Raw genomic sequence first — 115,343 nt, 5'->3', positions numbered from 1 at the left:
TTTTTCTAATATAGATCTTAAAGGTACATTATGCCAATTTAAATTAACACATTCTATTACATCTCCAGTGCATTCATCTGCTAATCCAGGTATTCCAATGCCTATTGATTCAATTTCACTCTTATTAGTTCCAGCTTTATCAATTATTTTAGTAATTAATTTCTCTATGTCACAAATTATATCATATGCTTCTCTTTCTTTATATGTAGGTATTGATTCATTATGCAACAACTTTCCATATGCATCGACTAAACCTGCTGCTATATTAGTTCCTCCTAAGTCTACTCCTATAAACATAATTTTCCCCCTTAACACTATAAGGTTTCTATAATATTTCTGTCACGTACCGATTTTCTAAATATTATATTAGTTTTAATTATTTTTTTTCCTATTTTTCTTTCACCTTTGATATACTTAAGTAAAATTTCAGCAGCTGAAAAACCTAAATCATAAGAATTAATATCAACTGACGTTAAAGGTGGCATAGCAAACTCAGCCAAAGGTACATTATTGAAGCTAACAACCGAAATATCATCAGGAATTTTATATCCATATTCTCTAATAGCTTTCATTGCTCCAAAAGCCATCAAATCATCCGTTACCAGCACAGCAGTCGGTACCTCGGGTGCCTCTAAAATCTTCTTCATGCTTTTGTATCCACCTTCTTGCTCGAAAACATTAGATATTACTATTCTTTCATCTATGCTCAATCCGTACTCATTAAAAGCTTTTTTATACCCTTCATATCTATCTGCAGAAACTGTAAGATGTAATGCTCCTTTAATAAGACCTATTCTTTTATGTCCTCTATTTATAAGATACTTAACAGCTGTATATGCAGCTTCAACGTTATCATTATCAACATAATTAATATTATCTGAATCAACCGGTCTTCCAATCATGGAAAAAGGTTTATTCAACTTTTTTAACTCTAACAAAATAGGATCATCAGGCTTAGAATACATTATTATTACTCCATCAACCCTGCTTCCCCTAACCAATGCATTAAGTGAAGCAATTTGTTCCTCTTCTGTTGAACCAGCAGAAAGCAAAATAAAATAACCATAATCATGTGCTGCTTTTGAAATTCCTCTAAGAACTTCTGGAAAAAAAGGATTGGTGAATGCCTTTTCAGTAGAATAGGGCATAATGATTCCTATAGTATTAGTATATTTCGAAACCAAGCTTCTTGCCATTACGTTAGGATGATAATCCATATCGTTCATTATCTTTCTCACTCTTTTTTTAGTTTCATCACTAATCCTAGAATCATTTGATATTACTCTAGAAACAGTTGAAGGAGATACCCCTGCTTTCTTAGCTATTTCCTTTATTGTAACCATAAAATCCACCAATCTTTCAACAATATTTTATTTATAATTAAACTGTCATTCTCTTTATACCATTAATATTCTTACAAGCATTAAATTGAAGTTTTTCACTTTAACCAAACAAGTTAATTGGATAATATTCCTATGCTATTTAGTATACAGCTTTTGATAATATTCTTCAACCATTCTTTCCATATCAAAATATTCTCTGGTTGTTTTTATACTTTCTTTCATCATTTCTTCCCATTTTGTTTTATTATCATAATATATTGGTATTACTTTATTTAGTAATACATCATACAATGCCTTTAGATCGTGCCTATCTTGTTCATCAATATTATCGCTTTCAAATCCGTCCCCAAACTGCCAACCATTAACTTCATCTATACATGCTTCTGGCCACCATCCATCTAGTATAGAACAATTTAATACACCATTCATAGCAGCTTTCATTCCTGAAGTACCACTAGCTTCCATAGGTCTTATAGGATTATTTAACCAAATATCTGCTCCTCTTGTAAGCATTCTACCTATATTCATATCATAATTTTCTAAGAAAACAACGCTTCCTGGATATTTTTGCATCATAGTTACTAAATTAGAAACTATATTTTTACCTGTATCATCCAATGGATGAGCCTTTCCTGAAAAAACAATTTGAATTGTATGTTCTTTTAGCAATTTCTCTATTACATTCAAGTCTCTAAAAATCAAATCGCTTCTCTTATAAGGTGCTGCCCTTCTTGAAAAACCTATTAGCAATTTTTCGCTATCGAGCTTAACAGAAGTTCTATCATATATAAAGTCGATTAATTCATTTTTTATTTCGTTGTGCACTTTCAATAAACTTTTACCTTCTTCGTATGCTTTTATTATTCTTTCATCCACCCATGTTGGCACGTGAATCGCATTTGTGATTCCTATAATATCACTCTTACCTGCAGTTGATTTCCACATTTTATTAGCTGTCTCTGCATGAAGTTGCGCCACTGCATTAGATTTTCTTGAAAGTCTCAATGCAGCCACTGTCATATTAAATGGTTCCCCTCCAAGTCTAATCATTTGTTCTCTTTTTAATCCATTGAATGCTCCCATATATTCTAATGTAGTTAAATCATGAGACTCATTTCCTTGAACAATAGGTGTGTGAGTAGTGAATACAACTTCATCTCTAGTTTTATTCCAAGCCTCTTCAAAAGAAAAGCCACTCTCCATTTTTTCCTTAATTAGCTCTAAAGCCGCTAAAACAGCATGTCCTTCATTAAAATGATAAGTATCGATTTGAATATTCAATTCTCTTAAAAGTTTAATTCCTCCAATTCCAAGTACGATTTCTTGTGCAATTCTTTCCTCTTTAAACCATCCATAAAGTTGACCAGTAATCCATCTGTCTTCTCCACTATTTTCTGGTATATCAGTATCCAAAAGATAAATAGTATTATTATTAAAATTTTCAGTTTTCCAAACTTTACAATATACATCCTTATTTCTTATTTTAACTTTAACAATGATACCTGTATCTTCTAAAAAGTCATATTCATTGTTATAATATGCGTCATATGGTTTTCCATCTTCCCCTATTTTCTGTTCTGTATATCCCTGTTTCCATTTTATACCTATACCTATGATAGGAACATTTTTATCTTTAGCACATTTTAAATAATCACCTGCTAAAATTCCAAGTCCACCAGCATATATTTTGAAATCTGATTCTAAGCCATATTCCATACAAAAATATGCAACTGAAGGCAATTTATTTTCTTTCATGACAACAACTCCTCATTATTATTTTTTATTGTGCAAACGTTTGCTCAATAAAATTCTATCACGTTATAGCGTATTTTTCAATGTTTGCTTTTCAATTTGTAAAAGTCCTACCATTTAAGAATATACGTATGAGTTTTTAATATTTTCTCGATTCTATAAGACTCCCGCTTTTTATAAGTGAGAAATTGGAGCGTTTTGCTTCAAGTAGAGTAGAATCTCCGCCTGAAGTCTCTATGTTTTACTTTAGCAAAACGAGTTCACTTCATGAAAACAAGTCCACTATAATTTTTCAATATATTTAAGCAAATTATAAAATTATAATCATTAAAATTTGTAGATTACTACAAATTTTAATAAAAAACCTTAACATATAATCAATTCTTATGCTATTCTATTTAATATAACCATTTTGATTGTAGGGGGTACATATGAATAAAATTAAAGCATGTTTATTTGATTTAGATGGAGTACTAGTTGATACTGCTAAATATCATTTTTTAGCATGGAAAAAATTGGCCAATGAATTGAACATTGAATTTTCAGAAGAGGACAATGAAAAATTAAAAGGAATAAGTAGAATGGCATCGCTAGAAATTCTACTTAGCCTTGGCAATATGGAGTTAAGCAATGAAATGAAATTAAAATTTGCAGAAAAGAAAAATAATTGGTACGTTGAATATATTTCAAAATTAACTCCAAATGATATATTACCTGGTGTAAAAGAATTTCTTACTTTATTAAAATGTCATGACATAAAAATAGCACTTGGCTCAGCTAGCAAGAATTCAATGCTTATTCTCAATAAACTTAATCTTGTTAATTATTTTGATGCTATTATTGATGGGAATAAAATAACTAAAGCCAAACCTAATCCAGAGGTATTTTTAAAGTGTGCGGAAGAATTAAATATATCGCCAAAACACTGTGTTGTATTTGAAGATGCAGAAGCTGGAATAGAAGCTGCAATAAATGCTGGCATGTATTCAATTGGAATAGGTTCACCATCAATATTAAAAAAGGCAAATTTTGTTGTAGACAATCTTAGCTACATGAATTTAGAAAAATTAAGCTTATTAAAATAATACTTTAAAATATTTAGTTAGTTCAGAGCTAACTATTAATTTATCAAATCTATGCAATCGTTTGAATGGAGGGTTTTTGTATGGAACAATATTACAAATTAGATAAATGGCATATAATAGAGCATGGATTCAATCCACAAAAAAATGAAATTTCAGAAAGTGTATTTAGTATAGGAAATGGTTATATGGGACAAAGAGCTAACTTTGAAGAACAGTATAGCGGTTCATCATTACAAGGTTCTTATTTAGCTGGTGTTTACTATCCTGACAAGACTAGGGTTGGATGGTGGAAAAATGGATATCCAAGCTATTTTGCAAAAGTATTAAATTCTACTAACTGGATAGGAATTGACATTAAAATTAATGATTGTATTTTAGATATTGCAAAAGGCACGCTTAAAGATTTTAAAAGAGTTCTTAATATGAAAGATGGATACTTAGAAAGAAGTTTTACACTAGTATTAGAAAATAACAATGAAATTCATGTTAATTCAAAGAGATTCATAAGTATGACACGTGGTGAAATTGGAGCAATACATTATACAATAACACCTATTAATTTTAGTGGAGAGATTACAATTTCACCTTATTTAGATGGAAATGTAAAGAATACTGATGCAAATTATGGTGAAACTTTCTGGGATGAAATTTCTAAAAAAGCAGAACCTTTTGAAGGCTATGTAATGTTAAAAACAAAAAAATTAGATTTTAACATATGTACTTATATGACATATGAATTGTGTAAAAATGGGGAAATTATAACTCCTAATGTAGAACTTTTGGAAAAGGAAAAATTTATTTCGAATACAGCTAAGATTTCATGCAATAAAAATGATAAAATAGAAATATTTAAATATGTAGCAAATACTTCTTCAAGGTATTATGAAAAAGATGAATTAGTGTCTATTACTAGAAAACTTTCAATAAAGGCAAAAAACGATGGTTTTGTAAATTTATTGGAAGAGCAATCAAATGCTTGGAAAGATAAATGGGAAGAAAGTGACATAGTTATTGAAGATGATATCGCTGCACAACAAGGAATAAGATTTAATATTTTTCAATTAAATCAAACTTATACAGGTAAAGATGAAAGGCTGAACATAGGTCCAAAAGGATTCACTGGTGAAAAATACGGAGGTAGTACATATTGGGATACTGAAGCTTACTGTATACCATTCTTTTTAAGTACTGCAGAACCAAATGTTTCAAAGAACCTTCTACTTTATAGATATAAACAACTCAATAAAGCAATAGGAAATGCTGAAAAATTAGGTTTTAGTAATGGAGCAGCATTATATCCTATGGTAACAATGAATGGTGAAGAATGCCATAATGAATGGGAAATTACATTCGAAGAAATTCACAGAAATGCTGCAATAGCTTATGCAATATATAATTATGTGAATTACACTGGTGACAAAACTTATATACAAGAATATGGTTTGGAAGTTCTTATAGCAATATCACGTTTCTGGGCTCAAAGAGTTAATTTTTCAAAGCAAAAAAATAAATATGTTATTTTAGGTGTTACTGGCCCTAATGAATACGAAAACAATATCAACAACAATTGGTACACAAATAGAATGGCTAGTTGGACATTAGAATATACTATTAAAGCTATAAATTATTTAAAAGAGAGTAATCCTGATAGATTAATGGATATTATGAAAAAAGTCAACTTTAAAGATGACGAAATATCAAAATGGCATGATATAATTGATAATATGTACTACCCTGTTTGTGATAAACTTGGAATTTTTCTTCAGCAAGAAGGATATTTAGACAAAGAACAAATACTAGTAAAAGATTTGGACAAGAGTAATCTACCTTTAAATCAAAATTGGTCTTGGGATAGAATTCTTCGTTCATGTTTCATTAAACAAGCTGATGTACTTCAAGGTCTTTACTTTTTAGAAGATGAATATGATATAAATACTATTAAAAACAATTTTGATTTTTATGAACCTAGAACAGTACACGAATCTTCATTATCACCTTGTATTCATTCAATATTAGCAAGCAAAATTGGAAACCATGACAAAGCATATGAAATGTATTTAAGAACTTCTAGGCTTGATATTGATAATTACAATAATGATACATGTGATGGATGTCACATAACTAGTATGGCTGGTACATGGATGTCAATAGTTCACGGTTTTGGTGGGCTGCGAGTTAGAAATAATAAATTAATTTTAAACCCATTTATACCTGAGCATTGGAAGTCTTATTCATTCAAAATACGATTTAGAGGAGCATTATTAAAAATAAGCATTACTAATAAATATGTAAATATATCAAATGAATTAAATAAAGATGTTATAATAGAAGTGTACAGTAAAGATTACAAATTAGCTGGCAATAGCAACATTATAATTCAAAGATAATAAAAACGCCTTTCTAAGGCGTTTTTATTATCTTACATTATTTTATTCTGTCATTTAATTCTTTTCCTAATTCCTCATAGCCAGGTTTTGATAGCAAAGCAAACATATTCTTCTTATATGCTTCAACACCAGGTTGATCGAATGGATTTACTCCAAGCATATAACCACTAATTCCACATGCTTTTTCAAAGAAATAAATCAATTTTCCAAAATAATATTCATTTAGCTCAGGAATATTCAAAATTAAATTTGGAACATCACCATCAACGTGAGCAAGTAAAGTTCCCTGAAAAGCTTTATTATTTACAAAATGCATTGTTTTACCACTTAAATAATTCAAGCCATCCAAGTTTTCGGCATCCTCTTGAATTTCTAAATTAACTTTTGGAGTTTCAATATTTAATACTGTTTCAAATAGATGTCTTCTACCGTCTTGAATATATTGTCCTAAAGAATGTAAATCCGTAGTAAAATTAACCGAAGCTGGGAAAATACCCTTATTGTCTTTTCCTTCACTCTCTCCAAAAAGCTGTTTCCACCATTCAGAAAAATATTGAAGACAAGGTTCATAATTAACAAGTACTTCTATGCTCTTACCCCTATTATAAAGTACATTTCTCACAGCTGCATATTGATAACATACATTTTTATCTAAATCAATTTCACTATATTCCTTCATTGCATCTCTAGCACCATTTAGAATTTTATCAACATCAATACCTGCTACAGCAATTGGAAGCATACCTACCGGTGTAAATATAGAAAATCTTCCTCCAACATTATCAGGTATAATAAATGTTTCACATCCTTCCTTATCTGCTAGTTTTCTCAATGCTCCCTTTGAAGCATCTGTTGTTACAAATATCCTTTCTTTTGCTTTTTCTTTACCATACTTCTTTTCGATATGAGCTTTTAACATTCTAAACGCAATAGCAGGCTCAGTAGTCGTTCCTGATTTTGATATTACATTTATACTAATATCTCTATCACCAATCACATCAAATAATTGGCTTAAATATGTACTACTTATATTATTACCTGCAAAATATATTTCTGGTCCATCTTTCTTTTCTTGAGGCAATGCATTATAAAAGAAATGTCTAAGAGATTCTACAGCTGCCCTAGCACCAAGATATGAGCCACCAATTCCAATAACAACAAACACTTCAGAGTTTTCTCTTATTTTTTTAGAAGCCTTCTTTATTCTTTCAAATTCATCCTTATCATAGCTCTCAGGATAATCAATCCATCCTAAAAAGTCATTTCCTGCCCCTGTTTTATTGTGAAGCATTTTATGAGCTTCCTCAACTCTTTCTTTCAAATTCACTATTTCATGTTTGTTTATTTTTGCATTTGAAAAATCAAAACATATATTATTCAAAATATCGCCTCCTAAATTAAGTCATCAACTAAATATATTTTATATTGAATTTTTCTTTCTTATCAAGACCATCATGCAATAATTTAATAGAACATTCTTGCCTATTATTCTCTCCATAGTTAACAGAATTTATTTCATATAAATTATATTTGCCATTTTTATAATCCATACTTATTCCATCATCTTGATAAAATATAGTCTTTCCATTTCCTCTGAATACTTCTAATGTTATTGGTAAATCTTTTTCCCCTATATAATTATAATCTTCATTATACACAGGAATTATTGCTCCCTCTTTTACAAAGACACATATCTCATTTAGACTAACTTCAAATAAATAGTGCTTACCTCCTTCATATTCTTCATGGGTAAAATAATTATACCACTTTCCTTTTGGTAAATAAACCACTTTATTTCTATCAGCTTCATGTAAAACTGGTGCAATAAGCATACTATTTCCAAACATAAATTGAGAATACATATCTACAACATTTATATCATGAGGAAATTCCATTATCATAGGTCGCATTACTGGTAATCCATTTTTATGAGCATTATAGTATTGATTGTAAATATAAGGAATCAATTTATATCTTAATTTTATAGCCTTTTTTGCTATTTCTTCTGCTCTTTTTCCAAAACTCCAAGGTTCTTGTCTTCTTGTAAAAATTGCTGAATGATTTCTGTATATAGGTATAAATGTACCTAATTCCATCCATCTTATAAACAATTCTTCAGTACAATTTCCTCCAAATCCGCCAACGTCATTTCCAATATATGCAAACCCCGAAAGTCCTAAATTACAATTCATAGGAATAGACATTCTCATATGGGCCCATGTACTTTGATTATCTCCTGTCCAAATAGATGAATACTTCTGTCCTCCTGCAAATGTTGCTCTTGTCATGGAAAAAGATCTAGTATTATTTCTCAATTCTTCTTGAGCTTCTTTAGAACATCTACTCATAAACATTCCATACAAATTATGAAATTCAGCATGCTCAATTATTCCTTCATCAGAATTATGTATACAATCATCAGGCATTGATTTAATATCATTATCAAAAATAGCTGGTTCATTCATGTCATTCCATATACCTTTGATTCCAATGGAAATAAAATTTTTTAATTCTTCTTTCCACCACTCTCTAGCATCTTTATTAGAATAATCAGGGAATGTACTTATTCCTGCCCAAACTTCTCCCTCATATATATCACCATCATGTTTTTTTACATAGTGATCACCTTTTAAACCTCTCTCATATACTCCATAATCATTTTCTATTTTTACACCCGGATCTATAATAGTAACAATTTTAAAGCCATCCTCATTCAATGTTTCAATCATGTCTTTTGGATTATTAAATGTTTCTTCATTGAATGTCATTACTTTATATTTATCCATATAATCAATATCCAAATATATGGTATCACATGGAATTTCCTTTTCTCTCAATGTTTTTGCTAATTCTTCTACTTCAGCACGTGAATTATAACTATATCTACACTGCTGGTATCCTAATGTCCATTTTGCAGGCATATCCATTGTACCTGTCAATGTAGAATAATTTTTCACTACTTCTTTTATATTATTACCAGGAATAAAATAATATTGAAGTTGTCCTCCTACTGCACCAAAGAAAATTCGTTCTTTATTGCTTTTACCCATATCAAAATAGCTTCTAAAAGAATTATCAAAATATATTCCATAAACTGAATCATTTTTCATTCCAATGTAAAAAGGAATAGTTTTATAGAAAAGAGTGGTTTCATCATTATTATCTGGATCATCTGTGTTGTAATTTTCAATATAGCATCCCTTTTTATTTAAGCTTCCCCCTTTTTCTCCAAAGCCATAATAAGCAATGCAATCGTTTGTCTTGGAAACAAAAATATTCTTATCATTTCTACCTGATGATAAATAATCTTGACATAAAACATTTTTAAATTTATCCATAAATAATATCTTTAAGGTTTTCTTGTTTATAAAAGTATCTACAATGTCGCCTTTAATATGTATAAATAACTCATCTTCACTACAGTCAACTTTTTTCTCTTTTATGTTTTTATTTACAGCAACAGTCGGTCTACTAATTTCATCTTTATCGCCTACAAATATTTTAATAATATCATCTTCATAATATGTAATTTCTATTTTACCATTTTCACAATATATAACAATTGAATTTTTATTGATTTCTGTATGCTTATAATTTCTAATAAAATTTATATTTTTGAATTCAACATTTAAAGTTTCTTTATGATTTAGCATTTTAAGTACTCCTTCCAACTATTTTAATCTTATCTTAAATTTCTTAAAAAACCATTGATGTACATTGCGATTTTAAAGTTAACAGAATCTTCAAATATCCTCAAATCATAACCTGATATATTTTTTATCTTATTCAATCTATATATTAATGTATTTCTATGAATATATAGTTTTTTAGCTGTTTCACTAATATTTAAATTGTTTTCAAAAAATTTAAATGCAGTCAGCATTAATTCGTTATTTAGTAAAATTTCATCTAAGCTACTGTTCATATTTTTATATAAATACTCCAAATTTTTAATATCCATATTGTTTATCAACACTGGAAGTGCAATATCGCTATAATAAAATATATTTTTATTATAATTAAATATTTTACCTAACTTTAGCGTTTCCAGCGCTCTTTCATACGACTCATGTAAATATTTAATATTTTCAACCACTGTACCTACTCCAATTTTTGCTTCATACAGCAATTCACCATATATAGAATTGAAAATATCTTTTTCGATTTCAGTATTCTTATCTGATAAACTTTTTATAAATGCAATATTATTAGAATGCATTTTAGTAAATAATCCCGATGGATAAATTTGATGAAGTAAATTTTCTACTTCGTATTCTAAATTTTCTTTTATCTCAATAACTATTACCTGCATATTTTGAGTATATTGTACTTTAAATCTTTCACAAAATACATTAATCTCATCATATTTGATTTCCTGTAATAAGGCATTTTTAAGCATGCTATCTGATGATACTTCTTCAAAACATTGTGTAATAAACACACCAATAATCTCAACTGCTTTTCTATAAAAAGGAGTGCTCTTATCTATTGAAATTATTATTTTACTATCAAAATTATCTTTATACGCATAATAAATTTTGTTTTCTAGTTCAATTATACCTTGACTAAATTCTCTATTCTTTATTTGCAAATCGTATTCTCCAACACAATTATTATTCGTGCTTCCAATAATGTATCCGGAGTCTTCCATTATATTAATTTCACCATTTATTATATTTTTCAATTTACTTAATATTTCATTAATATTATTAATATCCATCAAAATCACCTACTGAAATCAAAGTTGAATTGCTTACCAAAATCAAACATATTATAGGACTAATGAAAAACACTATCAGTTATGTAATTGTTGATAGTGTTTAATAAACTCTAAAATACAGCTTTTTCAGTTTCCTTATCAAATATATGTATTTTTGAATTATCAAAAATAATTTTTAAACTACTTCCAACCTGTGCATGTGAATTTGGCTCTACCCTTGCAATAATATTACTATTATTCAGTTTTAGATACAAGTATGTTTCAGATCCTAACATTTCTATAACATCTATCTTGCTTTCAAAACCATCATCATCTTTAGAAATCAAGATTCCCTCAGGTCTTACCCCAAGTACAACTGCTTTGTTTATATACCCATTTTCTTTTAGAAGCTTAGCATTATCGCCTAAAATTTCCATACTATTTCCATCAAATTTTGCATAAATCTTAGAATTTTCTTCAATTATATTACAATCAATAAAATTCATTTGAGGTGCACCAATAAACGATGCAACAAACATATTTGCTGGATGTTGATATATTGTTTGTGGATCTGCTATTTGTTGAACTACACCATCCTTCATAACAACAATTCTCGTACCCATAGTCATTGCTTCTATTTGATCATGTGTTACATAAATAAATGTAGTTTGAAGCCTTTGATGTAATTTACTAATTTCTGCTCTCATTTGAACTCTCAATTTAGCATCTAAATTTGAAAGTGGTTCATCCATCAAAAACACCTTAGGTTCTCTTACAATAGCACGTCCTAGAGCAACTCTTTGTCTTTGTCCACCTGAAAGTTGTTTAGGTTTTCTATCTAATAGATTTTCAATACCTAATATTTTTGCTGCTTCCATAACCCTTTTTTTAATATCTGCTTTTGATTTTTTTCTTATCTTTAAACCAAATGCCATGTTATCGAAAACTGTCATGTGAGGATATAATGCATAGTTCTGAAATACCATTGCAATATCTCTATCCTTTGGTGCAACATTATTAACCAATTTATCTCCAATAAACATTTCACCTGAAGAAATATCCTCAAGCCCTGCTATCATTCTTAACGTTGTAGACTTTCCACAACCTGATGGACCAACTAGAACAATAAATTCTTTATCTTCTATTTCTAGATTAAAATCCTTTACGGCATGGAAGCCATTTGGATAAATTTTTTCAATATGTGACAATTTTAATCCAGCCATCAACTATTCCCCCTAATCTAATATGATTCTTTATAATAATTGTAATCAAAATATAAAAATCTGTAAATTGTAATATGTTACAAATATATTGCATACTTTTTATACATATATATTAATTCATAGCATATATATTAATTCATAGCATACTCTGTTTCCTTTATTACCAAATCAAGCTCACTCATCATATTGATTACTTTACCTATAGTTGATACATTATCACTTTTAATTACTTTTACAATTGGTCTTAAAGCAAAATGAGGAAAAATTTTTTCTACAACAGCAACATCATTGTTACTCAGTCTAACCAACGTACCTACTGGATATGGAACTATACATTCAGAAAAAACCTTAACCATTTCAAAATCAAAATAAGTTTGACCACTTCCTAGTATATATTCAATAGCTTCATTAGGAGACATGGCTCTTCTATATGGTCTATCAGATGTCAAAGCATCATAAACATCTGCAATCGCAACTATTCTAGCTAATTTATTAATATCATTACCCTTTTTCCCATCAGGATAACCAGTTCCATTAACTTTTTCATGATGCTGAAGTATTATTATTCTTGATACCGGTGAAATATCTATGTTATTTTTTAAGTAATTATATCCTTTCGTGGTATGTTCCTTAATTAAATCATATTCTTCTGGTAAAAGCTTTTCTTTTTTCTGTATTATTTCTTTTGGAATAAAGACCTTCCCTATGTCATGTAATAATGCTCCTGTACATAATTTATAAAGCTCGTCCTTATTCAATTGAAGTTGTATGCCTATAATCAAAGACAAAATAGCAACATTCACACTATGCTGATACGTATAATTATCCATACTTTTGATATCTACTAAATTGACCATTAAATCATTTCTACCAGCTAATTCATCAATAATACTATTAGCAATATCAAAAATAGAACTAAAATATTCCTCATTTTTTTTGTGATAATTTTGAATATGCGAAAAATAATTTTTCAATGTTTTAATTGATTTTTGTCTTAACTCAGGCTTGATTATATCCTCTATTTCAGCTGAACTGTATTCATCATTTATGTAAAGGGAAAAAATCCCAAGTTGTCGTATTCTATCAATATAATTATTATTCAATATTACACCTTGTCTTAAAAGAATTCTTCCATCATTGTCATAAATCGTTTTGCCTAGAAAAGCTCCTTCTTTAATACACTCTATTGGTACAAGTCTCATAAATAACACCTCTTATAAGTTTTTATCTTTTGCATAATATTACTATGTCATAAAAAATTGTTGGAATGGAATTTTATGAATACTGCCAACACCATTATTATAATGTACCTACTTATTTAAATCAAGTTTTCAAATATATCATAAAAGGCAGAATTTGAAATTCAATAAAAATGTGATACTATTATAATATAGAATACATTAATGGAGGAAACAACCATGCTTGAAATAAGAAGAGCAAACAAAGAAGAATTACAAGGTAAAATATATTTGAAAAATATCAACCTTCCAAATACATTATTTATTATAGAAAATGAAAATGTTTTAGGGTGGGCTACTTATGATTTAATCAATAATTATGGAATACTTAAAGAATTATATATAAACCCTATGTACACAATTTTAAAAGATGCCTTAATAAGATCAATATTGAATATGATGGATTATTTAAACGTAAACTACTTCTTATTAGAAAATGATGATGAAACTCTCTATAGAAAAATAGGATTCAAAAATTTAGAAACCAACAATATATTTCATATTGACTCTAATAAATATTTATATATAAGTATTGAAGAATTTTTCAATTCATCATGCCAATGTAGTTGTAATAAGACCAATTAAATATATAACTTCAATTCGTAATATGCACTATATTTAATATCATATATTTTGTATTAATATGCACTATACAAATCTTTACATACTGCATTCTTTCGTTGTAATATATGTGCTAAAAATCTAAATTGCGAATTGAATTTATAAAAAAATAAGCTTGCATAAATTGTAACAAGCTTATTTTTTTATAAATTCATAAAACTCCAAATTGCATAAGCAAAATATTGAGCAATATATTAACTACTTGTGTCCCTCTTCAGGTACTATACAAATAAACTCAAGCTCTTCATTTCCAACATTCATGAACTGATGTTCTTTGTTTGAAGGTATATATGCATAAGAACCTTCTTCTACTTCATGCTCTTTACCATCAAGATAAATTTTACCTCTCCCACTAATTATATAATTAATATGCGGCCAAGTATGTGAATGTCTTGGTGTATATCCATCTTTTCCAATTTTGAATACGCGCATTACATATCCATCCCATCCTTCTTTTGGAGATATTAAAACTTTCATTAAGGCATTTTTAGCATTTGGGTTATCAATCTTTATTTCTTTTACATTCTTTTTGTTAGAAACTATCATGTTTTTTCGCTCCTTTCTAAAACTATTTTATAATTATTTTTCTTATTAATGTCATTCTAACATATTTCAAAAATTCTATAAAGAGGCTTATACCAGTCTAACGAACTCTTTTGCTAAGCCAAAAGTTTTATAAACAATTCAATAAAAAACACTGTAAATCCTATAAAATGGTTTACAGTGTTTTCATGTAACTATATTAATGCATCTTTATTTTATATTCTTATTTTCTTTATTTGCATCTTTGTTGTTTCCTTCAAAAACATTTATATACATCTGTTTTATTTCACTTATTAGTGGGTATCTTGGATTTGCTCCTGTACACTGATCATCAAATGCTTGTTCACTCATTTTATCTAATGTAGCATAGAATTTATCTTTAGATACTCCTGCCTCTCTAATTGTTTTTGGAATATCAACCTTAGCTTTTAATTCTTCAATAGCTTTGATTAATAATTCTACTTTTTCGTCATCAGTATTACCACCTAATTGTAAATAATCAGCAATTCTAGCATATCTCCATTTTGCATTAGGATATTTGTATTGTGGAAATGCTGCTTGCTTTCTTGGATTATCTACTGCATTGAATCTTATAACTTCATTTATTAATAATCCATTAGCCACTCCATGAGGTACATGATGCATTGAACCTAATTTGTGTGCCATTGAATGACATACTCCTAAGAAAGCATTAGCAAATGCCATACCTGCAATAGTCGATGCATGAGCCATTTTTTCTCTAGCTTTAACGTTGTTAGGACCATCTTTATAAGCATCTGGTAAATATTCAAATATTAATCTTATAGCTTCCAATGCTAAACCATTTGTATATTCTGAAGCAAGTACTGAAACATAAGCTTCTAATGCATGTGTTAAAGCATCAATACCAGAAGCAGCAGTTAATCCTTTAGGCATATTCATCATTAATTCAGCATCAATTATAGCCATATCTGGAGTTAATTCATAATCTGCAAGAGGATATTTTACACCTGTTTTTTCATCTGTAATAACCGCAAATGGCGTTACTTCTGAACCAGTACCTGCAGATGTTGTAACAGCAACCATCATAGCTTTTTCACCCATGTGTGGGAATTTATACACTCTCTTTCTTATATCCATAAATCTCATTGCAAGGTCTTCAAATCTTACTTCTGGATGTTCATACATCACCCACATTATCTTAGCAGCATCCATTGAAGAGCCTCCACCTAATGCTATAATTGTATCAGGCTCAAAATTCTTCATTTCTTCGGCACCTTTTTTAGCTACATTAAGAGTTGGATCAGGCTCAACATCATAAAATACTTTAAAATCTATTCCTATTTCCTCAAGAATTGTTGTAATTTTTTCCACATACCCTAATTTATAAAGAACTCTATCAGTTACAATAAATGCCTTCTTTTTACCCATATCCTTTAGTTCTTTTAATGCAACTCCAAGACATCCATATTTGAAATAAACCTTTTCAGGAACTCTGAACCAAAGCATATTTTCTCTCCTCTCAGCTACACTCTTAATATTCAACAGATGTTTAACACCTACATTTTCTGAAATAGAATTTCCGCCCCATGAACCACAGCCAAGAGTTAATGATGGTGCTAATTTGAAGTTGTATATATCTCCTATAGCTCCTTGTGATGAAGGCATGTTAATAATAGTTCTTCCTGTTTTCATAGTTAAACTAAACTTTTCTACTCTATCTTTAGATTTAATAGTATCAGTATATAGAACTGAAGTATGTCCAAAGCCTCCTAATTCAACAAGTCTTTCTGCCTTTACTAATGCTTCATCAAATGTTTTTGCCTTATACATTGCTAATATTGGAGACAATTTCTCATGAGAAAATGGTTCCTCAAGTTCTACTGATTGAACTTCACCAATCAACACTTTTGTTTCTTCAGGAACTTCAATTCCAGCCATCTTTGCAATTTTACTAGCTGATTGTCCAACAATATTTGCATTAAGTTTTCCATCTATTAATATAACTTTTCTCATTTTATCTACTTCATTTTTGCTTAATATATATGCTCCACGCTCACTAAATTCTTTTTTTACTTCGTTATAAACTTTATCTAAAACTATTACAGATTGTTCAGATGCACATATAACTCCATTATCAAAACTCTTCGATAAAAGTATAGAATTTACAGCCATTTTTATATGAGCAGTTTCATCAATTATAGCAGGTGTATTTCCGGAACCAACTCCAATAGCTGGTTTCCCTGATGAATATGCAGCTTTAACCATTCCTGGACCACCTGTTGCTAGAATCATATCACATTCTCTCATAACAACTTGAGAAAGCTCTATTGAAGGTTCATCTATCCATCCAATAATTCCCTTAGGAGCCCCTGCTTTAACTGCTGCATCTAATATTATCTTTGCTGCAGCAATTGTACATTTTTTTGCTCTTGGATGTGGAGAAAAAATCATACCATTTCTTGTCTTTAAAGCTATCAATGCTTTAAATATTGCTGTTGCTGTTGGATTAGTTGTTGGAACAATCGCTGCAATTACACCTATTGGCTCTGCAATTTTTTGCAATCCAAATGATTCATCTTTTTCAATAATCCCACATGTCTTTTCATCTTTATAACTATTATATATATATTCTGATGCAAAATGATTTTTTATTACTTTATCTTCAACAATTCCCATCCCAGTTTCTTCAACTGCCATTTTTGCAAGCTCAATTCTCGCATTATTTGCAGCCATAGCTGCTTGCCTAAAAATTTCATCTACCTGTTCTTGAGAATAGTTTGAAAATACCTTTTGTGCTTTTTTTACTTCTTCTAACTTTTTCATTAATTGCTCAGTATTATTTACTAACATACAATACACCTCACTAAAATTTAATATTATTTTCTAATATGGTAGTATTTACTCTATCAGCTAAAATAGTCGCAACAGTTTGTTAATATTTTAACTAATAACCCTAAAAAAATATAATACTCTAACACAGTTACTATCTTTTTATTCCTTGTTACACGTTAATTATATCACAATGTCTTGTAATTGCAAGAGAAATTTTATTTTTTTTTGATTTATTATTTTACACAACATTTTATGCAATATTTTATGCACTAATTACTTTATAACAACTATATTTTAAGATTTATGATATATTCATTCAGAATCGAATTGATTATATTTTAACAATTTACTGTATTTTTTAAGACATGAAGCTTTTGGTTTATACTTCATGTCTTAAATATTTAAAAGCAACAAACAGGTATCTAATTAATATCACCATTTTTAATTTTGGTAAGTAACTCTATTAAATATTCTGTTTCTAATTTATTAATTAATATATTAGAAACAATTTCTGTAACTGTTTTCTCAATATATATTGAACTAAAAGGTAAAATCATTTCAACTTTATAAACTTTTTTAATCATAAACACCTACTATACCTGATTTTACTCATACTTTATACTATGAAAGTTTTAATATTTTGTTACAAATATTTTGTAAATAAGGTTAAATTTAATAGATAATGCAAATATAATTTAATATATATCAAATTTAAGGTGAGTGTATGAAGAAAGCAGCCATTTATTCTAGAAAATCAAAATTTACCGGTAAAGGTGAATCTATAGAAACACAAATTGAACTTTGCAAAAAATACGCTTATAATATCGGCATAACTCAATTTTTGATTTATGAAGATGAGGGGTTTTCTGGCAAAAATATCGACAGACCTCAATTTAAAAAAATGATAAAAGATGCTCATGAAAAAAAATTTGATACATTAATATGTTACAGATTAGATAGAATAAGTAGAAATATTGCAGATTTTTCCACGCTAATAAACGAATTAGATAGATTAGAAATTAATTTTATAAGCATAAACGAACAATTTGATACTTCAACTCCCATAGGAAGAGCTATGATGTATATTGCATCAGTATTTGCTCAACTCGAAAGAGAAACTATTGGAGAAAGAATAAAAGACAATATGCTTGAATTATCAAAATCTGGCAGATGGCTAGGAGGTCAAACCCCCCTAGGCTTTGAGAGTACATCTACAACAATTACAGATGAATTTGGAAGAAAGAAAAAAATCTATTTTCTTACTCCAATAGAATCTGAACTTACAACTGTTAAATTAATATATTCAAAATATATTGAATTTAAATCTTTGTCTAAAGTATATAAATATCTTTATATACGAAATATAAGAACCAAAAATGGTTATAACTGGACTAAGAAAAAAATTCAACTTATTTTAAAAAATCCTCTTTATGTTAAAGCAGATGATAGTGTTATGCAGTATTTAAGTAATCAGGGCATGATAACATGCGGACAACCTGATGGAATACATGGAATCTTAACTTACAATAAAAGCAGAGGTAATAAAATTTATAGAAATATGAGTGAGTGGATAGCTGCCATTTCAATGCATAAAGGAATTATTAATGCTAATGATTGGCTAAAAGTACAAACAATATTGAATATAAACAAAAGTAGAGCCCCAAGAATAGGAACTTCACATACTGCTTCTCTAACAGGAATTTTAAAATGTCATTATTGTGGTGCTAATATGATTGTAAAACATGGTCATATTAGCAAAAAAACCGGTAAAAAATTACTATATTATGTTTGTAGTTGCAAAGATATTTCTAATGGTAAAAAATGTTCAAATAAAAATGTTAGAGTAGATGAATTGGAATATGAAGTTATAAAAAAATTAGATGATATCAAAATTAATAGAAATATGTTAATTTCTTTACTAGAAAAATATATTTCGCACCAAAAATGTAATTATGATGATGAAAATTTAAATAATCTAAAATATATAAAAGAAAAACAAAAACAAATCGACAACCTAATTACACAGTTATCAAAAGAACCATCATTATCAGAATATATTATCCCCAAAATATACCATATAAAATCTGAAATAGACTATCTAAACAATGAAAACAATAATGTTTCCCAAAACAAATTTAAACAAACTATTTCAAATACTAATGAAAATGTTTTATTCAATAAAATTTGTAGCTTAAAATATATATTTGATATTTGTGACATAAATGATAAAAAAAAATTATTTAAAAGCCTAGTTAAAGAAATTACTTGGGATGGAAATAGTGGCACTGTAAAGATAAAACTAAAGGAAGATATGAAGATAACATTTTAAAGCAACTTTTATCTTCCTTTAATCGCATTATAGTGTATCAAGCACAATATTCCGTTCCTGCATCAATACATTCAAAAGGTTCATAGCTCATGTAAATACCTCCTAAAGTACTATACTATTAAAATATTTTTCCACTACTACTTTTGTTACATTATTTTGATGATATCTTTTCTATTATATAATCAAAATAATGTAACAATCCATTCTTAACATCTATATCATCATTTGATACTGTGTTTATCCTCATAATAACTTCTTCACCTTTTTCAACTTTAACTATATCAATATGACCAATTTGCATTCCTTTGTATATAGGTACATCCATTTCAAAATTAGGTTTAACTACTCTATATAAATAATTTGCCCCTTTCTTAATTGGAATATTTACGTCCACAGGACTAACTAATTTTATACTTTTATTTAATCTTTTCGAACTTATTTCACCTAAAATTTTATTGCTATTTATCAAACATTTATAAGAATAATTTTGATTTACATAATTATAAATCTTTTTAGTTTCATTCCATCTTTGATGGCAATTTAATACAACAATAACAATATCATTGTTGTTATAATCAATAGAAGAAACTAAACATTTTCCTGCATTTCCAGTATAACCTGTTTTTACTCCATTAGCTTTTGGAATTAAATATAATATTTTGTTTATATTATGATAGCTTCTCGTAAATCCATATTGTTCAGCACTTATGTCTTTTGTACTAACTATTTTATTAAAAACATCATTTTCTTTAGCAATTGAAGTTAATAATGCTAAATCATATGCTGTTGTATAATGGTAATTGCTATCCAATCCATGTGGTGATTCAAAATGAGTATCTCTTAATCCTATTTCAACAGCATATTCATTCATTAAATCAACAAATTTTTCAACAGAACCTGAAATACCTTCAGCTATAGCAATTGCAGCATCATTACCTGACCTCAGCATAAGCCCATATAAAAGCTCCCTTAAAGTTATTTTTTCACCTTTTTTGTATCCAACCTGTGAACCATGTATATTAGCTGCATTACTAGAAATTTCAATCTTTTCATTCAGATTACCATAATTAATAGCTATAAGAACAGTCATTATTTTTGTAGTACTTGCCATTGGAATTAATTCTCTAGAATTTTTTTCATACAAAACTATTTTACTTTTACTGTCCATGGCAATTGCACTTCTAGCATTAATATATAAATCATTTGTATACGAATAAACATTATTACATAAAGCAATTATTTGAATAGCTATTAACATAATAGTTACAATTATTTTTTTGATATTAGCACTCATTTTTAGCACCTCAAACTTTAAAATTGATATATATTTACTCAATATTGGTTAAACTATACAATATGTGAAATATAGGGAGGGTTGTTAATGCTTAAAACAATATTAATTTTTATTATAATCTTTACCGTTTTATTATTCCCTATTAAGATTAAATTATCTCTGAAATATATTAACAATAAACTTAAAATTTATTTTAACTCCAAAGAAATAAGTATTGAAAAACTCACTAAAAAAAAGGCTAAAAAAAGACAAATAAAAAAATTTTCACTAAATGACTATTTTTTTATTTTAAATAGACTACAGAATAATAAATTTAAACCAAAATTAATTTTAAAAATATATGGAGATTTCGGTCTTAATGACGCTGCACTTACAGCATTAACTTATGGATACTTAGGTTGTCTTAATCCAATTTTATATAATTTATTAAATTACATATTAAATGTAAAAAGTATTGAAATAAAACTCAAACCTAAATTCAGTGAAAGAATTTTTAATGTTACAATTAAATGCATAATTATTATAAATTTAGCCAATATTATCTATGTAACGTTATTATTGCTAAGAACATACTTGCATATTAAAAAGAATCATAAAAGTATTAATTACGATTAAGGAGGAGTTAATGATGGAAAATCACCCTATTGAAAACTTAATGAAAAGCACTATGGAAAATATCAAAAATATGATCGATGTAGATACTATTATAGGAAACCCTGTTGTAGCAAATGATAATACTACTATTCTACCAGTTTCAAAAGTTTCCGTTGGTTTCGCTTCTGGTGGATCAGAATTTTCAAAAGATAACAAAGAAAAAGTAGATGAAAAATATCCATTTGGCGGAGGTTCAGGAGCAGGTGTAACAGTTAAACCAGTCGCATTTTTAGTAGTCAAAAAAGATTCCGTTAGATTATTACCAGTCGATCAAACCAATACTTACGATAGATTAGTTGATAGCATTCCTCAAATATTAGATATACTAAAAGATTTTTCTAAGAAAAAATCAAGTAATTCATAAAAAACACTCCATCTACTTATGATGGAGTGTTTTTTCGATATACTTATCTATGTTTTCACCAATGTTATCTTCCTTAACATCAAAGCTTTCTAATTTTGGCATCTGATTTAAATTTTCTAACTGAAAATGTTTTAAGAATTCTTCGCTAGTTATATAAAGAAGAGGCCTACCCGGTACATCAAGCTTACCATTTTCTTTTATTAATTTTTTATTCAATAATGTAGTTATAGCTCTATCGCTTTTTACTCCTCTTATTTCATCAATTTCAAGCTTTGTGATAGGCTGTTTATACGCAATAATAGCCAGTGTCTCTAGTGCTGCTTGCGAAAGAGACTGTCTGCTATTCTTATTGAGAAGTTTTTTAATAAAAGTGCTATTATTAGGCTTAGTAACCAATTGATATGAATCATTAATCCTTATTATCTTTATACCTCTACTATTGTCTACCTCATATAAATGTATAAGCTCGTCCATAAGTTTTTTAGTAAAACTGTCACTGCACTCTATTATTTTAGATATATCTTTCAATTTAAGAGAATCTCCTGAAACAAACAGTAAAGATTCAATAACTGAAAAATACTTTGTTTTATTTGTGAGTCCCTCAATCTCTATTTGACTAAAATATTCATCACTCATTTTCTTGTGTCCTTTCAAAATATATTTCTTTGAAGTTATTCTCCTGAACAATGCTTATAGTTCTTAACTTAATCATCTCAAGTAATGCTAAAAAAGTAACAATTATTTCTATTTTACATGAGCATTTTCTTACTATAGATGAAAATTCACCCCTTTTATTTTTATTGATATAATCAGTTAATTCATTAATTTTATCATCTATTTTATATAAGTCTAAAGGAATTTCTTTTTGTATATTATTTTCAACATTAATCTTACTGTGAAATAAAAATATTATATCATTATATAAATTATATAGCTGAATGAGAGTTACATTTTTTAATATTTCACCCACCTCAGCTTCGTTTTTATCTTCAATAATCTCTGGTTTTTTTGCAAACATCACTCCTTTTTTGTCCAATCTTTCTTTTAAAAATTCAGCTGCATTCTTAATCTTTTTATATTCAATAAGTTTTTCTATAAGACGTTGTTTAGTATCTTCTCCATCGCTTTCATCCTTATTCGTTTTTTCACTTTTAGGTAATAATTCTTTAGATTTTAATTCTAAAAGAATTGATGCCATAACAATAAACTCTGAAGCAATATCCAAATCGAGTTCCTTCATTTCCCTTAATAATTCTAAATACTGATTCGTTATTTCACATATTCTAATATCATATATATTCATTTTATCTTTCTTAATCAAATGAAGTAATAAATCAAATGGTCCCTCAAAATTTTGTGTTTTAACGCTCAAAGCCATAAACTTCTCTCCTCAATACTTTATAAGGACACTGGCAAACAAAAACATTAACAAACAGCCAGTGACCGATGATATAGCTATAATTCATTCTATCATATACAGTTAATCATGTCGAACATCAAAATACACTAAATTGAAAAGTCAAATAAACTATTCAAATTTATTAATATATTTTGTATAAAACCTCCAATTTTCAAATCCCTATCAGAATATAAATCTATATTTCCTATATGCGTTCCATTTAAATATACTTCACAATATCCTACCATTTCACCTTTCTTGTAGAATTTTTTATCCTTATCAATATGACATTTATACGTAACTTTATTATCTTTTCCTCTTTCAACGGCAATTGCCAAATCGCTACTTGCTTTAGCTATAAAAAATTTATCTCCTTTTTTGTTAAAAATCACTTTTTCTATATCATTATCCTTCTCAACTAATTTTTTGTATTCAAATTTTGAAAAACCATAATTCATTAGCATAGATGCTTCTTTATTTCTAATTTTATATGTTGGTGCACCCATAATAACAGCCAACATTCTAACATTATTTCTTTTAGCGGTTGCAGATATGCAATATTTAGCCTCACTGGTGAAACCAGTTTTTAAACCATCACATCCTTTAAAAAACCTAACTAATTTATTATGGTTTACGAGTCCTATTGGTGTTTTTCTCCCTTCAGAAATAGTTTCCATATAAGTACCCGTATATTTCAAAATAGCAGGATGTTTTAATAACTCCCTAGACATTATAGATATATCATAAGCAGTAGTCAAGTGTCCCTCTGCAGATAGGCCGGTACAATTTTTAAATGTTGTATCTTTCATTCCTAATTCAGTTGCTCTTTTATTCATCATATCTACAAAAGCTTCTTCACTACCTGCAATATATTCAGCTATCGCAACAGCTGCGTCATTACCAGAAGCAATACCTACACCCTTTATCAGTTCCTCAACCGTTCGTATTTCTCCAGTATCTAGAAGCATTGAACTTCCACCCATTTTCTTAGCATTTTCACTTACAGTTACTTTATCACTCATTTTTATATTACCACTATCAATTGACTCCATAGTTAAAAGCATAACCATTATTTTAGTCACAGATGCAGGTGCAAATTTTTTATGAGAATTGTATTCATAAATTATTTTACCGCTATTTGGTTCCATTAACAAAGCAGATTTAGCTTCAATTTTTATAGAACCATCGCTGTTAGCTTTTTCATCAGCATAAACCTTCATTGGAACAATAAAAATATTTACTGAAAAAGTTAATAATAATAACCAAATATTCAATTTTGATTTCATTACATACAGCCTCCTCTTAAGTATTTTTCATAATTATTTTTACCAAATTCACGTTTTATTATCACAAATCTTTTTATATAGTAATTATCAAAAAAATAGAATGTCTGGCGATAACAAACGCCAGACAAAATACAAAACTATTTAATTATATTATATATCAAAGGAATATCATTTATATAATTTTTACTAATAACAAAATTCTTTATTATTTGTTGTTTCGCTTTTTCAGCCTTTTCAACATCATTTGCATGAACATATGCTAATATATCACCTTTACTTATTTTATCTCCTCTTTTTTTACTTAATACAATACCAACAGCTAAATCAATTTCGCTCTCTTTCGTAGCTCGACCAGCCCCAAGTTCCATAGCAATCAATCCCATATTTTGAGCGTTAATTTTTTCAACAACACCATCTCTGTCACTCTCAACTGGAATAATATATTTTGCTTTAGGTAGTTTATCTGGAAAATCAACAAATGATGAATCCCCACCTTGTGCATCTATGAACTCTTTGAATTTTGCTAAAGCACTTCCATTAGATATAGTATCCATTAACATTTTTCTAGCTTGATTCAAATCTTCAGCTTTTTTCGCAAGAACTACCATATTGCTGCCTAATGTCAAACATAATTCAAGTAAATCAGCAGGTCCTTCACCCTTCAATGTACTAATAGCCTCTTTTACTTCTAATGCATTCCCTATAGCAAAGCCTAATGGCTGATCCATGTCAGAAATAACAGCTCTAGTTTCTCTTCCAACTCCATTTCCTATTTTAACCATTTCTTCTGCTAATGCTTGAGCATCTTCTGGTGTTTTCATAAATGCACCATCCCCAACTTTTACATCAAGTACAATGGCATCAGCACCTGCTGCTATTTTTTTACTCATAATACTCGAAGCAATGAGAGAAATATTATCAACCGTTGCAGTAACATCCCTTAAAGCATACAATTTTTTATCTGCTGGTGCAAGTACCCCTGTTTGTCCGCCAACAGCTATTTTATGCATATTAACATTACTTATAAACTCATCTTCACTCATCTCAACAGAGAATCCTTCGAATGATTCCAATTTATCTATTGTACCTCCAGTATGACCTAATCCTCTACCTGACATCTTAGCTACTGGTATCCCTAGTGATGCAACCATAGGTGCTAAAACTAATGTAGTAGTATCGCCTACTCCACCAGTGCTGTGCTTATCAACCTTAATACCTTCTATTTTAGACAAATCCAGGGTATCTCCTGAATTAACTATAGCCATTGTTAAGTCAACTGTCTCTCTCTCAGTCATTTTTTGAAAAAATATAGCCATTAGCAACGCAGAAACTTGATAATCAGGTATATTACCTTGTGTATAGTTTTCAATAAAATAATTTATTTCCTCTGTAGTTAACTCTTCACCATTTCTTTTTTTGAGAATCAAATCATACATTCTCATTATATCAACTCCTCATAACATGTAATTTAACCCATATTTTTGCAAATTAAAGTTCTTTTATAACCTCTTTTACTAAATTAACAAATTTCTTTTGTGCCCTGTTTGCAGTCTCAACAACTTTTGAATGTTCCAATGGTTCTAATTCATCAGCAAGTGCCATATCAGTTATACATGATACGCCTAATACTTTCATACTCATGTGATTAGCCACAATAACTTCAGGCACAGTTGACATACCTACAGCATCTCCACCAATAGTTCTAAGCATTTTCAATTCTGCTGGTGTTTCATAATTTGGACCTGAAACAGGTATATAAACACCCTCTTTGATATCTATATCTAATCTTTTAGCACAATTCTTAGCAAGTTCTATTAACTGTTTGTCATATGCATTAGACATATCTGGAAATCTTGCTCCCAGTTCATCATAATTTGGTCCTATTAATGGATTATCTCCAATCATATTTATATGATCAGTAATAATCATTAAGTCTGCTGGTTCAAATTCTGGATTCATTCCCCCAGCCGCATTGGTAACAATCAATTTTTCTACTCCTAAGAACTTCATTACTCTAACAGGAAATGTAACTGTTTCCATGCTATATCCTTCATAATAATGAAATCTACCATTCATAGCCAGTACTTTTTTTCCCTCTAAATCACCTATAATCAATTCTCCAGCATGACCCTTTACTGTAGATTTGGGGAAATTTGGTATATCAGAATATTTTATTACAACTTTATTATCAATATATTCTACTAAAGAACCTAATCCTGAACCCAGTATTACAGCAACATCAATTTTACCAGAGTATATATTTCTAATGTAATCTGCAGCATATTTAATTTTATCTATAAGACTCATAATACCCCCTCCTAATTTACATGTTTTTTATCAATTCAGATACAAAATCAACAAATATGCTCCTAACTTTATTAGATGTTTCAATTACCTCTGCATGATTTAATGGTTGTTCTAATATTCCAGCAGCCATATTTGTAATGCATGAAATTCCCAATACCTTCATACCACAGTGATTAGCTGCTACTACCTCTGGTACAGTTGACATACCAACTGCATCTCCTCCCAATATCCTAATCATTCTAATTTCTGCTGGTGTTTCATATGAAGGACCAGTCATCATAAAATATGTTCCTTTTTTAATATCTATATTCAATTCTGCTGCTGTATCTTCTGCAAGTTTAATAAGTTCTCTATCATATGCAGTAGACATATCTGGAAATCTTGGTCCAATTTCCTCATCATTTTGTCCAATCAACGGATTGTTAAATGAAAAGTTTATATGATCTTTTATTATCATCAAATCTCCAGGAGAATATTCCGTATTAACACCTCCTGCTGCATTAGTAACTATTAATTTTTCAACCCCTAAATATTTCATTATGTAAACAGGTAATCCTAATAACTCCATCGAATTTCCTTCATAGTAATGAAATCTTCCTTGCATCATAATTACTTTCTTACCATTTAATTTACCATAAACAAATTGACCTGCATGACCTTTAACAGTTGAATTTGGCATATTAGGAACATCTGAATACTTGATTATTATTTTATCCTCTAAACTATCTGCCATAACACCAAGCCCTGAGCCTAGTATTGCTCCAATTTCTGGTTCTTCCTTAATAATATTTTTTATATAATCAACACTTTCTTTTATCTTTAATAAATTCATTTTCGTATTCATCCTCCTGTTTTTGTTTAATTAAATTTTAATTATTAATATTTATTTCTATACTTAGTGCTTATCTTGTAAAATTACTTTTTTGAAACTTTCACCATTTAATTCATTTTCAATATTCAACACATCAAGAATAGTTTTTCCTATATCACAAAAACATTTTCTTGTACCTATATTCACATTTGGTTTTATTTGTGAACCGTAAATTAAAACTGGAATATACTCTCTTGAATGATCTGTACTGCTTGTTGTAGGATCACAGCCATGATCAGCCGTTATTATTAAAACATCTTGTTCGGACATAGCATCTATTATTTCTGGAAGTCTATTATCAAATTCAACAAGAGCATTTGCATAACCTTCAACATCATTTCTGTGACCATATTTCATATCAAAATCAACAAGATTAGTAAATATCAACCCTGCTTTGTTAGTCTTAATATATTCTAAAGTTTTATCAACTCCATCCATATTTCCTTTTGTATGAACAGCATCTGTAATTCCTTTTCCATTGAATATATCCTCAATCTTACCTACTGCCATCACATTTAAATCTTTTTCACTTATGTACTCAAGTATTGTTTTATCAAATGGATCAATAGCATAATCGTGCCTATTTGCAGTCCTTGTATATTCACCTTTGTCACCAATAAATGGTCTTGCAATTACCCTTCCTACCATTTTATCGCCAACTAACATTTTTCTTGCAATCATACACATATCATATAATTTTTCAAGGGGAATTACATCTTCATGTGCCGCAATCTGAAAAACACTATCAGCAGATGTATATACAATAGGATATCCTGTTTTCTGATGTTCTTCACCTAATTCTTTGATTATTTCTGTACCTGAAGCAACTTTATTTCCTAAAATTTTTGTACCTATCTTTTCTTCAAATTCTTTTATTATGTCATCAGGAAAACCATTAGGATAGGTATTTAATGGAGTATTTAAAATAATACCTGACATCTCCCAATGTCCAGTTATGGTATCTTTCCCTTTTGATAATTCTGCACATCTTCCGTATGCACCAATTGCATCTTCACACTTTTCTATGCCAACCATACCATCAATATTACCTAATCCTAATTTTTCTAAATTAGGCAACTTCAATCCACCAATTTTTTTTGAAATATTTCCAATAGTATTACTGCCTTTATCTCCATATTCTGCAGAATCAGGAAGTTCACCCATGCCAACACTATCTAACACTATAAGTATCACTCTATTTGTCATAACTTTCGCATTGAACAACATTATTCAAAAACACTATGCTATTCTGTTGTTCAATGTCCCTCAACTCCTTTCTAACAATAAATTATTGTGCTAAAAATATAATTTTAACATTCCACTAGTATTATTTACATGTATCTATACTATCATTCTACATATTTCATAGCACTTATATATTACGAGAACTTGTAAATATTATTTTACTATTTTCATAAATAGTTGTCTAGTAAATTTAAATTCTTAACAATATTTTTTCATTATTATTTCAATGCACTAAATTTTTAGCTAATATATCCATAGAAATACTACCTGTTAAACCTTCTACTAAAAATCCTATTGACATTATACAAAATATTATTACAAATGTAATGAAATATGAAATAACTTGACTAAAAAAACTTTGTGATTTGTTTTTGTTCATATTTTTCAAATTAATTTTTAGTGAAAAACGCATTGAAATAACAGAAAAAATCACTACACTAGGTATAAAAATGACATTTTGAAATATAATAAACATCAACACTATCCATTTAGCTTTGTAGTCTAATACTAAAAGTAAAAAATAAAAAGTAAAACCCACAGTATATCCTTTATACATATCTAATAATATTGTAAATGGTATTCCAAATATTGTAAATCCGAAAATCCAAATATATATTACAAAAGGTAAATACCCTACCAAACTATTCAAAAACAAATTCTTGAATGTAATTGTATTGTCTTTAAGCATATTAATATAATTATTTAGATTCAAAATCATTCTATTAATGTGATCAGTATGCTTAACAACATTAACACCCAATACTATTCCTATTAAAACACAAAACACAGAAATAGCATATAAAACAATATTGTTCTTGATATGCTTTTTGAATAATACAAAATTTTTATTTTGAGTAACCATAGCAATCCTCCCTAATCAATCTTATTTAAATATTTATGTTAATCAGGAAGGTTATATGCAAAAATATAAAACCTACATGCATCTGCACATAGGTACCTCATCTATCTAGCTTACCCTATTTTCTAATCTTAGCTTATCAGCTACCATTGCTATAAATTCACTATTAGTTGGCTTACCTTTGGTATTATGCACAGTATAACCAAATAGCTTGTCAATAGTATCAACTTGCCCTCTATTCCAAGCAACTTCTATAGCGTGTCTTATTGCTCTTTCAACCCTACTTGCCGTAGTATTATATTTCTTAGCAATTGATGGATATAATTCTTTTGTAACAGCAGACAATAATTCCATATTATTAACAACCATTGTAATAGCTTCTCTTAAATACATGTATCCTTTTATGTGTGCTGGTACACCAATTTCATGAATAATACTCGTTATCTCAGCTTCTAAATCAAAAGTTCTACTTTTGTCACTCACATTTACCCTCTCAACGCTATCATTATGCACCGTTTTCGTAACATTTTCGTTAACACTGGATATCGTATTATTATACATTTGTCGAATTCTTTTCGTAAATACATCCATGTCAAAAGGCTTTACAACGTAATAATCCGCACCCAATGTTATTGCCCTCTGAGTTATTTTATCTTGTCCAACAGCAGAAAGAACTATAATCTTAGGTAGTGAATCAATCTCCATAGTATGTAATCTTTCTAGCACACCTAAGCCATCTAACTGAGGCATTATAATATCTAGCACAACAAGATCAGGTTTCTTTTCCTCAATAAGTTCTAAGGCTTCAATACCGTCTTTTGCAATGCCTACAACAAGAATATCCCTCTGTGTCAATAGATAATCACTCAAAATACTACAAAATTCTTGGTTATCATCTGCAATTAAAACTCTTATTCTCGATTCTTCCATAAAAAACTCCCCTTTAAAATAAATTGCTAATTTAGAATACTAAATCAACTTCCATATACTAACAATCATAGTATTCTACATAAAACTCATAATTCCTTCTAAAAAGAGTGAATTTCTGTTCTTTTGTTGTAAGAATATTCTAAAAAAGATAATATGCACTATCCTTTTTAGAATATTTCTACATTTCACACTTACTACTTTCAATTAAGCGACACCAAAATACCAGAATCTCTGAGCATCCATTCTATATATATTCCATAACCTACATCTGGTCTATTCACTAACACATGCGTTACAGCACCCACAATCTTTCCATCCTGAATAATTGGGCTTCCACTCATTCCTTGAACTATTCCACCTGTTTTTTCTAGTAATTCTTTATCAACAATCCTAATTATCATACTCTTAGATGATGGCTTGTTTTGTTTAATTAACTTCTCTATTTCAATATCATACAATTTAGGAACACTACCATCAATTGTTGTTATTATTTGAGCTTTTCCTACTTTTACTTCATTTTTCGAGGCAACAGGTAATGGTGTACTAAAAACACGATTATATATATTAACTCTTGCCACTCCAAATATACCACATTCAGTATTCATTTTTATACTACCCAATGATTGATCTTCGCTAGTAAATATACCTCTTAGTTCACCTGGAACTCCTCTTACTCCTTTTTTTACCGATAATATTGTTGACGGTACTATCTCACCATCTCTTACGCTCATTATTTTCCCTGTATCTATATCAGTTATTCCATGTCCTAGTGCTGCAAATTCATGATTATTTGGACTGTAATATGTTAATGTTCCAATCCCTGAAGTACTATCCCTTATCCACAGACCTATCTTATATTTGTCATCAGATATGCTCTTTACAGGCTTTATTTTCTTTATTGAAACTTCACCATTCCTTTCTATTTGAATATCTATTTGCTTATTCTTGTTGTAATTAACTACTCTTGAAACATCTTCAGAATCGTTTATTTTCTCGCTATTAATCTTTAAAATGGTATCACCTATCTCAATTCCAGCTAAAGCAGCAGGACTGTCTTTTATACCCATATCTGTTTTTATATCAGAAATTCCGACAACTAAAACACCTTTTGTATTTATTTTAATGCCAACAGGCTGTCCTCCAGGATATAATCTAACATCTTTTATTGATTTTGTGTTTGAACTTTTTATATTGGCCTTGTTTGCAATGTGCTTACAATTTGCTTTTATTTCAGAAAAATTTTTATTAGAATTATTTTTTTTATTTAAAAAGCACATAATTTCATTCGATGAATATTCTTTATGAAACATACTAAAGTCTTTATAAGCATACAGTGAACTCGTTTTGCTAAAGCAAAACATCGGGACTTCAGGTGGAGACTCTACTCCACCTGAAGCACAATCTTCAATCTCCCACTTATAGAAGTGGGAGTCTTGTAAAATCGATAAATTAAATATTCCAAAAATCAGAATAGGAAATAAAAAATAATTTATCATTTTTTGCTTTATCTTCATAATTAATTTCCCCCCAATTTTCTTTCGTTAAATTTAAATTTCCCAATAAAGACCTATATTATGCTACAATATAATTTGAATTAGTACCAAAGAATTTTATTATTAAAACTTTATAGGTAAAATAATAAAGCCATAGTTCATATGAATCATGGCTTTACAAACTTCTTCTTTTTTTCTTCAGCTATATATATCATTTCTTTTGAATGTTCTATAGCTAAATCGGTTATATCACTTCCTCCAATCATTTTTGCAATTGAATTTAATTTTTCAAGATGAGTCATTTTAGTAACAAGAGTATATGTCTTATTATTCTTTATTTTTTTACTAACCAAATAATTATGATCTGACATACTTGCTATTTGAGGTAGATGGGTTATACAAAATACTTGATGGATTTTTGATATCTGATACATTTTTTCACCAACACATTGTGCAATTCTTCCACTTATACCAGTGTCTATTTCGTCAAAAATAACTGTTGGTATATTATCATTTTCAATAAACACTGTCTTCAGTGCTAACATAATTCTCGATAGTTCTCCACCAGAGATTACGCTCTCTAATGGTTTTAATGGTTCTCCTGGATTCGTAGATATATAGAATTTAACATTATCGCAACCTCTGCTATTATAATTTGATTCCGAAATAACATTTATTTTTATTTTTGATTTCTCTAACCCTATAAAATTCAACTCTTCATGAATTCTCTTTTCTAATTTAGAAGCAACTAAACATCGTATTTCATGAAGTTTCTTAGCTTGTTCTCCTAAAATATCATCTATATCTTTCTTTTTTTGTCTTAAATTTTTAACAATATCTATGCTATTTTCAATTTCATAATATTCATTTTCTAGTTTTTTTCTATAATCCAATATATCTTTAATACTCTCTCCGTATTTGTTTTTATACTGTTCTATCTTATATAATCTTTCATTAACATAGTCGATTTCATTCTTATCATAGTAAATAGTATTTCTTATTTCTGAAATATCATGAATACTTTGTTCAACATTATAGTAACTATTCTCCAATACTTCTATTATGCCTTTAACATCTTTTGAATATGTTTCAATGCTCTTAAGTTCCCTTATAACACTATCTAAGTTATCATAAACCGATTTGAATGAATCAGTACTATTATATAATGTTTCATGACATCTATTTAATACTTCATCTAATTTTTCTGCATTTGATAACATCAAAAATTTGGATTTTAATTCCTCTTCTTCACATTCTTTTAAATCAGCATTATCAATATCTTGAATCTGATATTTAATAAACTCTAATTTTTTATTTGCTTCTCCTTTTTGTGATTCATAGTTACGAATTTTTTTTTCAATCTCCTTACTTAAATTATAATTTTCTTTATATTCAGTTAAATACTCTTTAAGCTCATTTTTTCCATACCAATCTAGGTACATAATATGCTTACTTGGATTAAGTAAATTTTGATTATTATGTTGTCCATGAATATCTATCAAAACCGATGCAATTTTTCTTATTTGGGAAAGTATTAATGATTTTCCATTTATTTTGGCAATACTTCGCCCAGACCTAAATGTTTCTCTACTTATGATTATTAAATCATCATAATCAATACTATTTTCATCCAAAAAAATTTTAGCTTCCTCATTATCAATAGTAAAAATTCCTTCTACATATGTTTTTTCTTCGCCAGTTCTAATACAATTTTTATTGAATTTTCCACCTAATACATAACTTATTGCATCAATTAATATAGATTTACCAGAACCAGTTTCTCCTGTAAGCACATTAAATCCCCTATCAAATTCTATACTCAATTCTTCTATAAGAGCAAAATTTTTAATATTTAACTGTAAAAGCATATATTTCCTCCTATTTTTATAACTTATATTTTACAAAAATCTAAATTATATAAACTAATCATTCATCAATTTTATAATTTTGCTCACCATTATCTGTGCTTGCTCATCATTTCTCATCAATACAAAAATAGTATTATCGCCTGCTATGCATCCTGCCATGCCTTCTAAATTTAACGAATCCAATACTTCTGCTGCAGCAGAGGCAGAACCTGACATGGTTTTTATAACAATAAAATTATTGACCTTTTCTACGTTAACAACAGTTTGTGCAAAAATTTTTATAAGTTTATCAGATTTTACATTATTTTTATGTGATATAGACGCATACTTATATTTTTTATTATCTGATAGAACCTTAGTTAACCTAAGTTCTTTTATATCACGTGACAATGTTGATTGCTTTACATCAATTCCTTTAAGTTTTAGTTGTTTGGCCAATTCTTCTTGAGTTTCTATATCCATACTATTAATTATTTCAAGTATTCTAGCATGTCTCTCAGTTTTCATTATTTTCACCCTCAAATCATCGATTTTTTGATATGATTTTATTTCTTAATATATTAAAATAATTATAACCTTCTAATTTAATTAATCTACATTTTTTATCATTAACTTCAATGTTTACCTCATAGCCATCTTCAAATCTAATTACTTCTTGACCATCAATAGTCAAAAACACATCGTTATTGTTGTTAGTTCCGTTTACCTTAACTCTAATATTAGATTTTTCATCAACTATCAATGTCCGCATAGCAAGAGTATGAGGACAAATAGGTGTTATAGAAATAACATTTAGCGTTGGATATATTAACGGTCCTCCAGCTGAAAGAGAATACGCAGTAGAACCCGTTGGTGTAGAAATAATAACCCCATCAGAATTAAAATTTGTATAGAAACTATTATTAATTTCTATGTCAAATTCAACTATTCTAGACAAAGTTCCCTTGGTAATAACAATATCATTTAAAGCAGCAAACTTTAATTCTTTTCGCACCTTTCCATATTTACATATATTGCACTTTAACATCATTCTATCTTCTATATAATACTTACCATTTACAATTTTCTCTATAGCATACTCAAATTCTGTAATCTCAACACTTGCCAAAAATCCAAGATGACCAATATTAACACCTAAAATGGGAATATCAATATCTCCAATTGCTCTCGATGCTCTAAGAATTGTACCATCACCACCAAGTACGATCAGCATTTCAAGTTCAACAATATCTTCTTGCTTAATAATTCCGTCTTCAAATACTTCAATATACGAATTTTTAATGTTATTTTTTATGCATTTAATAACGTACTCTAGCACTTTCCCTTGCGTATCTTTTGTTGTATTGACACTAATCCCTATTTTCCTCATAATATATCACCCATTATAATTTTTCATGTGCTTTATCTACAATCAAGTCAGTATTCCTAATTGAAAAGCTTGAATCAAAATTTTTATTTTTAGTTAAACATAATAAATATTCAATATTCCCATTTGGACCCTTGACTGGCGAATAATTTAATCCTTTAATGCTCAAGCCAATATCAGTAGTAAAAGAAATAATATTATTAATTACCTCTTTATGTACATTTTTATTCTTTACAACACCTTTTTTATTAATATGTGCTTTACCAGCTTCAAATTGAGGTTTTATTAAAACTACAATATCACCATCGGCATTCAGTAATTTTATAACACTTGGTATTATTTTAGTCAATGATATAAAAGATACATCCACTGATGCAAAATCACAATACTCCCCTATATCCTCAATACTCATATACCTTGCATTAGTATTTTCTAATGAAACAACTCTTGAATCTTGTAATAATTTGTCATGTAATTGATTTTTACCTACATCTATGGCATAAACTTTTAAAGCACCATTTTGCAACATACAATCTGTAAATCCACCTGTGGATGCACCAATATCAATACAAATCTTATCTTCTAAACTGATATTGAAACTCTCTAGTGCCTTTTCAAGTTTAAGCCCACCTCTACTAACATACGGCAAAGTTTTTCCTCGAAAATCTATCAATGCATCAACATCAATTTTCTTTCCACATTTTGTAATAGGAATATTGTTTACAAATATTTTCCCTGAAAGTATACTCTCCCTAGCTCTTTCTCTAGAATTAAAAAAACCCCTTTTTAATAATAAAACATCCAATCTCTCTTTTGTATCTGCCATATTTTTATCTCCTACAACTCCATTAACTCAAATTGCTGATTATTTTTCTTACAATTCCCTGAACATCTAACTCATATACCTTGAACAACAAATCTACTTTTCCATGTGGAATAAATTCATCATTAAATCCTAAATTAATAACTTTACAACTATCATTAATTGTATTAACATACTCTAATACTTGAGAGCCAAAGCCTCCTCTTATAACATTATCTTCTAAAGTAACTATAGTCTTCCCTTTGCTTACAATTTCTTTTATCATGGATTTATCAATAGGTTTTATAGACCACGCATTTATAACAGATGCCTGTATATTCATAGTTTCCAATTTTTCCTTAACTAATACTGCAACTTGAACCATCTTGCCAGTAGCAATCAATGTTATATTTCCCTCACCATATAATACTTCCCATTTACCTAATTTAAAATTTTTTAATGGTGATAAACTAACATTTAAATTGTCTCCGCCTCTTGGATATCTAATCGCAATAGGATAATCTTGAACGACAGCCCAATTTAGCATAGTTTTAAGTTCATCAATACATTTAGGTGCTAAAATAGTCATATTAGGCATATGAGAAAGATAAGACAAATCAAATACACCTTGATGCGTTTCACCATCTTCTCCAACTATGCCTGCTCTATCTATTGCAAAAATGACCGGCAAATTTTGCATACACACATCATGAAGTACCTGATCATATGCTCTTTGTAGAAAAGTTGAATATACTGCAAAAACAGGCTTCAATCCTTGACTCGCCATTCCCGCAGCGAGTGTTACTGCATGCTGTTCAGCAATTCCAACATCAAAAAATCTATTCTTATATATCTTAGAAAATTTATTTAATCCAGTACCATCAGGCATAGCTGCTGTTATTGCTACAAGATTCTTGTGTTTCTCACCTAGCCTAACCATTTCTTCACCAAATGCTTTTGAATACGAGTTTTTTGAACTTACCGTCACCTTACCGCTTGAACAATCAAAAGGTCCAATTCCATGAAATTTATTTGGATTTTTTTCAGCAAATTCATAACCCTTACCTTTTTTTGTTATTGTATGTATTAACACCGGACCATCAATATTTTTTACCATTGAAAGCACATCAGTCATTTCCCTGATATTATGTCCATCTATAGGTCCAATATACTTAATACCAATATCTTCAAAGAACATTTTCTCCACTACAATTTGCTTTAAACCATTCTTTATCCTATGTATCGAATCCGCTACTCCTTTACCAACAGTAGGAATTTTCATTAAAGTCGAATTAACATCATTTTTAATCTTATTATATTTTGGTCCTACTCTTAATTTGCTTAGATAAGTAGAAATTCCTCCAACATTTTCAGCTATAGACATATTATTATCATTTAACACAATTACAATTTTAGTTTTTCTATATCCTATATCATTTAATGCCTCAAGAGCCATTCCTCCTGTTAATGCACCATCACCTATTATTGAAATAACTTCATAATTTTCTTTTTTCAAATCTCTAGCCAGCGCAAATCCTAATCCAGCTGATAGTGATGTACTACTATGTCCAGCTTCAAATTGATCATATTTACTTTCTTCTCTTTTTAAGAATCCACTTAACCCTCCAAAGCATCTTAACGTGTCAAATTGTTCTTTCCTACCGGTCAATATTTTATATACATAAGCTTGATGCCCAACATCCCATATTAACTTATCTTTTTCCATATTAAATACTTTTAACAAACTTAATGTTAATTCAACAACACCTAAATTAGAAGCCAAATGTCCACCTGTCTTAGATACCTTATCTATTAAGAATTGTCTTATTTCAGCTGCAAATAGTTCCAATTCATTCACATTCATACTGTTCACATCATGTGGACCATTAAAATTATCGATAATATTTTTCATAATCATCTGTCCTTTTTAATAAAATATATTAATTTGGCAACTTCAAAAACAATTTTATTTGAATTCTTAATAGCCAAAGTCTTTCCCATTGCTTTTCCACCAATAGTAGCAGCAGCAATAAAAGAACCTACAGCAGCACTTAATAAATTTGCTTTAAATGTCTCCTTTGAATTCGGTAAATACACTAGTATTTTAACTACTATTATTGCCCCTGCTGCTCCACTCACAATACCACAAATATCACCGATAACATCATTGCAAAAATTAGACACTTTATCGGCATTTCTAACTAATTTTACAGCAGTCTTAGCCCCTTCTACTTTCTTAGCTGCCATTGCGTGAAAAGGAACTTCATTAGCTGCTGTTACTGCCGTTCCTATCGTATCAAATATTACACCAATTAAAACAATAATAATCAATATAACAAAAGCTACTAATAAACTAGCTTCACTTAGTAGCGTGTCTGACAATAAAGATATACTTCCTCCAATTAGCAAAGTCCAAATTATTATAAGTACTATCCATTTAGTATTACTAATAGTATTTTTGTAGCTTCCCTTTTTTTTACTGTTAACTTTCTTTCTAGAATTTTTTATAAACACAAATTAATCCTCCAAAATAATAAAAATGGTGGAATACTAAGTAAATTTTGCGTCTTAGGTCCAGTCGGATTTCCCATAGAATTATCAAAATGTCACCATCTTGACGGTTTCCCTTTAAAATTCTACCCATAGTGTTGCCAAAGCTATGGTACTGGATTACCACTTAGTCCGCACTGCAATCCTTAGTATTCCTCATCAAAATATGAACAGCCTAGGAGCTTTCCTCAACAGTTGGCTAACTTCTTAGCCTCTTTTGCAGGATAGGTTTCAGCTGCTAAACGCTTCTCCTCTACCTACCCCACTCAAGGCAGGCTACACTGCACATAGCTCTTCACCACATTGCAGGTTTAATCCATAATCGTAGAATAGGTATCTAGCCCATTCCACAAGTTATGGTCTCCGCGGAGGTAGGGTCAGTTGCGCATGCCGTTGCGGCTGCCCCAACTCCTTACTCCCAGCACAAGCCCTTGACTGGGCGTCAAAAGCCAGCACCAGAAGCTTCATCGATGTGCCCTTTGGCGGATTTTTAGCCCCGCCTTAAAAGTTAGTTACCTGACTAGGATACTGCACCATTTTTTTCTCAAACATTATAACATATCAATCGTAATTATTCAAAGATAATATTTTTAAAATAAGACTAAAAATCTCTATTAAATAGAAATACTGTAATTTTTTCTAGTTCATTAGTATCTTTTCGTAATCTTTTCAGAATTTCTAAACATTCATCGTTAATGCTATCAAGCATTAGCTTACACTTTTCTAATCCATACAAAGATACAAAAGTAACTTTTTTATTAATCAAATCACTATTAGTTTTCTTACCAAGCTTATCACTATTTCCAATCACATCTAGTATATCATCCTTAATTTGAAAAGCTAATCCTAAATTTTCTCCAAATTGCTCAATAAGTTTTATATCATAATCACTAGCTTCTGCTAATACAGCACCTGCTAAAAGAGCAGCCTTAATGAGCTCACCTGTCTTCTTTTTGTGCATAAATCTCAACTCATCTTCAGAAATAGCTTTTCCTTCGCTTAAAATATCTACTATCTGTCCACCTATCATACCATAAGCAGAAGCACTTTTAGAAATTATATAAGTTGCTTTAATTTTTGAAATATCTCCACATAAACATTCCTTTAGCATAACATTAAATGCTTCATTTAACAAAGCATCCCCAGCAAGAGTAGCTACTGCCTCACCATAAACTTTGTGATTTGTAGGTTTTCCTCTTCTTAAATCATCATTATCCATACATGGAAGATCATCATGAATAAGAGAATATGTATGTATCATTTCAAGAGCACATGCAAAAGGCATTATATCTTTATAATTTTCCTTATACATTCCATATGTTAAAAGCATTAATATAGGTCTTATTCTCTTGCCCGTATTATTCAAACTATAACTCATAGCTTCAAAAACAATCTTCTCATACGTACCTTTGTTAGCAAAGTAGCCATTAAGCCAATCATTTATTTCTTGTTTCAAAAACTCATATTTCATAAACACACCTCTATTTGAAAGTTAGACATTGAAATCTTGCTCTTCTGAATTATTTATAATTTTAATTTTTCGTTCAGCTTCATTTATCATCTTGTATAATTTATTTGATAGTGTAATTCCTTTTTCATAATATTTGATTGATTCATCTAGTGTTAATTCATCATTTTGCATTTTATTAACTATTTCTTCTAGCTCACTCATCATGCTTTCATAATTTTCTTTATTACGTGTCATTTTTTACCTCCAAAACATTTAAATTTGCCTTTACCGCTCCATTTTTTACAGTAATATTCACTTCTTCAGTATCTAAAAAATGATTAACCTCGTACAATACATTACCTTTATCATCTTGAATTATTGAATACCCTTTGTTCAATATATTTAATGGATTATGTGCATTAAGCAACGAATATTGCTTTGAAAGTCTAGTTTTTTCTATTAATAACTTTGATTTAAAACTATTATAAATCATATTCTTTAAATTATCTATACGCTCATATTGAGCAATTATATAATTGCCTGGAGCAAGCATTGTTAGCGACCTAGTCAACAAATCAACTTCATAATACTTGTTATCAATATAATTTAACACATTTTTGTTCAATATTTCCCTGTAACTTAATATCTTATTATTTATTTCTTCTAATAAAGGTACTGCTAATTCAGCAGCTGCTGAAGGAGTAGAAGCCCTACTATCACTTACAAAATCTGCAATTGTAAAATCTGTTTCGTGACCAATTCCTGTAATAATAGGTTTGTATGAATCATATATTTCATAAGCTAAATCCTCATCATTAAAAGCCCAAAGCTCTTCAATCGAGCCTCCGCCTCTTGCCAAAATAATAACGTCAACATCTTCAACTTTATTTAACATTCTGATGCCTTCTATTATGTTCGCAGGTGCATCTTTTCCTTGAACCAAGCTAGGATATATTAACAATTGAACATTAGTATTTCTTCTTATTGATACATTTATTATATCTCTTATAGCTGCTCCTGTTGGAGATGTAACCACTCCTATTCGTCTTGGATAAATTGGTATATATTTTTTATGAGCTTCGTCAAATAACCCTTGAGCATGCAATTTGTTTTTTAATTTTTGAAATTCTAAATAAAGCTCACCTAACCCATCTTGCTTTATTTCATCACAATACAGTTGGTATATTCCTTCTTTTTCATACACAGAAACACTACCTTTTGCAACTACTTTCATGCCATCTTCAGGTATAAACTCCAAACCAACAGCATTTCTCTTAAACATTACACAGTTTATTTTACTTAAATTGTCCTTGAGCGAAAAATAAATATGCCCACTACTATGTATTTTTAGATTAGAAATTTCACCTTTAACATTGATATTACTCAAAATAAAATCACTATCAAATGTCTTTTTAATATATTTACTTATATCGCTTACTGTTAATGTTTTAATAAACATACATTTATCAACCTACTTTACTTTTTTTGCTCTTGATATAAAAATGCATCACACGTATTCATTATTAGCATTGTGGTAGTAACCGAGCCAACTCCCCCTGGAACAGGCGTTATGTATGAAGCTATTTCCTTTACTTCTTCAAAATCAACATCTCCTCTTATTTTTCCATCAACTCTAGTTGTTCCAACATCTATTACTATAGCACCTTTCTTTACATAATCTTTTGTTATTATACCTGGTTTTCCTATGCAAGAAATCAATATATCAGCATTCTTACATATATCAATTAAGTCTCTAGTTTTTGAATGACATATCGTTACAGTTGCATTGTTTCTAAGAAGCAACAGCGCTACAGGTTTGCCTATTATATCACTTCTACCTACAACAACTGCATGCTTTCCCTCAATATTAATACCAGTTTTATTAATTAACTCTAATACAGCCCTAGATGTACATGGTGTAAAACACCTTTCTCCTTTATATAGTCTTGCGAAATTCAATTCTGTCAAACCATCAACATCCTTACTTGGCAGTATTTTTTTTATAATATGCTTTGCATTAATATGTTTTGGAAGTGGAAATTGAATAATTATTCCATTTATATTCACATCATTATTTAATTCATCTATTGTATTCAATAATTCTTCTTCCGTAACATCATTATCAAAAGAAATAAGCTTATGTTCAACTCCTAATTTTTCGCACACCCTTTTTTGATTCTTAACATAAGCTTCAGAGCCACCATCATTTCCAACAAGTACTGCTGCAAGACACGGAACTGGTATGCCTTTTTCTTTTGTTTCATACACTATCTCTCTAATTTTCTTTTTATATTCATTTGCCAATTCTATACCGCTTAAAATAGTTCCCACTTTCATACCATTCCTTTCATAAACCTGTTTACAATTTATAAAAATCAAAATACCTTTAATTTTTAATCAACAACAAAATTTCCAAGTATACCATTTATAAATTTAGGAGAACTATCATCTGAATATTTTTTTGCAAGTTCAATTGCCTCATTAACAGAAACTCTTCTTGGAATATCATCACAATAAAACATTTCATAGAGAGCCAATCTTAAAATTGAAAGATTAATTTTAGAAATTCTATTTATCTTCCAATTTATCAATTTACTTTCTATTTTTTCATCTAATTCACATATATTATCAGTAACACCTTTAACTATGTATTTTATATATTCCACATCTATGTTTTTAATATTATATTCTGAATTCTCAAAGTAATTTTTTATAGCTTCTTCATACCCTCCTTCATTAATAGTCATTTGATACAGTATCTTCATTGCTACTTCTCTAGATTTTTTTCTATTCATATTTTTCCTCCTGATAATTATTATATTGCCCTATTTTTTGATAAAATTAATTTTATTTTCATTATATCAAATAAAATTTTTTTTGTTTATACAAAATATAAAATTATTTGCATAAATATAAAGAATACCATACGGTATTCTTTATATTTACTAATTCAAAATTAACTTTCTTGCTCAGCTTCCTCTGTTTCTTCCTGTTTAGGTTGTTTTGGCAATTCAACATTCTGTACATACACATTTACAGCCAATACATTTAATCCTGTCATTGTTTCAACAGCTTTTTTTACATTACTTTGCACTTTAGCACAAACCTCATGTATTTTCATACCATATTGTACAACCACATATAAATCTATTTCAGCACCATCATCTTTGACATTAACCTTAACACCTTTTGATAAATTCTTTTTGCTACTGAACATTTGGCTAAAGCCTACTACAGCATTTGAGCTCATTCCAACTACTCCGTTAATTTCATCAGCTGCTATCCTAGCAATAACACTGACAACATCATCCGAAATCTTAACTATGCCAATCTCAGAATTATTAATAACATTCTCATCCATATTGGTACCCCCTCGGATCAACTTGCGTTATAATGTATTTTTTTACAATCATTATATCAGAAAATATGACTTATTACAATTGATTACTTTAATTTATTTCTTTGCTATAATGTCTACATCCTTTATGTTGGTACTACTCATAACAACATCTTTAATTAACTTTCTTTGTTTTTCTGTTAACTCATTTTGCGTCTTAACAAATACTTTTACTTTATCTCCCTCAATATAGCATATAACATCCTCAAAACCATATCCTTTAAGTTTTGATTCTAATTTTTTTGCTTGATCCAACTGTAAAGCTAATTTTCTATATTCTTCTGCTGCTTTTTCTTTCTCTTTTTCTGGAGTATTTTCATCATCAATTAAATTTTGAAGTGTTTGACATGTCTTAGCATTGCTTTGTTCTCTAGATAATTTTGCTTCTGTAAAGTAATTAGATGTAGCTTGACTCTCATTGTATGATGCAGCACTCTTACCATCTAAAGAAGAGTTAGCATCATATAGTGGAGTATTTACCTTAGATGCCAAATAACCTGCAAAAACAATAAGAACCAACAATGCTACTATTATACCTGTTTGCTTTTTATTCATAATACTTCCCTCCATTTCTTTTCTAAAACATATATATGCTAATTTTTCATAGGATATACATTAACTTTTTTTTCAGAAAGATTAAATAGGTTGACAACTGCTTGACGTATCCTAAGTTCTGTAATTTTATTTTTTGCACCTTCTGCCACAATACATATACCTGTAATCTTTGGTTCATATGTTTTTGTAATAAACGGTTCTGTTTCCTGTCCTTTATTTAGCATTACTATTGTTCTACCATTATTGCTCTGATTTATCTTTCTTTTTCCACCATTATTGTCACTCTCGTCTGTAATACTATTCGAATCATTTATATTTATGGCCGGTATTTTTTCCTCACCACTTTCAAAATATATCATTACATCAACCTTCCCAACACCATCAATTTTTTCTAATATATTCTTTAGCTTATTTGTTAATTTTTCTTCATAACTTTGTATAGATCTGATATTCAACTCATTACTACTAATCATATTTTCATCTGCGGTATTTTTATTCTTGAATGTAGTACTCACAGTCGCAGTTGTACTTTTAAAATAATTATTTCCTATAACAAGTAAAATTCCTATTAAAATTAACACAACTATATTAAATAATTTATTATTTGTGCCACCTGATTTATGACTATTTTTTTTATGATTTTTACTTTCTGTATTTCTAATGAAATTTGCTATTTTATTAACAATATCATCAATATTCATTACTACAATACCTCCAATGCATATGTATTTTAACTAACTATTTTTATAAACATAAATTATATCCGTATATACTTCTAGTTCTGAACTTACAAATTTCTTTATTTTCAAACTCTTATCATCATATAAATACTTTACTTCTTTATCACTTGTACTATTATTACGACCTATATTTATTTTTTTTATCCTTTTAACACATTTATCTTTAATACCTATTTCAACACGTTGAATATTAAATTTTCCTACATCTTTGTCATATGATAAATCAATCATTACATCGAATTCATCATTTGGATATTTTACAGAAAGTTTTTTTTCCAAAGTCAACTCCAAATTTCTTTTAAAGTTTTGTATTGTATTCTCTAAATTCTCCTGTTTATATTTTTTATAATCTTTCTCATACATGTCTGTACCAAAGTATACATCACTTGCTTTAACATATTTGTTTATATCTATATTGCCACTACTAACAAAAACTATTGGTTTAATAAGCACAATTACCATTATCAATCCTAATACATACTTTACATATTTTTTGATGCTATTATTTGGCAATAACATTTCAACAGCTGTAATGAAAATTATTATTGTACAAATATTTATTATCCAATTTCGAATTGCATCTATCAAATTACCACCCCTATCCGTACATAATAGCTCGTCCTGTTGATGCAACAATGGCTATCATAATGAAACTCATTATTGAAATGCTTATTACACATGACATTATTAATATCAAAGAATCCCCAGCAGAATCAATGCACTTTATGATCTTAGAGTCACTAATAGGTTCAAGCAATGCAGCTGTTAATTTATACAATATTGCCATTATTAGTAGTTTCAGTATAGGTAATAGAACAATAATAATTATTAAAAACAATCCAAGTACTCCTAATGCACTCTTTAATAGCAAAGAGTATCCCGCTACAGTTGCTATTGCATCTGATATGCTTTTTCCAATTATAGGTACAAAACTATCTACTGCAAACTTTGCTGTTTTTAATGTAACCTGATCAATTGTTTGAGATACAATACCTCTAACTGAAATAACTCCTACAAATATGGTCATAATTATTCCCTGAGTCCACAATACAACTTGATTCAATAATTTAGAAAGCCTAGATATTTTATAATCACTTGAAATATTATTGACAAATACCGTTACGAAACTCATTATTGCCAATGGAATTACAAAATCAACGAAAATCCTAGCACCTATACTTGTTACTCCTATTATAATTGGATCCATAGATGCAGCTTGTGTAAATCCACCAACACTAGCAAGTAACATCATCAATACTGGCATTAATGCTGCCATAAAATTTGTTAATGTTATAATTGTACTTTTGGCTAAGTCAATACCTATATAAAAACTCTTAGCAAGAATTATAATTATCATTGAATAACATGCAAAATATGCAATATTAGTAATTTCACCATCCGACAAAATATTTTGCAAATTATTTAAAAGAACACAAATTATTGATATTATTATGAGAATACCTATAAACTTAATTGTTGAACCTATCTCAATAAATAAGTATTTTGATAAATATTTAATTACTTTACTAAAAGTTACTCCACTTTCACCCGTTTGAATAAAATTTTCAATGTATGTTTTAGCATCAAAATCATTTAAGATTTCATAATCAGTTTTCATATTTGAAATGTACTCATATAATTTGTTTATTTCATTTGATTGTCTCTCAGTTAAATTATTTGGCATATTACTTATACCAGAAGCTTTAGCTACAATAGGCATTGTAATTAAGGAAATTACCATTAGAACTATAAATATTAATCTTTTATTTTCCATATTAATACCCCATCATATAATTTTTAATATGCTATTTAATACAGCCATTAAAATGGGTACGCTCATTGCTAAAATTAGTATCTTAGTTACAATTTCCACTTTAGATGCCAACATACTTTCACCTGCATCTTTACATATTGCTGCACTAAAAGTTCCAAGATAAGCAATACCCAGTATCTTGAATATAATATTTAAATAACCAAAATCTATATTTGCTTTGTTTGCTAATAATTTTATAAAATTTAAAATCATAGCTATCTTAGGAAGTATGAACATTATCAAAATTACACCTGAAAATAAGCTTATAAGAACAGCAATATCATCTCTTCTTCCTTTAAAAATCAATATTATAAAGAGTGCAGTAAAAGCAAAAAGAGTTATTTTAATTATTTCCATATTTCCTCCTTACAGCTGGAAAAGGGTTTTAACAGTTGTAAACAGTTGACTTATCAAATTAATAACCATTAATAATATTATAATTACACCCGTTAAATTGGTAATAACTGCATAATCTTCTTTTCCTGCACTTTTCAATACTTTATCAAGTACTATAATTACAATACCTATAGCACCAATTTTAAATAATAAGGATACATCTAGCATAAAATTTCCTCCCCTAAACAATTTATATTAATATTATTACTATTACCGCACCTACTGTAAAACCTAAGTATCTATACATTTTTAAATTCTTATTTCTTAAACTTTCAGCCGTCTTTATCTGCTTCTCTAAATTTTTCAGTGTTAACTCAAATATACTAATTTGGCCTTCTATATCCGATTCACCTAAGTTTTTAGTAAGATCTGACAAAATTTTGATATCATTATCATTTAAATATAGCTTGTCTTCATTTTTCTTGATAGACAATTCAAAAGCTTCATAAACACTATCTACTTTATTGTCAACAAGCAGATTTCTCGCATCTATATACAGGTCTCCTATAGGATACATGCACTTTTTAGATACATTTAAAAACGCATTAGGAAGCGTTGTATAAATATATACTATTTCATTTTTTAGTTGAATTATGCTTTTGTCTAATTCATTTAATTGAATCACTCTCTTATTAAATTTTTCACCATACATAAATCCAACAAAAGTACAACCTACAATTATCAATAAGCACCCTATAGCCTTAAGCATCTAATTCACCTCTAATTTATTCTTTTTATCAAAATCATATATATATTCTATTGTTCCTACTCCATTTTTATTATTTAAAATTATTGCTTTTTTAAATACATTATTATCAATTAATTTCTTAAAAACATTTCGTCTAAATAAATCTTCTATTCCAAATCCGTGAATTGTTGTGATTAAATTGATTCCAGAATTTAGTGCCATTATAATACTATCCATATCATTATAGGTACCAATCTCATCACAAATTATCACTTCTGGTGACATGCTTCTAATAGCCATCATTATTCCTTCACTCTTAGGTGAACCATCTAATACATCTGTTCTAATTCCTACTTTCATCTGAGGAACACCCTTATAGCAAGCTCCAATCTCACTTCTTTCATCGATTATACATACTTTTTTGCCTTTAAAACCATATTTTTCAATTCCATTCGACACATTTCTAGCAATATCTCTTATAAGAGTCGTTTTTCCACATTTAGGTGGAGAAATAATTATTGTATTGTTAACATAAGTATTTTTTATTATGTATGGCATAACTCTATTTGAACATCCTAAAATTTCTCTACATATTCTTATATTTACAGATGCTATATCCCTAATTGTTTTTATTCTACTACCTTCAATTACACATCTTCCACAAATCCCTATTCTATGTCCACCTTTAATCGTTATATACCCTCTTTTTATTTCTTCCTCAAATGCGTATATTGAAAATTCACTCATTCTTTGTAAAATAACTTTCAAATCATCTTGATTTACTATATAGGAACTAATCATTTCCCTCATACCTATTTCATATATAATAGGTTTATTTATTTTAATTCTAATTTCTTGAAGTTTATTTAATGAATCAATTTTTTTTAAATCCTCTTCTATTTTATTTGGTAATATTTTTATAATATACTCTATGTTTACCACTCTTTTATACCCTCCTTAGCAACTCATAAGTAAAATGTTTTCTTATTAAAATTAATATTTTCAATATCATAAAATTATTACAAAAAAATAGTGTGCCGAATTTTTAGTAAAAAAAAAAAGAGCGCCTAAACGCTCTTAATAAAATGGTATTAAACTCTTTCCATGTATTCACCTGTTCTTGTATCAACTCTAATTACATCACCTTCATTTACAAATAAAGGTACTTGAACAATTGCACCAGTTTCTAGTGTTGCTGGTTTCATCGCATTTGTAGCAGTATTACCCTTAACTGATGGTTCACATGTTGTAATCTGCAATTCAACAAAGTTTGGAGCTTCTACTGAGAAAGCTTCTCCTTTGAAGAACTTAATAACAGCAAACATGTTTTCTTTGATGTACTTAATTGCCCCTTCAACTTTATCATAATTTAATGGAATCTGCTCATATGTTTCTTGATCCATGAAATAATATAACTCTCCATCGTTATATAAATATTGCATTTCTTTCCTTTCAATAACTGCCTCTTGAAGTTTTGCAGTTGGATTATAAGATTTTTCAATAACTGCACCTGTAATAACATTTTTTATTTTTGTTCTAACAAATGCAGCACCTTTACCTGGCTTAACATGTAAAAATTCTACAACTGTAAAAACTTGTCCATCCTCTTCAAAAGTAGTTCCTTTTCTTAATTCACCTGCTGAAATCATACTCATACTTTATCCCTCCAAATAACATTATATTCTAACAACATATAGTTATTTAAAACTCACAATAATAAATTTTACTATAAAACTCTGTTAAATACAAATCAATTCTCTTTGTAAATTTGATAATAATTCATATATACTCATTTAACAATAATAAAGCATTATGTTTTTACACACTCTTTCCCATTACTCCCATTGATAATAAAGCCTCTACAGCTAAAACATATCCATAACATCCAAAACCACATATAAATCCAACACAACCCTCTGCAGTAACACTCTTTTTTCTGTATTCTTCTCTACTGAAAATATTGCTTATATGCACTTCAATTACTGGAATGCTAATACTTCTTATAGCATCTAAAATAGCTATACTATAATGAGAATATGCACCTGGATTAATTACAATACCATCATAATTTGATATAGCCTGCTGAATTTTTGATACAATATATCCCTCACTATTACTCTGAAAAAACTCAAACACTATAGATGAATCTCTAAATCTCTCCATTATCATTGTGTTTATATCATTCAAAGTCATGCTACCATATATATTTTTTTCTCTTGAACCTAATAAATTTAAATTCGGACCATTAATTATCAAAATTTTCATAAATATCCACCTGGAATTCATAATAATACACTTCATAATAGTCAGTTATACCAATAATCAACAATGTTATTTTATCAAAAGAAGCTAACATTTGCAATAAATTGTTTTAGCCAACTCAAATATCGTATCTACTCGACTCTAAAGTTGATAATATTACATCAACAGCATTTTCATTCCCCTCAATAATAATATGTGCTTTCCTATAAATTTCAATTCTTCTTTTATACATATTTTCTAATGTCTCTTTTAAATTATTATTTAGCAGTGGTCTATCATCTAATAGCATTGCTCTTCTATATATTTCACTCAACTTCACATCTAAAAATACTGTAATACCAATTTCATTTAATTTTTTCATGTTATTATTGTATATTGGCAATCCGCCACCACAAACAATTATTGTATTACTACAGTTAATAAATTCATCCACCAACTCTTTTTCCTTAAACCTAAAATATTCTTCACCTTTTTTTTTAAATATTTCTTCTATAGTCATATTTTCATTATTTTCGATAACACTGTCTGTATCAATTAGACTATAACCAATTTTCTCACTCAATATTTTACCTAAAGTTGATTTACCGCTACATGGCATTCCTACGATAATGATATTCATTTTTTCCCTCCAATACAGTTGCATAAAGTATACTACATCATTTATTTTTTAAAAATTTAACACATAATATTGATTTAAACTTTTCTTTATCATATTTGACTATATCAACATTAACCAATGCAATGAAATTTTTATATTCACTTATAGATTGAATTTTATCTGTAATATCTGTCAAATTACCATAATATTCAACTTCTATGCAACAAATATTATTAGTATCAACATTGCTAATACTCTTAATACTATATCCCTTTTTCTTATCCAAACAATTTAGAATATCATAAAATCCATACTCAATAACTTTACATTTGTTTTTTACTACATGACATTGCTTCACTTTTCTTTCCATAGCTATTTTATCATTATAAGTACTATAGTTAAAATAAGCTAAAATCAAACTCGAAAAAGCAAGCAAAACAAACATACCAATCTTGAATCTCATGCTAATTCTTGTCATTTTTAACTAAAACAACCTCAAAACAATTATTATTATCAACATCTATCAAAGGAGTTACATATTTCAATTTTGCTTTACATAAATTCTCTAATCTTTTAACCATTTCTTTATATTCATCATAAGAATTTACATGTAAACATAATTTTATATCATTGCCGCTTATATTAATTCTATCAATATTGTTTTCACTTATATTTAGGCTCATCAAATATTTTGTTGTATTTATTGTGCAATAGCTTGTAATATTATTCAATTTTTTGCAACTCCTTTCATTCTTTTTTAATAACTGAATGTTATTATCCAAAGCATTGATAATAGATATGTTTGTCATAAGCTTAAAAATCAAACAAATATTTAGTATAAAAAAAATCAAGCAAATAATATTGAGTATGAAATTATTTCTTTTGTGAATTTTATTAATATACCATTCAGGAAAAAAATCAATATTATTCATTGTTTCACCTCAAATTATCAAAGTAATATTTTAATAATTTTTCGTTGCTAATCATTCCAATGTTTTTTATTTTTAGTTGAATTGTATCTTCTATAATGTCAGTTTTATTAATATTTGAAATGTATAATGTATTTATTTTACTGACTTCATCTCTATTATCATTTATAAAATCCATTAGCTCATTTATCATATATATTGATTCATTTTCTATTGCAAATACATGATTAGCGTAAACATAACCCTCTATATGAATAATAATATAACAATACATATTGAAATTAAACATTAACATGTAATTATTATCTATTATTTTATCTTTCAATAAATCCAAAATGCAAAACTGAAGTAAATTTATCCTAACTATATTATTTTTATTAACGATATCCTCTATAAAATCAACTTTCTTTGATTTTATACAAAACACTAATATTTCATATGTATTTTTATTCTCCTTTAAAATACGATAATTAAAAATAATTTCATTAACATCAATAAAGTTATGTATCAATTCATTCTTTATAGTGGTATGAATTAAATATTTCTTCACTCTTGGAATAGTCAATAACTTAACTAATATTTTTTCACCCTCAATGATAATATAAACTTTTCTATGTTTAGTATCAATATTGATATTATTATGTTGTACACCATAAATATTTGTATATATTTTACTATCATACATTTTAATGTTATTGATAAATTTTCTATCGATATTTCTAGTATAAATTGAATTATCACTTATTTGTATAACAATACTTTTTTTAATATATACCATCTCCATTCGCCTATTTCATATTAAACACTGATTCTAATAAATTCTCCAAGACTGCCACTTCTATAAGTGGAAGATTGAAGTTTTTGCTTCAAATAGAGTAGAATATTCACCTGAAATACCTATGTTTTGCTTTAGCAAAACGGGTTCACTTAAATTTGGTTTCTTTGAACGCAAGTATCATTTTGCCTTCTCTAACAGTGTATTCATACACATCATATCTCCAAGAATAACTCCTATAAGGCGTAACTAACTCAAAACAATTATTAATAGAATTATAAATAATTTTTCCATTAATATATACGGCAATATTTTTACTATGACCTTTTTTATTAAAGTAATATTTAATATCAGAATTTGCTTTGGGTTTAATATTTTCATCTACATAAACATTTAACTTTGTTAAAAGCATTTCCTTGTATTTTAAATATTCACTTTTACTAAGCAACTCTTTCATAAAGCCTTTATTATAGTACAATTCATTAATTTGTAAAGAAAAAATATATAATACCATTATTAATGCAAGTAAACCTATCAAATAGGTATGTATAAGTATATACCCTTTTTTCTTATGTGTTATTATCTTTTCAAATGCAAACATCGTTCCTTCACACTACCATCCTTCATGATTATTTTTGAAAAAACCACATTATTACTTTTATGAACACTAAACTCTTTTATACATTCTGTAATAATATTGTAATCATTCGACATGAAATAAATATTACCATATTTAATAATCAGCTTATCATCTTTAGCTTCTATAATATCTTTTTTATTGTTGTTTTTATACAAAATCAATTTATCATCAAACACATCTATGCTTTTAGCTTCACGATATATCTGCATTTCTATAAATTTCATTGCCTCATCTGCATAATACTTGTATAAATTGTTTTTTAAACAATAAGAAAATTGTTTACCAACATATGCAAACATAGAAGTTATAGCACATAATAATATTCCCGTTATTGCTAATGCAACAATCAATTCTATTAGCGAAAATCCTCTCTTTTTAATATTCATAGTATTTCCCCTTATAAAATTGCAAAACAATATCATCAACATCGATTTTAGTATGTATACTAAGTGTTATATTCAATGGTTTACTTTCCTCAATGCTCAAAACAGCATAAGGTTTTTCATCAGGCTTATTTCTCATTAAAATATCTTCTAAATTATTAAGTTTTAGTATTTCAATATTGATATCTTCATTTTTAATATAGCATTTATTCAAATTCTTTATATCGATAACATCATCATAGCTATAATTGTAAATTAATATATTCTCAATTCCTTCTGCAAAGTCAATATATCTTTCGATTTCCTTGTTATGAGCTTTTAATTTTAATGAATTAAAACTTATCAATAATACAGTAGTAGAAAATATTATAAAAATAGCTATTGAAAACACTACTTCAATAATGCTATATCCTTTTTTATTTTTTAATTCTAACATATGATGTACCTACACATATAGTAATTATATGCTCTTCTCCCTTCTTGTCTATCAAATATATGCTCCCTGGATTTGATATCATACCTGAATTTTTTATTAACATTATAGAGTTTGAATTAAATATTCTATTCAAAGCAATATCTTTTAAAAATAACTCATTTCCTAAGTTTAAACTTCTTATTGTATTTCCGTGTATTTGAAAAAAAATAGTATTTAGCTCTTTGTTAAATACAATGCTTCCAACTGTATTATTCTCTCTACAAAACTCTCTTGCATTATTTATAAAGTTTAATATGTTTTCGATGTAATAATCACTTTCTATATCACTACTTATACTCTTATACCCTTTATATGAAATCGATGTTATAGAACATATCACTGCAAGCAAAAAAATAACCATTATAACTTCTATAAGTGTATAACCTTTTTTAGTGCTCAAATATTTACCACCTCATAGCTTCAATATGTACTTCTCTAAATAGAAGTATATATTGTATCAAAAATAGGAATTACAAATGCTATAACAATAGTTCCAACAATCAATGACAATATTAATATCAATATCGGTTCAATTAATACAATAATTCTTCTTAAAAAATTATCTAGCATTTCTTCATATATATCAGCCAAATTTGTAAATACTAATTCTAATTTACCTGTTTCTTCCCCTACTTTAAGTATTGACATTGTATAATTATCAAATAATTGTGTGCTTTCCAAAGCATCAGATACACTGCAACCCATTTTTAATCTTTCAACACAAACTGAAAATTTTTTCTTTATTACAACATTATCGAGTGTATTGCTAATCAATTGCAAAGCTTTTAAAAGATTTACACCACTAGAAAATAACAACTCAAGTTCCCTAAATATTTTAAATAAAAGAGTACACATTGAAACTTTTTTTATAAATGGTAATCTTAATTTTAGCATTTCAACAATATTTTTTGTTGCTTTTAACTTACTTACAAAATAAATAATAATTGGTACAACAAAAACTGCAGAAATTATTAAATAATTGTATTTCACTGCAAAGTTGCTAATATCAATCAATATTTTCGTTATAAAGGGAAGCTTTTTATCATTTAAAGAAAATGTTCTCATAAAAACAGGTATTATGCTTACTAATAAAAAATGAGTTACAAATACAGTAGTAAATAGTACAATGAGAGGATATATTGATGCATTAATAATTCTATTTTTATATTTAAATTCTTTATAATAATAAACTGATAAATTTTTAAAAATGTATTCAAGTTTTCCACTTTCTTCACCTATATTAATCATATCTATCATAAAACTTGGAAATACATTTTTAAAGCATCTCATACTTTCACTCAAACTCACTCCTTTTTTTACATCATTACCGATAGATTTCATACATTCTTTTAAGACACCTTTGTTCCATTTTAAAGACAGCATTTTTAAAATATATTCAATATTTATACCTGCTTTCAATGCTAAATAAAACTCCTTATTAAATATGGCCAAATCCCTTTGACTTACCGAATTAATAGTTAATATATTTTTTACTCTTTTGCTATAGCTTATCAAGAATAAATTCTTTTGTCTGATTTTCATCCATAAATCTTGATAGTCTACTGCTTCAATATTACCTTTGTGTATTTTTCCGTATATATCCATAGCTTTATATCTATAATTCATAGCTGCACACCTTTTAGCACATAATCATAATAAAATTTTTAAATATTCTTCATATGTCGTTTCACCATTAATTACGATTTGTCTACAGTTTTCTTCAAATGAAACAAAACCATTTGATAAACACATTTTCTTTATGTTTTTTATATTAATTCTATTGAATAAAGCTTCCCTAAAATCACTATTAATTTCTAATATTTCATAGACAACTTTTCTACCATAATATCCTGTATAATTACAGAAAGAACACCCCTTTCCCCTGTATAACACATCTCCAATGCCTATCCTCAAATTATTGCGTTCAGTTTGATTTGGAATATACTCAGTAATGCACCTCGGGCATATTTTTCTTACCAGCCTTTGAGCAATAACTGCCGTAATAGCTTCTTGTATCAAATATTTAGGTATATTCATATCCATTAATCTCAATACAGAATTAATAGAATCGTATGTGTGCATTGTAGATAAGACTAAATGACCAGTAACAGCTGCTCTAACAGCTATTTCTGCCGTTTCTTCATCTCTTATCTCACCTACAAGTATTACATCCGGATCTTGCCTCAATACGCTGCGCAAAACATTGGCAAATGTCAATCCAGATTTATTATTTATATTAATTTGAGTTATACCATCAATTCTATATTCAACAGGATCTTCTATTGTTATAATATTTTTACTTGTTTTATCCATAGCATTCACCATTGCATGTAATGTTGTAGTTTTGCCACTTCCTGTAGGACCGGTTATCAATATTATTCCTTTTGTTTTTAAAACCATTTTTTTAATTTCATTTTTGCTCTTATTATCAAATCCTAAAACATCCAAACTTAACAGTGATGAATTATTGTATAAAATTCTTATTACTATCTTTTCACCATAAAATGTCGGAATAGACGATATTCTAAAATTATAAAAATTCTCATCAATAACAGCACTCATTTTCCCATCTTGTGGAAGTAATTTTTGAGAAATATCCATTCCAGATGATACCTTAATTCTAGTAATTACAGATGAATATATTTCTCTAGGCATACGTAATATTTCATGTAATACTCCATCAATTCTCATTCTTATTCTTACATAATTCTCAAAAGGCTCAAAGTGAATATCACTTGCTTTATTTGAAATAGCATTTTTTATAACAGTATCTACTATTTTAACAGCTGGTGCATGCTTAATATCATCACTATCTTCTGATAAAAACATGTTGTTTATATTAATTTCCTCTCCTAATTGCTTAACAGCATTATCAAATATTTTCTTTGAATAAATATTTTCTATAGTTTCTTTTATTTTCTCGCTAGTTGCCACATAAATTTGTATATTTGACGATAGTAGAAATTTCAATTCCTCAATAATATCTTTATTGTGGGGCTCAGCCATAACAACATGAACTTTGCTATTTTCAATATTAAATGGTATAACCAGATTTTTATAAGCAAATTCTTTAGGAATCTTTAATGCAATTTCCTTTTCAATATTTATAGTTTCTAAATCCAAAAACTCAATACTTCTTTCACCATTCATTCGCATCATTCCCTTCTCATATACTATTATTTTTGTCAATTTAATATAATTTAATCATAATATGTATTTTTTTTAGCATTCTAACTTTTGAACTTATTTCTCTATAATGATATACTATATAATAACAGCATTAGAAAGGATGATATATGTGGCACTAGACGGTATTTTTTTATTTAGTATAATAGATGAAATCTCTCCAATAATGATTGACAGTAAAATAGAAAAAATAAATCAACCTGAAAAGGATGAAATCAATATTGTTTTCAAAAAAGCTAGAAAAAAATATAAACTATTAATAAGTGCTAGTTCAAACTATCCAAGAATTCACTTTACCGAAATAACAAAAAAGAACCCTTTATCTCCACCAATTTTTTGCATGGTGCTTAGAAAATACCTAAACAATTCAAAGGTTATTTCTTTAGAACAGATAAATGGAGATAGAATAGTAAAAATAAATTTTGAAAGCACAGATGAATTGGGATTCAATAGTATATATTCTCTAATCATAGAAATCATGGGCAGACACAGTAATATTACTCTTATTAGAGAAAGAGATAATATAATAATGGATAGCATAAAACACTTAACTTCCGATATTAATTCATACAGAAATTTGTATCCGGGTATAAAATACATTTATCCTCCTAAATCCAATAAGCTTAACCCATTTGATTTCAGTTATGATGAATTAGTATCATTTTACAGGCAAAACAAAATTGAATTTGATGATAAAATATTTGTTAACATTTTTACAGGTATAAGCAAAAAACTGTCCAATGAACTATTTTACCGTTTAATGAATAATGGTTACACTCTAGATAATATCTCATTGGAAGATTTATATAATTATTCTCAACAAGTTTTTTCAAATATACATAGTAAAAAATTTGATTTTAACATATATTCAAAAAAGAATAATATAGTTGATTTTCATTGTATTGAATTAACAATTCTTCAGAATATGACTAAAAAATCCTATTCATCGCCCTCTATTTTACTTGAAGATTTTTATTATAAAAAAGATAAAGCTGACAGAATAAATTCAAAAAGCTCGTATCTTCAAAAACTTGTAAATAACAACATTGAAAGATGTAAGAAAAAGATAGATATTTTAAATAAAACATTGCATGATTGCAAAAACAAAGATAAATTCAGACTATATGGCGAGCTTTTGACATCAAATATCTATCAAATACAAAAAGGAATGAAAGAAATAAATGTTCTTAATTATTACAGTGAAAATGGAGAATATATTAATATAAAATTAGCAGAAAACAAATCTCCCTCTGAAAATATTCAAAAATACTATAAAAAATATAATAAATTAAAAAAATCAGAAGAAATGTCAAAACTGCAATTAGAATTAGCAAATAATGAGCTTGAATACTTAGAATCAGTTTTAACTAATATAAAAAATTGTGAAAATGCTGATGGATTAGACGAAATTAGATTAGAACTCGTAAATTCAAAGTATTTAAAACATAAAAAGAAAAACAGTAAAAAAAATAATTTATCTAAGCCATTACATTTTAAATCAAGTGATGGTAATGATATTTATGTAGGTAAAAATAATATTCAAAACGATTATTTGACATTAAAATTTGCTGGTAAACATGATATATGGATGCATACTAAAAATATTCCTGGTTCACATGTAATAATAAAAAACTCCAATGATATATCAGAAAAAACATTAGAAGAAGGTGCTAACTTAGCAGCATATTATAGCAAAGCTAAAAATTCAACTAAAATTCCAGTGGATTATACTGAAATTAAAAATGTTAAAAAACCTAATGGTGCAAAGCCAGGTATGGTAATATACTATTCAAATCAAACAATTTATGTTGACCCTAAAATTCCAAATATAGAACAAATAAAATAAAAGAGCCATTGGCTCTTTTATTTTATTCGTTCACCTTTTCAGTTTTGCTTTGCTCAGGCAATACCAAATTTAAAAATATACCAACCAATGTTGCTAATGCAACACCTGCTATTTCCACTTGAGAATGAGGTATTTTAATTGATGCTCCTCCTAAACCTATAACAATTATTACAGATGATATTATTAAATTCCTCTTTTTGCTGAAATCAATTTTATCTTCAACAAAAACTCTGAAACCTGATGATGCAATTATTCCGAATAATAATATGCTTACTCCGCCCATAACAGGCTTTGGCATATTTTCTAAAATAACTGCTACTGGTGCAATAAAGGACAACACTATAGCAATTATAGCAGCACCTGCAATTACTTGTACACTAAAAATCCTAGTTATTGCTAAAACACCAATATTTTCACCATATGTAGTATTAGGTGGTCCTCCAATAAATCCTGCAAACATTGTAGCAAGCCCATCTCCTAAAATAGATCTATGCAATCCTGGTTCTTTTGTAAAATCTCTATCACATACATTATTCGTAACATAAACATGTCCAATATGTTCAGCTAATGTAACAAAAGCAACAGGCGCCATTATAATAATAGCATCTATATTGAATTTTGGAAACTTAAAGCTTGGAATCTGAATAATATTGTTTATATGACATGCTTCTGCTATTTTAATCATTACATCATGAGGAATAACACCAATAAATATTGCGAAAACATATCCTACAACCATTGAAATAAGAATTGGTATAACTCCTAAAAAACCTTTAAAATACATAGAACCTATTATAGCCGTTGAAAGCGTTACCAATGCAACTAGTATACATTTCCATCGAGGAATGTTATATGCAACTATTTCGTCCGGCAATTTACCGCCTAATCCAGCCCATCCTATTGCAACTCCCGCAAGTCCTAGTCCAATTACTATTACTACCGAACCCACAACTATAGGAGGCAAAGCCTTATTAATCCAATTAACGCCAACAAGTTTTATTATTCCTGAAACAATAACATAAACAAATCCTGCACTAATTATTCCAAATAACATAGCTTCAACACCATATTTGCTCATAACAGTCAACATTGGAGTAATAAATGCAAAAGACGAACCAACATATGCTGGCAATTTGGCTTTAGTACACATAATATAAATCAAAGTTCCAACTCCACTAGCAAACAAAGCTATTGATGGACTCATACCTAAAATAATAGGAACTAATATAGTTGCTCCAACCATTGCAAACAAGTGCTGGAAACTAAGTGGAATAGATTTTAACAAAGGTAATCTTTCTTCGACATCTACATAATTTTTCATAAAATTCCTCCTTTAAGTCTCGCTGGACTTTATTAAAAGATTTGTAGCTTATAATTCATATATTTTAATTGAATTACTACCGTCTAATTCTGTAACCTCAACAGAAACCAATTCTTTTCGAGAAGTAGGAATATTCTTACCTACATAATCTGGTCTGATAGGAATTTCCCTATGTCCCCTATCAACTAGAACTGCAAGTTGAATCATTTCAGGTCTTCCATGATCTATAATAGCATCTATTGCTGCCCTAACAGTTCTTCCTGTATATATTACATCATCAACTAGAATTATCTTTTTACCTTTAACTTCAATACCTATATTATCATTGTTTAATGTAGGTTGTTCTCCTAGTTCTGATAAATCATCTCTATATAGTGTAATATCAACACTTCCTACTGGCACTTTAATATCCTCGAATTTTTCAATAAGTTTAGCAATTCTTTCCGCTAGAAAGACTCCTCTTCTCATTATTCCAAGAAGTGCTACATCTTCAACACCTTTATTTTTTTCGATTATTTCATGAGCTATTCTTGTTAAAGTTCTATTTATTCCCTTATCATCAAGAAGTTCAGTTTTAAATTTCACAAAAGCACCTCCTTTACAATACAACTAATATTTATTAATTCTACAAGAATCCTACTTCCATAAGTAGCATATTGAAGCGTTTTGATTCAAGTAGAGTCTCCACCTTAAATACCTATATTTTGCTCTAGCAAAACGAGTTCACTTACACATATAAAAAACGCCTCAACCGTGAGGTAAAGGCGTAATAAACAATTAAAACTAAAATTATGTTTTAACACCTTGTAATCTCACAGGACTACTTTAAAGGTAACTCAATCTTTTCTATATGTTAACATAAAATTAACTCTATTTCAATTCATTTCTCAACACATTTATAATTTTTTTAAAATACATAGGTAACTCTGAATCAAATTCCACATACTTTCCTGTAGTAGGATGTATAAATCCAATAGTTTTAGCATGAAGTGCTTGACCATTTAATTTGAACCTCTGCTTTTTATATCCATATACTGGATCCCCTACTAATGGATGCCCTATATATGCCATATGAACTCTTATTTGGTGTGTCCTACCCGTTTCCAGGTTGCATTGGACTAATGTATTTTTTTTGAAAATTTCAATCACTTTGTAGTGTGTAACAGCCCTCTTACCATTCGAAACAACTGCCATTTTAATTCTTTCCTTAGCATCTCTACCTAATGGTTTATTTATGACGCCACTATCATTTTTTATTCTTCCCTCTACCAGTGCATAATACGTTCTAGTTATTGAATGTTCTTTGAATTGTTCAGCAAGCTTTACATGAGCAATATCATTCTTAGCGATAACTAATAATCCTGAAGTATCTTTATCAATCCTATGTACAATTCCTGGCCTTATAATACCATTTATACCTGACAAATCATCACAGTGATATAGTAGTGCATTAACGAGAGTACCAGAATAATTACCTGGTGCAGGATGAACAACCATACCTTGTAATTTATTTACAACTATTATATCTTTATCTTCATAAACAATGTCAATATGAATATTCTCAGGATTTATCTTTAATTCAACTGGTTCAGGAATTTCTACTGAAACCTTATCACCTTGCTTTAACTTATACTTTCCTTTCTTTATTTGCCCATTAACTTTTATGTTTTCTTGTTCAAGTAAATTCTGAAAATAACTTCTTGATTTATCTTCATACTTGGATTTTAAAAAAACATCCAATCTAGTGCCAACAAACTCATTATCTACAATAAAATCATTTCTTTCCATTAATCTACATCCTTTATTATTAAAATTGCCAGCATAATAGTTCCAGTAACCACCAATATATCTGCTACATTAAAAGTAGGGTAATAATAAACATCTTTGTAGTGCAGTAAAATAAAGTCAATTACATACTTATAAAACATTCTATCAATCAAGTTACCTATTGCTCCACTTATTATAAGCGCTAATGAAAACCTTAAAAATTTGGATTTTGGTCTGAAACTAATCAAGTAATACCCCATTGCACTTACTACAATTATTGTAACAACACTTAAAAGAATGAGCTTATGCTGAAATATTCCAAATGCAGCTCCTCTATTTTCTAGATATTCAAATCTAAAAAAGTTTCTAACTACAACTATTCCTTCTTTTCCTTTTAATGTACTAGCCCAAATTTTTGTAATTCTATCCAAAGTTAGACCAATAAAAATAATAATTAACTCCATTACCCATCCCCCTTATATTTATAGCAAACTAATCAGGTAACTGATTTTTATACTCTTGATTGCTAATGCACTCAATCGGTTCCACATAGTCATCATCACCATCATAAAATTCATCTATATTATCCATTTTATTGAATCTTTCAACAGCTTGATAACTATCCTCAGCATCAAATTCTACATCATCACTAAAATCATTATAACCATATCCAAATGGATTTCCGAGTACATCTTCTTCAACAGGTCTATCTTTATGTGGTTTAATATTGCTCAAATTTTTTTGACATTCTATACAATACTCCGCATAAGGAATAAACTCCAACCTCTCTTCACTTATTTCTTTACCACAAAGTTTACATATACCATATTTTCCATTTTCAATAGCACTAAGCGCTAAATCTATCTTTTTTAGTATAGAAACTTCATTAGATTTAAGGGCTCTACCTTTTTCAATATCAGAAATTTCTGTAGCTAAATCCCCCGGATGATTATCATAATATGATAGCTCTGAAGCTATCTCCGAATTGGTAAATACTCCATTTTCTTTCATTTGTTTCAACAAATCATTTACTCGTTTCTTTTCATTCATCAACTTCATTCTAAAATGTTCACTTCTTTTATTATCCATAAAAACACTCCTTTCAATAAACAAATCATATATAATATTTTCTCAAAAGGAGCATTTTTTATTAATAAACATTTCTAATATCAAAAAATTTATTGAAATAACATATCGCATTTGGAAATGAAACATCAGTACATTCCCAATTATTTATAATAATACAGCCTTTATTTCTCATAGCAACCGCCATAAAAGCCATAGCTATCCTATGATCATTAAAGCTTTCAAATGAAATAGTTTTATCAATTATACTATCATTTCCATGAATAATAATCGTATCATTAACTATATTACATTCTATTCCTATGTTTCTTAAATTTTTAATTATAGACTCCACCCTATTGCTTTCTTTGTACTTTAATTCCTCTATTCCATGTATACTAGTAGTACCATTGCTAAAAGCGGAAATAACTGCTAGTACTGGGATTTCATCTATTATGCTCGGTATGATATCTTCTTCGATTTCTATTCCATACATTTTACTGCTTACTACAGAAATATCTCCTATATTTTCTCCATTCACAATTCCATTTTCCTTAATACTAATTAAGGCTCCCATTTTCTTCAAAAGAGTTATATATTTAATTCTGCCATCATTTAATAAAACATTTTTTAATGTTACTTTGCAATTTTCGCCGAGCAATGCGCACGCAATAATAAATGCAGCAGATGAAATATCACCTGGTATATAAAAATCCTTGCTCATAATTTTTGATCTGCTAATTGAAATACTATTACTATTACTATTAACAAAAATATCAGCACCTAAATATTTAAAAATCCTCTCTGTATGATCCCTAGTTGATACCTTTTCAATAACAGTAGTATTATTATCAGATAAAAAACCTGCTATAAGTATGCAGGATTTTACCTGTGCTGATGCCACTGGGAGTTCATATGTAATTCCTTCTAATACAGCACATTCTTTGAAATTAATTGGAATATAACCATTGTTGCTTTCAATGTTTGCACCCATTTTTAATAGTGGTATTTCAATCCTTGACATTGGTCTCTTTGAAAGCGAGCTATCACCAATAAGTGTACACTCAGCACCTATGCCACTCAGCACTCCTGACAGCAATCTTACAGTTGTTCCAGAATTTTCACAATCAAGAGTTCCAACATTTTTATTAAATCCTTCATATCCAGGAGAACTAACATATAGAGTGCTGTTTTCTTGCCTTATTATTACACCCAATTTGTTCATGCATTTCAATGTAGTCATACAATCCCTATTAAGAGGAAAGTTTATTATTTTATATTTCCCTTTAGGTAATGCTCCTAAAATTAATGCTCTATGTGCAATAGATTTATCTCCATATAATGTGAAACTTTCTTCTATATTTGATTTAGGTCTACTAATTTTAACACGCAAAACACTATCACCAACCCATTTTTTCAACGCTTTTAATTATTCTATGTACTGTTTCTACATCAACAGTTTGCCTAGCATCTGAAATAGCTAAATCTGGATTAATATGACTTTCAATTATCAAACCATCAGCACCCGCAGCTATTGATGCTAACGACATACTGTGTACAATTTCTCTCAATCCCGTTCCATGACTTGGATCTACTATAATTGGAAGTCTAAATTTATTTTTAACAACAGCAACAGCATTAATATCTAATGTATTTCTTGTATAAGTTTCGAATGTTCTAATTCCTCTTTCACATAAAACAATTTTTTCATTTCCTTCAGACATAATATATTCAGCAGCATACATCCATTCTTGAATTGTAGCACTCATACCTCTTTTAAGAAGCACTGGAACATCCAGTTTTCCTACTTCTTTAAGCAATGAATAATTGTACATATTCCTAGAACCTATTTGTAACATATCAATATTGGGCAATAAAATTTCCAAATCCCTTATATCCATAATTTCTGTTACAACTGGCATATTATATTTTTCACTTATGCTTTTTAATATTTTTATACCCTCTTGTTTTAGTCCTTGAAAATCATAAGGAGATGTCCTTGGTTTAAATGCTCCACCTCTCAGCATATTTACACCTATATTACTTAGCTGATATGCTAACTCATCCATTTGTTCATAACTCTCAACAGAACAAGGACCGGAAATAAAAACTTTTTCATTACCACCAAATAATACATCTTTTACATTAAACTTTATATTAGGGCCACTATATTTATCAACAAGTAAATGTTTCATAAGTCATCACCTACATAATTTTTAGCATACTATTAATTATATTAAACGAATTTTTTAAAGCTATAACTTTAAATTTATCATATTCCATGTGAGTTCCATTGATTGCATTATCAGACACAGATCTAATAACAACAAAAGGAATTTGATTGAGATAGCACACATGAGCTATACTCGCCCCTTCCATTTCGCATCCTAAAGCACCAAACTCACTACTAATCCATTTTAACTTCTCAACATCTGCAATAAATTGATCTCCTGAGACTATTCTTCCCTTATAGTATTTGCTATTTTTAATATCTTTGCAAACATCATTAACAACACTCACTAATCTTTCATCGCATTTAAAGTCAAATGTATCAAGTCTTGGTACTTGACCTATTCTATCGCCAAAAAATGAAGTATCAATATCATGTTGTACTAAATTATCTGCAATAATAACATCTCCAGGATATATATCTTCTCTTACACCACCAGCAATACCCACATTAATTATACAATCAACTTTAAAATCATCTATCAATATCTGAGTACACACTGCCGCATTTACTTTACCTATTCCACTAGTAACAATAACAACTCTTTTATCATATATTTTCCCAACGTTGAATTCCATTTTTGCTTTAATTATATTCTCTTCAGCTTCTACTATTTTCAATAACTCTTCAACTTCTTCTTGCATAGCACCAATAATACCTATGTTCAAATCTCATTCCTCCAGTTTAAATATATTTTATACTATTATAACAGAAAAATTCAAATTTAATAGGACAAAACACAAAAATACGACAATTTCCAACCAACATATAAACTAGAGGAAGGAATTGCCGTTAGATTTTATGCTTCACCTGTTAGCAAAAAATGTTTTAATAGTTTCTAAATCATCTGCATCGCCAATTTCTTTATTTATATCATTTACATTAAAATCATTGCTTATATTTGCCTCACTCATATCAACGCTTTTCTCTTTAATTTCTTCTTTAATACTTTTGCCAAGCGAATAGTACTCATCAAAATTCTTTTCCATTCTTTCAAATAATTCTATTTGGCTATTCATAAAATTCCTATATTTTGTTCTGAACTTATTAAACTCTCGTCTTATCCTATCAAATTCATCATTTATCTTTAAAACATCATTATTAGCTTTATCAATAATTTTTTGAGCAGCATCATTAGCATCTTTTATTATCAATTCAGCTTCCTTTTGAGCACTTAACTTAACCTGTTCAGCAGAATTTTGTGCTAAAACCAATGTTTTTTGAATAGTAGACTCAATTTTCTTGTAATGCTCTATTTTTTCATCCAGTATACTAATCTTTTCATTAAGTATTGAATTCTCTTTATACAGTGCTTCATAATCCTCAGCAATTTGATCTAAAAATTCATCCACTTCATAAGGATTATATCCCCTTACTGTTCTCTTAAACTCCTTGTTTTCAATATCCATAGAAGTTATCCGCATAACCATACCCCCATATTATTACCAAATCAATAATCTTTTTAAAAACGTAATAATCACAATTGCCACAAATGGAGAAAAATCTATCATTAAATTTGGAAATAAGCTTTCTTGAATTCTCCTTCCTGGTTCTAAAAAAGGCTCAGTCATCCTATGTATCATCATTGTATACTTATTTTCATTACCAATCATAATCCAAGACAAAACAACCTCAATAAGAATAAGTATTTCTAACAATCCAAGAACAAAATAAATCATTCTAGCAAATATCATATTTACCTCCAATCTACTTTATAAAACTAAATACTCCCTTACTAGAAAGTTCAGTCTTTAATGAGTTATCTATTTCTACATTTGATGGTGATATAATATAAATACCTTTTTCTACCTCTTGAAGCTCTCCACCTGAAATATAGCATGCACCACCAACAAAATCTAAAAATCTCTGAGCTATTTTATTATCCAATGCTGTAGTATTTATGACTATAATTTTCCTCTTCTTTAAGCTCTCGCAGACACTTGTAGCTTCTTCAAAATCATAAGGTTTAACAATCTCAACCTTTACAGAAGAACTGGTATGAATATTTAATATTTTTCCTTTTTTGCTATTCAATAAATCATAATCATCATCTTCTTGTTCTTCTTGCTCATCTAGCACATCTTCCTGTTCATCATAATCATCATAATTATCTTCCATACCTAAAATACCCATCATTTTATTTAAAACTTTTCCTGACATTTAAACTCCTCCTTTGTCATATATTCTTTTCCCAAAAATTCCTTGTCCTATTCTTATCATATTCGACCCTTCGTCAATAGCTATTTTATAATCACCTGACATGCCCATAGACAAGATTTCCATATTAATATTATTAAATTCATTTTCCTTAAGTTCATCAAAAATATGTTTCATATTCCTAAAATGCATACTGCAAGATTTCTCATCACCTTTAGGTATTATAGCCATTAAACCTTTCACTTTCACATTAGAACACTTTTCACAGTGTTTTAATAATTCATCTAAATCTTCAATAAACAAACCTGTTTTATTTTTTTCTCTACCTATATTTATTTGAATCAATACATTAGCAATTCTACCTTTTTCAGAATATCTTTTTTCAATTTCATTCAATAGTCTAACACTATCTAATGAATGAATTAAGTATACCTTACCTGCAATATATTTAACTTTGTTCCTTTGCAAATGTCCAATAAAATGCCATCTTACATCATTATCAAAGTGCTCATATTTATACAATAACTCTTGAACCTTATTTTCGCCAAAATCTCTTTCACCAATAGAATAAGCTTGTTTAATTTCTTCAATACTCTTTGTCTTTGTAACACAAACAAGCTTAACATTTTTAGGGATGTCTTTTCTAATATTATAAATATTAGTTTTTATTTCCATAACAGTCTCTCTCCTTATTATATATACCACATACTATAGAAGGTATTCTTCATTAAAAACAAAATTCCTTCAACATTAATTATTTTTTTAATTAAATTTTAAAAATTACTTTGTTTCATGCATATATTGGAATTTTGTATTTCCAGTATAACCAGGTATTCTTATATGATCTACTTCATAAATTTCAGTTCTTATCCTTCTAAGCGCCAACTCCTTAAAATGTGTATTATTTAATAATAAATAATTTTTCAATACCCTCTTATCTCCAATTGCATTAATATAAAATGGGGGAACAATTTTGGTTCCTCCTAAATTTATGTAACTGCCTCCACAATAACTATAACTGCTGTAAATAATTCTTTGACCATTTATTGATATAGCTTCAGCTCCTGCATTTTTTAAATCATTAACCAACTCTACAATATCATAATCATGTATAACAGAATATATATCGTAGTATTCCCCAAATGAACCCGTTGTAGCATCATTTATAATGATTTTCACACCCTCACCTTCAACTGGTTCAACACCAAATAGCAAATTATTTTTATCTAATTCCTTTTGTATTTCTTGTATAACCGAATACTTGTTTTCATCATTTGCCTTATATATATCAAGCTTTTTATATGCATTATAATATTCTTCTTTCATACGTGATATCTCGTTATAAAGATTATTTCTCTTGTTATAAGCTTCTGAATAATCTTCTGGACTCAATAGCATATTATCTCTATTTAAGAATTTAATATTCATTGCAATTATTATTCCTAAAAACATGGAGGCAAAAAAAATTATTCTATTGGATTTATTTATCTTCATCCGCATCAGACCACCTCTTGTTAAACTTTGCTCTTTCAAGAAGCAACCTTCTTACTATTGCAAAATTATTAAATATCCTGCTACCAAACAATATCACAGCAGCAATATATATAGGCACGCCTAGTATATTACCCAAATAGACTAGTAACACAGCTAAAATTGCATTACCTATAAAACCAGATATGAATATATCTGTCCTAAACGTTTTAGATAAGCTAGCACTTATAGCACCAAAAATTGAATCTATACAAGCAATTATTGCAATAGAAATATATGGAGAAAACTTCATAGGAATATTTATATTTACTAGTAAACCTAAGACAATACCTACTATCAAACCTACGATTGCAAAAATCATAACAACACCTCTATTATTTTTCTAACGGAATAGCATACTTAAATTCAATCAATTCATTACTCTTTGGAATAATTATTTCATCATAACTTTTCCAATCAATGTCACAATTCTGATACAGAGTATTTGGAATGTTTCCTGGAAAATTTAAAGCAGCTTCCAACAAATCTTTATTACCTATAACTTTAATTTCAACTGGTTTATTATAAGAAATTTTCTCATTCGAAATTATTATTGAGTTACTTGCTGTCCTAATACCACTTCTAGCCGTAATCCTAATATCATTTATGCTTATTGCTTCTGCACCAACAGAATAAAGTTCATTTACTATAGCAAGCAAATTTGAATCGGTAATTGGTTGACCTTCATATGCACTACCAAATATATTGCTCTTAGGTGAAATTTTTATTATAAGGCCCTCACCTTTAACTTTTGTAGCACCATTAAGTATTCTCATTTTTTTTAAATCTTCCAATAGCATCTTACTTCTTTCATTTTTACTAGCAGCCGCTTGTTCATATTGTGCTATTTTACTTTGAAGACTATCAATCTTTTTCTTCAATTCTTCTTTTTGTTTTTGTAATTGTTCAATTTCTAAAGATATTTCTGCATTCTGTTTTTTTGTACCTGATTGCATTTTATTTATGTGCAGCACTTTGATCTGATATGACAATAAAAACCCAAATATAACACATACTATAGCAACAGATATCTTTGAGAGTCTTTCATTCATAATTATGTCCCCCTAATCTGTATAGATTACTGGATTACCACTAAAACTAACATCTACATATCCTTTTTTATTAACAATATTTTCTTTAATAATAATATCAAACGCTTTATCCAATTTCTTTATTAAATCTCTATTTGTTCCTAACTTTACTTGCATAGAACCGCAATAAAAATTTATATCAGCCATATTCGATAAATCAACAATAGAAATTTTAACATTACTTCTATTGTTTTTAATAATATTAGATATTTCATCTAACATTGCTACTTTACGTTCATCCTCGCACGGTAGTACTTCTCCTAACTGCGCCTTTGAAAAGTCAAATCCATCCAATTTAATTAATCTCATATCACTAATATCACTTTTTACATCAATAATAACTCCATAATTATCTATTATAAAATATTTATTGTTAAAGTATGCATAAAATTTAGCTTTCCTTTCTCGAACATCAATTCTTACAACATTAGGTAACTTTCTCTTTACAATAGCACTTAAAATATGAGGGTTACCCTCAATACTCTTTATTGCCTCATTAACATTAATCCTAAAAATATTCATGCCTTTTTTTATATGCGAACTTAATATAATATCATTATAATTAACAACATTATTTCCTACTACATTTATTTGAGTAATATTAAACATAGATAACTTAAGACACAACGTAATCGCTATTCCTATAAATATCATTGTTATAAATAAATACATTCTCATTCTTTTAAAAGCAATTCTTCTATTAATCAACTTATCTTTATTATCTATTATGTACTTAGCTTTATTATACATACTATCTGATTTTCTTTTCATATACATCACCACATTCTTTTCATAAATATATAATACCATTTACAAACACATTTTTCATCAATTAAGTAAAAAATAATAAGAACTTTATTAAAAAATAAAGTCCTCAATCATATATCACTTTTATTTCTTGTTTGCCTTGAAATATTAAGCAAAATCCCCATAGCAAACATATTGAATATCAGTGATGAACCACCATAACTTATAAAGGGAAGCGGTACTCCTGTAACAGGCATAGAACCTGAAACAACTGCAATATTTATTACAGCTTGAATAGCAATAATAGATGTTATTCCTATAGCTAAAATCGAGCCATAAACATCTTTTGCTCTCAAAGACACTAGTATTCCTCTCCAAATAAAAATTATATAAAGTGTTATAACAAATATACATCCTATCAATCCTAATTCTTCAGCTATAATTGAAAAGATAAAATCATTATGCGGTTCTGGGATGTAATAACATTTTTGACGTGATTTACCTAATCCAACACCAAGTATTCCTCCAGACCCCAATGCATATAACGATTGTATTAACTGATAACCAGTATCTAGAGGATCAGCCCAAGGATTTCTAAAACTCATAAGTCTTTTCATTCTATAAGGCTCAATTAAAGTAAAACCTACACCCGCTGCAAACATAAGCAACAGAGTAAATATAACATGTCTCCATTTAGCACCTGCAGCAAATAACATAGCTAAAGTTACAATCATAACGACAGATGCAATACTTAAATTTTTTTCTAAAAGTATCATTCCTGCAAAAACTGATCCTATAAAAAGATTGGGAATTATACCCTTAGAAAATGAGTTTATTAATTCTCCTTTATTATCTATACTTCTAGCCAAAATAAGAACTACCATATATTTCGCAAGCTCAGACGGCTGAAGCGTTACAACTTTTAAATCAATCCACCTTCGAGCTCCATTTATAGGCTTTGAAAATAAAACTATTACCAAGAGTGCAAAAGTAATAATCATCATTAAGTTAGTATATTTTCTATATTTATGATAGTCTACTCTTATTGCAATTATCATAGCAATAGTACCCAATAATGTCCACATTAATTGTTTTTTCAAAAAATACATACTGTCATTATAGTTTGGATTGAAAAATGCAGAATAAGAACTAGCACTATATACCATAACAACTCCTACTGAAACTAACAACATAACTATTGCAAATAAAGTAAAATCTATCTGTCCCATTTTTACCTTGGGTCTTTTCATTTTATACCTCCCATAACAATATTACTACAAAGATAAAAAAGACAATGACAAAAATCCTATTAAACATAGTATCACAGTAATTATTGAAAATACAGCTACTATCTTACTTTCATGCCAGCCAATAAGTTCAAAATGATGATGTAAAGGAGACATTCTAAAAATTCTCTTACCAGTTAACTTAAATGATGAAACCTGAAGTATCACAGAAAGTACTTCTGCTACATAAATTCCTCCTACAATAATAACAATCAATGGTAATTTAAGTATCAATGCCACAGCTGCAACTACTCCTCCTAGACCTAGTGAGCCAGTATCACCCATAATTATCTTTGCAGGATAAGAATTATATCTCAAAAACCCTAATAATGCTCCAGAAATAATTCCACAAAAATCAGCTAATACATAATTGCCCATTCCATAACCTATCATTGCAAAGAATATGATAACTAAAAGAGTAACCGAAGTCGCAAGTCCATCCAACCCATCAGTTAAATTTACAGCATTTGTAGTAGCAACAAAAAATATTATTACAAAGGGAATATATAGCTTTCCTAAATCTACAGTATTATTTACAAAAGGTATGTAAATGTCAGTACCAATATTCTTTGCTGCATAAAATGCTATCATACCAGATATTATTACCAGCAAAACCATCTTCTGCTTAGGCTTTAATCCTTCATTGTGTTTGTGTATAATCTTTAATATATCATCTAAAAATCCAACAATCCCAAAACCAATAAATGCTAATAATGCAACAATAGCATTACTTCCTGGGTGCTTTTCAATAACAAATAATGTTATGGCAGTTGCTAGAATAAATATTATTCCACCCATTGTTGGAGTACCCGCCTTTTTCTTATGAGTTGCAGGCCCTTCATCTCGTATGTTTTGTCCAAATTTCAATCTATGAAATATGGGAATTAATAATGGTCCTTGTAAAATTGATACAGCAAATCCAACTAATACACAATAAATAATTTTACTCATTGAAATCACCTACTTTAGCTATTTATTATCTCTAGTTTATTAACAATATCTTCAAATCTCATAGTCCTTGATGCTTTTATTAAAATAACATCGCCTTCTGTAACTTCTTTTTCTAAATAATCAATTAATTTTTGTTTACTTCCAAACCCTTTAAAATAGCTTGGATTACCATATCCTTCCTTGTAAACCTCTTTATATTCTCCAACTGTCAATAGCAAATCTACTCCCTCCTCTGATGCATATCTACCCACTTCATAATGAGCATAATAAGCTTTATCACCTAACTCCATCATTGTACCCAATACTGCAATTTTTCTTTTTCCATTTATTGTTGATAATACATTTAATGCAGCAATCATTGAATCAGGACTCGCATTGTAACAATCATTAACAACAACAAATTTTTTACCTCTTATTATATCGAGTCGCATAGGTGAAGCTTTAAAGCAATTAATTCCTTTCTGAATATATTCATAGTCGATACTTAATACTCTAGAACAAGCCACAGCCAGTAAAGAATTTAATACATTGTGTTCTCCAAGTGCTTTTATAACTAAACTATGCTCTTTATCTGTATTTATTTCCTTAATAGTATATTTTATACTATTTTCATTAAGTTTTATGTCAAATGCTTTGAAATTAACATCACCTGAAGTTCCAATCCTAATAATGTTTATATTTTTATTATCATATGCATTCAACATATCATTATCGTTATTAATTATTAATATGCTATCATTATTAAAAAAATCTGTTATTTCCAATTTTGCTTTTAATATATTCTCTCTAGTCTTTAAGTTCTCAATGTGTGAAATACCTATATTTGTTATTACAGCAATATCAGGTCTTGCAATATCTGCAAGGTTGTGAATCTCTCCAAAATTACTCATTCCCATTTCTAATACAGCAACATCATATGAATTATCCAATTTAAAAATCATAATTGGCAATCCAATTTCGTTATTAAAATTACCTTCTGTTTTAAATACATTTAGCTTTGAACTCAAAGCAGCTGCAACAAAATCTTTAGTAGATGTCTTACCTGTCGAACCAGTTATACCAATCACTTTAATGTCAAGTTTACTTCTGTAGTATTTAGCTAAATCCTTTAATGCTTTATTTGTATACTCAACCTTAATAATAGATGTATATTTACTAATGTTTTCTTCATTATACTTAATACTATCTACAATACATAGGGCTGCACCCTTTAAAGCAGCTTCTTCAACAAATTCATTACCATCAAATCTTTCCCCATGTAATGCAATAAAAATATCCCCTTTTTTTATTTTTCTAGAATCAGTAGTAACATTCTTAAAGAATTTATTATTACCTAAACAAATAAGTTCTCCTGAGACAGCCTCTATGATTTCTTCCAATGTAAGTATTTCCAATTAGAACAACTCCTTTACAAGTTCATCAATTATTTCTCTTTCATCAAAATGAATAATTTTATCATTAAGTATTTGATAATCTTCATGTCCTTTACCTGCAATTACTATGGTATCATTCTTTTTAGCCATAGCCAATGCTTTTCTTATTGCTCCCTTTCTGTTTTCTACAACTATATAATTATCTTTACTAATGCCTTTAATAATATCTTGTATAATACTCATAGGTGGTTCAGTTCTCGGATTATCAGAAGTAATTATACATAAATCACTTATTTCACTTCCTATTTTGCCCATAATAGGCCTCTTTTTATTGTCTCTATCTCCTCCGCATCCAAAAACAGATATCAACCTACCTTTCGTGAATTCCCTAGCTGTTAATAAAATATTTTCTAATCCATCTGGAGTATGTGCATAATCAACAATAATATCAAACCCCAAATCGTATTTTTTCGAAACAACTTCACATCTTCCTGGTATATTTATATTTTTAAGCCCTTCAACAATTTTTTCAATGCTTATTCCTTCATTAATACAACTACCTATGCATCCAAGAGCATTATATACATTATATTTGCCAGGAATATTTAATTTTATATTTATAATATTTCCATTATATATTAAATCAAAATCGGTTTCCCTAGAATTCATATTAATATTGCTTGCTATAAAGTCCGCTTTATTTTTTATAGCATAAGTATATACATTCTCTTTTAATAATTTACATATTTTTTGACCGTACTTATCATCAATATTTACAACCGCTTTTGATGAATTCTTAAACAACTTGAATTTACTATTAAAATAATCTTCAAAGTCTTTATGAAAATCAAGATGATCCTGTGTCAAATTAGTAAATAATCCTTGATTAAATTTAATACCATAAACTCTATCAAGAGCAAGTGAATGTGAAGACACTTCCATTATGCAATAATCAACATTTTTATCGCTCATTCTTTTAAATAGCTTATGTAACTCTAATGATTCAGGTGTTGTCCTATGCGATTTTATTTTTTCATCACCAATATAGTTAGCTATAGTACCTATTATACCAACTTTATACCCAGCATTTTGAAGTATAGTTCTAAGCATATATGTTGATGTTGTCTTACCATTTGTACCTGTTACACCTATTATATTCAAATTATTTGATGGATTGCCATAATAATTTGATGAACATATTGCAAGTGCCTTTCTTGTATCTTTAACCATAATAACTACAACTTCTTTATCTTCAAAATTCAACTCTTTTTCACATACAATAACAGAAGCACCACGTTTTATTGCATCTTCAGCATAATCATGTCCATCCAAATTGTAACCCAATATACAGAAAAAAACATCTCCTTTTTCTATTTTTCTTGAATCAAATTCTATCTTGTTTATATCAATATCCACAAAATCCTCATAATTTAATACATCAATACCTAATAGAACTTTTTTCAACTTCAATTTAATCACTCCCACAAAAAATTCGGCAGTAAAATGATTTGTTACTGCCGGTCACTACAGAATAAATATATCATATATTAAGAAAATATCCTAGTCCCCTACAAGCTGTAGCTCTAAAGTGATTTTAGTATCCTTAAGTACTTCTGTTCCTTCAGAAATGCTTTGCTCGGAAACTAATCCCTTTCCAATAAAGCTTGGCTTCAAGCCCAAACTCTTCAATAATTTTTCAGCCTCTTCTTTATTATATCCGTATAGATTCGGCACAACAACCTTGCTCTCATATAATGGCGAATCGGATGTATAAACAATAATCTCTGCACCTTCCTTTACTGTACAACCCGGTTTTGGATTTATCTCTGATATATATTTACCAGTCGATTCAATATCATACTTCAAATTTTTACTCTTTAATATTTTAATTGCTTCTTCCCTTTCTAGTCCCCTAATCTCAGGAACTACAACATCTTTAAGCAAACTTTTCGCTACCTCTTCTCCTGTAACATCTGGCTTAAATGATAAATAATTGAATATATCCATAAAAACCTGTCTTGCAGTTGGAGCAGCAGTATGACTTGAATAATAATTTGAAGGATCTGGTTCATCAATAGACACAAACACAGTTACCTGAGGATTATCAGCTGGTGCCATTCCAGCAAAAGATGCAATATATTTACCATGAGCATATCCTCCACGGACATTGTCTACCTTTTGAGCTGTTCCAGTTTTACCTGCAATATGATATCCCTTAATATATGCTTCTTTTCCTCCACCTTCAGAAACAACCTTTTCTAAATACCCCCTCAATTCTCTCATAGTATTTTCATCTAATATTCTTCTTCTATTAAAATTATCATACTTTTTATCGACAACAACATTATTTTCATTATCATAATGTGTTATTTCTTTCATAACATGTGGAGTTATCAGTTCTCCTCCATTAGCAATCGCATTGAAAGCTGTAAGATACTGTACGCATGATACAGTATTAGTCTGTCCAAAAGATATTGTAGCTAAAGCTACTGGAGTAATATCTGAAGTTTTCTTAATTATCCCTCTAGCCTCTCCATTTAAATCTATTCCTGTTTTTTTCCCAAAGCCAAACAACTTAATGTATTTATTTAACAGTTCAGGACCTAATCTTTCACCTAGAATCATAAAACCAACATTACACGAATTTTTTAAAATATCGGCAAGATGCTGGCTTCCATGTCCTGTTCTCTTCCAACAATGAATAATTCTATTAGCAACTTTCCTGCTTCCATTACAAACAAAAACATCATCATCAGAAACTTTACCTTCTTCCATAGCCGCTGTAGCAGTAACAACTTTAAATATAGAACCTGGTTCAAAAGTATCACTAACAGCTCTATTTCTCCATAGCCTTTGGTTTTCATCTAATGTTTTATTATTATCATAGGGTTCATTAGGATTATAATCTGGCTTATTCACAAGAGCCAATATCTCGCCATTGTTAGGATTCATAACCATTATTGTTATACCTTTAGCTTTATAATCTACCATAGCTTGTTCAGCAGCTTTTTCGCAGAAATACTGAATTGTTTGATCAATAGTTAAAACAACATTTTTACCATCTACTGGTTTAACATAATCCGAAATAATATATGGCATATTTTTATTGTTTTTATCCAATTCAGCGATTTTTATACCTGGAATACCCGCTAAATACTTATTATATACTAATTCTACGCCAACACGTCCCACGCCATCCGAATTAGTGTTACCAAGCACATGAGCTAAAAAGTTTCCATTGGGATAATATCTTTTAGTATCAGGTGAAATAATAATTCCATATAACCTTTTTTGTTTTATATAATCCTTTAATTTATCTATTTCTTCTTTTTGCACTCTTCTTTTAATTATAGCACTTCCTCGTGGCTTACCATTTGGCAAAGGAGCTGTTAATTTTTTCAAAACTACATTTTCATCCATATCCAAAATGGTTGCAATGCTCGGCGAAATATCAGACATATCCATATTTGCTTCCTTAAGTCTATTCCTCAATGCATTTAAATCCACATCAACCCTATACACATTTGCACTAACAGCTAATTCATATCCATTTCTGTCTAAAATCTTACCTCTCTTAGGTGAAATTTTGACTTCATGGGTCCACTGACCAATTGCCCTGTTTTTATAGTCTTCACTTTTACCAATCATTATATATCCTAATCTTCCAATCAGAAACATAAAAAGCGAGATGAATATAAAAAATGTGATGATTGTTCTTTTTTTAATCAAAACTCTATCCCGATATCTATATTTCTTAATTCCCACCTATATATTCCTCCACTTACATTCCTCCGCTAAAAAAGTATTTCTTTAAGTTTTGACAATAAACTTTTACTCTTTGAAACCTTTGTTAAATCAGGAGATTTAAAATATTCTTTATCAAAGTTACAGTATACAACATTTACTCTGCTAGGTTCAACCATATGTAATTTTTTTCTAGCTATCTCATCTATCTTATTTATATCTTGAAACTTTAATATTTCTATTTTCATCTTATCATTCTCGCTTCTTAATTCTACTATTTGTTTTTTTATATCTCTTATCTTCTTTTCATTGCCATATATTATGCTATACCTACTCACAACAATCATGCCAACTATAAAAACACACATAATGCTCTTTAGCACTATAAGTCTTTTTCTATTTTGTTCCTCTCTCAATTCATTTTTTCTATTTAATTCATCTCTATTTAATCTTTTTTCATTCTCTTTTTTCCTAGTATACTCCCTCTCGACCTGTAATGCCGTATTCCCATTAACATATCTTTCTTCTAACAATTTATTCACCCCATTATTTTTTTAGAACAATATATTTATCTTAATCGATCATATTTTTTCTGCTACCCTTAATTTAGCACTTCTGCATCTAGGATTTTCTATAAGTTCTTTTTCCGATGAAACAATAGGTTTTCTATTTATTAATTTTAACTTTGGCTTTTTGCCACACATGCACACAGGAAAATCCGGTGGACAAGTACATGGATTTACCAATTCTTTAAATTTATTCTTTACAATTCTATCTTCAAGAGAATGAAATGTTATTATTGCTATTCTTCCACCCACTTTTAAAGCGTTTACACTATCTTCTATTGCTTTGTTCAATATTTCTAATTCTTTGTTAACTTCAATTCTAATTGCTTGAAATGTTCTTTTTGCTGGATGCGGTCCATTTCTTCTATACTTTGAAGGAACAGCTCTTTTAATTATTTCAACTAAATCAAAAGTTGTTTTTATTTCCTTTGTATTTCTATACTCTACTATAAAGTTTGCTATTCTCTTATGAAATCTTTCCTCACCATAAGTTTTTATAATTCTGCTTAACTCTTCTTGGCTATATTTATTTACAATATCATATGCAGTCAAATCCTTATCCCTGTTCATTCTCATATCTAAAGGTGCATCATGCATATAGCTAAACCCTCTTTCTGGTTCATCTAATTGATAAGAAGAAACACCTAAATCCATAAGAATACCATCTACTTCTGTTATATTTAAACTTTCTAATACTGTCTCTATATTATAAAAATTATCATGCACATATGTAACATTTCTGTAATCACTTAGTCTTTTTTTAGCTGCATTCAAAGCATCACAATCTTGATCTATACCTATAAGTCTTCCTTCATCAGATAAATTCTTTAATATCTCAATCGAATGACCAGCTCCTCCAAGAGTACAATCAACATAAATACCCTTGCTATTAATGTTCAGCCCTTCAATAGTTTCATTCAGTAAAACAGATGTATGTTTAAATTCCATATAAACTCTCCTCATATAATGTATTTTGTAGTTATATACCCAACTCACTCATTTTTTCAGCAATTTCTGTATAATCAATGTTTGAATTATTGTATTCATCCCAATTTTTCTTACTCCAAATCTCAATTCTATTTGATACTCCTATGCTTACTATTTCCCTATCAATTGAAGCATATTCAAGCAGATTCTGTGACACTAAAGCTCTTCCTTGTTTATCTAGCACAACTTCATTTGCACCTGAAAAGAAAAATCTTACAAATGCTCTTGCATTCTTATTTGTTAGTGGCAAAGTACGCAATTTCTTCTCTAATATTTCCCATTCTCCCATTGGATATGCATATAAGCAACCATCAAGTCCTTTTGTTAATACAAATGGACTGCCTAATTCCTCCCTAAATTTTGAAGGTATAATAATTCTATTCTTGTTATCAATGGAATGCTTATATTCACCAATAAACATTTTTACACCTCAATTTAAATATTATCACCACATTATACCCACTTTGCACCACTTTACACCACTTTATGTGTATTATTCTATAAAAAAGATAAAAATCCTTCTAACAATATAACATTTATTATATAAGTTTAATGAAATTTTAAATCTAATTATATGTCTTTTTTTTACAAAATTCTTCATTTTTCTATTTATTTCAGTATTCCTTGAAATAAAGGGCCTTGTAGAGTATAATTTACTTGTTTAATTCATTCTTGTTTTATGTAAAATACAATAAAAGTAAAATACAATAGAAAGAAAGGAATGTTATAATAAATGAAATTAGGAATTGTAGGGCTACCTAATGTTGGTAAAAGTACTCTTTTCAATGCAATAACAAAAGCTGGTGCCGAATCTGCAAATTACCCATTCTGCACAATAGATCCTAATGTAGGTGTAGTAAGTGTACCTGATAAGAGACTTGATGTGCTAGAAAAAATGTATAATTCAAAAAAGAAAGTTTATACTGCTATAGAATTTTACGATATAGCTGGACTTGTTAGAGGAGCTAGCAAGGGTGAAGGATTAGGTAATAAGTTTTTATCACATATTAGAGAAGTAGCTTCAATAGTTCATGTTGTTAGATGCTTTGAAGATGAAAATATTGTACATGTTGAAGGTTCAATCGACCCTATTAGAGATATTGAAACCATTAATTTAGAATTAATACTTTCTGACTTAGAAGTACTAGAAAGAAGAATTGAAAGAACAACAAAATTGGTTCGTTCAGGAGATAAAACAGCCAAACACCAACTTGAATTAATGCTCAAAATGAAAGAGCAACTCGAAGCTAACAAACCTATTAGAACAATGGAATTTTCTAAAGATGATGAACCATTTGTTAAAGAACTATTTCTATTAACATCAAAACCTGTTCTATACGCAGCTAATATATCTGAAAATGATTTAGCAGAAGGAAATATAAACAACCAAATGGTTCTTAAAGTAAAAGAATATGCTGAAAAAGAAAATTCAGAAGTAATAGTTATATGTGCCAAATTAGAAGAAGAATTATCAACACTAGAAGATGATGAAAAAAATGAACTACTGCAAGAATATGGACTTAATGAATCAGGATTAGACAAATTAATTCATGCAAGTTATAAGCTTTTAGGGTTAATGAGTTTCTTGACAGCTGGTGAACCTGAAGTTAGAGCTTGGACAATTAAAATGGGAACAAAAGCTCCTCAAGCAGCAGGAAAAATTCATTCTGATATTGAAAGAGGCTTTATAAGAGCCGAAGTAATTTCATATGACAAGCTAGTAGAATGTGGTTCAGAAGCAGCTGCACGCGATAAAGGTTACTATAGACTAGAAGGTAAAGATTATATAATGCAAGATGGAGATGTTGTTCATTTTAGATTTAATGTATAAAAGAGACCTTACATAGGTCTCTTTTATACATCATAAATTCACTTCTTTCTCTTTCTATTGGAATATTTCATCATTTCTTTTTTCATAATTTCAATTATTTCATATGACTTTAAATTTTCATCGCCCATTAATACATCTATTGCATCATTAATATTTTCCATAGTATAAATTTTGAAATTGCCATTTATTATGTTCTGCTCAACTTCATAATTTAATACTAAATCATACTTATTTGTTTTAGGAATTAAAACACCTTTGCCCTCAACTTTGTCAATCAGTTTACAAGCTTTAAAAAATCCCTCTATTTTCTCATTAACACCACCTATAGGCTGTACCTCACCAAACTGATTTATTGAACCAGTTACAGCAATATTCTGATTGATTGGTATTTTACTTAATGCGGAAATCATAGATATGATTTCTGCAACAGATGCACTATCGCCATCAACTAATCCATATATTTGCTCAAAGCTTAAGTGAAAATCTACAGATAATTTATCATATCCTCCTATTAAAGTATAAATAAAACCCTTTAGTGTATTTATTGCCTTATCATGAATACTACCACTTAAATTACTTTCCTTTTGTACATCAATTATATTTCCTTCTCCTTTATAAGTACTACAAGTAATCCTAAAAGGTCTTCCAAACGTAGTAGTTCCTGTATCTATCACAGATAAACCATTAATTTTTCCAACACATTTGCCTTCTACAGAAAACAATATCTTTTTATTTTCATACAACTCAAACATTTCCTTCTCTATCAATTCTTCAGGATATGCTGCATTTATTATATCTTTATAATCAATAGAATTTTCTCCATTATCGTCTACAATCTGATTAGCTATAGTTAAAATTTTGCTTATTTCACTGGTAGAAAAATAAATTTTATTTTTACTCTCAGCTTTTCTAGAAAGGTACTTTGAAATTTCTTTAACTGCCTCATTTGTTAGAGGTTTATAATTATTTTGTTTGCATAATGCAACAATTTTATTAAGTAAAATTTCCTTATTTTTTTTATTTAATTTTACAAAAGGACTGCTTTCGGCATTTATCTTAAATATTTTTCTAAAATCCTCATCATATGAGAATAATAATTCATATGACCTGTAATCACCAATAACTATTACTTTTTCATCTATTTTTATAGGTTCAGGCTTAAAATTAGTAGGCATTAACAAATCTAAATATCCTTTATTATAATTTAGATCCACTTTACCTGTTAAAATAGATTTTTTCAAATAATAGTAAGATGATGGATAAGTAAGTAAATTGTTAAGCCTTACAATCAAGCAACCATCATTTGCATTTATCAATGACCCTGCTTTTATTAAATCTATACTAGAAATATACGAACCGCCAATATTTTCAAATTCAATAGTACCAAGTAAATTACTCAAAGACGGATCATCTTCATATACAACTCTTGGAGAATCCATTTCTGAATTATCTACAATAACATTTACTTTGTACTTATATATTATTTTCTTAATCTCAATTTCATCATCCTCATATAAACTCGAATAATTTTCCACTAATTCATTCTCAATTTTATCACACACATATTTTATATATTCAAGAACATATTCATCTCCACTAAACTTATTATATACATCAAATTTTATATCTTGAATTCTTTCACTTATCTCCTCACTCAATAATTTTTTTAGTTTTTCGATCTCATTCAACTCTAAATCCTTCAATTTATTCAAAATATTTTTAGCTTTACTCTTTAATTCACTAACTTTATTCAATATTTTTTCTTTTTCTTCAAGCGAAAGTTCATCATATTCATTCTCTGTCATGACTCTATCATCTTTAAGAGGTATAAAAGTAAATCCACTTCCGCTTGGTTTAATATCAAAATTATCTTTTTTAGCAGATATAATCAATTCACTAACTAATGCACTCTTACTCTTTTCTAAAAAATTAAGCAACTTCTCTTTTTCAACAGATGTCGTATTGTTGTAAAAATCATATACAATATCATCATAACATTTCTGTATTTTCTTAATACTTTCTTTTAGTAGTATACCTTTCCCATTTTCTATATACATTGGTACCGGTGTACTAGAATCCTCTAAAATAATATAGCAAACATCTCTAGGCTTATGTCTACCTTTTAGAATATTTTTTATAAATTCTATTAAATTATCCAATTTTTCATTTGAAAAATCATCTATCAAAAACACATTAAAACCAGTTTTTTCTATATTTATTGCAGTTTTTATTCTAGAATAAACATCCTTATATTCAGGTATAAGCTTAAATTCCTCTTTAAAATCTATATCATCCAAACTAAAATCATATATTACCTCTTCAGCCTTCAATTCTCTAAACATATTTCCCCTCCTTTCATATTATATACTATACAAAAACTACCCCAGGGGTGCAAAAAATACCAAAATATAAAAAATACCCCATAGGGTATTTTTTATATTTTGGTATTTATTCAGCTCCTTCAACAATTGCAATAGAAGCAGAAGCTCCTATTCTTGTTGCACCATTCTCTATCATTTTAACTGCATCATCATATGTCCTAACTCCACCTGAAGCTTTAACGCCCATTTTTTCTCCAACTGTTTCTCTCATAAGTTTTATATCTTCTGCTTTAGCACCAGCTGTTGAAAATCCTGTTGAAGTCTTAACATAATCTGCACCAGCTTGTTTTGAAAGCTCACATGCTTTTATCTTTTCTTCTTCATTAAGCAAACATGTTTCAATAATAACTTTTGTCAGTGCCTTTCCTTTAGCTGCATTTACAACTGCTTTAATATCATTCAAAACATAATCATAATCTTTATCTTTTAATTTGCCAATGTTTATAACCATATCTACTTCATCAGCACCATTTTTTATTGCATTCTCTGTTTCAAATGCTTTTACTTCAGAAGTTGTTGCTCCTAAAGGAAATCCTATTACAGTACATACCTTAACATCAGAATCCTTTAATAATTCGCTACATAATGATACATAACCAGGATTTATACATACAGATGCAAATCCATATTCTTTAGCTTCACTACAAATTTGTCTTATTTTATCTTCAGTAGTATCAGCCTTAAGTACAGTATGATCGATCATTCTAGCTAAATCTTGTTTCTTCATAAAAATTCCTCCTAAACTTAATGTCTATTTGCATTTATCTATTATATCATGTTTTAATTAAAAAGACACATATAAATCGACAAAAGCCAGTGATACACACGTATCTTCACTGGCTTTTACAATCCTTTTTATTTGTTTTCAGTTGTTTTTTTCTGCGGTACTGGTTTCTTTGGAGGAAGTTTTTTTATAAATGAACCACTGACAATCATATCATTTTTATCGGTTACAACCATAGAATATTCTTGAGTTAGCTCAATAGCATTTTTGGGACAAAAATCAGCACAATAGCCACAAAATGTACATGAGCCTAAATCAAATTTCATTGTAATATTTTGACCTTCCTCAACAGCATCAACCAATTTTGTAATCGCATTAGGAGAACAAACTCTTATACACAAACCACATCCTATACATGCATTAGCATCAAATTTAATCTTACCTCTATATTTTTCTGGTGCTTCTTTAGGTGTTAAAGGATACTTTTCTGTTAATGGGGCTTTAAATAAGCTCTTAAGTGCTTCACCTGCAAATGGAAACTTAGACATTATTTACCCCCCTTTTTTCTTTTAAAATCTCTATAGCTTTTATAAGGCCATCTATTATTGCTTCTGGTTTAGGAGCACAGCCACCAACTGAAACGTCAACATGCGTCCACTTATCTAAAGGCCCTTCCACACTATAACTTCCTTTAAAAACATTGCAAGACATTGGACATGATCCTAATGAAACAACCACCTTTGGTTCAGGAACCTGCGATAATACTCTCAATACCCTGTCTTTTGACTGACTAGTAACAGGTCCAGTAACAACTACAATATCAGCATGTCTAGGAGAACCTGCCAATTTTATACCCAGTCTTTCACAGTCGTATCTAGGCCCTAAAAGAGCAACTAATTCAATATCACAGCCATTACATGAACCAGAATTTACATGATAAATCCAAGGAGACTTAGTTCTACTTTTTTCAATTAATTTATTAAACATACTGTCACCTCTTTCACTATAAAGTAGTTACATAAGTTAAAATCAAACTAACAAGAGCTAAAGCAGTAGGTACTGTCCAAAAAAATTTCAACGTATGTTCAACCTTTATTCTAGCAACGATTGCCCTCAAAAATGAAACTGAAATACTAATTGTTATTATTACCAAAATCATCATAAGCAAAGTATTTAAAGGTAAAAATTTAATACCTGTACCAAATCCAGTACCACCAAAAAACAATGCTACAAATAAACTTCCCATTATAAACATCTTTATAGCACTCATCAATTTATACAATGCTAAATACTTTCCACTATATTCAACTAGAGGTCCTTCACAAATTTCCGTTTCAGCTTCAGCAACATCAAATGGCACTGTTCCAACCTCTGCTGGTATACATAGTAAAAAAGCTATTGCAGCAGGAATCATGCTTAAACTACATATGAGCATACCATTGTTTGCTTGATACTCTGCTACTTTTGATAACGAAAAAGTAACATTTCCAATTTCACCTAAGCTATGTCCAACCTTAGAACCTACAGCTAACAAAATAATTACAAGAGGCAATTCATAAGATAACATAGTTACCATTTCTCTAGATATTCCTACACCTGAATAAGGTGAACCAGAAGATGAGCCTCCAAGTATCAATGCAACTGCAGGTACAGTTAACAAATACAATATTACAATCATATCTGCTGTTTTTGGAATAAAAACATATCCAAATATAGGAATAAACATTGATATTATAACAACACCGAGCAATCCAATAATAGGTGCAAGCATAAAAGTCTTTTTAGCTGCCCCTCTAGGTATAATATGCCCTTTACCAATCAATTTAAAAAAATCATAAAACGGCTGAAAAACTGGTGGTCCTATTCTTCTTTGCATCCTTGCAACTAATTTTCTATCTATACCAGATAATAACAATCCAAAGAAGAAGCAAAACAAGAATCCTGGAAATATCAATATGTTAAAAATATATACAAGAATGTCCATATTCTCTCTCCTCCTATAATACTGCAAACAAGTATATAGTTACTACTGCAGCACATGCTGCCACCCAAAGTACATAATCGTTAACTATACCACTATGTGCATTTTTTAATATTTCAAAATATCCTCTAAACTGATGTTTCAAACCCCAAAACAAATCATTTCCTGCCATATGTGAAAAATCTTCTTTTTCTCCACCAGTAAAAGTATCATATTTTGTATCACTCAAATCAATAATTGGTTCATTCTTATTTCCCTTTGCAAGTAACGATGCAATAACAATAAACCCTACAATAAGCACAACAAACAACAATAACCAATTAATAGGACTCCAGTAACCTGCCATAGCTCTAGTCATTTTAGGAATAGGAATCTCCTGATTAAACATCTTTTGAGCATACCCTTTATTAAACATAACATCTATATAACCCTGAATGTTATATATTGCATATGCTGCAGGTTCTATCAATTTATCAGAAATCACGTTCCAAAATGTTCCTGCAAAAATACAAACACCAGCAAGAACAATCATAGGAGCTCTCATAGACCATGGTATTTCTTTAATATTTTCATGTTCCTTATGAATTTTTCCAAAGAAGACCGATTGAGCAAGCTTAATAAAATAAGCAAGAGTCATTACTGAAACAAGCAGTGCAATAATAGTCACAGGCCAATATCCAGCTTCAAATGTAGACTGATATATTAACCATTTAGAAACAAATCCATTAAATGGCGGCACACCAGCTATAGATGCTAAAGAAATCATGAAGAGTACAGTTGTATATGGCATTTTCTTAGCAAGTCCACCTAATTTGGTTGTGTCAGTTGTACCAGTTCTATATAAAACAGCACCTGCACACAAAAATGCTAGCGATTTAAACATAGCATGATTTAACATATGATAAAGTCCACCCATTGTTCCTGTTACTGCAACTGAAGTTTTAGCAGACAAACCTACTCCAAATCCAACAATAACATAACCTATTTGTGAAACAGAACTGAATGCAAGCAACCTCTTAAAATCAGTTTGAATTATTGCCATACTTGCCCCAATTAGCATTGTTATAGTTCCCCAGAAAATTATCAAAAATTCCATACTTGGTGCTGCAACACACTTGCTTCTATAAATCATATATAGTATTCTAATTATCCCAAAAACACCCGTTTTACTCATAACACCAGATAATAGCATAGAAATAGATGAAGGTGCAGACATATGTGCATCTGCAGGCCATGTATGACATGGTACAAGGAATGCTTTAACAGCATAACCAGTTAACATTAATGCCAAAGCAAATATTGTAACAGCATTATAATTTCCATGTAAAATTGCTGATATTTGAGCAATGTTAAGAGTATGAGCCTGTGCATAAATAAGTACAGTACCTAATAATATTAATGATGAACCAACCGAACCTATAACAATATACTTAAATCCAGCCTCAATTGCTTTATATTTATGATTCCTAAATGCAGTCAACCCAATTGCAGCAAAAGTCATAATTTCAAGCATTACGTACATATTAAAAAGATCGCCAGTAAATACGAACCCTATCATACTAGCTGTTAAAAGCATAAACATAGTATAATATTTTTCAAGTCCATTATCCTTTTCCATATATCTTATTGAAAATATACTGGATAAAAAACAAGTTAAAGTTATTATTAAGCCACAAAATAACCCAAAAGCATCTATCTCAAGTCCTATACCTATGGCCCACGTCTTTTCAGGTACCCAATTACCAAGCCAATATGAAACAACATGTCCATCCGCCATTATTGGTTTAAACAACAGAATAACCGCCAATAATGGAATAAAAGTAAATATTACTGCCAATGCCCTTTTTAAACCTAATGCCTTATTACCAGTTAAAGCAATTATAAACGCAGCTAAAAAAGGTAACATAATTGCCATGAGTGGCAAAATACTACTATAACCGTTCATCCGTTTAACCTCCTAACTTTGTCAGCATCTATAGTACCATAATGCTCCTTAACCTTAATAACAAGTGAAAGTGCCAATGCAGTAACACAAGCTCCAATTACAATAGAAGTAAGAGTTAATGCCTGTGGTACAGGGTCAACGAAAAATGAACCTGGTTTTAAATCATTCATAAATAAAGGTGCTGTTCCACCTGATCTAAATCCAACAGATACAAGCAATAAATTTATTCCTGTATCGAATAAAGACATACCAACAACAATTTTTATCAAATTCTTTTTAACTAATATTATATAAAGTCCAAATACAATAAGAAGAAATGCTCCAATATAATTAAGTAACATAATTTCACCCCGATTCTGTTCTATTCTTTATTGGAATTTAAAGTACTTACCATTATTAAAATTAAAGCTCCAATACCTGTTAAAACCTTATAACCTACAGCAAAATTCATCCAAAATATTGTTCCAGAACTAAATAATGTTCCAGGCGTTCCTTTGCTTATAGTATTAGCAAAAAATCTATATCCACTAACACCATAAATCAATCCAAGCGATGCTATAAATATAAAACCAAGAGCACCCATGCTTTCTGATGCTTTAAGTCTAGTAATGTTAAAAAGTTTCCTAACTCCATCTGACCCATAAGCAACATATAGTATTGCAACAGCTCCTGCTATAAGTACTCCCCCTTGAAATCCTCCACCTGGACTTAAATGTCCGTGCATTATAACATAAGCACCTAAAATAATAGCAATAGGCAATACAACACTTGCACACGATGTTATTATTACATCATTAACCTTTATATCTTTATTTTTTTTATTTGTAGAAGGCAATGATTTATAACCTTTTTTATTGGATTTCATACTTACTTGCCTCCTTTACCCTTACTAATTATTGAATTAACAGGTTTCCTAAGTATTGCTGCAGCAGCCGTAATAGCTGTAAAAAGCACAAATGATTCTCCTAAAGTATCATAACCTCTAAAGTCAAACACAATAGCTGTTACAGCATTAATAGCACCTGTTTTCCCTACGGTATCATTTACAATAACATTAGCAATTCCATTATAACTACTACCAAAAGAAATCATTTTAATAGACACATACACAGCAAAAACTGTCAATGTAGTAATCGTAAACCACACAACTGCTTTTTTCATCTATTTGCCCTCCTTTTCTTCAGCTTTTTTCTTTTCTTTAGCTTTAGATAAGGCAATAATAAATATTACTGGAGTCAATATCGCTCCAACTGCACCTTCTGCAATAGCTACATCGGGAGCACTTAAAAGCAAAAACTCAATAGCTACAAATGTACCAACAACTGCCATAGAAATAATACATGGTAATAAGTCATCTATTACAACTGTACATATTCCTGCAATAATCATACCAATGATTATTATTGAATTTAAAACAGTAAAACTATTCATTTAGCTTGTCCCTCCCATAGTGATCACACACACTTTTTTTATCCATATTTGCCCCACTTTTATAAGCAGCTTTTGTCATAGCATGAGAGGCTGCTGGATTAGTAAGCAGAATAAATATTCCCATTACTATTGACTTAATTGCAATTGAACTGTTTCCAGAATAAAACCCAAAAATAGTAGCTCCAACTAAAATCGATAATCCTCCCATTGTTACAATATTTGTAGAGGATTGCAAACGACAAAACGTATCTGGCATTCTAAGCATTCCAACTATACCTGCAAATATAAAAAATATGCCCAATGCAAAGAACACATCCATCACTATTCTAATCATAGCTTTCCCTCCAAGTATTTTGAAATTAAAATAGTTCCTATAAATCCAAGCAATGCTAATATAAGTCCTAAATCAACATACAAAGCTCTCTGCTGATAACATCCGAAAAGCACCATTACCAAACCAATAATAACATCAATACAATCCGCTGCTATAACTCTATCAATAACATGAGGTCCTTTAATAATTCTAAAAATTAAAACAATCGCTAAAATCGCTAAAATAATGCTCACAATAGCTATATCAGATATCATAGCATCTATCATCATTTAAAAACCCTCCTTACCCAAGGCTCAAAAGCACCTTTTATACTATCTGACGCTGTCTTAACATCTTGCGAAGTCACATCTATCCAATGAATATACATGTAATGTTGCCCATTTTCCTCTGTCACATCCATTGTTATTGTTCCAGGTGTTAAAGTGATGCAATTTGCTAACATTGATAATCCATAATCCGACTCAACATCTGTCTGAATTTTAACAATACCAGGATTTATTTTAACCTTAGGAGAAAGCGCCCTTATAGCTACATCCATATTAGCTTTAAAGAGCTCAATTATATAAATAGGAACAAAAGCAATTAATGAAAAAAGTTTTACAGGATTAAAAAGCCAAAATGCATTTTCTCTTATAAAAAACTTAGCAGTAAATACTGCTGTAATAAATGAAATTATCAATCCTACTATAATCTCTTCCATTACTTTATTAAAATCATATTGACCAGCAAACGGAAGTGTATACAGCAGCCAAAACACAAAACAAAATATAGTAGTAGAAATGACTGCTCCAACCTTTTTCATATTTAATCCCTCCTTATTTTTTGATATTATTTTTTATCATTTCTATAAAAGTATTTAATCCTTCTCCAGAAACTGAATTTACTTTGAACAATTTAATGTCTTTGTTTATATTCCTTGCATTTTCAAAAACTCTATCTTCATCAAAGTTAAATACACTCTTCATGTCATACTTATTTAATACTAATGCATCAGCCCTAGAGAACATCAAAGGGTATTTTTCGACTTTATCATCTCCTTCAGGTATACTAAGAATAGCTATCTTTAAATCTTCGCCAATGTCAAATTCTGCAGGGCAAACCAAATTACCAATATTTTCTATAATCAAAATATCAAGTTCATCTAAGTTAAAATCACATAGCATATTCTTAATTGACATTGCTTCAATATGACATGCACCATCAGTATTTAATTGGACAACAGGGATACCCATTTCAGCTATTTTTTCTGCGTCTATTTTACCTGCAACATCCCCTTCAATAACACCAATATTATACTGTTTTTTTAATTTCTCTATCATTTTCTTAATGAATGTTGTTTTACCAGCTCCAGGTGAACCCATAATATTGATAACCAATACCTTCTTTTCATCAAATAACTTTTGAAGCTCTGCATGGCAATTTTCATTCCACTCTAATATCTGTCTTACAACTTTAATTTCCATTATTCTACCTCCAAGCTTTCGATATAAAATTCATTTCCACCTATTATTTTAATGTCATTACTACTACAAAATGAACATGAATAAGAATTCATATCAATTACTGATTCTTTTCCACAGCTACCGCATCTGATCCTAATAGGTAGCTTTTCAATATCCAATATTGCTCCCTCTACAACTGTTCCTTTGCTTATAATGTCAAAATAATACTGTATACAGCTCGGCATTAATCCCGTCAACCTGCCAACCTTAATTCGTATTTCTTTTACTACTTTGACATTATTCTTATTTGCCTCTTCAGAAGCTATACTAACTATGCTTTGAGTTACTGGTAATTCATGCATATTATCTATCCAAACATGAAAAACAAGGATCTATACTTGCAACAATTAACCCAGCATCAGCAACTGAATTATCTTTTAACATAACAGGAACAGTAGCAGCATTTCTAAATGTAGGTACGTGAATACTCACTCTATGTGGATTCATAGTTCCATCTGTTACGACATAATAGGTTAATTCTCCTCTTGGTGCTTCTGTTCTTATACAAACCTCACCAGCAGGTATTCTAGGTAATTTTACTCCCAAATTAATAGGACCATCAGGCATATTTTTTACTGCTTGAGTAATAATTTTAATGCTTTCTTCAATTTCCAATATCCTCAAAACAACTCTTGCAAATACATCTCCATCTTCCAAAACGATAGCTTTAAAATCGAAATCTTCATAGCATATATATGGATCTATCTTTCTTGTATCATATGTCATACCAGATGCTCTGCCATGAGGACCCGTTGCTCCATAAATCCACGCTTCTTCTTTTGTAAGCACTCCAACACCTTTAGTTCTCATTGCTGTTGTTTTATCAGATGATAAAATCTTCTTTATATTATTGAATGGTTCTTGTATATTATCTGTCATTTTCAGCAACTCTTCTAATTGTTCTTTTGTAAAATCTCTTCTTGCTCCACCAACAATATTTATTCCATAATTAACTCTATTTCCTGTTAGCATTTCTAACATATCCATTACATCTTCTCTAGCAGCAAATGTATACATAAATGCACTATCAAACCCTATTATATGTGCTGCAAGTCCAAGCCAAAGAAAATGTGAATGTAATCTTTCAAGTTCTGACACAATTACCCTAGTATACTGTCCTCTTTTTGGAACTTCCATTCCAGCTATCTTTTCAAGTGCTAAACAATATGTAAGAGCATGCGAATGTGAGCAAATACCACAAACTCTCTCTACCAAAGTAGTAACCTGAATATGATTTCTTTTAGTAGCCAATTTTTCTATTCCTCTATGGTTATAACCTATAAATACATCAGCATTTTTAATTATTTCACCTTCTGTATATAACTTAACATGTATAGGCTCTTCTAATGCTGGATGATAAGGTCCTATTGGAACTATATAACTCATACTTTCTCTCCTTTCATATAAAGAACAAAAATAGCAAATTACTGATTGCTATAATCTCTCCCTTTATTTTCATTAATTTTCTTTAAATCGTCTATAGGCATTACAAGTATTTGACCAGTACCATCAAATTCTTCCGGCAAAAACAACCTCCCTGATTTATCTAGCCCTTCAAATTCAATAGGCATCATTTCAGAAATCTCTTCTTCACACCATTGTGCTGCCCCCTTAAAAATGTGGGTTACTGTAGGAAGAGTACTGCATCCTCTGCATTCATATGTTATAATTTGGCCATCCACATCAAAATTATAAACCACAACATTATTTCCGTCTTTATCGATATAGCCATTCATTATTATCAAACGTCTCTTTTCATTGGACATTTTTTCTGCTAAAGGCAGCAATTCTTCTCTTGATATTTTTACAATACCACTATTCTCCATAAATCTACCTCCTATCTATATTAAGTTAAAAATATTTTATATAAATCACAATTGATAAATTTAAAACTTAACAATTGTGAATTTAAACAAATCAATAAGTATTCTTAACAAATCCTCGGTAATATATTCGATGTTAATTTATATAATATTTTCGTTGCACCCAAGAAATTTTTCATTACCACCTTACCTGGCACATTCATATTCACTTCACCTATTATAGAAGCATCTTTAAACATTTCTATGCTTTTAAGATCATCAACTAACTCTTCTGCAACACTGTTGTTTACTATGAGTAATGCTTTACCCTCATTTGCACTATATAGAGGATCTAATCCCAGTATATCACAGGCTGCCATTACTTTTGAATCTATAGGCAGCAAATCCTCTTCCAATTCTATACATAGTTCTGAATTTTCAATGAACTCATTTAATGTTGTAGCTACTCCACCTCTAGTGGGATCTCTCATTATCTTAATATGTTCTTTATATTTATTAACAATTGGTAATAACTCAATTAAAGGAGCACAATCTGACTCTATTAAATCATCATCTAACAAATTCTCCCTTACAGCTAGTACCGATACGCCATGATCTCCTATATTTCCTGTTATAATAACCTTATCACCTTTATTTATTCTTTCCTTTGATAAATTCAAGCCCTCAATTTTCTCTCCAATTCCAGAAGTATTTATATAAATACCTCCTCCATGACCCTTATCGACAACTTTCGTGTCTCCAGTAACTATTTGAACACCCGCATATTTTGAAGTTTCAGCTATAGAATTTACTATTCTTCTGAGTTCATCAATGCTAAATCCTTCTTCTATGATTAATGCCAAACTCAAATATTTTGGCACACATCCTGACATAATAACATCGTTCACAGTTCCACACACACTTAATTTGCCTATATCTCCACCTGGAAAAAAGTACGGATATATTACAAAACTATCCGTAGAAAATCCTATTCTTCCTGAAACATTAAGCAAAGCTCCATCAGCAAGTTCACACAAAACTTCATTATTGAACTGTGGAATAATAATATCTTCTATTAAGTGAGAAGTTTTCTTTCCACCACTACCATATGACATTGAAATAGTCTCTTCCATAAGTTCGCTCCTTTTGAATATATAAACAATTCTGAATTTTTCATATATTTTCTCTGCACCATATGTACATATACACTTAGTATTATTACATATAAGCAAATATTTGCTTCATTAAATAAAATTATATTTATAATATGCAGCACAACTCCCCTCTGATGATACCATACAAGGCCCAATAGGATTTTCCGGTGTACATATTCTGCCGAAAAGTCCACATTCGTTAGGTTTTATTATACCTTTTAGTACATCTCCACACCTACAACCATTTGTTTCTTTATCACGTTCATATCCCTTTAATGGATATAACTCTTCAATATCAAATCTCTTATATTCATATCTCAATTTTAATCCACTAAGTTCTATTTTACCTATTCCTCTCCAATAATCATCCTTTTTCTCAAAAACACTATTAATGAGCGACAATGCCACTTCATTTCCTTTATAGTCAATAAGTCTTGTATAAGCATTTTTTATACCATAATCTTTATTATCAATACAATTTAATAAAAGCAACAAACCATCTAAAATATCCTCAATTTCAAATCCTGTCACAACACCACTACAATTGTACTTATTCAAAAATTCAAATCCTTCAACACCTAAAATTGCTGCTACATGACCAGGGCAAATAAAACCATCTATGTTTATTTCACTATCATTAAGGAGTGCTCTCATAGCTGGTTCAATAATCTTATGCATTGAAAGAACATAAAAATTATCAATGTTTCTCTTTTCTGCTTCTTTAACAGCTATTGCAGTTGCAGGAGTAGTAGTTTCAAAACCTATACCTAAAAAAACTACTTTTTTATCCTTATTTGCAGCTGCAATCTCCAAAGCATCTATACTAGAATAAACCATATTTACCTGTGCACCCTTAGCTTTAGACTTTTCTAAAGTAATATAATGTCTTGAACCCGGTACCCTAATCATATCTCCATATGTCGCAATTATTATATCTTCTCTCAATGATAAATCATAAATATAATCCATATACATTTCTGGTGTTACGCAAACAGGACAACCCGGCCCCGAAATTAAATTTATGCCATCATTTAGCACATTTCTTAAACCAAATTTGCTTATAGCCATTGTATGCGTACCACAAACTTCCATTATGTTGTAATTATTTTTAAACTCATTTATCTTATCTATCTTTTTTACTATTCTTTTCCTATATGAATTCATACAAAATCCCCCTGGTTCAAATGTATCAAAGTAAAAATATACATTTCATACTACTGCCACTTTCAATTCATTAAAACTACATTGATTCATTTTGAACTTCTAACACTGCTTCTATTATGTTTTCAGCATCTTCTTTCTTTAATTTCTGTATAGCAAATCCTGCATGAACCATTACATAATCTCCAACACTAGCATTAGGAAGTAAATCTATTCTGAACTTTTTTGTAAAATTATTAATCTCTCCAATAGCATTATTATCATTAATTTCTAATATTTTAAAAGGTACACCTAAACACATATTATTCCCTCCACGCTAAACAAAACTGATATATGTTTAACAATCTTTCTCATAAGGCATTTGAAAGAAAATAACAAGTCAAAGATGCGACGTATATTTTGTGAAATACAAAGAGTTGGGTTCCGCTGATAGTAGGTTCTATCAACGGGTTCCAACGATGAAGTAGTTCGCAAAATAGACTAGCATACTGACTAGTTATTTTTTTGAAAATACCTAATACAACATTAAATAATAAATATTGATATTACATATCATAATTATGATATCATATTTCATTAATTTTGTAACCACATTAAACGAATTAATTGAAAATTTGATGAAATTAAAATTCTGGGTATTGAGTTAAAACTTCAGTTAATATATAATGGATTTGGTATGATTTTAATATTTATTGTTTTTATTCTCTCATATTTATGTTAGAATTGTTCTTGTCATCATATTTTAAGTTGTTACATTTCAATAAGATAATAAGATACTATATAGTAAAGGAGTTAAGTTTATGGGATTCAAAGATAAATTTAAAGAACAATATGCACAATCTTACTTAAAAAAATATGGAGATAGATTGACACAAGTTCAAGGAAAAGTTCTTTCAGTTAAAATAGAAGAGAAAACATTTCTTTGGATTTTTCACAAATTGAAAGTTTCCATTTTGGTTAAACCTCAGAACAGTAAAAGTGTTGTTAAATGCACTTATTTCAAAAAGAAATTCTTTAAGAAAATAGACTTTATTAATGTCTCTCAAGGACATAACGTTATTATTCAAGGATTAAAAGGTAAAAAAGGAAAAGAAAACAGAGAATCAGTTGAAATAATTAACGTTATGAATTTAACCACTAAAAAAGATTTAATTCCTATTGAAGGTGGTCCAAAAATTCAAAGAATAAAAATGAACAACAATAGAAGATATAGATAAAAGACTGTCCTATGTGGGCAGTCTTTTATCTATATTCATACTTATATTCATACTTATATTCATACTTATATTCATACTTATATTCATACTTATATTCATACTTATATTCATACTTATATTCATACTTATATTCATACTTATGCTATATCTATATACTATATCTAATTCTTATGAGTTAAAAAAATATATAAACCATTTGCAAAAGCAACAACACTTGAAAAGAAAACAATAATAAGCCAATGTCCTATATTCAATGGTACAGTATGAAACACCATTCTCAAAAATGGTACATATATTATAAGAAGAAGCATAATTATTGATACTAAAACAGCACCTACTAAATACATATTAGTAAATAATTTTATTTGAAAAATAGAACATTTCTCAGAGCGACACTCAAATACATGCAATAATTGTGACATAATTAAAGTTCCTAGTGCTAAAGTTCTACAAGTTTCAATACTCATACCATAATATTTACCAACCAAAAAAGTGAATATAGTACATATTCCAATAAGCGTACCTCTTATAACAATCTTTTCACTCAGTCTATTTGCAAATATGCTTTCGTCTTTTTCTCTAGGTTTTCTTACCATAACATCATCCTCTGGAGGATCGATTCCTAACGCCAATGCAGGGAGTCCATCTGTAGCTAAATTCACAAACAATATTTGAATGGGTAAAAGAGGTGTTTCTAAATAAAATAACGAAGACAAAAACATTGTAAGTACTTCTCCTAAATTGCATGAAAGCAAATAACGTATAAATTTTCTAATATTATCATATATTACTCTTCCTTCTTCTACAGCTGAAACTATTGTTGCAAAATTATCATCTAATAAAATCATTGAAGAAGCCTCTTTTGTTACATCAGTACCAGATATACCCATAGAAATACCAATATCAGCTTCTTTCACTGCTGGTGCATCATTAACTCCATCTCCAGTCATAGAAACAACATATCCTTTTTTCTTTAAAGCCTTTACTATTCTAAGCTTATGTTTTGGACTAACCCTAGCAAAAACCCTTATTCTATCTACTATCTTTCTAAGTTCCTTATCATTCAAATTATCTAATTCACTACCTGTCATAACTTCATTTGAAGAAGAACAAATATTTAATTCCTTACCTACAGCAAATGCAGTATTCCTGTGATCACCTGTTATCATTATTACTTTGATTCCAGCTGTGGCACATTTTTGTACTGCATTAAATGCCTCTTTCCTTGGGGGATCAATCATACCTGCAACTCCTATAAATATCAAGTCTCTTTCTATAGAAGAATTATTCACCAAATTATCGATTTTATAAGCAGCTGCAATACATCTCAATGCTTCTGATGACATCTTATCCACCTGTTTTAGTACATTTAACCTATACCTACCTTCAAAAGGAACTATTTTATCATTAATCAAAATATATTTGCACCTTTCTATAATCCTTTCTGGTGCTCCCTTAACATAACAAATTTTTTTACCATTTTCTCTAACTATTACTGACATCATTTTTCTAGTAGAATCAAATGGAATATCATAAACTCTTTTTATATCTTTTAAAAAATTTATTAATCTATTCTTTTCATAAAAAAATGCCTTTACCAATGCAGTCTCTGTAGGATCTCCAAACAAACACTTTTCAATTTTATTATACTTAAAATCAAAGTTTATGTCATTGCAGTATGTAAAAGCTTTAAGCAATTTATTAGCATTATTAAAAGTAGAAAAATCTGTATATATTTCATTATTGTATAATACTTTTCTAACTTTCATATTATTCTCTGTAAGTGTGCCTGTTTTATCTGAACAAATTACAGATGTACAACCTAAAGTTTCAACTGCTGGTAATTTCCTTATAAGTGCATTTCTCTTTAACATCCCAGAAACTCCAAGTGCCAATGATACAGTAACTATTGCTGGTAGCCCTTCAGGTATTGCCGCTACTGCAAGACTTACTCCAACTAAGAACATTTGATATTTATCCTGTCCTCTTATAATACCTAACAATGTCACAACTACACATATCGCAATACATGCTACGACTAATATTTTTCCTAAAGATGCTAACCTTTGCTTTAAAGGTGATTTTTCAACTTCTATATTATTTAACATATTTGCTATTTTACCCATTTCAGTGTTCATACCTGTATCAATAACCTTCGCCTTAGCTTTTCCTCTCAAAACAGTTGTACCCATGTAAATAAGATTGTTATTGCTATTACTGCTTTTTGATACTCCTACCGATTCACCAGTAAGCAAAGATTCATCTATAAGCAAATTTGACTCCTCAATTATAATGCAATCTGCTGGTATTCTATCACCTATCTCAAATATAACCACATCACCTGGCACTAAATATTCTGCTTTCATAATTTTAATTTTTCCATTTCTTATTACTTTTGCAGTTGGAGCTGCTAACTCTTTTAATGCTTCTAATGATTTTTCTGTTTTATATTCCTGAATAAATCCTAAAATAGCATTCATAACAACTATTATCAAAATTGTAATAGCATCAGCTTTTTCACCCATAAAACCTGATAATAGCGTAGCTCCAATAAGAACCCAAATGATAAAATCATTAAATTGAGATAAAAATAGTTTAAATGCCGATATCTGCTTTTTGCTTTCAATTTCATTTAATCCAAACTTTTCAAGTAATTTCTCTGCTTCTTTGTCATTTAACCCCTCCAATCTAGTTGATATTTCAACTGCATAATTATTTTTCGTCATTCGTAATCCCTCCTCTTATATACATACTTAGTCATATTAATACTTCACTTACAATATCTATAAAATTATATGCCTACTACATATTAGTTATGAAGAAAGAAAAAATATTTATCTTTACATAATGCATACTTAAATATAAAATATGTTTATATACTTTTAAAGAAAGAGAGTTGAATGCGTATGAATAACATTATTTACATAACAGGACATAAAAATCCCGATACTGATTCAATTTGCTCTGCAATTGCATATGCTGAATTTAAAAATAAAACTGGAAATATACCTGCACTACCAATTAGACTAGGTAATATAAATAGGGAAACAAAATTTGTACTTGACTATTTCAATGTAGATGAACCTAAACTCATAGAAACCGTCAAAACTCAGGTTTCAGACTTAAATATCGATAAAGTAGCACCTGTTTCACCAGATATTTCATTAAAAATTGCATGGTCAATAATGAAAAAACACAATATTATAACTCTTCCTGTAGTAGATAAAGCTGAAAGATTAATAGGTGTAGTATCTGTATCAAATTTAACTTCTAGTTATATGGATATATGGGATAATACAATTCTTTCCAAAAGCAAAACTAAATTAGAAAACATTATAGATACTCTTTCAGCAAAATCCATATATGTTCATAAAGAAAATCAGATTTTCACTGGGAAAATACTTACAGCTGCTATGAAACCTGAAAACATAGAAAGCATGGTGGATGATGGCGATATAGTAATATGCGGAAATAGAGAAGATACTCAACTTATATTAATAGAAAGAAAAGCTGCTCTACTCATTATTACAGGAGGACATCAAGTAAACACTGATATTATAGATAAAGCAAAAGAATTTGGATGTTCAATAATAACAACACCATTTGATACATTTACAGCATCTAGACTGATAACTCAAAGCATACCTATTAAGTACGTTATGACTAGAAAAAATATTGTATATTTTCATACAGATGATTTTGTTGAAGAAATAAAAGACATAATGCTAGAAACAAGATACAGAAGTTATCCTGTACTAGATGAAAACGACAAGGTAATAGGTGCAATATCTCGTTATCATCTTATATCTAAAAATAGAAAAAAGATTATTCTACTCGACCACAATGAAAAAACACAATCCGTTAATGGATTAGAAGATGCAGAAATACTTGAAATAATAGATCATCACAGAATAGCTGATGTAGAAACAGGATTGCCAATACATTTTAGAAATGAACCAGTAGGTAGTACTGCCACTATAGTCGCATCTATATTCTTTGAAAACGGTATAAGACCTTCTGTAAAAACTGCAGGTTTATTATGTTCTGCTATAATATCTGATACTCTTTTATTAAAATCACCTACATCAACATCAGTAGATGAATTTATGTTAAAGAGATTGGCACAAATAGCCGATTTAGATGTAAATAAATTTGCAAAAGAAATGTTTAAAGCAGGTACTTCACTAGAAGGCAAGACTTCAGAAGAAATATTTTATGGCGATTTTAAAGCATTTACTTTAAATGGACTCAAAATAGGTGTATCTCAAGTAAGCACGCTATATATAGAAGGATTTGAAGATAAAAAGAACTCTTTTATAGAACTTATGGAAAATATATCTTCAAATAATGGATTCGACATATTATTGCTTATGATAACCGATATACTAAATGCTGGTTCTGAATTTATTGCAGTTGGTCCTCACAAAGACATAATTGATAAAGCATTCAATGTAAGCTTAAAAAACAATTGTGCTTATGTACCTGGTATAGTATCTAGAAAAAAACAGGTTATTCCTCCTATAACAGATGCAATAAATTCTATGAAATCTTAGTATTTATAAAAAAATAGAAGCGTCAACAGTAACGCTTCTATTTTTTTAAATTATTAATCAAACTCCACATCTCATCAGCAGTTTTCAATGAAGATGAACTTAACTGAAATGCCCTCTGTGTAACAATCATATCTACCATTTCTTCTTCAATATCAACATTTGACTGTTCCAAGAATCCTTGATAAATTTTACTTCCAGAAGCATTTATTGATTGAGCACCTTCTTTAGGAATGTTTAAATTTCCACTGATAGGAATCAACGCATCATTACCAATAAAATCTTTTATAACAATGCTACCTATCTTCTTATCTGAATTTTCACCTTTAGCAAATACTTCTCCATCTTCATTTACAAAAATATCTTCATTAGTAAGCCTAGAATCAATATTATTGACATAAACAGTCTTACCTTTTTCATCTATTACATTAACATAATTTCCACTTGCATCAACTAAATGTCCATGTAAATCAACTCTAAAACTACCATCACGAGTATAAGCCTTACTCCCATCATTCATGATTATTTCAAAATAACCCCTACCATCTATAGCTAAATCAGTCTTTATTTCTGTTTTCATCAAACTGCCCTGTCTATTGTTTTTTATAGGTCTACCAATTTTAATTCCTGTTCCATTTTGCAAACCATATCCAGTTTTACCATCACGTGATACTGGGTAACCTTTTCTCTTCAATGTATCATATACCAAATCTTCAAAATTAACATCTGTTTTCTTATATGCTGTTGTATCTATGTTTGATATATTGTTTGATATATTGTCCATTTTCTGTTGATGTGCCAATAATGAACTCTTACTATTTAACATTAATCGTAGCATAACTAATTTCCCCTTTATATATAAAATACACTATCTAACTCTTCCAATTTCATTAACTGACTTTGATAATGTTTCATCTAAAGTTTTTAAAACAGTCTGATTACTTTCAAATCCTCTCATAACAGCCATCATATTTACCATTTCATTTGTAACATTAACATTTGATCTCTCCAAATGTTTCTGCAAAATATTCGCATCTTTAATATGTGCAACACTATCACAAGTATAATAATTATCTCCCTCTTTTTTCACACGTTTTGTATCCTTAAAATCAACAATCCTAAATTTATATTTTAATTCATCACCTATGAAGATATCTCCAGCTTGATTTAGTTTAACATGATTGCTTCCAACAAAAATAGGCACTTCATTACCATTCTTGGCATCATATCCTATAACTTTATCTCCACAATCATCAACCAAAAAACCTTGAGTATTGATATGAAAATGACCATCTCTAGTATAAAGTTCTTTTTTATTTATTCCATCATATCTGATCAATGAAAAAAAACCTTTACCATCAATTGCAAAATCTGTATCGCTATCTGTATCTTGAATAATTCCTCTAGTGTAATTCGTTACAACCTCATCTATTTCATTTCCTAAACACAATGAACCAATATCGTTTTTTACGTTTTTATCCCCAATAACCTTATCATAATTCTTTATTAAAACATCACTAAATTTTTTAGTTACCAAAGTTTCACTTTTGAATCCATTTGTATTTGCATTAGCAATATTGTTATTTATTACACTTTGCTTTGCTTCTCCAGTAATAAGTCCTGAAATTGCTGTATAAATCCCTCTAATCATTTGATTTATCATCCTCCCAATAAATTGCTTTCATTTCACTAGGAAAACACATATTTAATTTCCTAGCCCTCAATATGACTTCTTCATCACTCATTTGATAATTTATTTTAACACCTGCCATTATTACAGTAGAAATTATCATTCCAATTCCTACACCTATCAAAAGCTTTCTATCAAGTAAAAAAGCAACAAAATTCTTTATCTTAAATATAGTTCCTTTATTAATAAAACCTCCCCCTTGCCTATATTCAATTTCTGAGCAATTTCATCATCTGACAATCCTTTCTTAATAAGAATATTTATTTTATCAATATTAACATTATTTACACTGTTTGTACTATATGATTTTTTATCATGCGAAACACTATAATTAACATCATTATTAAATTCTACATTTTCTACTTTTATTCCTTCATTATTTGACTTTAATTCATTAATTTCCTTCTGTAATTCCAGTACAGTTTCTGCAAATTCATTTCTAAGCTTTCCTATTTTTATATCTATGTCTGAAAGTTTCTCATCTGTTGAGTACAAAACATTGCTAAATGAAGTGCTATCTTTTTTAAGCAAAACAGCATTAACAATTATTAAAAGCAATCCTATTATAATGAGTAAAATAGCCAACATATCATCTCCAAAACATTCTAATCTAAAATGTTGTACTTTAATTTTTTAAGCATTTTTCTTAAATGCACTATTGCTCTACTATGTAACTGGCACACTCTAGATTCAGATACATTTAAAATATTACCGATTTCTTTCAATGTTAAACCTTCATAATAGTACAATGACAGAACCAATCTATCCTTTTCATTTAACAATTCAATCCCCTTAGAAAGATATTCTATCTTTTCATTATATTCTATTATCTTTTCAGGGCTTGGACTATTTTTATCTTCGATGATATTCATGAGTGACCTATCATCATCTTTTGACATAAGTAAATCTTCTAATGAAACAATCGAAATATAATTAATATAATTTTCAATTTTAGAAACATTATCAATACTTTCTTTCATCTCTGTAGCTATTTCTTTCAATGATGGCTCCCTATTGAGCCTTTTTTCTAATCTTTCAACAGCATCGTTATACCTGTTTAATTTATCCATAGCTCCCTTTGAAATTGGACTGTTTTTTCTTAATTGATCTATCATAGCACCCTTTATTCTTATTGAAGCGTATGTAGAAAATTTCATTCCTTTCGTTATATCGAATTTGTTTATTGCATCCATAAGACCAACTAATCCATAACTAACCAAATCTTCATACTCAATATATTTAGTTTTCCCTACAATAACTCTAGATGCAATATATTTTACTAAAGGTATGTATTCTTTTACAATATTCTCTTTAGAATTAACACTTACAATCTCCTCCATAGGTGCTATCCTCCCTTTTTAAATCTTTCTCATATGCTCCCTCATAAGCTTAAAAATAAATTTTATAATTTTTTCCCTTATAGCATCATCCATATCAACAAAAGTTAATCCACAATCATATTTATCACCATCAAAATCAACTCTCACTGTTTTACATTTTAAAATTATATTCTCATCATCCAATGGCAACATAACTACCAAATTATCACCCAAAGATATTTCTTCGGATATTTTTATCCTAATTCCACCACCACTTATATCTACAACTATTCCTTTTTTTACATTTTGTTCATTTTCTAAATATCCTTTCAATATGGACATGTTGCTAATTTTTTCAGAAACTTTGCTGAAATTAATATATTTTACGTATGGAACTCTAACATATCTCCTTCTCTGAACTTTTCTATATTCATTAGGTATTGACAATAAAATTATTGGAATTCTATTTATTTTCCTTCCTGCTACTACTGAATAAAATTTATAAATATTTTTGTCTCCATAATATATAACATCAAGCTTATCACCACGTGAAAAAGGTACCAAAGCACCTTCATATGTTGGTATACTTATTCCTATGTATTCATCAGTTATATCTTGTATGCTGCTTTTGTAGTACTTTCCATTCCAAAATATCTCTATCTTGTTATTCAATAAAAATTTTATCTCCGTCATTATAAAACCTCCATATTTACTTATGAGAGAATATTGAATATTTTTCTGAAAAATCCTTGAATATTAGTTGAATTATCATTAGTCAATCCTTGTATTTTCCTCGCAATTTCAACAATATTTTTTGAAGCGTCACAATTTGGATAATTAATAATAAAAGGTATCTGCTGCCTTACAGATTGAATAAGCTTTCTGTCCTCTCTTATACATCCCAAATATTCAACATCAATCTTTAAAAAAGTATCAACAGCATTCTTAAACTTTGAAAAAGTTACTCTACCTTCTCTTGTATCAAGTACTCTATTTACTATTAAACTCACTTTATCTTTCAATTTAAAATGGTCTATAGCTTTTGCCAAACTATATGCATCTGTCAAAGATGTTGGCTCAGGTGTAGTTATCAAAATTAGTTCCTCACAACAAGCTGCAAACGCTAAAACGGTTTTATTTATTCCTGCCCCCGTATCCATTAATATATAATCTACATTTTGAATAGCTACAAGTTTTTCCAAAAATAAATCTCTCTGCTCCTTTGTAAGCTCTTCTATTTTTGATAAACCAGAACCTCCAGGAAGCAATTTTACTCCATTATGGCCAGTTATAACAACCTCTCCTATGTCTTTATTATTAAATATAATATCAAACACATTATATTTCGGATAAAACCCCATCAAAACATCATCATTTCCCATACCAATGTCTGCATCAAATACAAGCACCTTTTTACCAGTATTTTGAATTGCTATGGATAAATTAACAACAAAATTACTTTTACCTACTCCTCCCTTTCCAGACGTAATAGTAATAATTTTAGGTTTTATCTTATGAATATTACATGAATTAAATTCACTATCAGCAACCAATTTTCTAAGACTTGCAGCTTGATCTAGCATGATTCTTCCACCCCTAAAACAAGTTCTGAAATATATTTTTTATCGGTCTTTATAATATCATCTGGTACATTCTGTCCCGTTGCAATATAACTTAATGGTTTATCCGCTTTTAGTAATATATTAAGTATTGAACCATACGTAGAAGTTTCATCCAATTTAGTTATTATGATATTATTATAATTTAAAACATCATATCCATCTACTATTATATCAATATCTTTATTCTTTGTCGTACAACTTATAACTAAATTAATATTATCTATATTTAACCTTCCTAAAAATGCTCTTAATTCAGATATTTGCATTTTATTTTTGCTGCTTCTTCCAGTAGTATCAATTATTATGACGTCACAGTCCTCCAATTCCTTTACAGCATTTTCAATATCATTTATTGTAAATACCACTCTAAAAGGAATATTCATAATATTCGCATATGTTTTTAATTGCTCAACTGCACCAATCCTATATGTATCTATTGTTATAAGCCCAACCTTTTTTTTCTCAATCAAAGACAACTTACCTGCTAGTTTTGCAACAGTCGTTGTTTTTCCAACCCCTGTAGGTCCTACCAACACAACAATTCCATTCAAATCATCATCACTTATTTGTATCATATCTTCAATAACACTCTTTGCCTTTGATACATCATCTATTTCTTCATCCATTTTTTTTACTTTATCAATTATTTCGTCAATGAAAACTTCTGAAATATCATTTTGCATTAATATGTTTCTAAGTTCACTATATGCATCATCATTTTCTTTATTCTGACTTCCATACTGATTTACAGCAATATTGTTAATCATACTTTTAAGTTCGTGTACTTCCCTGAAAAGTTTTTCTTCTTTGGATTCTTTATTTTGAATATTTTCATCATTTACACTCAATTCATTTCTTCCATTTAATGCTCTTTTGAATACTTCAAAAGTGTCAACAGTTTTACTTTTACTTGTATTGACATTGCTTTCTACAGCAGCAGTAACCTCAATCATGCTCTTTGAAAAAAAACCTCTGATACCCTTTTTTCTAACCTTTCGCTGACTAATAATCACAGCTTCACTTCCAAGTTCTCGTCTAATACGCATCATAGCTTCATTCATACTGTTAGCCAAATATTTTTTAATAACCATTACAAAGAAACAACTCCTTCGGTTTTGATTTCCACATCATTTGGAATTTCATTTAATGATAAAACAATAATATTTGGAAAAACCATTTCAATAAGTTTTCTAAATGCTGGTCTAATATTAGGTGAAACCAAAATAACAGGTTGATTTTCATAAAAATGAACTGATTCAATTGTCTTGTTAATTTCATCAAATATTTTCTTTGTTGTATCAGGATCAATTGCAGGAAATGTACCTTGCAATGATTTTTGAATATTATTGCTTATAAGCTGCTCAAGTTCAGGTGATAACATAATAACTGTAATAACTCTATTATCATCAATAAGATTATTGCAAATACTTCTCGATAATGCAAATCTTACATACTCAGTTAAAACTTCTATATCTTTAGTATTCCTTGATTGATCAGCTAGAGTTTCTAATATAGTTACTATATCCTTAATTGAAACCTTTTCTTTTAATAAATTTTGAAGAACCTTCTGTACCTCACCAATAGTCATTAAATCTGGAATAAGTTCCTCAACAACAGCACTGTATTTTTCTTTTATATTATCTATTATCATCTTTGTTTCCTGTCTTCCTAATAATTCATAAGCATGTGACTTTATAGTTTCTGTCAAATGTGTAACCATGACAGTTGTAGGATCAACAACTGTCAAACCTTTTATTTCAGCTTCTTCCCTTTGGTCTTTATTTATCCATTTTGCAGGAAGACCAAAAGTAGGCTCTATTGTTTGTATGCCTTGTAGAGATATCTCTTCATTCATAGGATCCATACACAAAAGCATATTTGTCATCAATTCAGCCTTAGCAATATCAGTACCCCTTATCTTAAGAACATATTCATTGGTTTTAAGCTGCAAATTATCACGTATTCTTATAGGTTGAACAACAATTCCAAGTTCTATGGCACATTGTCTTCTGACAGAAGCAATCCTCTGCAACAAATCCCCACCAGAACTTTCATCTGCTAATGGTATTAAACCATATCCTATTTCTATTTCCATAGGTTCAACCTGAATTAAATTCATAACATTCTCAGGCTCACTTTTTTCAGTTTCCATAACTTCTTGTTCTTCTGCCTCCTGTTTAGCTATAACTTCTTGTTTCTCATCTTTATACAACATATATGCACTAAAACCTGTTGCAGAAGAAAGAAAAATAAATATTAGCTTAGGCATACCAGGAATAAATGCGAAAAACAATAAAATAACCGAAACAATTGCAATTACCTTTGAAAACGCTGTTAACTGTTTACCCAGAGTTGTTCCAAAATTCTCATCATTACCTGATCTAGTTACAATAATTCCAGATGCAGTTGATATTAAAAGTGCAGGTATTTGGCTTACAAGTCCATCTCCTACAGTCAATTTTATATATCTAGTCGCAGCTTCGCCAATAGGCATATTTTTCATTACAACACCTATTATTATTCCTGCAAGAATATTTATTAATGTTATTACAATTCCTGCAATCGCATCGCCTTTTACAAACTTAGATGCACCATCCATTGCTCCATAAAAATCAGCTTCTTTTTGAAGTGCTAGTCTCCTTCTTTTGGCTTCTTGTTCGTCTATCATACCTGCATTTAAATCTGCATCTATACTCATCTGTTTACCAGGCATAGCATCAAGTGTAAATCTAGCTGCAACTTCTGAAACCCTTCCAGCACCATTTGTAATTACAACAAATTGAATTATTATAATAATAGTAAAAATAATTATTCCTACAACGTAATTACCTCCAACAACAAAATTTCCAAAAGTTGCAATTATATCACCTGCATTTGCATTGTTTAATATCAATTTTGTAGATGAAATATTTAATCCTAATCTAAATAATGTTGTTATAAGCAACAATGAAGGGAAAATAGAAAATTGCAATACTTCTGTAGTAAACATTGTCAAAAGAATTATAACAACAGCAGTCGTAATATTAACTGCAATTAACATATCCAAAACAGCTGTTGGTAGTGGAATTATCATCATAAGCACAATGCCTATTACTCCAAAAGCAACAATAACATCAATATTATTTTTTAAGCTAACCTTTTTGTTATATTCCACTTTAATCACCCTTATTTTTAATTATTTATATCTACTTATTATACTTTAATTTGTATACTATTGCCAAAATTTCAGCAACAGCTTGATACATATCAGAAGGTATTTCTTCATCTATATCTACTTCTTTATATAACAACCTAGCTAAAGGCTTATTTTCAATTATTGGTATATTATTTTGTTTTGCAATCTCTTTTATTTTTAATGATACATAATCGGCACCTTTTGCAATTACAATTGGTGCTCCATCAACCTTTTCATCATACCTTATTGCTACCGCAAAATGCGTAGGATTTGTAACTACAACAGTAGCATCAGGGACACTCTGCATCATTCTTTTCATAGCCATACTTCTTTGCTTTTCTTTGATTTTAGATTTTATTAAAGGATCCCCTTCCATTTGTTTAAATTCTTCTTTTATCTCCTGCTTTGACATCCTCAAATCCTTCTTATGCTGTCTTTTCTGAAAAGCAAAATCAGCTATCGCAATCACTATCATTAATAAAGATATCTTAAAAAACAAACTAACTGTCAATTTCCCCATATAAAAAGTTACAGCTTCAATCCTTATATTAGCAAAATTCAAAATATCATTATAATTACCAATCAAAAACTTGTACCCCACATAGCTCAACACACAAACAATTGCTAAACTCTTAAACATCTCAAAAATAGATCTAACAGAAAACAATTTCTTTAGTCCAGTAATTGGATTCAATTTCTTCAAATCTGGTTTAAGAGGTTCTAGCGTAAAAACATATCCTGTTTGCATATAACTAACAGCTATTCCAATCAACATAATAGGAACTGCAAATGGCAAAAACACAACCATTATTCTATACAATGAAATAATTAAAACTCCAAAAATCGAATTATATGTAAATGATAAATTTAAATAGTCATTAAAAAATATGTAAATTGTTCTACCCAATTCACTCACCAGTCTATTTCCAAGCATTGACAAAATAAGAGTAGATGCCAACAAAGTGAAAGCAAGTCCAATCTCTTTACTTCTTGCTACTTGACCTTTTTTCTTTGCATCTGATTTTTTCTTTGGAGTAGCTTCTTCTGTCTTCTCCCCCCCACTATCAGCAAAAACAATCATAAGTGGTGCTGTTTTAAAAAAAGTATCGATTATATGTGGTATATTATCAAATCCACTCAACATCATTTTAATTAAAATAGGAATTGCTACACTAAAACTCAAAAGTCCAACTAATATCTTAATAGGAAGTCCTAATATCATTACATTTATTTGGGGAACAGACCTAGAAACAAGTCCTAAAATCAAATTTGTCATCAAAATAATTATTGTTATTGGAATCGATATCATTACTCCTATTTTAAAGAAACTTATAAATGCTTCCAATACAAGCATAATCGATTTATTTGAAAGCATAAATTTACCTAACTGAATCACATCAAAACTATTAGCTAAAGCTCTAATAAGCATATGGTGACCATCAATTAATAAGAAAATAATTACACCAAACAAATAAGTTATTCTTCCCATTAATGTAACATTTTCACCTATCGATGGATCAAAAAAATTACTCATAGAAAATCCAATGTGAAAATCCATAAGTTGTCCTGCCATTCTTATGAATTCAAAACAAAGTTTAGTTAAATATCCCAATATAAGCCCTGTAATGACTTCATTCGCAGTAAATACAAAAATTCCAAAACTGTTATTAATAGAATGTACTATTGAATTATCTACTACCGGCAACAGCAAAAAAGCGATTATAGCTGTAAATGAAATCTTGACAATATTGGGAGTTCCACTAGGGAAAAAAACAGGTACCATCATAAAAAATGCCGAAAGTCGAAACATAATAAATATAAATGCTAAAACATACGCTGGATCAATCAAATTTTATCCCACCTAAATAGTAATATTGGATATAATCTCAAATATTTTATATGTAAAATCTACAAGTTTATGAAGCATCCAACCACTGACTAACAATCCCACCAATGAAGCAATTAATATTTTAGGAACAAAAGTTAATGTTTGCTCCTGCACCTGTGTTGTCGCTTGTAAAATGGCAATGGCAAGTCCAACCAATGTTGCTGTTATTAAAATAGGTGCAGATGTTATAATACCTACATGTAAAGCATCTTTTAAAACTGATATTACTAGATTTTCTGTCATCTAACCACCTCACTTAAATCCCAATACAAGCGCTTTTACAAGCAGATGCCATCCATCAACCATTACAAACAACAAAAGCTTAAATGGCAGTGAAATCATCATTGGAGGAACCATAAACATACCCATTGACATAAGTACACTTCCAGTAACTATATCAATTATGATAAATGGAATATATATCAAAAATCCTATTTCAAATCCTTTTTTTAATTCACTTATCATAAATGCTGGTATAACCGCATATAAAGGTACATCATCATACGATACCTGCTCTACTCCATTTTTTATAATCTGTTGTCCGTTAGCATCCAATTTTGTCTTAACAGTATCTTTCAAATCACCAATTTCAAGAAACAACTTTAAATCCTTTATCTGCGTTTGCCTTAACATAAAATCTCTTATAGGCTTACTACCTATTTTGATTGCTTCTTCCTGTGTTATTTTGTTGTTTAAATAAGGTTGAATAGCCTCCGAATTTATTTTATTGTACGTAGGCATCATAATAAAAAATGTTAAAAACAATGCTAGTCCAATTAGAACCTGCTTTGGAATAGCCTGTGCAGCTCCAATAGCATTTTTGAACAATGATAAAACTATTATTATCCTTATAAAACTAGTAGTCATTATTATTATTGAAGGCAGAAGCGTAAGAACAGTCAATAACATCAATAGTTTTATATTATCGACGTACTCAACTGGTGTTGAAGGCTTACTTACTGTAACTCCTACATTCGGAATAGGAATATGTACTGGTTCTGCATAAACATAATGTACTCCAAATACAATTAAAAATACTGCTCCAACCAAAACAACCCATCTTCTATTTTTGAACATATTAATCTTCCTTTTTGCCTTTTATTCTTTTCAAGACTTCTTGTATACTTAAATTTCTATTTGAAACATTAATATTAGAATTAGCAATATAATCGCTTTCTATTTCAAACAATACCTCAACACTTCCATTTGAAGAAGAAATTAAATAATATTTATCTGCTATTTTAACAATCAATAGTGAATTATCCTTTGATATAGGAACTCTTTCTAATATCTTTATAATTTTACCATTCTGTATATTTTGAAATTTATTTGAACCATATTTCCCTACAAAATAAATCAAGAATATTATAAATGGTAAAAATATTACAATTTCAATAACCATTTTCCACAATTGTAAATCATCCATAATTACTCTCCTATTGAATTAGGATATCTGAAAAATACACATTTGTTATTTTACCTTCATTTAACAACATATTAACAGTGTCTTTAATTTCAATCTTTAATCTTTCGGTACCATCTTCATTAAGATCTTCTGTCTTTTTAGTTCTCAATACATTAATGATTGCATCTCTAATCTTTAACTTCTTTTCTTCTAATTCTGCAGACAATTTTTTATCTTCTCCATATCCCAAATAAATTTTCGCTTTTAAATATCTTCTTCCACTCTTATCTGCGAGATTTACGAGAAAATCATCTAATGTAAACATAACCTCCTTGACTTCATCTTTAGTTTTTTCGACCTTATTTGTTTCTTTACTAAAAACAAGCTTATCAACCATAATACCTGCAAAAAACGACCCTCCAGCAATTCCTACTGCTATAAAAACAATAATAATTGTTTTAAATAAATTACCCTTATCTATTTTACTTTCTTTCTTTTCCTTTCCCATTAGTTATCACCGTCTTTCTGATTGTTCTTTGTCACAATTAATATATTAACTCTTCTATTCATTGCCCTATGTTCTGGAGTATCATTTTTTACCAAAGGATGATACTCTCCAAATCCCATTGTAACTATTCTTTGTGGAGTTATTCCCTTTACTTTTATAAAATATCTAGCAACAGTATTTGCTCTTGCCGACGACAAATCCCAATTATCATAATATTTACTATTGTGTATAGGTACATTATCTGTATGTCCCTCAATTATAATTTGATTCTTTATTGAAGAAATATACTTTGTTATGACATCCAATATGGGTTTACTATCCTCTTTCAAATATGCTTGACCTGTTTCAAACAAGATTTTATCTTTAAGTTCAAATATGTACCCTCGCGAATCCTTTCTCACATCTACCACATCTTTAAGGTTGTTTTCTTCAAGTAGTGCATTCATACTCTCATACATATCATCATTACTATCGCCACCATTTTTTTTTGTCATAGGAACAGGCATACCGATCATTGGTACATCACCATCACTCATATTAAGTTCTAAAACAGTTCTACTCGGATTACCTGACAAAACAGTTTGAAGTGCATTAGCTATTGAACGAAATTTCTCGGCATCAACTGTTGAAAATGAATACAACAAAACAAAAAATGTCAATAACAAAGTAATAGTATCAGAATATGTTGTTAACCAAGCATTAGGATCTATACCACTGCCTTTACTCTTTCTTTTAGACATTTTCTGTCACCTCATTACCTTCAAAAGTATCATTTTTAAATTCAATTTTTTCTTTTGGTGACAGATAAGCTATTAATTTTTCTTCAACAATACGTGGATTAACACCTGATTGTATAGCCAATATTCCTTCAAGCACCATTTCCTTATTTGCATATTCTTGTCCTCAGGATAACCTTATAAAAAATAATATTTGCCATAAATTAAAATTATAGTACAAAGCTTGTTTAGCAAGTAGAAAATCGTGTAATATAAAAATAAAAAAGGAGATTTATTTTTATGGCACGAAAATCAAAGAAATTACAAGAATTACAAATAATGTTTAATGAAAATGATATAGATTTTTCATTAGTGAAGGATATTGTAGTAATAAAAGATTTAATAGCAAGAGTAGAAAAGATTCCTGATTTTAGAGATCCTTCATATGTGAAACATAAATTGAGTGATATAGTGTTATTAACGCTTTTTGCAGTATTAAGTAATGCTAATGAATGGTGTGAAATAGAAGCATTTGGAATAAAAAAAGAAAAATGGCTGAGAAATTATTTAGAATTAGAAAATGGGATACCATCTGATGATACTATTAGAGTAGTAATATCTAATATTGATAGCAGATATTTTTATGAAATAGTAATAGAATTTTTTATGGAAATAGTAAATAATTTAAGTAAATTAGGTAAAAGCAAGGAAGCAAAAGAAGAGCCAGATATTATATC

General features: G+C 29.1%; 125 protein-coding genes and 1 pseudogene (1 of these 126 running past the window's edge). 11 read left to right on the top strand and 115 right to left on the bottom strand.

All coding sequences use genetic code 11. The annotated features are described in order from the left end of the window. The 3 genes from CLTEP_RS00615 to glgP all read right to left on the bottom strand — a co-directional run. Positions 1-297, bottom strand: the 5' portion of a protein-coding gene (locus CLTEP_RS00615) for an ROK family protein (RefSeq protein WP_066820987.1). 663 nt of this gene lie to the left of the window's left edge; 297 of the gene's 960 nt are visible here — the first part of the coding sequence; it begins with the start codon at positions 295-297; its stop codon lies beyond the left edge, outside the window. A 17-nt stretch (positions 298-314) separates the two neighbouring features. Then, positions 315-1,343 carry a LacI family DNA-binding transcriptional regulator gene (locus CLTEP_RS00610; protein ID WP_066820984.1) on the bottom strand — a complete coding sequence of 343 codons (1,029 nt, stop codon included), beginning with the start codon at positions 1,341-1,343 and terminating at the stop codon, positions 315-317. A gap of 135 nt (positions 1,344-1,478) precedes the next feature. Next, complete coding sequence (gene glgP / locus CLTEP_RS00605; RefSeq protein WP_066820981.1) at positions 1,479-3,098, bottom strand: alpha-glucan family phosphorylase; 1,620 nt, start codon at positions 3,096-3,098, stop codon at positions 1,479-1,481. A gap of 428 nt (positions 3,099-3,526) precedes the next feature. Here glgP and pgmB point away from each other — a divergent pair, with 428 nt between their 5' ends. Both pgmB and CLTEP_RS00595 read left to right on the top strand, forming a co-directional pair. Further along, positions 3,527-4,180, top strand: coding sequence for a beta-phosphoglucomutase (gene pgmB / locus CLTEP_RS00600; protein ID WP_066820978.1), 654 nt, complete (start codon positions 3,527-3,529; stop codon positions 4,178-4,180). A gap of 80 nt (positions 4,181-4,260) precedes the next feature. Then, entirely contained in the window at positions 4,261-6,567 is a 2,307-nt protein-coding gene (locus CLTEP_RS00595; RefSeq protein WP_066820975.1) for a glycoside hydrolase family 65 protein, read from the top strand. A gap of 37 nt (positions 6,568-6,604) precedes the next feature. On the opposite strand, the gene CLTEP_RS00590 is transcribed toward CLTEP_RS00595, so the two are convergent. The 5 genes from CLTEP_RS00590 to CLTEP_RS00570 form a co-directional block, all read right to left on the bottom strand. Then, a complete protein-coding gene (locus tag CLTEP_RS00590; protein WP_423230723.1) occupies positions 6,605-7,951 on the bottom strand; it encodes a glucose-6-phosphate isomerase in 1,347 nt (448 codons plus the stop codon). 25 nt (positions 7,952-7,976) lie between these two features. Beyond that, positions 7,977-10,220, bottom strand: coding sequence for a glycoside hydrolase family 31 protein (locus CLTEP_RS00585; RefSeq protein WP_066820969.1), 2,244 nt, complete (start codon positions 10,218-10,220; stop codon positions 7,977-7,979). 29 nt (positions 10,221-10,249) lie between these two features. Further along, a complete protein-coding gene (locus CLTEP_RS00580; protein ID WP_066820965.1) occupies positions 10,250-11,287 on the bottom strand; it encodes a helix-turn-helix domain-containing protein in 1,038 nt (345 codons plus the stop codon). A gap of 110 nt (positions 11,288-11,397) precedes the next feature. Then, positions 11,398-12,489 carry an ABC transporter ATP-binding protein gene (locus CLTEP_RS00575; protein ID WP_066820962.1) on the bottom strand — a complete coding sequence of 364 codons (1,092 nt, stop codon included), beginning with the start codon at positions 12,487-12,489 and terminating at the stop codon, positions 11,398-11,400. A 131-nt stretch (positions 12,490-12,620) separates the two neighbouring features. After that, entirely contained in the window at positions 12,621-13,691 is a 1,071-nt protein-coding gene (locus CLTEP_RS00570; RefSeq protein ID WP_066820959.1) for an HD-GYP domain-containing protein, read from the bottom strand. A gap of 216 nt (positions 13,692-13,907) precedes the next feature. Here CLTEP_RS00570 and CLTEP_RS00565 point away from each other — a divergent pair, with 216 nt between their 5' ends. Next, positions 13,908-14,312, top strand: coding sequence for a hypothetical protein (locus tag CLTEP_RS00565; RefSeq protein ID WP_066820956.1), 405 nt, complete (start codon positions 13,908-13,910; stop codon positions 14,310-14,312). A 234-nt stretch (positions 14,313-14,546) separates the two neighbouring features. Here CLTEP_RS00565 and CLTEP_RS00560 read toward each other — a convergent pair whose 3' ends face one another. The 3 genes from CLTEP_RS00560 to CLTEP_RS14795 all read right to left on the bottom strand — a co-directional run bounded on the left by CLTEP_RS00560 (position 14,547) and on the right by CLTEP_RS14795 (position 18,289). Next, the gene (locus tag CLTEP_RS00560; protein WP_201786570.1) at positions 14,547-14,894 is read right to left on the bottom strand and encodes a cupin domain-containing protein; all 348 of its coding nucleotides are present in this window, start codon (positions 14,892-14,894) and stop codon (positions 14,547-14,549) included. A 207-nt stretch (positions 14,895-15,101) separates the two neighbouring features. After that, positions 15,102-17,723 (bottom strand): bifunctional acetaldehyde-CoA/alcohol dehydrogenase, encoded by a 2,622-nt coding sequence (gene adhE, locus CLTEP_RS00555; RefSeq protein WP_066820953.1) that lies wholly within the window; start codon positions 17,721-17,723, stop codon positions 15,102-15,104. 404 nt (positions 17,724-18,127) lie between these two features. Beyond that, entirely contained in the window at positions 18,128-18,289 is a 162-nt protein-coding gene (locus tag CLTEP_RS14795; RefSeq protein ID WP_161938332.1) for a hypothetical protein, read from the bottom strand. 140 nt (positions 18,290-18,429) lie between these two features. Here CLTEP_RS14795 and CLTEP_RS00550 point away from each other — a divergent pair, with 140 nt between their 5' ends. Next, positions 18,430-20,034, top strand: coding sequence for a recombinase family protein (locus tag CLTEP_RS00550; protein ID WP_066820951.1), 1,605 nt, complete (start codon positions 18,430-18,432; stop codon positions 20,032-20,034). A gap of 151 nt (positions 20,035-20,185) precedes the next feature. On the opposite strand, the gene CLTEP_RS00545 is transcribed toward CLTEP_RS00550, so the two are convergent. After that, the gene (locus CLTEP_RS00545; protein WP_084364490.1) at positions 20,186-21,328 is read right to left on the bottom strand and encodes a D-alanyl-D-alanine carboxypeptidase family protein; all 1,143 of its coding nucleotides are present in this window, start codon (positions 21,326-21,328) and stop codon (positions 20,186-20,188) included. 87 nt (positions 21,329-21,415) lie between these two features. Between CLTEP_RS00545 and CLTEP_RS00540 the strand changes: the two genes are divergently transcribed. Beyond that, positions 21,416-21,943, top strand: coding sequence for a DUF2953 domain-containing protein (locus tag CLTEP_RS00540; protein WP_066820949.1), 528 nt, complete (start codon positions 21,416-21,418; stop codon positions 21,941-21,943). Between the two features lie 13 nt (positions 21,944-21,956). Beyond that, positions 21,957-22,346, top strand: coding sequence for a GerW family sporulation protein (gene ytfJ / locus CLTEP_RS00535; RefSeq protein WP_066820947.1), 390 nt, complete (start codon positions 21,957-21,959; stop codon positions 22,344-22,346). 12 nt (positions 22,347-22,358) lie between these two features. Here the strand turns inward: ytfJ and scpB are convergent, their stop codons facing one another. The 42 genes from scpB to CLTEP_RS00325 form a co-directional block, all read right to left on the bottom strand. Continuing rightward, on the bottom strand, positions 22,359-22,982 hold the full coding sequence (scpB, locus tag CLTEP_RS00530) for an SMC-Scp complex subunit ScpB (protein ID WP_066821835.1): 624 nt from the start codon (positions 22,980-22,982) through the stop codon (positions 22,359-22,361). After that, entirely contained in the window at positions 22,975-23,724 is a 750-nt protein-coding gene (locus tag CLTEP_RS00525) for a segregation/condensation protein A (protein ID WP_066820944.1), read from the bottom strand. Before CLTEP_RS00525 ends, scpB begins: the two co-directional genes overlap by 8 nt. Positions 23,725-23,852: 128 nt before the next feature. Continuing rightward, positions 23,853-24,965 carry a D-alanyl-D-alanine carboxypeptidase family protein gene (locus CLTEP_RS00520; RefSeq protein ID WP_242863849.1) on the bottom strand — a complete coding sequence of 371 codons (1,113 nt, stop codon included), beginning with the start codon at positions 24,963-24,965 and terminating at the stop codon, positions 23,853-23,855. A 203-nt stretch (positions 24,966-25,168) separates the two neighbouring features. Continuing rightward, the gene (locus CLTEP_RS00515; RefSeq protein ID WP_066820939.1) at positions 25,169-26,473 is read right to left on the bottom strand and encodes a pyrimidine-nucleoside phosphorylase; all 1,305 of its coding nucleotides are present in this window, start codon (positions 26,471-26,473) and stop codon (positions 25,169-25,171) included. A 46-nt stretch (positions 26,474-26,519) separates the two neighbouring features. Then, positions 26,520-27,338: a purine-nucleoside phosphorylase gene (locus CLTEP_RS00510; RefSeq protein ID WP_066820937.1), complete on the bottom strand. Its 819-nt coding sequence runs from the start codon at positions 27,336-27,338 to the stop codon at positions 26,520-26,522. A 16-nt stretch (positions 27,339-27,354) separates the two neighbouring features. After that, positions 27,355-28,170: a purine-nucleoside phosphorylase gene (locus tag CLTEP_RS00505; protein ID WP_066820936.1), complete on the bottom strand. Its 816-nt coding sequence runs from the start codon at positions 28,168-28,170 to the stop codon at positions 27,355-27,357. 63 nt (positions 28,171-28,233) lie between these two features. Then, positions 28,234-29,415, bottom strand: coding sequence for a phosphopentomutase (locus tag CLTEP_RS00500; RefSeq protein WP_066821834.1), 1,182 nt, complete (start codon positions 29,413-29,415; stop codon positions 28,234-28,236). Between the two features lie 262 nt (positions 29,416-29,677). Further along, positions 29,678-30,316: a stage II sporulation protein M gene (gene spoIIM / locus CLTEP_RS00495; RefSeq protein ID WP_066820933.1), complete on the bottom strand. Its 639-nt coding sequence runs from the start codon at positions 30,314-30,316 to the stop codon at positions 29,678-29,680. A 105-nt stretch (positions 30,317-30,421) separates the two neighbouring features. Then, entirely contained in the window at positions 30,422-31,243 is an 822-nt protein-coding gene (gene spo0A / locus CLTEP_RS00490) for a sporulation transcription factor Spo0A (protein WP_066820930.1), read from the bottom strand. A 200-nt stretch (positions 31,244-31,443) separates the two neighbouring features. Beyond that, positions 31,444-32,757 (bottom strand): SpoIVB peptidase, encoded by a 1,314-nt coding sequence (gene spoIVB / locus CLTEP_RS00485; RefSeq protein WP_242863841.1) that lies wholly within the window; start codon positions 32,755-32,757, stop codon positions 31,444-31,446. 146 nt (positions 32,758-32,903) lie between these two features. Beyond that, positions 32,904-34,604 (bottom strand): DNA repair protein RecN, encoded by a 1,701-nt coding sequence (recN, locus tag CLTEP_RS00480; protein WP_066820927.1) that lies wholly within the window; start codon positions 34,602-34,604, stop codon positions 32,904-32,906. Positions 34,605-34,658: 54 nt separating this feature from the next. Further along, positions 34,659-35,111 carry an arginine repressor gene (locus tag CLTEP_RS00475; RefSeq protein WP_066820919.1) on the bottom strand — a complete coding sequence of 151 codons (453 nt, stop codon included), beginning with the start codon at positions 35,109-35,111 and terminating at the stop codon, positions 34,659-34,661. A gap of 16 nt (positions 35,112-35,127) precedes the next feature. Beyond that, a complete protein-coding gene (locus tag CLTEP_RS00470; RefSeq protein WP_066820918.1) occupies positions 35,128-35,973 on the bottom strand; it encodes an NAD(+)/NADH kinase in 846 nt (281 codons plus the stop codon). Between the two features lie 13 nt (positions 35,974-35,986). After that, complete coding sequence (locus CLTEP_RS00465) at positions 35,987-36,796, bottom strand: TlyA family RNA methyltransferase (protein WP_066820916.1); 810 nt, start codon at positions 36,794-36,796, stop codon at positions 35,987-35,989. 22 nt (positions 36,797-36,818) lie between these two features. Next, a complete protein-coding gene (dxs, locus tag CLTEP_RS00460) occupies positions 36,819-38,684 on the bottom strand; it encodes a 1-deoxy-D-xylulose-5-phosphate synthase (RefSeq protein WP_066820913.1) in 1,866 nt (621 codons plus the stop codon). Positions 38,685-38,686: 2 nt separating this feature from the next. Continuing rightward, positions 38,687-39,286, bottom strand: coding sequence for a hypothetical protein (locus CLTEP_RS00455; protein WP_423230720.1), 600 nt, complete (start codon positions 39,284-39,286; stop codon positions 38,687-38,689). A gap of 637 nt (positions 39,287-39,923) precedes the next feature. After that, positions 39,924-40,793, bottom strand: coding sequence for a polyprenyl synthetase family protein (locus CLTEP_RS00450; protein ID WP_066820903.1), 870 nt, complete (start codon positions 40,791-40,793; stop codon positions 39,924-39,926). A gap of 21 nt (positions 40,794-40,814) precedes the next feature. Next, positions 40,815-41,027 carry an exodeoxyribonuclease VII small subunit gene (locus tag CLTEP_RS00445; protein WP_066820899.1) on the bottom strand — a complete coding sequence of 71 codons (213 nt, stop codon included), beginning with the start codon at positions 41,025-41,027 and terminating at the stop codon, positions 40,815-40,817. Continuing rightward, positions 41,017-42,231 (bottom strand): exodeoxyribonuclease VII large subunit, encoded by a 1,215-nt coding sequence (gene xseA, locus CLTEP_RS00440; RefSeq protein ID WP_066820896.1) that lies wholly within the window; start codon positions 42,229-42,231, stop codon positions 41,017-41,019. The genes CLTEP_RS00445 and xseA overlap by 11 nt, the downstream gene beginning before the upstream one ends. A gap of 17 nt (positions 42,232-42,248) precedes the next feature. Next, complete coding sequence (locus CLTEP_RS00435) at positions 42,249-43,103, bottom strand: bifunctional 5,10-methylenetetrahydrofolate dehydrogenase/5,10-methenyltetrahydrofolate cyclohydrolase (RefSeq protein WP_066820893.1); 855 nt, start codon at positions 43,101-43,103, stop codon at positions 42,249-42,251. Positions 43,104-43,165: 62 nt separating this feature from the next. Then, positions 43,166-43,567, bottom strand: a complete 402-nt coding sequence (gene nusB, locus CLTEP_RS00430) for a transcription antitermination factor NusB (RefSeq protein WP_066820890.1) — start codon at positions 43,565-43,567, stop codon at positions 43,166-43,168. 161 nt (positions 43,568-43,728) lie between these two features. Next, complete coding sequence (locus CLTEP_RS00425; protein WP_066820887.1) at positions 43,729-44,133, bottom strand: Asp23/Gls24 family envelope stress response protein; 405 nt, start codon at positions 44,131-44,133, stop codon at positions 43,729-43,731. A gap of 93 nt (positions 44,134-44,226) precedes the next feature. Beyond that, positions 44,227-44,724, bottom strand: a complete 498-nt coding sequence (locus CLTEP_RS00420; RefSeq protein WP_066820884.1) for a SpoIIIAH-like family protein — start codon at positions 44,722-44,724, stop codon at positions 44,227-44,229. A gap of 38 nt (positions 44,725-44,762) precedes the next feature. Further along, positions 44,763-45,425 carry a stage III sporulation protein AG gene (gene spoIIIAG, locus CLTEP_RS00415; RefSeq protein WP_066820881.1) on the bottom strand — a complete coding sequence of 221 codons (663 nt, stop codon included), beginning with the start codon at positions 45,423-45,425 and terminating at the stop codon, positions 44,763-44,765. Between the two features lie 33 nt (positions 45,426-45,458). Next, positions 45,459-46,052 (bottom strand): stage III sporulation protein AF, encoded by a 594-nt coding sequence (spoIIIAF, locus tag CLTEP_RS00410; protein ID WP_066820878.1) that lies wholly within the window; start codon positions 46,050-46,052, stop codon positions 45,459-45,461. A 10-nt stretch (positions 46,053-46,062) separates the two neighbouring features. After that, entirely contained in the window at positions 46,063-47,238 is a 1,176-nt protein-coding gene (spoIIIAE, locus tag CLTEP_RS00405) for a stage III sporulation protein AE (RefSeq protein ID WP_066820875.1), read from the bottom strand. A 12-nt stretch (positions 47,239-47,250) separates the two neighbouring features. Beyond that, positions 47,251-47,634: a stage III sporulation protein AD gene (gene spoIIIAD / locus CLTEP_RS00400; protein ID WP_066820872.1), complete on the bottom strand. Its 384-nt coding sequence runs from the start codon at positions 47,632-47,634 to the stop codon at positions 47,251-47,253. A 9-nt stretch (positions 47,635-47,643) separates the two neighbouring features. After that, a complete protein-coding gene (spoIIIAC, locus tag CLTEP_RS00395; protein WP_066820870.1) occupies positions 47,644-47,841 on the bottom strand; it encodes a stage III sporulation protein AC in 198 nt (65 codons plus the stop codon). A 22-nt stretch (positions 47,842-47,863) separates the two neighbouring features. Continuing rightward, positions 47,864-48,382, bottom strand: coding sequence for a stage III sporulation protein SpoIIIAB (spoIIIAB, locus tag CLTEP_RS00390; RefSeq protein ID WP_066820867.1), 519 nt, complete (start codon positions 48,380-48,382; stop codon positions 47,864-47,866). Beyond that, positions 48,383-49,303 carry a stage III sporulation protein AA gene (gene spoIIIAA / locus CLTEP_RS00385; protein ID WP_066820864.1) on the bottom strand — a complete coding sequence of 307 codons (921 nt, stop codon included), beginning with the start codon at positions 49,301-49,303 and terminating at the stop codon, positions 48,383-48,385. Between the two features lie 149 nt (positions 49,304-49,452). After that, positions 49,453-50,010 (bottom strand): elongation factor P, encoded by a 558-nt coding sequence (gene efp / locus CLTEP_RS00380; RefSeq protein WP_066821828.1) that lies wholly within the window; start codon positions 50,008-50,010, stop codon positions 49,453-49,455. A 169-nt stretch (positions 50,011-50,179) separates the two neighbouring features. Beyond that, positions 50,180-50,626, bottom strand: a complete 447-nt coding sequence (gene aroQ, locus CLTEP_RS00375) for a type II 3-dehydroquinate dehydratase (RefSeq protein WP_066820857.1) — start codon at positions 50,624-50,626, stop codon at positions 50,180-50,182. A gap of 115 nt (positions 50,627-50,741) precedes the next feature. Next, positions 50,742-51,242, bottom strand: coding sequence for a shikimate kinase (locus CLTEP_RS00370; protein ID WP_066820855.1), 501 nt, complete (start codon positions 51,240-51,242; stop codon positions 50,742-50,744). 37 nt (positions 51,243-51,279) lie between these two features. Beyond that, the gene (locus tag CLTEP_RS00365; protein ID WP_066820852.1) at positions 51,280-51,699 is read right to left on the bottom strand and encodes a hypothetical protein; all 420 of its coding nucleotides are present in this window, start codon (positions 51,697-51,699) and stop codon (positions 51,280-51,282) included. Continuing rightward, a complete protein-coding gene (locus CLTEP_RS00360) occupies positions 51,686-52,153 on the bottom strand; it encodes a hypothetical protein (RefSeq protein ID WP_066820849.1) in 468 nt (155 codons plus the stop codon). The genes CLTEP_RS00365 and CLTEP_RS00360 overlap by 14 nt, the downstream gene beginning before the upstream one ends. 4 nt (positions 52,154-52,157) lie before the next feature. Continuing rightward, complete coding sequence (locus CLTEP_RS00355; RefSeq protein WP_066820846.1) at positions 52,158-52,928, bottom strand: hypothetical protein; 771 nt, start codon at positions 52,926-52,928, stop codon at positions 52,158-52,160. 145 nt (positions 52,929-53,073) lie between these two features. Continuing rightward, positions 53,074-53,526: a hypothetical protein gene (locus CLTEP_RS00350; RefSeq protein WP_066820842.1), complete on the bottom strand. Its 453-nt coding sequence runs from the start codon at positions 53,524-53,526 to the stop codon at positions 53,074-53,076. Further along, the gene (locus tag CLTEP_RS00345; protein ID WP_066820839.1) at positions 53,505-53,951 is read right to left on the bottom strand and encodes a type II secretion system protein; all 447 of its coding nucleotides are present in this window, start codon (positions 53,949-53,951) and stop codon (positions 53,505-53,507) included. The genes CLTEP_RS00350 and CLTEP_RS00345 overlap by 22 nt, the downstream gene beginning before the upstream one ends. After that, on the bottom strand, positions 53,941-54,384 hold the full coding sequence (locus CLTEP_RS00340) for a hypothetical protein (RefSeq protein WP_066820836.1): 444 nt from the start codon (positions 54,382-54,384) through the stop codon (positions 53,941-53,943). Before CLTEP_RS00340 ends, CLTEP_RS00345 begins: the two co-directional genes overlap by 11 nt. Then, entirely contained in the window at positions 54,365-54,823 is a 459-nt protein-coding gene (locus CLTEP_RS00335; RefSeq protein ID WP_066820833.1) for a prepilin-type N-terminal cleavage/methylation domain-containing protein, read from the bottom strand. The genes CLTEP_RS00340 and CLTEP_RS00335 overlap by 20 nt, the downstream gene beginning before the upstream one ends. A gap of 35 nt (positions 54,824-54,858) precedes the next feature. After that, positions 54,859-56,049, bottom strand: a complete 1,191-nt coding sequence (locus CLTEP_RS00330; RefSeq protein WP_066820830.1) for a type II secretion system F family protein — start codon at positions 56,047-56,049, stop codon at positions 54,859-54,861. 24 nt (positions 56,050-56,073) lie between these two features. Further along, entirely contained in the window at positions 56,074-57,573 is a 1,500-nt protein-coding gene (locus tag CLTEP_RS00325; protein ID WP_161938330.1) for a GspE/PulE family protein, read from the bottom strand. 148 nt (positions 57,574-57,721) lie between these two features. Between CLTEP_RS00325 and CLTEP_RS00320 the strand changes: the two genes are divergently transcribed. Beyond that, positions 57,722-59,455, top strand: coding sequence for an Rqc2 family fibronectin-binding protein (locus CLTEP_RS00320; RefSeq protein WP_066820826.1), 1,734 nt, complete (start codon positions 57,722-57,724; stop codon positions 59,453-59,455). Positions 59,456-59,477: 22 nt separating this feature from the next. Here CLTEP_RS00320 and uraA read toward each other — a convergent pair whose 3' ends face one another. The 24 genes from uraA to mraZ all read right to left on the bottom strand — a co-directional run bounded on the left by uraA (position 59,478) and on the right by mraZ (position 80,691). Continuing rightward, positions 59,478-60,776 carry a uracil permease gene (gene uraA / locus CLTEP_RS00315; protein ID WP_066820824.1) on the bottom strand — a complete coding sequence of 433 codons (1,299 nt, stop codon included), beginning with the start codon at positions 60,774-60,776 and terminating at the stop codon, positions 59,478-59,480. Positions 60,777-60,824: 48 nt separating this feature from the next. Further along, complete coding sequence (pyrR, locus tag CLTEP_RS00310; RefSeq protein ID WP_066820821.1) at positions 60,825-61,361, bottom strand: bifunctional pyr operon transcriptional regulator/uracil phosphoribosyltransferase PyrR; 537 nt, start codon at positions 61,359-61,361, stop codon at positions 60,825-60,827. A gap of 285 nt (positions 61,362-61,646) precedes the next feature. Then, on the bottom strand, positions 61,647-62,564 hold the full coding sequence (locus tag CLTEP_RS00305; RefSeq protein ID WP_066820818.1) for an RluA family pseudouridine synthase: 918 nt from the start codon (positions 62,562-62,564) through the stop codon (positions 61,647-61,649). Continuing rightward, positions 62,564-63,007 (bottom strand): signal peptidase II, encoded by a 444-nt coding sequence (gene lspA / locus CLTEP_RS00300; RefSeq protein ID WP_066820815.1) that lies wholly within the window; start codon positions 63,005-63,007, stop codon positions 62,564-62,566. Before lspA ends, CLTEP_RS00305 begins: the two co-directional genes overlap by 1 nt. Positions 63,008-63,035: 28 nt before the next feature. Further along, positions 63,036-63,632 (bottom strand): TraR/DksA C4-type zinc finger protein, encoded by a 597-nt coding sequence (locus CLTEP_RS00295; protein WP_066820813.1) that lies wholly within the window; start codon positions 63,630-63,632, stop codon positions 63,036-63,038. A gap of 61 nt (positions 63,633-63,693) precedes the next feature. Next, a complete protein-coding gene (aroA, locus tag CLTEP_RS00290; protein ID WP_066821825.1) occupies positions 63,694-65,001 on the bottom strand; it encodes a 3-phosphoshikimate 1-carboxyvinyltransferase in 1,308 nt (435 codons plus the stop codon). A gap of 7 nt (positions 65,002-65,008) precedes the next feature. Then, positions 65,009-65,803: a 3-deoxy-7-phosphoheptulonate synthase gene (gene aroF / locus CLTEP_RS00285; protein WP_066820810.1), complete on the bottom strand. Its 795-nt coding sequence runs from the start codon at positions 65,801-65,803 to the stop codon at positions 65,009-65,011. A gap of 10 nt (positions 65,804-65,813) precedes the next feature. After that, positions 65,814-66,506, bottom strand: a complete 693-nt coding sequence (locus tag CLTEP_RS00280) for a 5'-methylthioadenosine/adenosylhomocysteine nucleosidase (protein ID WP_066820808.1) — start codon at positions 66,504-66,506, stop codon at positions 65,814-65,816. 138 nt (positions 66,507-66,644) lie between these two features. Continuing rightward, the gene (locus tag CLTEP_RS00275) at positions 66,645-67,262 is read right to left on the bottom strand and encodes a DivIVA domain-containing protein (protein ID WP_066820805.1); all 618 of its coding nucleotides are present in this window, start codon (positions 67,260-67,262) and stop codon (positions 66,645-66,647) included. A gap of 18 nt (positions 67,263-67,280) precedes the next feature. Further along, complete coding sequence (locus tag CLTEP_RS00270; protein WP_066820802.1) at positions 67,281-67,532, bottom strand: YggT family protein; 252 nt, start codon at positions 67,530-67,532, stop codon at positions 67,281-67,283. A gap of 13 nt (positions 67,533-67,545) precedes the next feature. Then, positions 67,546-67,998, bottom strand: coding sequence for a cell division protein SepF (locus tag CLTEP_RS00265; protein ID WP_066820799.1), 453 nt, complete (start codon positions 67,996-67,998; stop codon positions 67,546-67,548). Further along, on the bottom strand, positions 67,999-68,670 hold the full coding sequence (locus CLTEP_RS00260) for a YggS family pyridoxal phosphate-dependent enzyme (protein ID WP_066820796.1): 672 nt from the start codon (positions 68,668-68,670) through the stop codon (positions 67,999-68,001). A gap of 105 nt (positions 68,671-68,775) precedes the next feature. Beyond that, positions 68,776-69,489: a DUF881 domain-containing protein gene (locus CLTEP_RS00255; protein WP_066820793.1), complete on the bottom strand. Its 714-nt coding sequence runs from the start codon at positions 69,487-69,489 to the stop codon at positions 68,776-68,778. Next, a complete protein-coding gene (locus tag CLTEP_RS00250; protein WP_066820789.1) occupies positions 69,476-69,847 on the bottom strand; it encodes a small basic family protein in 372 nt (123 codons plus the stop codon). The genes CLTEP_RS00255 and CLTEP_RS00250 overlap by 14 nt, the downstream gene beginning before the upstream one ends. A 13-nt stretch (positions 69,848-69,860) precedes the next feature. Then, on the bottom strand, positions 69,861-70,577 hold the full coding sequence (locus CLTEP_RS00245) for a DUF881 domain-containing protein (RefSeq protein ID WP_066820786.1): 717 nt from the start codon (positions 70,575-70,577) through the stop codon (positions 69,861-69,863). 12 nt (positions 70,578-70,589) lie between these two features. After that, positions 70,590-71,387: a cell division protein FtsQ/DivIB gene (locus tag CLTEP_RS00240; RefSeq protein ID WP_161938329.1), complete on the bottom strand. Its 798-nt coding sequence runs from the start codon at positions 71,385-71,387 to the stop codon at positions 70,590-70,592. A 107-nt stretch (positions 71,388-71,494) separates the two neighbouring features. After that, positions 71,495-72,613: a stage V sporulation protein E gene (spoVE, locus tag CLTEP_RS00235; protein ID WP_066820784.1), complete on the bottom strand. Its 1,119-nt coding sequence runs from the start codon at positions 72,611-72,613 to the stop codon at positions 71,495-71,497. A 24-nt stretch (positions 72,614-72,637) separates the two neighbouring features. Further along, a complete protein-coding gene (mraY, locus tag CLTEP_RS00230; RefSeq protein WP_066820783.1) occupies positions 72,638-73,600 on the bottom strand; it encodes a phospho-N-acetylmuramoyl-pentapeptide-transferase in 963 nt (320 codons plus the stop codon). Between the two features lie 14 nt (positions 73,601-73,614). Next, complete coding sequence (locus CLTEP_RS00225; protein ID WP_066820781.1) at positions 73,615-74,994, bottom strand: UDP-N-acetylmuramoyl-tripeptide--D-alanyl-D-alanine ligase; 1,380 nt, start codon at positions 74,992-74,994, stop codon at positions 73,615-73,617. Further along, entirely contained in the window at positions 74,995-76,443 is a 1,449-nt protein-coding gene (locus CLTEP_RS00220) for a UDP-N-acetylmuramoyl-L-alanyl-D-glutamate--2,6-diaminopimelate ligase (protein WP_066820779.1), read from the bottom strand. A gap of 90 nt (positions 76,444-76,533) precedes the next feature. After that, the gene (locus CLTEP_RS00215) at positions 76,534-78,732 is read right to left on the bottom strand and encodes a stage V sporulation protein D (protein ID WP_066821821.1); all 2,199 of its coding nucleotides are present in this window, start codon (positions 78,730-78,732) and stop codon (positions 76,534-76,536) included. A 35-nt stretch (positions 78,733-78,767) separates the two neighbouring features. Further along, entirely contained in the window at positions 78,768-79,250 is a 483-nt protein-coding gene (locus CLTEP_RS00210) for a septum formation initiator family protein (RefSeq protein WP_066820776.1), read from the bottom strand. A 48-nt stretch (positions 79,251-79,298) separates the two neighbouring features. After that, the gene (rsmH, locus tag CLTEP_RS00205) at positions 79,299-80,231 is read right to left on the bottom strand and encodes a 16S rRNA (cytosine(1402)-N(4))-methyltransferase RsmH (protein ID WP_066820773.1); all 933 of its coding nucleotides are present in this window, start codon (positions 80,229-80,231) and stop codon (positions 79,299-79,301) included. Positions 80,232-80,262: 31 nt separating this feature from the next. Next, positions 80,263-80,691: a division/cell wall cluster transcriptional repressor MraZ gene (gene mraZ / locus CLTEP_RS00200; protein WP_066820771.1), complete on the bottom strand. Its 429-nt coding sequence runs from the start codon at positions 80,689-80,691 to the stop codon at positions 80,263-80,265. 312 nt (positions 80,692-81,003) lie between these two features. Here mraZ and ychF point away from each other — a divergent pair, with 312 nt between their 5' ends. After that, the gene (ychF, locus tag CLTEP_RS00195; RefSeq protein WP_066820769.1) at positions 81,004-82,101 is read left to right on the top strand and encodes a redox-regulated ATPase YchF; all 1,098 of its coding nucleotides are present in this window, start codon (positions 81,004-81,006) and stop codon (positions 82,099-82,101) included. A 38-nt stretch (positions 82,102-82,139) separates the two neighbouring features. On the opposite strand, the gene CLTEP_RS00190 is transcribed toward ychF, so the two are convergent. The 20 genes from CLTEP_RS00190 to CLTEP_RS00095 all read right to left on the bottom strand — a co-directional run bounded on the left by CLTEP_RS00190 (position 82,140) and on the right by CLTEP_RS00095 (position 96,817). After that, on the bottom strand, positions 82,140-84,443 hold the full coding sequence (locus CLTEP_RS00190; protein WP_066820767.1) for an AAA family ATPase: 2,304 nt from the start codon (positions 84,441-84,443) through the stop codon (positions 82,140-82,142). A gap of 106 nt (positions 84,444-84,549) precedes the next feature. Next, entirely contained in the window at positions 84,550-85,209 is a 660-nt protein-coding gene (gene deoC / locus CLTEP_RS00185) for a deoxyribose-phosphate aldolase (protein ID WP_066820764.1), read from the bottom strand. 128 nt (positions 85,210-85,337) lie between these two features. Beyond that, positions 85,338-85,754 carry a 4Fe-4S binding protein gene (locus tag CLTEP_RS00180; RefSeq protein WP_066820759.1) on the bottom strand — a complete coding sequence of 139 codons (417 nt, stop codon included), beginning with the start codon at positions 85,752-85,754 and terminating at the stop codon, positions 85,338-85,340. Beyond that, complete coding sequence (locus CLTEP_RS00175) at positions 85,747-86,193, bottom strand: NADH-quinone oxidoreductase subunit B family protein (protein ID WP_066820756.1); 447 nt, start codon at positions 86,191-86,193, stop codon at positions 85,747-85,749. The genes CLTEP_RS00180 and CLTEP_RS00175 overlap by 8 nt, the downstream gene beginning before the upstream one ends. 16 nt (positions 86,194-86,209) lie before the next feature. Further along, positions 86,210-87,190, bottom strand: coding sequence for a respiratory chain complex I subunit 1 family protein (locus tag CLTEP_RS00170; RefSeq protein ID WP_066820753.1), 981 nt, complete (start codon positions 87,188-87,190; stop codon positions 86,210-86,212). Between the two features lie 13 nt (positions 87,191-87,203). Continuing rightward, positions 87,204-89,132 carry a proton-conducting transporter transmembrane domain-containing protein gene (locus CLTEP_RS00165; RefSeq protein ID WP_066820750.1) on the bottom strand — a complete coding sequence of 643 codons (1,929 nt, stop codon included), beginning with the start codon at positions 89,130-89,132 and terminating at the stop codon, positions 87,204-87,206. After that, positions 89,129-89,473, bottom strand: a complete 345-nt coding sequence (locus CLTEP_RS00160; RefSeq protein ID WP_084364478.1) for a sodium:proton antiporter — start codon at positions 89,471-89,473, stop codon at positions 89,129-89,131. The genes CLTEP_RS00165 and CLTEP_RS00160 overlap by 4 nt, the downstream gene beginning before the upstream one ends. Positions 89,474-89,493: 20 nt before the next feature. Next, positions 89,494-89,997 (bottom strand): MnhB domain-containing protein, encoded by a 504-nt coding sequence (locus tag CLTEP_RS00155; RefSeq protein ID WP_084364476.1) that lies wholly within the window; start codon positions 89,995-89,997, stop codon positions 89,494-89,496. 2 nt (positions 89,998-89,999) lie between these two features. After that, positions 90,000-90,293 carry a hydrogen gas-evolving membrane-bound hydrogenase subunit E gene (mbhE, locus tag CLTEP_RS15040; protein ID WP_066820746.1) on the bottom strand — a complete coding sequence of 98 codons (294 nt, stop codon included), beginning with the start codon at positions 90,291-90,293 and terminating at the stop codon, positions 90,000-90,002. After that, positions 90,294-90,563, bottom strand: a complete 270-nt coding sequence (locus CLTEP_RS00145) for a hydrogenase subunit MbhD domain-containing protein (RefSeq protein ID WP_066820733.1) — start codon at positions 90,561-90,563, stop codon at positions 90,294-90,296. Next, the gene (gene mnhG, locus CLTEP_RS00140) at positions 90,556-90,897 is read right to left on the bottom strand and encodes a monovalent cation/H(+) antiporter subunit G (protein ID WP_066820730.1); all 342 of its coding nucleotides are present in this window, start codon (positions 90,895-90,897) and stop codon (positions 90,556-90,558) included. Before mnhG ends, CLTEP_RS00145 begins: the two co-directional genes overlap by 8 nt. Beyond that, positions 90,894-91,166 (bottom strand): MrpF/PhaF family protein, encoded by a 273-nt coding sequence (locus tag CLTEP_RS00135; RefSeq protein WP_066820727.1) that lies wholly within the window; start codon positions 91,164-91,166, stop codon positions 90,894-90,896. The genes mnhG and CLTEP_RS00135 overlap by 4 nt, the downstream gene beginning before the upstream one ends. After that, entirely contained in the window at positions 91,163-91,699 is a 537-nt protein-coding gene (locus CLTEP_RS00130; RefSeq protein WP_066820725.1) for a Na+/H+ antiporter subunit E, read from the bottom strand. Before CLTEP_RS00130 ends, CLTEP_RS00135 begins: the two co-directional genes overlap by 4 nt. A 13-nt stretch (positions 91,700-91,712) precedes the next feature. After that, positions 91,713-92,360: a hydrogenase nickel incorporation protein HypB gene (hypB, locus tag CLTEP_RS00125; protein ID WP_066820724.1), complete on the bottom strand. Its 648-nt coding sequence runs from the start codon at positions 92,358-92,360 to the stop codon at positions 91,713-91,715. Then, positions 92,360-92,701, bottom strand: coding sequence for a hydrogenase maturation nickel metallochaperone HypA (gene hypA / locus CLTEP_RS00120; RefSeq protein ID WP_066820722.1), 342 nt, complete (start codon positions 92,699-92,701; stop codon positions 92,360-92,362). Before hypA ends, hypB begins: the two co-directional genes overlap by 1 nt. 1 nt (position 92,702) lies before the next feature. Further along, complete coding sequence (locus CLTEP_RS00115) at positions 92,703-93,785, bottom strand: hydrogenase large subunit (protein WP_066820720.1); 1,083 nt, start codon at positions 93,783-93,785, stop codon at positions 92,703-92,705. 38 nt (positions 93,786-93,823) lie between these two features. Next, complete coding sequence (locus tag CLTEP_RS00110; protein ID WP_066820717.1) at positions 93,824-94,225, bottom strand: NADH-quinone oxidoreductase subunit C; 402 nt, start codon at positions 94,223-94,225, stop codon at positions 93,824-93,826. A gap of 104 nt (positions 94,226-94,329) precedes the next feature. Further along, a complete protein-coding gene (gene hypE / locus CLTEP_RS00105; RefSeq protein WP_066821816.1) occupies positions 94,330-95,334 on the bottom strand; it encodes a hydrogenase expression/formation protein HypE in 1,005 nt (334 codons plus the stop codon). A gap of 111 nt (positions 95,335-95,445) precedes the next feature. After that, positions 95,446-96,519: a hydrogenase formation protein HypD gene (gene hypD / locus CLTEP_RS00100; RefSeq protein ID WP_066820715.1), complete on the bottom strand. Its 1,074-nt coding sequence runs from the start codon at positions 96,517-96,519 to the stop codon at positions 95,446-95,448. 76 nt (positions 96,520-96,595) lie between these two features. Further along, positions 96,596-96,817 carry a HypC/HybG/HupF family hydrogenase formation chaperone gene (locus CLTEP_RS00095; RefSeq protein WP_066820713.1) on the bottom strand — a complete coding sequence of 74 codons (222 nt, stop codon included), beginning with the start codon at positions 96,815-96,817 and terminating at the stop codon, positions 96,596-96,598. Positions 96,818-97,316: 499 nt separating this feature from the next. Between CLTEP_RS00095 and CLTEP_RS00090 the strand changes: the two genes are divergently transcribed. After that, the gene (locus tag CLTEP_RS00090; RefSeq protein WP_066820710.1) at positions 97,317-97,733 is read left to right on the top strand and encodes a hypothetical protein; all 417 of its coding nucleotides are present in this window, start codon (positions 97,317-97,319) and stop codon (positions 97,731-97,733) included. A 161-nt stretch (positions 97,734-97,894) separates the two neighbouring features. On the opposite strand, the gene CLTEP_RS00085 is transcribed toward CLTEP_RS00090, so the two are convergent. After that, positions 97,895-100,459: a calcium-translocating P-type ATPase, SERCA-type gene (locus CLTEP_RS00085; protein ID WP_066820704.1), complete on the bottom strand. Its 2,565-nt coding sequence runs from the start codon at positions 100,457-100,459 to the stop codon at positions 97,895-97,897. Between the two features lie 180 nt (positions 100,460-100,639). Between CLTEP_RS00085 and CLTEP_RS00080 the strand changes: the two genes are divergently transcribed. Further along, the gene (locus CLTEP_RS00080; RefSeq protein ID WP_066820703.1) at positions 100,640-102,286 is read left to right on the top strand and encodes a putative manganese-dependent inorganic diphosphatase; all 1,647 of its coding nucleotides are present in this window, start codon (positions 100,640-100,642) and stop codon (positions 102,284-102,286) included. A gap of 37 nt (positions 102,287-102,323) precedes the next feature. Here the strand turns inward: CLTEP_RS00080 and CLTEP_RS00075 are convergent, their stop codons facing one another. The 16 genes and pseudogenes from CLTEP_RS00075 to CLTEP_RS14285 form a co-directional block, all read right to left on the bottom strand. Then, positions 102,324-103,121: a flagellar hook-basal body complex protein gene (locus CLTEP_RS00075; RefSeq protein ID WP_066820701.1), complete on the bottom strand. Its 798-nt coding sequence runs from the start codon at positions 103,119-103,121 to the stop codon at positions 102,324-102,326. Positions 103,122-103,151: 30 nt separating this feature from the next. Next, a complete protein-coding gene (locus tag CLTEP_RS00070; RefSeq protein WP_066820699.1) occupies positions 103,152-103,934 on the bottom strand; it encodes a flagellar hook-basal body complex protein in 783 nt (260 codons plus the stop codon). Continuing rightward, positions 103,927-104,076: a hypothetical protein gene (locus CLTEP_RS15035; protein WP_169798779.1), complete on the bottom strand. Its 150-nt coding sequence runs from the start codon at positions 104,074-104,076 to the stop codon at positions 103,927-103,929. Before CLTEP_RS15035 ends, CLTEP_RS00070 begins: the two co-directional genes overlap by 8 nt. Positions 104,077-104,132: 56 nt before the next feature. Next, positions 104,133-104,558: a DUF6115 domain-containing protein gene (locus CLTEP_RS00065; protein WP_084364474.1), complete on the bottom strand. Its 426-nt coding sequence runs from the start codon at positions 104,556-104,558 to the stop codon at positions 104,133-104,135. A gap of 20 nt (positions 104,559-104,578) precedes the next feature. Then, the gene (locus CLTEP_RS00060; RefSeq protein WP_066820694.1) at positions 104,579-105,313 is read right to left on the bottom strand and encodes a FliA/WhiG family RNA polymerase sigma factor; all 735 of its coding nucleotides are present in this window, start codon (positions 105,311-105,313) and stop codon (positions 104,579-104,581) included. A gap of 18 nt (positions 105,314-105,331) precedes the next feature. Next, on the bottom strand, positions 105,332-105,985 hold the full coding sequence (locus CLTEP_RS00055; protein WP_066820691.1) for a flagellar brake protein: 654 nt from the start codon (positions 105,983-105,985) through the stop codon (positions 105,332-105,334). A gap of 20 nt (positions 105,986-106,005) precedes the next feature. Next, positions 106,006-106,875: a MinD/ParA family protein gene (locus tag CLTEP_RS00050; RefSeq protein ID WP_066820689.1), complete on the bottom strand. Its 870-nt coding sequence runs from the start codon at positions 106,873-106,875 to the stop codon at positions 106,006-106,008. Further along, the gene (gene flhF, locus CLTEP_RS00045; RefSeq protein WP_066820686.1) at positions 106,869-108,005 is read right to left on the bottom strand and encodes a flagellar biosynthesis GTPase FlhF; all 1,137 of its coding nucleotides are present in this window, start codon (positions 108,003-108,005) and stop codon (positions 106,869-106,871) included. The genes CLTEP_RS00050 and flhF overlap by 7 nt, the downstream gene beginning before the upstream one ends. Next, positions 108,005-110,068 carry a flagellar biosynthesis protein FlhA gene (gene flhA / locus CLTEP_RS00040; RefSeq protein ID WP_066820683.1) on the bottom strand — a complete coding sequence of 688 codons (2,064 nt, stop codon included), beginning with the start codon at positions 110,066-110,068 and terminating at the stop codon, positions 108,005-108,007. Before flhA ends, flhF begins: the two co-directional genes overlap by 1 nt. A gap of 31 nt (positions 110,069-110,099) precedes the next feature. Then, on the bottom strand, positions 110,100-111,938 hold the full coding sequence (locus tag CLTEP_RS00035; protein ID WP_066820678.1) for a fused FliR family export protein/FlhB family type III secretion system protein: 1,839 nt from the start codon (positions 111,936-111,938) through the stop codon (positions 110,100-110,102). Between the two features lie 12 nt (positions 111,939-111,950). After that, positions 111,951-112,220, bottom strand: a complete 270-nt coding sequence (gene fliQ, locus CLTEP_RS00030) for a flagellar biosynthesis protein FliQ (RefSeq protein ID WP_066820677.1) — start codon at positions 112,218-112,220, stop codon at positions 111,951-111,953. 9 nt (positions 112,221-112,229) lie between these two features. Further along, positions 112,230-113,054 carry a flagellar type III secretion system pore protein FliP gene (gene fliP, locus CLTEP_RS00025; protein WP_066820669.1) on the bottom strand — a complete coding sequence of 275 codons (825 nt, stop codon included), beginning with the start codon at positions 113,052-113,054 and terminating at the stop codon, positions 112,230-112,232. Position 113,055: 1 nt separating this feature from the next. Continuing rightward, positions 113,056-113,403 carry a flagellar biosynthetic protein FliO gene (fliO, locus tag CLTEP_RS00020; RefSeq protein ID WP_066820668.1) on the bottom strand — a complete coding sequence of 116 codons (348 nt, stop codon included), beginning with the start codon at positions 113,401-113,403 and terminating at the stop codon, positions 113,056-113,058. A gap of 10 nt (positions 113,404-113,413) precedes the next feature. After that, on the bottom strand, positions 113,414-113,890 hold the full coding sequence (locus tag CLTEP_RS00015; RefSeq protein WP_066820667.1) for a flagellar basal body-associated FliL family protein: 477 nt from the start codon (positions 113,888-113,890) through the stop codon (positions 113,414-113,416). Then, on the bottom strand, positions 113,890-114,630 hold the full coding sequence (locus tag CLTEP_RS00010) for an OmpA family protein (protein WP_066820657.1): 741 nt from the start codon (positions 114,628-114,630) through the stop codon (positions 113,890-113,892). Before CLTEP_RS00010 ends, CLTEP_RS00015 begins: the two co-directional genes overlap by 1 nt. After that, a pseudogene (locus CLTEP_RS14285) lies at positions 114,623-114,790 on the bottom strand (motility protein A); the annotation flags it as partial. The pseudogene CLTEP_RS14285 and the gene CLTEP_RS00010, both read right to left, overlap by 8 nt. A gap of 116 nt (positions 114,791-114,906) precedes the next feature. Here CLTEP_RS14285 and CLTEP_RS00005 point away from each other — a divergent pair. Beyond that, the coding region (locus CLTEP_RS00005) for a transposase family protein (RefSeq protein WP_161938328.1) at positions 114,907-115,343 on the top strand (437 nt) is incomplete at its 3' end.

Origin of the sequence: Clostridium tepidiprofundi DSM 19306, assembly GCF_001594005.1 — a bacterium.
GTDB classification, from domain to species: Bacteria; Bacillota; Clostridia; order Clostridiales; family Clostridiaceae; genus Clostridium_AC; species Clostridium_AC tepidiprofundi.
Note: the sequence above shows the minus strand (reverse complement) of the source record. Positions and strands in the feature narration are given on the sequence as shown.

Excerpts from the sequence above, each read along its gene's own strand:
- CLTEP_RS00610 (WP_066820984.1), bottom strand. The coding sequence starts at position 1,343 with ATGGTTACAATAAAGGAAATAGCTAAGAAAGCAGGGGTATCTCCTTCA.
- glgP (WP_066820981.1), bottom strand. The coding sequence starts at position 3,098 with ATGAAAGAAAATAAATTGCCTTCAGTTGCATATTTTTGTATGGAATAT.
- pgmB (WP_066820978.1), top strand. The coding sequence starts at position 3,527 with ATGAATAAAATTAAAGCATGTTTATTTGATTTAGATGGAGTACTAGTT.
- CLTEP_RS00595 (WP_066820975.1), top strand. The coding sequence starts at position 4,261 with ATGGAACAATATTACAAATTAGATAAATGGCATATAATAGAGCATGGA.
- CLTEP_RS00585 (WP_066820969.1), bottom strand. The coding sequence starts at position 10,220 with ATGCTAAATCATAAAGAAACTTTAAATGTTGAATTCAAAAATATAAAT.
- CLTEP_RS00580 (WP_066820965.1), bottom strand. The coding sequence starts at position 11,287 with ATGGATATTAATAATATTAATGAAATATTAAGTAAATTGAAAAATATA.
- CLTEP_RS00575 (WP_066820962.1), bottom strand. The coding sequence starts at position 12,489 with ATGGCTGGATTAAAATTGTCACATATTGAAAAAATTTATCCAAATGGC.
- CLTEP_RS00570 (WP_066820959.1), bottom strand. The coding sequence starts at position 13,691 with ATGAGACTTGTACCAATAGAGTGTATTAAAGAAGGAGCTTTTCTAGGC.
- CLTEP_RS00565 (WP_066820956.1), top strand. The coding sequence starts at position 13,908 with ATGCTTGAAATAAGAAGAGCAAACAAAGAAGAATTACAAGGTAAAATA.
- CLTEP_RS00560 (WP_201786570.1), bottom strand. The coding sequence starts at position 14,894 with ATGATAGTTTCTAACAAAAAGAATGTAAAAGAAATAAAGATTGATAAC.
- adhE (WP_066820953.1), bottom strand. The coding sequence starts at position 17,723 with ATGTTAGTAAATAATACTGAGCAATTAATGAAAAAGTTAGAAGAAGTA.
- CLTEP_RS14795 (WP_161938332.1), bottom strand. The coding sequence starts at position 18,289 with ATGATTAAAAAAGTTTATAAAGTTGAAATGATTTTACCTTTTAGTTCA.
- CLTEP_RS00550 (WP_066820951.1), top strand. The coding sequence starts at position 18,430 with ATGAAGAAAGCAGCCATTTATTCTAGAAAATCAAAATTTACCGGTAAA.
- CLTEP_RS00545 (WP_084364490.1), bottom strand. The coding sequence starts at position 21,328 with ATGAGTGCTAATATCAAAAAAATAATTGTAACTATTATGTTAATAGCT.
- CLTEP_RS00540 (WP_066820949.1), top strand. The coding sequence starts at position 21,416 with ATGCTTAAAACAATATTAATTTTTATTATAATCTTTACCGTTTTATTA.
- ytfJ (WP_066820947.1), top strand. The coding sequence starts at position 21,957 with ATGGAAAATCACCCTATTGAAAACTTAATGAAAAGCACTATGGAAAAT.
- scpB (WP_066821835.1), bottom strand. The coding sequence starts at position 22,982 with ATGAGTGATGAATATTTTAGTCAAATAGAGATTGAGGGACTCACAAAT.
- CLTEP_RS00525 (WP_066820944.1), bottom strand. The coding sequence starts at position 23,724 with ATGGCTTTGAGCGTTAAAACACAAAATTTTGAGGGACCATTTGATTTA.
- CLTEP_RS00520 (WP_242863849.1), bottom strand. The coding sequence starts at position 24,965 with ATGAAGGTTTATGCTGATGAAAAAGCTAACAGCGATGGTTCTATAAAA.
- CLTEP_RS00515 (WP_066820939.1), bottom strand. The coding sequence starts at position 26,473 with ATGAGAATGTATGATTTGATTCTCAAAAAAAGAAATGGTGAAGAGTTA.
- CLTEP_RS00510 (WP_066820937.1), bottom strand. The coding sequence starts at position 27,338 with ATGAGTCTTATAGATAAAATTAAATATGCTGCAGATTACATTAGAAAT.
- CLTEP_RS00505 (WP_066820936.1), bottom strand. The coding sequence starts at position 28,170 with ATGAATTTATTAAAGATAAAAGAAAGTGTTGATTATATAAAAAATATT.
- CLTEP_RS00500 (WP_066821834.1), bottom strand. The coding sequence starts at position 29,415 with ATGACAAATAGAGTGATACTTATAGTGTTAGATAGTGTTGGCATGGGT.
- spoIIM (WP_066820933.1), bottom strand. The coding sequence starts at position 30,316 with ATGGTTACTCAAAATAAAAATTTTGTATTATTCAAAAAGCATATCAAG.
- spo0A (WP_066820930.1), bottom strand. The coding sequence starts at position 31,243 with ATGGAAGAATCGAGAATAAGAGTTTTAATTGCAGATGATAACCAAGAA.
- spoIVB (WP_242863841.1), bottom strand. The coding sequence starts at position 32,757 with ATGAAGATAAAGCAAAAAATGATAAATTATTTTTTATTTCCTATTCTG.
- recN (WP_066820927.1), bottom strand. The coding sequence starts at position 34,604 with ATGCTTTTACAGTTAAATATTAAAAATTTTGCTCTTATAGAAGAATTG.
- CLTEP_RS00475 (WP_066820919.1), bottom strand. The coding sequence starts at position 35,111 with ATGAAAACTGAGAGACATGCTAGAATACTTGAAATAATTAATAGTATG.
- CLTEP_RS00470 (WP_066820918.1), bottom strand. The coding sequence starts at position 35,973 with ATGAGGAAAATAGGGATTAGTGTCAATACAACAAAAGATACGCAAGGG.
- CLTEP_RS00465 (WP_066820916.1), bottom strand. The coding sequence starts at position 36,796 with ATGGCAGATACAAAAGAGAGATTGGATGTTTTATTATTAAAAAGGGGT.
- dxs (WP_066820913.1), bottom strand. The coding sequence starts at position 38,684 with ATGAAAAATATTATCGATAATTTTAATGGTCCACATGATGTGAACAGT.
- CLTEP_RS00450 (WP_066820903.1), bottom strand. The coding sequence starts at position 40,793 with ATGAAATATGAGTTTTTGAAACAAGAAATAAATGATTGGCTTAATGGC.
- CLTEP_RS00445 (WP_066820899.1), bottom strand. The coding sequence starts at position 41,027 with ATGACACGTAATAAAGAAAATTATGAAAGCATGATGAGTGAGCTAGAA.
- xseA (WP_066820896.1), bottom strand. The coding sequence starts at position 42,231 with ATGTTTATTAAAACATTAACAGTAAGCGATATAAGTAAATATATTAAA.
- nusB (WP_066820890.1), bottom strand. The coding sequence starts at position 43,567 with ATGAATAGAAAAAAATCTAGAGAAGTAGCAATGAAGATACTGTATCAA.
- CLTEP_RS00425 (WP_066820887.1), bottom strand. The coding sequence starts at position 44,133 with ATGGATGAGAATGTTATTAATAATTCTGAGATTGGCATAGTTAAGATT.
- CLTEP_RS00420 (WP_066820884.1), bottom strand. The coding sequence starts at position 44,724 with ATGAATAAAAAGCAAACAGGTATAATAGTAGCATTGTTGGTTCTTATT.
- spoIIIAG (WP_066820881.1), bottom strand. The coding sequence starts at position 45,425 with ATGAATATTGATGATATTGTTAATAAAATAGCAAATTTCATTAGAAAT.
- spoIIIAE (WP_066820875.1), bottom strand. The coding sequence starts at position 47,238 with ATGGAAAATAAAAGATTAATATTTATAGTTCTAATGGTAATTTCCTTA.
- spoIIIAD (WP_066820872.1), bottom strand. The coding sequence starts at position 47,634 with ATGGAAATAATTAAAATAACTCTTTTTGCTTTTACTGCACTCTTTATA.
- spoIIIAC (WP_066820870.1), bottom strand. The coding sequence starts at position 47,841 with ATGCTAGATGTATCCTTATTATTTAAAATTGGTGCTATAGGTATTGTA.
- spoIIIAB (WP_066820867.1), bottom strand. The coding sequence starts at position 48,382 with ATGCTTAAGGCTATAGGGTGCTTATTGATAATTGTAGGTTGTACTTTT.
- efp (WP_066821828.1), bottom strand. The coding sequence starts at position 50,010 with ATGATTTCAGCAGGTGAATTAAGAAAAGGAACTACTTTTGAAGAGGAT.
- aroQ (WP_066820857.1), bottom strand. The coding sequence starts at position 50,626 with ATGAAAATTTTGATAATTAATGGTCCGAATTTAAATTTATTAGGTTCA.
- CLTEP_RS00370 (WP_066820855.1), bottom strand. The coding sequence starts at position 51,242 with ATGAATATCATTATCGTAGGAATGCCATGTAGCGGTAAATCAACTTTA.
- CLTEP_RS00365 (WP_066820852.1), bottom strand. The coding sequence starts at position 51,699 with ATGACAAGAATTAGCATGAGATTCAAGATTGGTATGTTTGTTTTGCTT.
- CLTEP_RS00360 (WP_066820849.1), bottom strand. The coding sequence starts at position 52,153 with ATGAATAATATTGATTTTTTTCCTGAATGGTATATTAATAAAATTCAC.
- CLTEP_RS00355 (WP_066820846.1), bottom strand. The coding sequence starts at position 52,928 with ATGGTATATATTAAAAAAAGTATTGTTATACAAATAAGTGATAATTCA.
- CLTEP_RS00350 (WP_066820842.1), bottom strand. The coding sequence starts at position 53,526 with ATGTTTGCATTTGAAAAGATAATAACACATAAGAAAAAAGGGTATATA.
- CLTEP_RS00345 (WP_066820839.1), bottom strand. The coding sequence starts at position 53,951 with ATGAATATTAAAAAGAGAGGATTTTCGCTAATAGAATTGATTGTTGCA.
- CLTEP_RS00340 (WP_066820836.1), bottom strand. The coding sequence starts at position 54,384 with ATGTTAGAATTAAAAAATAAAAAAGGATATAGCATTATTGAAGTAGTG.
- CLTEP_RS00330 (WP_066820830.1), bottom strand. The coding sequence starts at position 56,049 with ATGAATTATAGATATAAAGCTATGGATATATACGGAAAAATACACAAA.
- CLTEP_RS00325 (WP_161938330.1), bottom strand. The coding sequence starts at position 57,573 with ATGAATGGTGAAAGAAGTATTGAGTTTTTGGATTTAGAAACTATAAAT.
- uraA (WP_066820824.1), bottom strand. The coding sequence starts at position 60,776 with ATGAAAAATTATGTAGATGTCGAAGAAAGATTACCTTTGTTAAAATCT.
- CLTEP_RS00305 (WP_066820818.1), bottom strand. The coding sequence starts at position 62,564 with ATGGAAAGAAATGATTTTATTGTAGATAATGAGTTTGTTGGCACTAGA.
- lspA (WP_066820815.1), bottom strand. The coding sequence starts at position 63,007 with ATGGAGTTAATTATTATTTTTATTGGTCTAACTTTGGATAGAATTACA.
- CLTEP_RS00295 (WP_066820813.1), bottom strand. The coding sequence starts at position 63,632 with ATGGATAATAAAAGAAGTGAACATTTTAGAATGAAGTTGATGAATGAA.
- aroF (WP_066820810.1), bottom strand. The coding sequence starts at position 65,803 with ATGAAACATTTACTTGTTGATAAATATAGTGGCCCTAATATAAAGTTT.
- CLTEP_RS00275 (WP_066820805.1), bottom strand. The coding sequence starts at position 67,262 with ATGCGGATAACTTCTATGGATATTGAAAACAAGGAGTTTAAGAGAACA.
- CLTEP_RS00270 (WP_066820802.1), bottom strand. The coding sequence starts at position 67,532 with ATGATATTTGCTAGAATGATTTATTTTGTTCTTGGATTGTTAGAAATA.
- CLTEP_RS00265 (WP_066820799.1), bottom strand. The coding sequence starts at position 67,998 with ATGTCAGGAAAAGTTTTAAATAAAATGATGGGTATTTTAGGTATGGAA.
- CLTEP_RS00260 (WP_066820796.1), bottom strand. The coding sequence starts at position 68,670 with ATGGAAATAAAAACTAATATTTATAATATTAGAAAAGACATCCCTAAA.
- CLTEP_RS00255 (WP_066820793.1), bottom strand. The coding sequence starts at position 69,489 with ATGAAGATAAATAAATCCAATAGAATAATTTTTTTTGCCTCCATGTTT.
- CLTEP_RS00250 (WP_066820789.1), bottom strand. The coding sequence starts at position 69,847 with ATGATTTTTGCAATCGTAGGTTTGATAGTAGGTATTGTCTTAGGTTTA.
- CLTEP_RS00245 (WP_066820786.1), bottom strand. The coding sequence starts at position 70,577 with ATGAATGAAAGACTCTCAAAGATATCTGTTGCTATAGTATGTGTTATA.
- CLTEP_RS00240 (WP_161938329.1), bottom strand. The coding sequence starts at position 71,387 with ATGAAAAGAAAATCAGATAGTATGTATAATAAAGCTAAGTACATAATA.
- spoVE (WP_066820784.1), bottom strand. The coding sequence starts at position 72,613 with ATGAAAAGACCCAAGGTAAAAATGGGACAGATAGATTTTACTTTATTT.
- mraY (WP_066820783.1), bottom strand. The coding sequence starts at position 73,600 with ATGAGTAAAATTATTTATTGTGTATTAGTTGGATTTGCTGTATCAATT.
- rsmH (WP_066820773.1), bottom strand. The coding sequence starts at position 80,231 with ATGGAATTTAAACATACATCTGTTTTACTGAATGAAACTATTGAAGGG.
- mraZ (WP_066820771.1), bottom strand. The coding sequence starts at position 80,691 with ATGTTTATTGGTGAATATAAGCATTCCATTGATAACAAGAATAGAATT.
- ychF (WP_066820769.1), top strand. The coding sequence starts at position 81,004 with ATGAAATTAGGAATTGTAGGGCTACCTAATGTTGGTAAAAGTACTCTT.
- CLTEP_RS00190 (WP_066820767.1), bottom strand. The coding sequence starts at position 84,443 with ATGTTTAGAGAATTGAAGGCTGAAGAGGTAATATATGATTTTAGTTTG.
- deoC (WP_066820764.1), bottom strand. The coding sequence starts at position 85,209 with ATGAAGAAACAAGATTTAGCTAGAATGATCGATCATACTGTACTTAAG.
- CLTEP_RS00180 (WP_066820759.1), bottom strand. The coding sequence starts at position 85,754 with ATGTCTAAGTTTCCATTTGCAGGTGAAGCACTTAAGAGCTTATTTAAA.
- CLTEP_RS00175 (WP_066820756.1), bottom strand. The coding sequence starts at position 86,193 with ATGTTTAATAAATTAATTGAAAAAAGTAGAACTAAGTCTCCTTGGATT.
- CLTEP_RS00170 (WP_066820753.1), bottom strand. The coding sequence starts at position 87,190 with ATGGACATTCTTGTATATATTTTTAACATATTGATATTTCCAGGATTC.
- CLTEP_RS00165 (WP_066820750.1), bottom strand. The coding sequence starts at position 89,132 with ATGAACGGTTATAGTAGTATTTTGCCACTCATGGCAATTATGTTACCT.
- CLTEP_RS00160 (WP_084364478.1), bottom strand. The coding sequence starts at position 89,473 with ATGTTACTTAATTATATTGGAGCATTTCTTCTTATTGTATTTGGACTT.
- CLTEP_RS00155 (WP_084364476.1), bottom strand. The coding sequence starts at position 89,997 with ATGAAATCCAATAAAAAAGGTTATAAATCATTGCCTTCTACAAATAAA.
- mbhE (WP_066820746.1), bottom strand. The coding sequence starts at position 90,293 with ATGAAAAAAGCAGTTGTGTGGTTTACGATTACTACATTGACAGTTTTT.
- CLTEP_RS00145 (WP_066820733.1), bottom strand. The coding sequence starts at position 90,563 with ATGAATAGTTTTACTGTTTTAAATTCAATAATAATCATTGGTATGATT.
- mnhG (WP_066820730.1), bottom strand. The coding sequence starts at position 90,897 with ATGATTAGAATAGTGATGGATGTGTTCTTTGCATTGGGCATATTTTTT.
- CLTEP_RS00135 (WP_066820727.1), bottom strand. The coding sequence starts at position 91,166 with ATGATGATAGATGCTATGATATCTGATATAGCTATTGTGAGCATTATT.
- CLTEP_RS00130 (WP_066820725.1), bottom strand. The coding sequence starts at position 91,699 with ATGAAAAAGGTTGGAGCAGTCATTTCTACTACTATATTTTGTTTTGTG.
- hypB (WP_066820724.1), bottom strand. The coding sequence starts at position 92,360 with ATGGAAATTAAAGTTGTAAGACAGATATTAGAGTGGAATGAAAATTGC.
- hypA (WP_066820722.1), bottom strand. The coding sequence starts at position 92,701 with ATGCATGAATTACCAGTAACTCAAAGCATAGTTAGTATAGCTTCTGAA.
- CLTEP_RS00115 (WP_066820720.1), bottom strand. The coding sequence starts at position 93,785 with ATGAGTTATATAGTTCCAATAGGACCTTATCATCCAGCATTAGAAGAG.
- CLTEP_RS00110 (WP_066820717.1), bottom strand. The coding sequence starts at position 94,225 with ATGGAGAATAGTGGTATTGTAAAAATATCAAGAGAAGAATTGCTGCCT.
- hypE (WP_066821816.1), bottom strand. The coding sequence starts at position 95,334 with ATGGAAGAGACTATTTCAATGTCATATGGTAGTGGTGGAAAGAAAACT.
- hypD (WP_066820715.1), bottom strand. The coding sequence starts at position 96,519 with ATGAATTCATATAGGAAAAGAATAGTAAAAAAGATAGATAAGATAAAT.
- CLTEP_RS00095 (WP_066820713.1), bottom strand. The coding sequence starts at position 96,817 with ATGTGTTTAGGTGTACCTTTTAAAATATTAGAAATTAATGATAATAAT.
- CLTEP_RS00090 (WP_066820710.1), top strand. The coding sequence starts at position 97,317 with ATGGGATTCAAAGATAAATTTAAAGAACAATATGCACAATCTTACTTA.
- CLTEP_RS00085 (WP_066820704.1), bottom strand. The coding sequence starts at position 100,459 with ATGACGAAAAATAATTATGCAGTTGAAATATCAACTAGATTGGAGGGG.
- CLTEP_RS00080 (WP_066820703.1), top strand. The coding sequence starts at position 100,640 with ATGAATAACATTATTTACATAACAGGACATAAAAATCCCGATACTGAT.
- CLTEP_RS00075 (WP_066820701.1), bottom strand. The coding sequence starts at position 103,121 with ATGCTACGATTAATGTTAAATAGTAAGAGTTCATTATTGGCACATCAA.
- CLTEP_RS00070 (WP_066820699.1), bottom strand. The coding sequence starts at position 103,934 with ATGATTAGAGGGATTTATACAGCAATTTCAGGACTTATTACTGGAGAA.
- CLTEP_RS15035 (WP_169798779.1), bottom strand. The coding sequence starts at position 104,076 with ATGATAATTTCTACTGTAATAATGGCAGGTGTTAAAATAAATTATCAA.
- CLTEP_RS00060 (WP_066820694.1), bottom strand. The coding sequence starts at position 105,313 with ATGGAGGAGATTGTAAGTGTTAATTCTAAAGAGAATATTGTAAAAGAA.
- CLTEP_RS00055 (WP_066820691.1), bottom strand. The coding sequence starts at position 105,985 with ATGACGGAGATAAAATTTTTATTGAATAACAAGATAGAGATATTTTGG.
- CLTEP_RS00050 (WP_066820689.1), bottom strand. The coding sequence starts at position 106,875 with ATGCTAGATCAAGCTGCAAGTCTTAGAAAATTGGTTGCTGATAGTGAA.
- flhF (WP_066820686.1), bottom strand. The coding sequence starts at position 108,005 with ATGGTTATTAAAAAATATTTGGCTAACAGTATGAATGAAGCTATGATG.
- fliQ (WP_066820677.1), bottom strand. The coding sequence starts at position 112,220 with ATGACAGAAAATCTAGTAATATCAGTTTTAAAAGATGCTTTACATGTA.
- fliP (WP_066820669.1), bottom strand. The coding sequence starts at position 113,054 with ATGTTCAAAAATAGAAGATGGGTTGTTTTGGTTGGAGCAGTATTTTTA.
- fliO (WP_066820668.1), bottom strand. The coding sequence starts at position 113,403 with ATGGATGATTTACAATTGTGGAAAATGGTTATTGAAATTGTAATATTT.
- CLTEP_RS00015 (WP_066820667.1), bottom strand. The coding sequence starts at position 113,890 with ATGGGAAAGGAAAAGAAAGAAAGTAAAATAGATAAGGGTAATTTATTT.
- CLTEP_RS00010 (WP_066820657.1), bottom strand. The coding sequence starts at position 114,630 with ATGTCTAAAAGAAAGAGTAAAGGCAGTGGTATAGATCCTAATGCTTGG.